101 protein-coding genes and 1 riboswitch (2 of these 102 only partly in view) are annotated in these 115343 nt (G+C 52.3%); of the genes, 51 read left to right on the top strand and 50 right to left on the bottom strand.

The window, feature by feature from the left end; genetic code table 11:
• The 7 genes from ACO08I_RS13820 to ACO08I_RS13790 all read left to right on the top strand — a co-directional run.
• Positions 1-1448, top strand: the 3' portion of a protein-coding gene (locus ACO08I_RS13820) for a T9SS type A sorting domain-containing protein (protein ID WP_421949609.1). It extends 106 nt beyond the left edge of the window; only the last 1448 of its 1554 coding nucleotides appear in the window; its start codon lies beyond the left edge, outside the window; it ends in the stop codon at positions 1446-1448.
• Positions 1449-1538: 90 nt separating this feature from the next.
• On the top strand, positions 1539-1658 hold the full coding sequence (locus ACO08I_RS13815; RefSeq protein ID WP_063777922.1) for a 30S ribosomal protein THX: 120 nt from the start codon (positions 1539-1541) through the stop codon (positions 1656-1658).
• Between the two features lie 149 nt (positions 1659-1807).
• The gene (locus ACO08I_RS13810) at positions 1808-3241 is read left to right on the top strand and encodes a glycogen synthase (RefSeq protein ID WP_421949608.1); all 1434 of its coding nucleotides are present in this window, start codon (positions 1808-1810) and stop codon (positions 3239-3241) included.
• A 21-nt stretch (positions 3242-3262) separates the two neighbouring features.
• Complete coding sequence (locus ACO08I_RS13805; protein ID WP_421949607.1) at positions 3263-4531, top strand: glucose-1-phosphate adenylyltransferase; 1269 nt, start codon at positions 3263-3265, stop codon at positions 4529-4531.
• Positions 4531-5334 (top strand): alpha/beta fold hydrolase, encoded by an 804-nt coding sequence (locus tag ACO08I_RS13800; protein WP_421949606.1) that lies wholly within the window; start codon positions 4531-4533, stop codon positions 5332-5334. The genes ACO08I_RS13805 and ACO08I_RS13800 overlap by 1 nt, the downstream gene beginning before the upstream one ends.
• Before the next feature lie 58 nt (positions 5335-5392).
• Positions 5393-8251: an excinuclease ABC subunit UvrA gene (uvrA, locus tag ACO08I_RS13795; RefSeq protein ID WP_421949605.1), complete on the top strand. Its 2859-nt coding sequence runs from the start codon at positions 5393-5395 to the stop codon at positions 8249-8251.
• Between the two features lie 91 nt (positions 8252-8342).
• The gene (locus ACO08I_RS13790) at positions 8343-9905 is read left to right on the top strand and encodes a GH3 auxin-responsive promoter family protein (RefSeq protein ID WP_282778748.1); all 1563 of its coding nucleotides are present in this window, start codon (positions 8343-8345) and stop codon (positions 9903-9905) included.
• On the opposite strand, the gene ACO08I_RS13785 is transcribed toward ACO08I_RS13790, so the two are convergent.
• The 4 genes from ACO08I_RS13785 to ACO08I_RS13770 form a co-directional block, all read right to left on the bottom strand.
• Positions 9902-11092: a hypothetical protein gene (locus ACO08I_RS13785; RefSeq protein WP_044217017.1), complete on the bottom strand. Its 1191-nt coding sequence runs from the start codon at positions 11090-11092 to the stop codon at positions 9902-9904. The two genes, ACO08I_RS13790 and ACO08I_RS13785, sit on opposite strands and share 4 nt — an antisense overlap.
• A 111-nt stretch (positions 11093-11203) precedes the next feature.
• Positions 11204-12022 carry a type 1 glutamine amidotransferase gene (locus ACO08I_RS13780; RefSeq protein ID WP_421949604.1) on the bottom strand — a complete coding sequence of 273 codons (819 nt, stop codon included), beginning with the start codon at positions 12020-12022 and terminating at the stop codon, positions 11204-11206.
• A gap of 80 nt (positions 12023-12102) precedes the next feature.
• Positions 12103-13053, bottom strand: coding sequence for an ATP-grasp domain-containing protein (locus ACO08I_RS13775; protein WP_282778746.1), 951 nt, complete (start codon positions 13051-13053; stop codon positions 12103-12105).
• 43 nt (positions 13054-13096) lie between these two features.
• Positions 13097-13801 carry an esterase family protein gene (locus ACO08I_RS13770; RefSeq protein ID WP_421949603.1) on the bottom strand — a complete coding sequence of 235 codons (705 nt, stop codon included), beginning with the start codon at positions 13799-13801 and terminating at the stop codon, positions 13097-13099.
• Between the two features lie 227 nt (positions 13802-14028).
• Here ACO08I_RS13770 and ACO08I_RS13765 point away from each other — a divergent pair, with 227 nt between their 5' ends.
• The 3 genes from ACO08I_RS13765 (at position 14029) to ACO08I_RS13755 (ending at position 17859) form a co-directional block, all read left to right on the top strand.
• Complete coding sequence (locus ACO08I_RS13765) at positions 14029-14898, top strand: alpha/beta hydrolase (protein ID WP_421949602.1); 870 nt, start codon at positions 14029-14031, stop codon at positions 14896-14898.
• An 85-nt stretch (positions 14899-14983) separates the two neighbouring features.
• Positions 14984-17533 carry a T9SS type A sorting domain-containing protein gene (locus tag ACO08I_RS13760; RefSeq protein WP_421949601.1) on the top strand — a complete coding sequence of 850 codons (2550 nt, stop codon included), beginning with the start codon at positions 14984-14986 and terminating at the stop codon, positions 17531-17533.
• A gap of 11 nt (positions 17534-17544) precedes the next feature.
• On the top strand, positions 17545-17859 hold the full coding sequence (locus ACO08I_RS13755) for a rhodanese-like domain-containing protein (RefSeq protein ID WP_044217008.1): 315 nt from the start codon (positions 17545-17547) through the stop codon (positions 17857-17859).
• A gap of 19 nt (positions 17860-17878) precedes the next feature.
• On the opposite strand, the gene lon is transcribed toward ACO08I_RS13755, so the two are convergent.
• Together lon and ACO08I_RS13745 are read right to left on the bottom strand one after the other, a co-directional pair.
• Positions 17879-20299 (bottom strand): endopeptidase La, encoded by a 2421-nt coding sequence (gene lon, locus ACO08I_RS13750; RefSeq protein ID WP_282778739.1) that lies wholly within the window; start codon positions 20297-20299, stop codon positions 17879-17881.
• 215 nt (positions 20300-20514) lie between these two features.
• Positions 20515-22425, bottom strand: coding sequence for a DNA topoisomerase IV subunit B (locus ACO08I_RS13745; RefSeq protein WP_282778737.1), 1911 nt, complete (start codon positions 22423-22425; stop codon positions 20515-20517).
• A gap of 199 nt (positions 22426-22624) precedes the next feature.
• Here ACO08I_RS13745 and ACO08I_RS13740 point away from each other — a divergent pair, with 199 nt between their 5' ends.
• Positions 22625-23149, top strand: coding sequence for a hypothetical protein (locus ACO08I_RS13740; RefSeq protein WP_421949600.1), 525 nt, complete (start codon positions 22625-22627; stop codon positions 23147-23149).
• A 23-nt stretch (positions 23150-23172) separates the two neighbouring features.
• Here the strand turns inward: ACO08I_RS13740 and ACO08I_RS13735 are convergent, their stop codons facing one another.
• From ACO08I_RS13735 to ACO08I_RS13715, 5 genes are all read right to left on the bottom strand, one after another.
• The gene (locus ACO08I_RS13735; protein WP_421949599.1) at positions 23173-24921 is read right to left on the bottom strand and encodes a tetratricopeptide repeat protein; all 1749 of its coding nucleotides are present in this window, start codon (positions 24919-24921) and stop codon (positions 23173-23175) included.
• Positions 24911-25129, bottom strand: a complete 219-nt coding sequence (locus ACO08I_RS13730; RefSeq protein ID WP_421949598.1) for a hypothetical protein — start codon at positions 25127-25129, stop codon at positions 24911-24913. Before ACO08I_RS13730 ends, ACO08I_RS13735 begins: the two co-directional genes overlap by 11 nt.
• A complete protein-coding gene (locus ACO08I_RS13725; RefSeq protein ID WP_421949597.1) occupies positions 25074-26195 on the bottom strand; it encodes a hypothetical protein in 1122 nt (373 codons plus the stop codon). Before ACO08I_RS13725 ends, ACO08I_RS13730 begins: the two co-directional genes overlap by 56 nt.
• Positions 26196-26608: 413 nt before the next feature.
• A complete protein-coding gene (locus ACO08I_RS13720; protein WP_421949596.1) occupies positions 26609-28279 on the bottom strand; it encodes a ribonucleoside-diphosphate reductase subunit alpha in 1671 nt (556 codons plus the stop codon).
• A gap of 24 nt (positions 28280-28303) precedes the next feature.
• Positions 28304-29284 carry a ribonucleotide-diphosphate reductase subunit beta gene (locus ACO08I_RS13715; RefSeq protein WP_421949595.1) on the bottom strand — a complete coding sequence of 327 codons (981 nt, stop codon included), beginning with the start codon at positions 29282-29284 and terminating at the stop codon, positions 28304-28306.
• A 126-nt stretch (positions 29285-29410) separates the two neighbouring features.
• Positions 29411-29593, bottom strand: a riboswitch (cobalamin riboswitch).
• 261 nt (positions 29594-29854) lie between these two features.
• On the opposite strand from ACO08I_RS13715, the gene ACO08I_RS13710 reads away from it, so the two are divergent.
• Positions 29855-30841: a DNA cytosine methyltransferase gene (locus ACO08I_RS13710; protein WP_293563214.1), complete on the top strand. Its 987-nt coding sequence runs from the start codon at positions 29855-29857 to the stop codon at positions 30839-30841.
• Between the two features lie 2 nt (positions 30842-30843).
• Here ACO08I_RS13710 and ACO08I_RS13705 read toward each other — a convergent pair whose 3' ends face one another.
• Entirely contained in the window at positions 30844-31416 is a 573-nt protein-coding gene (locus tag ACO08I_RS13705; protein WP_044216985.1) for a hypothetical protein, read from the bottom strand.
• Positions 31417-31531: 115 nt separating this feature from the next.
• Between ACO08I_RS13705 and trxA the strand changes: the two genes are divergently transcribed.
• Positions 31532-31903 carry a thioredoxin gene (gene trxA, locus ACO08I_RS13700; RefSeq protein ID WP_421949594.1) on the top strand — a complete coding sequence of 124 codons (372 nt, stop codon included), beginning with the start codon at positions 31532-31534 and terminating at the stop codon, positions 31901-31903.
• 4 nt (positions 31904-31907) lie between these two features.
• Here trxA and ACO08I_RS13695 read toward each other — a convergent pair whose 3' ends face one another.
• Positions 31908-32732 (bottom strand): ZIP family metal transporter, encoded by an 825-nt coding sequence (locus ACO08I_RS13695; protein WP_421949593.1) that lies wholly within the window; start codon positions 32730-32732, stop codon positions 31908-31910.
• Between the two features lie 154 nt (positions 32733-32886).
• On the opposite strand from ACO08I_RS13695, the gene ACO08I_RS13690 reads away from it, so the two are divergent.
• The 11 genes from ACO08I_RS13690 to ACO08I_RS13640 all read left to right on the top strand — a co-directional run bounded on the left by ACO08I_RS13690 (position 32887) and on the right by ACO08I_RS13640 (position 46117).
• Positions 32887-33267 carry a hypothetical protein gene (locus ACO08I_RS13690; RefSeq protein ID WP_282783152.1) on the top strand — a complete coding sequence of 127 codons (381 nt, stop codon included), beginning with the start codon at positions 32887-32889 and terminating at the stop codon, positions 33265-33267.
• 11 nt (positions 33268-33278) lie between these two features.
• Entirely contained in the window at positions 33279-38207 is a 4929-nt protein-coding gene (locus ACO08I_RS13685; RefSeq protein ID WP_421949592.1) for a 2-oxoacid:acceptor oxidoreductase family protein, read from the top strand.
• Positions 38207-39565 carry an electron transport complex subunit RsxC gene (gene rsxC / locus ACO08I_RS13680; RefSeq protein WP_421949591.1) on the top strand — a complete coding sequence of 453 codons (1359 nt, stop codon included), beginning with the start codon at positions 38207-38209 and terminating at the stop codon, positions 39563-39565. The genes ACO08I_RS13685 and rsxC overlap by 1 nt, the downstream gene beginning before the upstream one ends.
• Positions 39558-40577 (top strand): RnfABCDGE type electron transport complex subunit D, encoded by a 1020-nt coding sequence (locus ACO08I_RS13675; RefSeq protein WP_421949590.1) that lies wholly within the window; start codon positions 39558-39560, stop codon positions 40575-40577. Before rsxC ends, ACO08I_RS13675 begins: the two co-directional genes overlap by 8 nt.
• Positions 40574-41281 carry an RnfABCDGE type electron transport complex subunit G gene (locus tag ACO08I_RS13670; protein WP_421949589.1) on the top strand — a complete coding sequence of 236 codons (708 nt, stop codon included), beginning with the start codon at positions 40574-40576 and terminating at the stop codon, positions 41279-41281. Before ACO08I_RS13675 ends, ACO08I_RS13670 begins: the two co-directional genes overlap by 4 nt.
• A complete protein-coding gene (gene rsxE / locus ACO08I_RS13665; protein WP_421949588.1) occupies positions 41274-41921 on the top strand; it encodes an electron transport complex subunit RsxE in 648 nt (215 codons plus the stop codon). The genes ACO08I_RS13670 and rsxE overlap by 8 nt, the downstream gene beginning before the upstream one ends.
• Positions 41918-42499: an electron transport complex protein RnfA gene (locus tag ACO08I_RS13660; protein ID WP_421949587.1), complete on the top strand. Its 582-nt coding sequence runs from the start codon at positions 41918-41920 to the stop codon at positions 42497-42499. Before rsxE ends, ACO08I_RS13660 begins: the two co-directional genes overlap by 4 nt.
• A gap of 219 nt (positions 42500-42718) precedes the next feature.
• Positions 42719-42901 (top strand): hypothetical protein, encoded by a 183-nt coding sequence (locus ACO08I_RS13655; RefSeq protein ID WP_282775360.1) that lies wholly within the window; start codon positions 42719-42721, stop codon positions 42899-42901.
• Positions 42902-42973: 72 nt separating this feature from the next.
• On the top strand, positions 42974-43831 hold the full coding sequence (locus tag ACO08I_RS13650; protein WP_282775359.1) for a hypothetical protein: 858 nt from the start codon (positions 42974-42976) through the stop codon (positions 43829-43831).
• A gap of 13 nt (positions 43832-43844) precedes the next feature.
• On the top strand, positions 43845-44711 hold the full coding sequence (locus tag ACO08I_RS13645; RefSeq protein ID WP_421949586.1) for an RnfABCDGE type electron transport complex subunit B: 867 nt from the start codon (positions 43845-43847) through the stop codon (positions 44709-44711).
• A 461-nt stretch (positions 44712-45172) separates the two neighbouring features.
• Positions 45173-46117 carry an endonuclease/exonuclease/phosphatase family protein gene (locus tag ACO08I_RS13640; RefSeq protein WP_421949585.1) on the top strand — a complete coding sequence of 315 codons (945 nt, stop codon included), beginning with the start codon at positions 45173-45175 and terminating at the stop codon, positions 46115-46117.
• Positions 46118-46216: 99 nt separating this feature from the next.
• Here the strand turns inward: ACO08I_RS13640 and ACO08I_RS13635 are convergent, their stop codons facing one another.
• The 3 genes from ACO08I_RS13635 to ACO08I_RS13625 form a co-directional block, all read right to left on the bottom strand.
• Complete coding sequence (locus ACO08I_RS13635) at positions 46217-46819, bottom strand: RloB family protein (protein ID WP_421949584.1); 603 nt, start codon at positions 46817-46819, stop codon at positions 46217-46219.
• Between the two features lie 43 nt (positions 46820-46862).
• On the bottom strand, positions 46863-48191 hold the full coding sequence (locus ACO08I_RS13630; RefSeq protein WP_421949583.1) for an AAA family ATPase: 1329 nt from the start codon (positions 48189-48191) through the stop codon (positions 46863-46865).
• A gap of 124 nt (positions 48192-48315) precedes the next feature.
• Positions 48316-48906 carry a hypothetical protein gene (locus ACO08I_RS13625; protein ID WP_282778550.1) on the bottom strand — a complete coding sequence of 197 codons (591 nt, stop codon included), beginning with the start codon at positions 48904-48906 and terminating at the stop codon, positions 48316-48318.
• Between the two features lie 171 nt (positions 48907-49077).
• Between ACO08I_RS13625 and ACO08I_RS13620 the strand changes: the two genes are divergently transcribed.
• A complete protein-coding gene (locus tag ACO08I_RS13620) occupies positions 49078-49716 on the top strand; it encodes a sugar-binding protein (protein ID WP_282778548.1) in 639 nt (212 codons plus the stop codon).
• A gap of 108 nt (positions 49717-49824) precedes the next feature.
• Here the strand turns inward: ACO08I_RS13620 and ACO08I_RS13615 are convergent, their stop codons facing one another.
• The 18 genes from ACO08I_RS13615 to ACO08I_RS13530 all read right to left on the bottom strand — a co-directional run bounded on the left by ACO08I_RS13615 (position 49825) and on the right by ACO08I_RS13530 (position 67789).
• A complete protein-coding gene (locus ACO08I_RS13615; RefSeq protein ID WP_282778546.1) occupies positions 49825-50388 on the bottom strand; it encodes a bifunctional nuclease family protein in 564 nt (187 codons plus the stop codon).
• A gap of 32 nt (positions 50389-50420) precedes the next feature.
• The gene (locus ACO08I_RS13610; RefSeq protein WP_421949582.1) at positions 50421-51530 is read right to left on the bottom strand and encodes a hypothetical protein; all 1110 of its coding nucleotides are present in this window, start codon (positions 51528-51530) and stop codon (positions 50421-50423) included.
• A gap of 6 nt (positions 51531-51536) precedes the next feature.
• Positions 51537-51938 carry a group III truncated hemoglobin gene (locus ACO08I_RS13605; protein ID WP_044216943.1) on the bottom strand — a complete coding sequence of 134 codons (402 nt, stop codon included), beginning with the start codon at positions 51936-51938 and terminating at the stop codon, positions 51537-51539.
• On the bottom strand, positions 51938-53002 hold the full coding sequence (gene hypE, locus ACO08I_RS13600) for a hydrogenase expression/formation protein HypE (protein ID WP_238578227.1): 1065 nt from the start codon (positions 53000-53002) through the stop codon (positions 51938-51940). The genes ACO08I_RS13605 and hypE overlap by 1 nt, the downstream gene beginning before the upstream one ends.
• Positions 53003-53015: 13 nt before the next feature.
• A complete protein-coding gene (gene hypD, locus ACO08I_RS13595; RefSeq protein WP_282778542.1) occupies positions 53016-54128 on the bottom strand; it encodes a hydrogenase formation protein HypD in 1113 nt (370 codons plus the stop codon).
• Between the two features lie 46 nt (positions 54129-54174).
• Positions 54175-54459 (bottom strand): HypC/HybG/HupF family hydrogenase formation chaperone, encoded by a 285-nt coding sequence (locus tag ACO08I_RS13590; RefSeq protein WP_044216940.1) that lies wholly within the window; start codon positions 54457-54459, stop codon positions 54175-54177.
• A complete protein-coding gene (hypF, locus tag ACO08I_RS13585) occupies positions 54450-56780 on the bottom strand; it encodes a carbamoyltransferase HypF (protein WP_421949581.1) in 2331 nt (776 codons plus the stop codon). Before hypF ends, ACO08I_RS13590 begins: the two co-directional genes overlap by 10 nt.
• Entirely contained in the window at positions 56780-57502 is a 723-nt protein-coding gene (gene hypB, locus ACO08I_RS13580) for a hydrogenase nickel incorporation protein HypB (RefSeq protein WP_076650619.1), read from the bottom strand. The genes hypF and hypB overlap by 1 nt, the downstream gene beginning before the upstream one ends.
• A gap of 235 nt (positions 57503-57737) precedes the next feature.
• Positions 57738-58103 (bottom strand): hydrogenase maturation nickel metallochaperone HypA, encoded by a 366-nt coding sequence (locus tag ACO08I_RS13575; protein ID WP_421949580.1) that lies wholly within the window; start codon positions 58101-58103, stop codon positions 57738-57740.
• 14 nt (positions 58104-58117) lie between these two features.
• A complete protein-coding gene (locus ACO08I_RS13570) occupies positions 58118-59629 on the bottom strand; it encodes a hypothetical protein (RefSeq protein WP_282775385.1) in 1512 nt (503 codons plus the stop codon).
• Positions 59604-59927, bottom strand: coding sequence for a hypothetical protein (locus ACO08I_RS13565; protein ID WP_044216932.1), 324 nt, complete (start codon positions 59925-59927; stop codon positions 59604-59606). Before ACO08I_RS13565 ends, ACO08I_RS13570 begins: the two co-directional genes overlap by 26 nt.
• Complete coding sequence (locus ACO08I_RS13560; protein ID WP_044216930.1) at positions 59927-60298, bottom strand: hypothetical protein; 372 nt, start codon at positions 60296-60298, stop codon at positions 59927-59929. Before ACO08I_RS13560 ends, ACO08I_RS13565 begins: the two co-directional genes overlap by 1 nt.
• A gap of 5 nt (positions 60299-60303) precedes the next feature.
• On the bottom strand, positions 60304-60792 hold the full coding sequence (locus ACO08I_RS13555; protein WP_282775384.1) for a hydrogenase maturation protease: 489 nt from the start codon (positions 60790-60792) through the stop codon (positions 60304-60306).
• A gap of 178 nt (positions 60793-60970) precedes the next feature.
• Positions 60971-62569 carry a nickel-dependent hydrogenase large subunit gene (locus ACO08I_RS13550; protein ID WP_044216927.1) on the bottom strand — a complete coding sequence of 533 codons (1599 nt, stop codon included), beginning with the start codon at positions 62567-62569 and terminating at the stop codon, positions 60971-60973.
• 86 nt (positions 62570-62655) lie between these two features.
• Positions 62656-63636 (bottom strand): hypothetical protein, encoded by a 981-nt coding sequence (locus ACO08I_RS13545; RefSeq protein ID WP_282775383.1) that lies wholly within the window; start codon positions 63634-63636, stop codon positions 62656-62658.
• A gap of 296 nt (positions 63637-63932) precedes the next feature.
• Positions 63933-64559 (bottom strand): TetR/AcrR family transcriptional regulator, encoded by a 627-nt coding sequence (locus tag ACO08I_RS13540; RefSeq protein WP_421949579.1) that lies wholly within the window; start codon positions 64557-64559, stop codon positions 63933-63935.
• A gap of 432 nt (positions 64560-64991) precedes the next feature.
• Complete coding sequence (locus ACO08I_RS13535; protein ID WP_282775382.1) at positions 64992-65708, bottom strand: pirin family protein; 717 nt, start codon at positions 65706-65708, stop codon at positions 64992-64994.
• A 173-nt stretch (positions 65709-65881) separates the two neighbouring features.
• Complete coding sequence (locus ACO08I_RS13530) at positions 65882-67789, bottom strand: LuxR C-terminal-related transcriptional regulator (RefSeq protein WP_282775381.1); 1908 nt, start codon at positions 67787-67789, stop codon at positions 65882-65884.
• A gap of 626 nt (positions 67790-68415) precedes the next feature.
• On the opposite strand from ACO08I_RS13530, the gene rpsU reads away from it, so the two are divergent.
• Positions 68416-68607, top strand: a complete 192-nt coding sequence (rpsU, locus tag ACO08I_RS13525; protein WP_044216921.1) for a 30S ribosomal protein S21 — start codon at positions 68416-68418, stop codon at positions 68605-68607.
• Between the two features lie 161 nt (positions 68608-68768).
• Here rpsU and ACO08I_RS13520 read toward each other — a convergent pair whose 3' ends face one another.
• Positions 68769-71756 (bottom strand): gliding motility-associated C-terminal domain-containing protein, encoded by a 2988-nt coding sequence (locus tag ACO08I_RS13520; protein ID WP_421949578.1) that lies wholly within the window; start codon positions 71754-71756, stop codon positions 68769-68771.
• Between the two features lie 14 nt (positions 71757-71770).
• Positions 71771-74704 carry a gliding motility-associated C-terminal domain-containing protein gene (locus ACO08I_RS13515; RefSeq protein ID WP_421949577.1) on the bottom strand — a complete coding sequence of 978 codons (2934 nt, stop codon included), beginning with the start codon at positions 74702-74704 and terminating at the stop codon, positions 71771-71773.
• Between the two features lie 107 nt (positions 74705-74811).
• On the opposite strand from ACO08I_RS13515, the gene ACO08I_RS13510 reads away from it, so the two are divergent.
• Positions 74812-75528, top strand: a complete 717-nt coding sequence (locus tag ACO08I_RS13510; protein WP_282775378.1) for a CDP-alcohol phosphatidyltransferase family protein — start codon at positions 74812-74814, stop codon at positions 75526-75528.
• Positions 75529-75550: 22 nt separating this feature from the next.
• On the top strand, positions 75551-76222 hold the full coding sequence (gene rsmI, locus ACO08I_RS13505; protein WP_282775377.1) for a 16S rRNA (cytidine(1402)-2'-O)-methyltransferase: 672 nt from the start codon (positions 75551-75553) through the stop codon (positions 76220-76222).
• A 15-nt stretch (positions 76223-76237) separates the two neighbouring features.
• Here rsmI and ACO08I_RS13500 read toward each other — a convergent pair whose 3' ends face one another.
• A complete protein-coding gene (locus ACO08I_RS13500; RefSeq protein WP_282775376.1) occupies positions 76238-76558 on the bottom strand; it encodes a hypothetical protein in 321 nt (106 codons plus the stop codon).
• Between the two features lie 168 nt (positions 76559-76726).
• Between ACO08I_RS13500 and ACO08I_RS13495 the strand changes: the two genes are divergently transcribed.
• Positions 76727-77356, top strand: coding sequence for a DUF937 domain-containing protein (locus tag ACO08I_RS13495; protein WP_282775375.1), 630 nt, complete (start codon positions 76727-76729; stop codon positions 77354-77356).
• Between the two features lie 89 nt (positions 77357-77445).
• Here the strand turns inward: ACO08I_RS13495 and ACO08I_RS13490 are convergent, their stop codons facing one another.
• The 3 genes from ACO08I_RS13490 to ACO08I_RS13480 form a co-directional block, all read right to left on the bottom strand.
• Positions 77446-77673: a Sec-independent protein translocase subunit TatA/TatB gene (locus ACO08I_RS13490; RefSeq protein WP_282775374.1), complete on the bottom strand. Its 228-nt coding sequence runs from the start codon at positions 77671-77673 to the stop codon at positions 77446-77448.
• A 122-nt stretch (positions 77674-77795) separates the two neighbouring features.
• On the bottom strand, positions 77796-78749 hold the full coding sequence (locus ACO08I_RS13485; RefSeq protein ID WP_282775373.1) for an isopenicillin N synthase family dioxygenase: 954 nt from the start codon (positions 78747-78749) through the stop codon (positions 77796-77798).
• Positions 78750-78832: 83 nt separating this feature from the next.
• Positions 78833-79309, bottom strand: a complete 477-nt coding sequence (locus tag ACO08I_RS13480) for a hypothetical protein (RefSeq protein ID WP_282775372.1) — start codon at positions 79307-79309, stop codon at positions 78833-78835.
• Between the two features lie 138 nt (positions 79310-79447).
• Between ACO08I_RS13480 and ACO08I_RS13475 the strand changes: the two genes are divergently transcribed.
• From ACO08I_RS13475 to ACO08I_RS13455, 5 genes are all read left to right on the top strand, one after another.
• Positions 79448-80530 carry a lysylphosphatidylglycerol synthase transmembrane domain-containing protein gene (locus tag ACO08I_RS13475; protein ID WP_421949576.1) on the top strand — a complete coding sequence of 361 codons (1083 nt, stop codon included), beginning with the start codon at positions 79448-79450 and terminating at the stop codon, positions 80528-80530.
• Between the two features lie 3 nt (positions 80531-80533).
• The gene (rfaE2, locus tag ACO08I_RS13470; protein WP_282775370.1) at positions 80534-81022 is read left to right on the top strand and encodes a D-glycero-beta-D-manno-heptose 1-phosphate adenylyltransferase; all 489 of its coding nucleotides are present in this window, start codon (positions 80534-80536) and stop codon (positions 81020-81022) included.
• Positions 81022-82074: a Nif3-like dinuclear metal center hexameric protein gene (locus tag ACO08I_RS13465; protein ID WP_421949575.1), complete on the top strand. Its 1053-nt coding sequence runs from the start codon at positions 81022-81024 to the stop codon at positions 82072-82074. The genes rfaE2 and ACO08I_RS13465 overlap by 1 nt, the downstream gene beginning before the upstream one ends.
• A gap of 49 nt (positions 82075-82123) precedes the next feature.
• A complete protein-coding gene (locus ACO08I_RS13460) occupies positions 82124-82885 on the top strand; it encodes a zinc ribbon domain-containing protein (RefSeq protein WP_044216901.1) in 762 nt (253 codons plus the stop codon).
• A gap of 126 nt (positions 82886-83011) precedes the next feature.
• Entirely contained in the window at positions 83012-84505 is a 1494-nt protein-coding gene (locus tag ACO08I_RS13455) for a hypothetical protein (protein ID WP_421949574.1), read from the top strand.
• Positions 84506-84510: 5 nt separating this feature from the next.
• On the opposite strand, the gene ACO08I_RS13450 is transcribed toward ACO08I_RS13455, so the two are convergent.
• Positions 84511-85263: a DUF547 domain-containing protein gene (locus ACO08I_RS13450; RefSeq protein ID WP_421949573.1), complete on the bottom strand. Its 753-nt coding sequence runs from the start codon at positions 85261-85263 to the stop codon at positions 84511-84513.
• Positions 85264-85348: 85 nt separating this feature from the next.
• On the bottom strand, positions 85349-86443 hold the full coding sequence (locus tag ACO08I_RS13445; RefSeq protein WP_421949572.1) for a transporter substrate-binding domain-containing protein: 1095 nt from the start codon (positions 86441-86443) through the stop codon (positions 85349-85351).
• 113 nt (positions 86444-86556) lie between these two features.
• Here ACO08I_RS13445 and ACO08I_RS13440 point away from each other — a divergent pair, with 113 nt between their 5' ends.
• The 4 genes from ACO08I_RS13440 (at position 86557) to ACO08I_RS13425 (ending at position 94076) form a co-directional block, all read left to right on the top strand.
• The gene (locus tag ACO08I_RS13440; RefSeq protein WP_421949571.1) at positions 86557-89913 is read left to right on the top strand and encodes a SusC/RagA family TonB-linked outer membrane protein; all 3357 of its coding nucleotides are present in this window, start codon (positions 86557-86559) and stop codon (positions 89911-89913) included.
• Between the two features lie 77 nt (positions 89914-89990).
• The gene (locus tag ACO08I_RS13435; RefSeq protein ID WP_421949570.1) at positions 89991-91481 is read left to right on the top strand and encodes a SusD/RagB family nutrient-binding outer membrane lipoprotein; all 1491 of its coding nucleotides are present in this window, start codon (positions 89991-89993) and stop codon (positions 91479-91481) included.
• A 111-nt stretch (positions 91482-91592) separates the two neighbouring features.
• Complete coding sequence (locus ACO08I_RS13430) at positions 91593-93179, top strand: BCCT family transporter (RefSeq protein WP_282776354.1); 1587 nt, start codon at positions 91593-91595, stop codon at positions 93177-93179.
• Between the two features lie 3 nt (positions 93180-93182).
• Positions 93183-94076: a universal stress protein gene (locus ACO08I_RS13425; RefSeq protein WP_421949569.1), complete on the top strand. Its 894-nt coding sequence runs from the start codon at positions 93183-93185 to the stop codon at positions 94074-94076.
• A 2-nt stretch (positions 94077-94078) separates the two neighbouring features.
• Here the strand turns inward: ACO08I_RS13425 and ACO08I_RS13420 are convergent, their stop codons facing one another.
• Entirely contained in the window at positions 94079-94906 is an 828-nt protein-coding gene (locus ACO08I_RS13420; protein ID WP_421949568.1) for an ion transporter, read from the bottom strand.
• Between the two features lie 406 nt (positions 94907-95312).
• On the opposite strand from ACO08I_RS13420, the gene ACO08I_RS13415 reads away from it, so the two are divergent.
• From ACO08I_RS13415 to ACO08I_RS13365, 11 genes are all read left to right on the top strand, one after another.
• Complete coding sequence (locus tag ACO08I_RS13415) at positions 95313-96068, top strand: LytR/AlgR family response regulator transcription factor (RefSeq protein ID WP_044216890.1); 756 nt, start codon at positions 95313-95315, stop codon at positions 96066-96068.
• Positions 96069-96405: 337 nt separating this feature from the next.
• Positions 96406-96549, top strand: coding sequence for a hypothetical protein (locus tag ACO08I_RS13410; protein WP_160213662.1), 144 nt, complete (start codon positions 96406-96408; stop codon positions 96547-96549).
• Between the two features lie 218 nt (positions 96550-96767).
• A complete protein-coding gene (locus ACO08I_RS13405; protein WP_282777392.1) occupies positions 96768-98726 on the top strand; it encodes a histidine kinase in 1959 nt (652 codons plus the stop codon).
• Between the two features lie 429 nt (positions 98727-99155).
• Positions 99156-100055 (top strand): glutamate--tRNA ligase family protein, encoded by a 900-nt coding sequence (locus tag ACO08I_RS13400; RefSeq protein WP_421949567.1) that lies wholly within the window; start codon positions 99156-99158, stop codon positions 100053-100055.
• A 39-nt stretch (positions 100056-100094) separates the two neighbouring features.
• Positions 100095-101219, top strand: coding sequence for a PHB depolymerase family esterase (locus ACO08I_RS13395; RefSeq protein WP_421949566.1), 1125 nt, complete (start codon positions 100095-100097; stop codon positions 101217-101219).
• Between the two features lie 72 nt (positions 101220-101291).
• The gene (locus ACO08I_RS13390; RefSeq protein ID WP_282777386.1) at positions 101292-101834 is read left to right on the top strand and encodes an RNA polymerase sigma factor; all 543 of its coding nucleotides are present in this window, start codon (positions 101292-101294) and stop codon (positions 101832-101834) included.
• Positions 101831-102226, top strand: a complete 396-nt coding sequence (locus tag ACO08I_RS13385) for an anti-sigma factor family protein (protein WP_044216884.1) — start codon at positions 101831-101833, stop codon at positions 102224-102226. The genes ACO08I_RS13390 and ACO08I_RS13385 overlap by 4 nt, the downstream gene beginning before the upstream one ends.
• Positions 102227-102235: 9 nt before the next feature.
• Positions 102236-102625, top strand: coding sequence for a hypothetical protein (locus ACO08I_RS13380; RefSeq protein WP_421949565.1), 390 nt, complete (start codon positions 102236-102238; stop codon positions 102623-102625).
• 42 nt (positions 102626-102667) lie between these two features.
• On the top strand, positions 102668-103450 hold the full coding sequence (locus tag ACO08I_RS13375) for a Spy/CpxP family protein refolding chaperone (protein WP_044216881.1): 783 nt from the start codon (positions 102668-102670) through the stop codon (positions 103448-103450).
• 95 nt (positions 103451-103545) lie between these two features.
• Complete coding sequence (locus ACO08I_RS13370) at positions 103546-105102, top strand: YifB family Mg chelatase-like AAA ATPase (protein WP_421949564.1); 1557 nt, start codon at positions 103546-103548, stop codon at positions 105100-105102.
• Between the two features lie 32 nt (positions 105103-105134).
• Positions 105135-106163: an SPASM domain-containing protein gene (locus ACO08I_RS13365; RefSeq protein WP_421949563.1), complete on the top strand. Its 1029-nt coding sequence runs from the start codon at positions 105135-105137 to the stop codon at positions 106161-106163.
• Here ACO08I_RS13365 and ACO08I_RS13360 read toward each other — a convergent pair.
• From ACO08I_RS13360 to dnaN, 7 genes are all read right to left on the bottom strand, one after another.
• The gene (locus tag ACO08I_RS13360) at positions 106106-107518 is read right to left on the bottom strand and encodes a DUF2851 family protein (RefSeq protein ID WP_063978248.1); all 1413 of its coding nucleotides are present in this window, start codon (positions 107516-107518) and stop codon (positions 106106-106108) included. The two genes, ACO08I_RS13365 and ACO08I_RS13360, sit on opposite strands and share 58 nt — an antisense overlap.
• Before the next feature lie 391 nt (positions 107519-107909).
• On the bottom strand, positions 107910-108263 hold the full coding sequence (locus ACO08I_RS13355; RefSeq protein WP_044216875.1) for a hypothetical protein: 354 nt from the start codon (positions 108261-108263) through the stop codon (positions 107910-107912).
• Positions 108264-108424: 161 nt separating this feature from the next.
• Positions 108425-109696, bottom strand: a complete 1272-nt coding sequence (locus tag ACO08I_RS13350; RefSeq protein WP_421949562.1) for an NDP-hexose 2,3-dehydratase family protein — start codon at positions 109694-109696, stop codon at positions 108425-108427.
• Complete coding sequence (locus ACO08I_RS13345; RefSeq protein WP_421949561.1) at positions 109689-110603, bottom strand: glycosyltransferase 61 family protein; 915 nt, start codon at positions 110601-110603, stop codon at positions 109689-109691. The genes ACO08I_RS13350 and ACO08I_RS13345 overlap by 8 nt, the downstream gene beginning before the upstream one ends.
• 264 nt (positions 110604-110867) lie before the next feature.
• Entirely contained in the window at positions 110868-111443 is a 576-nt protein-coding gene (nadD, locus tag ACO08I_RS13340; RefSeq protein ID WP_421949720.1) for a nicotinate (nicotinamide) nucleotide adenylyltransferase, read from the bottom strand.
• A 16-nt stretch (positions 111444-111459) separates the two neighbouring features.
• On the bottom strand, positions 111460-111912 hold the full coding sequence (locus ACO08I_RS13335; RefSeq protein WP_282777368.1) for a hypothetical protein: 453 nt from the start codon (positions 111910-111912) through the stop codon (positions 111460-111462).
• 94 nt (positions 111913-112006) lie between these two features.
• The gene (gene dnaN / locus ACO08I_RS13330; protein WP_421949560.1) at positions 112007-113122 is read right to left on the bottom strand and encodes a DNA polymerase III subunit beta; all 1116 of its coding nucleotides are present in this window, start codon (positions 113120-113122) and stop codon (positions 112007-112009) included.
• A gap of 255 nt (positions 113123-113377) precedes the next feature.
• Between dnaN and ACO08I_RS13325 the strand changes: the two genes are divergently transcribed.
• Together ACO08I_RS13325 and ACO08I_RS13320 are read left to right on the top strand one after the other, a co-directional pair.
• Positions 113378-114598 (top strand): M16 family metallopeptidase, encoded by a 1221-nt coding sequence (locus tag ACO08I_RS13325; protein ID WP_421949559.1) that lies wholly within the window; start codon positions 113378-113380, stop codon positions 114596-114598.
• Positions 114599-114895: 297 nt separating this feature from the next.
• Positions 114896-115343, top strand: partial view of a rod shape-determining protein gene (locus tag ACO08I_RS13320; protein WP_044216865.1) — the beginning only. It continues 584 nt past the right edge of the window; only the first 448 of its 1032 coding nucleotides appear in the window; the start codon lies at positions 114896-114898; its stop codon lies beyond the right edge, outside the window.

Genomic DNA, 115343 nt, shown 5'->3' with positions numbered 1-115343 from the left:
CCATCATCTGCCCCACAATAGCAGATCCGGTTTGTGGATGCGATGGGCAGACCTACATCAATTCATGCGTGGCAGAGACCTGGCATGGGGTGACTTCCTGGATGCCCGGTGCCTGTCCGCCGCCTTCCTGTCAGGCCAGCTTCCTGTTTAGTTTTGTATCTGACGCTAATGCTTACCTGTTCAATACTTCAACGGCTTTCGATAGCGCCATAGTGACCATTAATGGTGTTGTCGATCCTTCGAACTTCCCAATGGGCAACAGTGCCTTCCTTGAACTGCCCGGCGATACGGCGACCGTTTGCCTGACAATTTGGACGGCCGATGGCTGTACGGACACTTACTGTGAGGCTATCTATGCAGACTCCCCAAATGACCTCTGCGCACAGACCGATTGCGTATGGCCTGGTGACGCAAACGGCGACCGCCTGCCTAATATTTATGACCTGGTCAATATCGGACTGGGCTACGGTAGTGCCGGTCCCGAGCGGACGGTCTTCCCTGATCCCGACAACCCTATTGCCTGGGCGCCCAACTTCAGCGACGACTGGCAGGAGTACGCTGGTGCAGTGGATTTCAAGCACCTGGACTGTGACGGGGATGGCTTTATTGATGAATGGGACGTCGACGCAATCAACTTTAACTATATGCCCGATAATGCCGTGGTCAGCGTCCCTACCCCTGGGGCTGTACCGGTCTATCTGGAGTTTGATCAGGAAAGCTTCACTATTGACAACAATACACCGGAGTACTTCTCCTTTAGTGCAGGGCTTTATGTAGGGGATGCGGATCATTTGGCAGAAAACCTCCATAGCATCAGTTTGAACTTTGATTATCCAATCGGGCTCACTGTACCGCATTCCATCACGGTGGACTATAATGACGATGCCTTCCTTGGGCATTCCGAAGATCTGTTGACCGTTCGGCGCGACCTTGTGGAGTTTGGGCAGGGGCGGTACGATCTGGCCTGGAGTCAGAAGAGTGGACCGGGGAGTAGTGGCTATAGCCGTCTGGCCACGGTGAATTTCATCGTTAGTGCCGATATTATCATGGGGCGCTCCGTGCCGGAAACCCCGTTCCCGACTCAGGTAAACGGCGTGTACCTCATCGATGCAGCGGGCGATACGCTGGATTATGATTTGCCCGGTGGGGATACGCTGGTAATCTACGATCAGACGCTGGCCAATAACGAAGCCCTGTCTGGCCCTGCCGGCAAGTTGGAAGTTTTCCCGAACCCTACCACCGGCAAGGTCTACCTTCAGCTGCCACAGGGTAGCCATGGCACCACGCTGGAAGTATTGGATGCTCAGGGCAGGCTGGTTTGGGCATCCCCTGCTGTGCCGGAATTGCCTTATGTGGATCTCAGCCATTTGGGGGCTGGGCTGTTCCTGCTCCGGGCGAGGCTGGATGATGGCCGTATTCTGGTCTGCCGGGTGCTGCACACACCCTGAAAATAGGCCGCAGCGCAGTTTCTTTGCCTTCAAAGGATTTTCTATCTTTGCGGCGATAATCGATATTCATTAACATCAACTCATACTAAGATGGGAAAAGGTGATAAGCGCACGAAAAAAGGCAAGCGCTGGAGTGGTTCCTACGGCAACAGCCGTCCAAAACCAGAAGACGAAAAGAAGAAGAAAGAAGAAAAGCAGAAAAATAGCTAAACTTCAATACGCGCCTTTCGGCATCAGCCCGGAAGGCGCGCTTCGTTTTTAACAGAAACATCACTCTGTTTTGCTTCCCATAGCAGGAATTTTTATTAAATTCCGGTCGTCCCGTATTGTGTTAATGCGGGTGGCAACGAAAACCAACTATGAAGGTATTACACATCAGCGCAGAGTGCTATCCGGCGGCAAAAGCCGGAGGGCTTGGAGATGTTGTGGGGGCGCTTCCCAAATATCTCAACGAGGCAGGCTTGTCTACGGGTGTCGTTATTCCCAAATACCGCCTTAAGTGGTTTGAGGGCAAGACGTTCCAATCGGTGTATCAGGGGGTAGTCAGACTCCACAACTGGCATATCCCATTCAGCATACAACAGTTTACAGGTGATAGCCTGGGCTTCCCTTTCTTTGTTGCGGATATTCCCGGGCTGTTTGACCGTGCAGGGGTCTACGCAGATCCGGATGGGCAAAACTATAGCGACGAAGTGGAGCGGTATCTTGCTTTTCAGCAGGCTGTTTTGCAGTGGATTGTCAATAGCCCGGGAAAGCCGGCGCTCCTGCACTGCCATGACCACCACACCGGGCTGATCCCTTTTATGGTGAAGCATTGCCCGGAGTACCGGAGCCTGCAGCGTATTCCTACCGTTTTTACTATTCACAACGGGGCTTACCACGGCAACTACGGGTGGGACAAAATGTACCTGCTGCCGTTTTTTGATGCCGAAGCCCGGGGCTTACTCGACTGGCGGCATACCATTAATCCGCTGGCAACAGCGATCAAATGCGCCTGGCGGGTGACCACGGTGTCGCCTTCCTACCTGGAAGAGCTGCGGGAAGACTCCAATGGTATGGAAGCCCTGTTGCAGCATGAACGCCACAAATGCCTGGGCATCATCAATGGTATCGATACTCAGGTGTGGTCGCCAAAAGAAGACCCCTTCCTGCTTTACAACTGGACCGGAAGCCTCGCAGACTTCAAGCAGTCCAACAAGGCAGCCCTGGGGCCCCGTTTTCGCATTGACCTGAAGTTGCCATTGGTCACCTTTATCGGGCGGTTGGTGGGTGAGAAAGGCGCAGACTTGCTGCCCGACCTCATTGACCGGGTGCTGCAGTCAGGCATGCAGGTCGCCTTTGCCGTACTGGGCACCGGGCAGCATTGGATACACGATGCTTTCCGGCATTTAGCCAATCGCTATCCCGGGCGCTTTGATGTGGTGCTGGAATATAATGAAGGGTTGGCGCATCAGTTGTATGCTGGTTCTGACTTCCTGATGATGCCTTCCAGTGTGGAGCCTTGTGGGCTGAACCAAATGTACGCTATGCGCTACGGCACCCTACCCATTGTGCGGTCGGTGGGCGGGCTGAAAGATACCGTGCCTGATATCGGAGTACCGAATAATGAAGGGCGCGGCATCCGATTCACCCACTTCAACCTGGATGATGGCCATATCGCGATCTACCGGGCCGTAGAATTGTTCCATAACCGTGCTGTGTTTGAAGACATCCGGCAGCGGATTACCGAAATTGATTTTTCCTGGGAGCGCTCTGCCGCAGATTACCGGGAAGTATATGAACAAATGATATAAACCACCTAACCACTTTGCACTATGATCCGAATGATAAGCCTGATCCTGGGCGGCGGCGCCGGCTCCCGCCTTTACCCACTTACAAGTGAGCGCTCCAAGCCCGCTGTGCCGATTGCCGGTAAGTACCGTCTGATCGATATTCCCATTTCCAACTGCCTGAATTCCGGGGTGCGCCGTATGTTTGTACTCACCCAATTCAACTCGGCTTCCCTCAATCAGCATATCAAGAATACCTATCACTTCGATATGTTCTCCCATGGGTTTGTAGACATCCTGGCGGCAGAACAAACCCCATCGAGCAGCAACTGGTTTCAGGGGACGGCTGATGCGGTACGGCAAACCATGCACCACCTGCGTGCGCATGAGCACGATTATGTTCTGGTGCTCTCGGGCGATCAGCTCTACCAAATGGACTTTGGCGTTTTAGCCAACTATCATATCGATCAGGAGGCCGACCTGACCATCGCTACCATTCCTGTCACCGCCAAAGATGCACCGGCATTTGGCATCATGAAAGTCAACGCCGAGGGCTTCATTGAAGACTTTACGGAAAAGCCCGGCCCCGACCTTTTGCCCGACTGGAAATCGGTGGTGCCGCAGGAGTATGCTTCTCAGGAGAAGCACTACCTGGCTTCCATGGGCATTTACATCTTCAAACGCGAATTCCTGGCTAAGCTTTTCGATGACCACCCGGATGCAACTGATTTTGGCAAAGAGATCATTCCTAATGCCATTACCGGAGGCTACAAAGTGGCAAGCTACGCTTTTGATGAGTACTGGTCCGATATCGGGACCATCCGCTCCTTCTTTGAAGCCAATATTGCACTGACGGACAACATCCCCGACTTCAATCTATTCGACAACCAAAAGCTGGTCTACACCCGGCCCCGACTGCTGGCACCTTCCAAGGTGTACGGCACCTGGTTCAATAAAGCACTGATCGCAGAAGGCTGTATCATCCATGCCAAGAAGATTGAACGTTCTGTGGTCGGTATCCGCTCGCGTATCGGTGAAGGCACTGAAATTTCAGAGGCTATCGTAATGGGTAATGACTATTATGAGACGCTTGATGAGATGGAAAAAGCCATTCAACCCATGGGGATTGGCAACGAGTGCGTCATCCACCGGGCCATTGTGGATAAGAACTGCCGGGTAGGTGATAATGTGGTAATCAAGGGCAGCCCCGATATGGAAGACACAGAGACCGAGACTTATGTGGTCCGGGACGGTATCATTGTACTGAAAAAAGGCGTCCACATCCCTGACGGCACGGTCATAGGTGAAAAATAATGCAGGGAACGGTCCGCTTTCTGGAGTTGCTGAACGGGCGGGTAGCTTACCGTGAGCTGGGCTATGGCCCAAAGTGCCTGTTGGCCTTCCATGGTTTTGGGCAGGACGGCTCAGTGCTGTTGCCCCTGATGCGTGCTTTTCCGGAAGCGGTGTACACCTGTTATTTCATCGACCTGCCCTTTCATGGGCAAACGAAGTGGGAAGATCCGACCTTTTCACATAGTGATTTAATGCAGATTATCCGGAAGCTCACTGCGGGCCGGCCCTGGGAAGGGCTGGGGCACAGCCTGGGCGGGCGGCTCTGGATCAGCCTGCTGCCGGAGCTAAAGCTGCGCCCCGAGCGCCTCTACCTGCTGGCGCCTGATGGATTGGGCAGCAGCTGGGGCGGGCTGATCGACCATACACCAGCACGGATGCGTTACCGGGCAGCCCGTTGGTTGAAGCGGCCTTTGCGGTTCCTGCAGTTGGCTAGTCTGCTGCGTGACTGGGGTGTGATCGACCGGTTTGCGCTCCGGTATTTGCAAACACAACTTGCAACCGAAGCCACCCGGCGTCGGTTATTCGGCACCTGGCAAAGCCTGTTGGCCTTTAAGCTCGGTAAAAACCGGGCACAGCAGATTTTGGCCGGCGCGGACTGTCCAGTGGAAGTCGGGCTGGGGAAAAAAGACATTCTGGTCCCCGCCCGTAAGCTTACTGCAGCCCTGGAAGGCATGCCTCAGGTACATTTAAAATTGCTGGACTGCGGTCACTGGGATATGGTGCAGCAATGGCAACCTGCAAAAGGTGCGCATAATTCAGGATAAGCCTCAACACTACCGCCTCCCATTCAGTTATACAAGGGTGCCGAACAACTCACACCTTATGACAGAGTATCCAGCAAGCGGGCTAGCCGCTTATGAGCAGATTAAAGAGAAGGATTATATCGAAGTGATTGGTGCCCGGGAGCACAATCTCAAGAATATTGACCTGCAGATTCCACGCAACAAAATGGTCGTCATTACGGGCATTAGCGGAAGCGGGAAATCTTCCCTGGCTTTTGATACCATCTACGCCGAAGGGCAGCGCCGTTACATGGAGACTTTTACCTCCTATGCCCGGCAGTTTATCGGGGAGATGGAGCGCCCGGAAGTGGAAAAAATCAACGGGCTCAGCCCGGTCATTTCCATAGAGCAAAAGACAACGGGCCGCAACCCGCGCTCCACGGTAGGGACCATCACGGAAGTCTATGACTTTATGCGGCTGCTCTACGCCCGGGCAAGCGAGGCTTATTCCTATGCTACAGGCAAGCGCATGGTGAAGTACACGGAGGAGCAGATGAAGGAGCAGATCATGGGGGAGTACGACGGCAGGAAAATCCTTCTCCTGGCTCCGCTGGTCCGGGGGCGAAAGGGGCACTACCGCGAGCTCTTTGAGCAGACCCGCAAACAGGGGTACGCTAAAGTCCGGGTGGATGGCGAAATACTCGACCTGGTCCCCGGCCTCAAAGTAGACCGTTACAAAGTCCATGATATTGAAGTGGTGATTGACCGGATCAAAGTCTCAGAAGACCGGGCGGCCCGCCTGAATACCTCACTGCAGGCTGCCCTGAAGACGGGCAACGGGTTGGTCTTCATCATGGAACATGGCAAGGAAAATGTCAGGACCTTCAGCCGTAATCTGATGGACCCCGATGCCGGTATTTCCTACGAAGAGCCCTCGCCCAACAGCTTTTCCTTCAACTCTCCCTACGGCGCCTGCCCCAACTGTAATGGCCTGGGGCAAATTAACCGGGTAGACTTGGGCAAGGTGGTTCCGGATGAGGAACGAAGTATCAACGAGGGCGGTATCGCCCCGCTGGGTGAGCCCCGAAAAAATACGACCTTCAACCAGTTGCGGGCCATTGCCAAAAAATATAAGTTCAGTTTTAACACCCCCGTAAAAGACATCCCCAAGGAAGCCCTGGAAGTCATCCTGCACGGCGGCGACAAATCCTTCAAGGTAAAGGTCAATGACTACAATGATTATTCGTATGATCTGGCGCAGGAGGGCATCGCCAACATGCTGTCGCGCTGGTACGATGAGACGAGCTCCGAGAAAATCCGGCGCTGGGCAGAAGAGTTCATGACCATTGACACCTGCCCGGATTGCAATGGCTATCGCCTGAAGCAGGAATCGCTCCACTTCAAGGTTAGTGATAAGCATATTGGCGAACTGGCAGAAATGGACCTTACCATGCTTCGTGACTGGATGGAAGGGCTGGAATCCCAAATGTCGGAACGTCAGGCCCTGATCGCCCGGGATATCCTGAAGGAAATACGCCTGCGCCTCGGCTTTTTGCTGCACGTAGGGCTGGATTACCTCTCGCTCAACCGCCCGGCGCGCACGCTGTCCGGTGGGGAGGCACAGCGTATCCGCCTTGCTACTCAAATTGGTTCCCAGCTGACGGGCATCACCTACATTTTGGATGAGCCCAGCATCGGCCTTCACCAACGCGACAACCAACGACTGATCGAAGCCCTGCGTGAGCTGTCTGACATCGGCAATACCGTCATTGTGGTGGAGCACGATAAGGACATCATGCTGGCTGCAGACTATGTCATTGATTTGGGCCCTGGTGCAGGCAAGCACGGGGGAGAACTCGTCGGGGCGGGCACCCCGGAAGAATTTATCAAGGGGCACACCCTGACTTCCGACTACCTGAACAACACCCGGCAGATCGAAGTGCCAAAGGTTCGCCGTAAAGGCACCGGAGAAGTTTTTGAGCTCAAAGGAGCAGAAGGCAACAACCTGAAAAAAGTTAATGTCAAAATACCATTGGGCACCCTGACCTGCGTAACCGGTGTGTCGGGCAGCGGCAAGTCCACCCTTATCAACGAAACGCTTTACCCAATTTTGCGGCAGCATTTCTACAAAAGCCTGAAGCCACCCATGCCTTACAAAAGTGTGAAAGGGCTGGAAAAGCTGGATAAAGTAATCGAAATCGATCAGTCGCCAATTGGGCGGACACCCCGTTCGAACCCGGCGACCTATACCGGGGTTTTTACAGATATCCGCAAGATCTTTTCCGAACTGCCGGAGTCAAAAATCCGCGGGTACAAACCGGGGCGTTTTTCCTTCAATGTGAAGGGTGGCCGCTGTGAAACCTGCAAAGGTTCCGGAATGCGGGTCATTGAAATGAACTTTTTGCCCGATGTACATGTCGAATGTGAGACCTGTATGGGACGCCGTTACAACCGGGAAACCCTTGAGGTCCTGTACAAAGGCAAGTCGATCAACGATGTGCTGAATATGACGGTGGAAGAAGCAGCCGAGTTCTTCGAGCCGGTGCCCAACATTTTCCGAAAGCTACGCACGCTAAGGGAAGTGGGGCTGGGGTATATCACGCTGGGGCAGCAGGCTACGACTCTGTCGGGTGGTGAAGCACAGCGGGTAAAGCTTGCAGAAGAGCTGGCCAAACGCGACACGGGCAACACCATTTATATTCTGGATGAGCCCACCACCGGCCTGCACTTTGAAGATATCCGGCATCTGCTGCGCGTCATCAATAAGCTCGTGGACAAAGGCAACACTGTGATCATCATCGAGCACAATATGGATGTGATCAAAGTGGCCGACCACATCATTGATATGGGGCCCGAAGGCGGGCACAGGGGAGGTACCGTGGTTTGTACCGGCACACCTGAGCAGGTTGCGAAGAAAAAAGACAGCTACACCGGGCAGTTCCTGAAGCAGGAGCTTTAACAACTGGCAAGGTAGCTTTTCTCAATGGGTAGGGGCCGCGCATGGATTAATACTCAGGCATTGGTGCAAAAGCACCGCATAATCCTTATATTTGAACACATACACCGCCAACAACACCAACGCCTCTATGAGGAAGTCGATCAACCGGGCCTTTAAATGGTATTATCAGCAACGGTATAAAGGTATTCGGCATTTTATGGAGCACCCCCATCAGGTTCAGGAGCAATTGCTGAAGCAGTTGCTGCAGTTTACCAAACATACCGAATGGGGGCGGCGATATGGCTACCGCGATATCCGCGATGCGGCACAATTTGCCCGCCGGGTACCGGTTAATGATTACGATGACCTCAAGCCCTTCATCAAACGTATGATGTACGGGGAGAAGGACGTGCTTTGGAGCGGTCAGGTCCGATGGTTCTCCAAGTCCTCCGGTACGACAAGCGACCGGAGCAAATTCATCCCCGTCCCTGCTCAAAATCTGCGTAAATGCCACATCCGCGGCACCTGGGACACAATGGCGCTTTTTTACCACAACCGCCCCGATGCCCGTCAGTTTGAGTGCAAAAGTATGATTATGGGGGGCAGTCTTTTTCCCTTCGAACCTTATCCCAAGACTACCTATGGCGATGTGTCTGCCATTATGATTCAGAATATGCCTGCAGTGGGGCGCCCGTTCTTTACACCGGATTTTAAAACAGCATTGCTGCACGACTGGGAGGTGAAGCTGGAAAAACTGGCCCAAATCGGGGCCAACGAACCCGATATGGTCATGATTGGCGGAGTTCCGACCTGGACAGTGGTCCTGTTCCGCCGCATTCTGCAGCTTACCGGGAAAAGCAATATGCTGGAGGTATGGCCTAATTTCCAGGGTTATGTCCACGGTGGGGTCAGCTTTACCCCTTACCGCAAGCAGTTTGAGGCGTTTTTCCCATCGGATGACATTAGCTACCAGGAAATTTATAACGCTTCTGAGGGATATTTTGCGGCTCAGGACGACTTCAGCCGGGACGATATGTTACTGTTGCTCAATAATGGCGTGTACTATGAATTCCTGCCCATGACAGAGTGGGACAAGCCCAATCCTGTGGCGGTGCCCCTACATGAAGTACAGGCTGGCCGGAACTACGCTCTGGTGGTCACTACGAATGCCGGGCTCTGGCGTTATACGCCTGGAGATACCGTAACGTTCACCTCTACGGAGCCTTACCGGATCAAGATTACGGGGCGTACCAAGCAATTTGTCAACGCCTTTGGTGAAGAGGTGATGGTGGAAAATACGGATCAGGCGCTGGATGCCGCCTGCCGGCGTACGGGGGCGATCGTATCAGAGTATACCGTAGCTCCGGTTTATTTCAACGGCAACAGCAAAGGCGGCCATGAATGGCTGGTTGAGTTTGAGCGGGAACCCGCTGACGAAGCTCAGTTCGCTTATGTGCTGGATGAAGCTTTGCAGGCCGCTAATTCTGACTACGAAGCGAAGCGCTCCAAAAGCCTCGCTCTGGAGCAACTGCGCCTGCATGCCCTGCCTCCGGGCACTTTTCATGACTGGATGCGTGCCAGAGGAAAGTTTGGGGGGCAACACAAAGTGCCCCGCCTGGCCAATCACCGCAAATACGTTGAGGAAATTCTCGATTATCTCGGGAATAAGGTCTAAACCTTGAAGAAGCCCACACTCCCTCCTACCCAGTCTTTGTCCCGGTTATAGCGTACACCGACCATCAGGCCTTTGCTTAGCCGGGCCAGGTTGTTGACCATTACCGGGCGGGGGGCACCGCGTTCCCAAAGCATCAGCATGCGGATTTCGCACTTCGAAGGCTCGCCCGGGGTTTCTATCACCGGTGCGTAAGTTACCTTGCGCTGTAGAATGTAATTTTCCGGGTCTTTGATCGCGTCCACATCATGCTGATTGATGTTGATGATGACACCCGTCCCCGCAAAGGAATATAAAGGCTTGAGCACATAATTGTGCAGGTCTTCCGGCAGTGTCTCCAGCTCGTTGAGGAAGTAAGATTTGGGTACATACGGGCTGTCAATCAGCGGCAGGGTATGCTTGCTGATGCGGAAGAACCAGTTTGGATGGCCTACATATTCCACATCATGCTCGTGGATAAAGTAAAACTCCCGCTTGAGGTCATCGCGGCGGATCAGCTCATCAAAAATGACGCGGTTGAAAATTCGGCGAACCTGTATCTTGCGGCCTTCCTTGAAGTAGAACACTTTTCTGCCTTCCACCTTGACTTCAGATACACAAACGGACTCAATGCCAATCATGTGCTTGGCTGCGATAAAGTCGATCCCGGTGACTTGTTTGTCCGGTTCCACTTCCAGCAGGATGACCTCCTCCGGATCGTGGTCGCCAATGATGACCTGCCGCAGCTTTTCGAGGTACGTTTCAGAAGTCAGTCCGCCAAAGAGGTGAGAGTAGCCTTCCGGTATGTCATAAATCTCCCGGTACCCACGGGCCACCAAATCCTGGAAAAAGTAAAGAGAGGGAAAGCCCTGTACTTCAATAAGCTGAGGGGTAAGTGTCCCATCCGCTTCCTGGCAAATGCCAAAGTCCATTTGTAAGAAAGTGGTGTGCGGCGTTTCATTGGGAACCTCCTGCCCGGCGAGGAGTGCACTACGGGAGCGCTCTTCAAAATCGGGTGAGACGATAACATCCGTAATCTGGTCGCAGGCTTCAAAGAGTTTTGCTTTCAGATCATCCGGTATGAAAACTGGTGTTTCGGCAATGCGAAAGGGCGGGCGGTGGTTGTACTGCTTTTCTACCCATTCGAGCAGAGCCTGATAGCGCTCAGGTGTGAACGCTGCGTTGAATTGTTTCCGCAGATCGGGAACCATAGGTTTAGCGTTTTGTGCCGGCGGCGGGCCGCAGTGGCATCGGTCAAACAAGGGTGTATGTGTGCCGCCCCTGCCAAAGGCAGGAACAGCTATGGCTCCGGACCCGTTTGGTCAAACAGCGGCCGGAGCCTCTTCTAAAGCATTAATAGCACGGTGCAGGAAGAGCGGCAGGACGACCTCATGGGTCAGCCCGATCTTGTCGGAATCCCGAAGGTGTTTGATCATGCGCAGGTACTTCTCCTCTCCGTGTTCGTCCACAACGGTTTTTTGCCGGGCCGGGTCCATAAAGTGCTCCCGCATACCATCAGGGTCGGCTTCCGGGTGGAACTGCGTGCCAATGATTTCCGGTGAAAAGCGAATAGCCATTACCGCACGTTCCAGCGGGACATGAGGCCTGATTTTCTCCAGCGCCAGTATGTCGGCACCCATTGCGGCCAGCTTTTCCTCATCTGGCTGTATGCATTGCCAGTGGCGGAAGTCCGCAATGAAAAAAGGATTGGGCAGCCCCTGAAAATTGGGGTCGCTCGCTCCTGCATCTGTCATGTGGCAGCGGAAAGTTCCAAAAGACATCGACTTGCGCTCCGTAACTTCTGCCAGTTCGAAATGCCGCACGGCCATCTGAAAGGAATGGCAAATGAAAAAGACATGCTTTTTCCGGTTGCCGGGAATCAGATTCCAGTCCCAGACCTGCTGCATCCAGTCGAAGTAGCGGACATCCCAGATGCCGTCTCCTTCAAACGGGCTGCCAGGGCCGCCGGTGGAAATATAAATATCGTAGTCCATGCCAGGCACCTCAGCTTTGCCGCGCACGTCAAAAATTTTCCATTCGTATTGCGCCTCAAAGCGGCGCACGATATCCTGAATGCAGCGCATGCCCTGATTGGGCGTGTTGTCGTACATATCCAGGATCGCTAATCGTAATGAAGACATATTAATTGCTTGTTACAGCGGCAAAGCTAAGGATTTTGACGGCAAGCCCAGGGAAGAAAACCTGCCGTCAGCTGACCAATTTAAAGTTTTTTACCGTTGACTGCGCCCTTCATAAAGGTGCCCCAGGTCAGGTTGTCCTTCCCGTCTACCTGTGCCTGTGCCCGTTCAATGGCGTAGCTGGCAGCGGTTTCCACCACCCAGTCAAAGTTGGCCTGCCCAACCGAGTGCAGGTCAGCATCCGGTGCCGGGTTGCAGAAGTCGATGGCATAAGGCACGCCATCACGGATAGCCAACTCTACGGTGTTGAAATCGTAGCCCAGTGCCTGATTGAGGCGCAGCACATAGTCTTCCAGTGTTTTCATCATCTCTTCGCCCACGTCAAAGTGCGCAGCGTAGCGCAGGTGGTGCGGATTGCGCGGCTCGTAAGGCATGATGCGGACGTGCTTGCCACCAATGCAGTAACAGCGGAAGTAAGCGCTGAAGTCGATGGCCTCCTGCAGCATCATCACCAGCTGATGGGTCTCGTTGTAGGCGCGGAAGAAGTCATCAGCATGATCCAGCTTGTACACATTCTTCCAGCCACCGCCGGCGAACGGCTTCATGAAAGCCGGGAAGCCCACGTACTCAAAAATACCTTCCCAGTCCAACGGGAAAGCCAGGTTGGAAAAGGACTCTGCAGAAGTATCCGCAGGGTGGTCCTTGGAAGGCAGAAGCACTGTTTTGGGAACAGGCACTCCGATTTTCTCAGACAGGGTGTTGTTGAAAAACTTCTCGTCTGCACTCCACCAGAAGGGGTTATTGATGACGGCAGTGCCACTGGCTGCCGCATTTTTCAGGAAAGCCCGGTAGAAGGGGACATCCTGCGAGATCCGGTCGATGATCACCGCGTAGCCCGAGTGGGCTGCTTGTACCACTTTATCGATGAGAACGGGCTCGGCTTGGATCCCTTTCACCTTTTTGGAGTTGATACGGTCGATCAGCGCGTGCGGGAAAGAACGTTCCTGACCGAAGAGAATGCCAATTTTTTTCATGGAGTTTATGGTTTTTAGACAAGTGCTTGCGTAAAAGGATATTCTAAATCAGAGATAAATAATGAGGGAACATTTCCTGCCAAAGCGGCCAGTCGTGCTCCTTCCAGCCCCGGATGTCCAACCAGTGGTTGATGCCTTTTTGGTTGAGCAGGTGCGAAAGGTGCTTATTGGCATCCAGGCAAATATCCCATTCCGAGGTGCCCAGGACGATGTTCATCTGCCAGAGCGCCGGATGGTTGCTGCCCGGAAGGAAATCTACCGGGTTGTTAAAATAGACATTATCGTCGTAATAACCATCCATAAACATCTTTATGTCGAAGGCGCCGCTCATGGAGAACATGTGGCTGACCAGCTCCGGGTGCTTAAAAGCAAAGTTGGCCGCATGGTAGCCCCCAAAACTGGCCCCCGCAACGGCTACTTTACCACCCGCAGTATTCCACCGGATGCTCGGCACCAGCTCGTGAAGGAGCATCTGATCATACCAGAGATGGTTCCTGACCCGGTCTGCCGGATGGATACCCTTGTTGTACCAGCTTAGTGCGTCCACGCTGTCGGGGCAGAAAATCTGAATAAAGCCCCGCTCTACGTACCAGTGCGCGGTCTGTACCAAACCGAAGTCCTTGCCCTCGTAATATCGGCCCTGACTGGAAGGGAACAAAATGACCGGATAGCCCTGATGGCCGTAGATGAGCATTTCGATCTCCCGGTTAAGGCTCTGGGAGTACCACTTGTGATAAGTCTCTTTCACGTTTTTCGTCTTGATGCCGCTCCGAAAAGCAGAGTAATTGTACTTTTGACAATAAGTTCTGCAAAAATACGGGCTTTTCCGGTATTTCAAAGTATTAAGTTACTGATGTTCAAATGCTTATCAGATAGCAGGGCAATAGTTGCAATACCTAATACTTCGTACACGAATTAATTGATGGTATTTTTGTGCGTCTGCGGAGCCGATGTCAAAATAAATCCTTGAAATTCATGTGGTTGTTCAAAAGGGAAGCCATTCGGAAATTTTTCCATTTTTTTTCGCCGGATGGGGGCAGAGTAGAGGTGGAGGAGCTGCCGGGCCTGCGGTCTGCCTGGCTGAAGCGGGAGGTTAGGGTGCGCGTATTGTTGCCGCCCGGGTATGCCGAATCCAGCCGTAGCTACCCCTTGCTTGTCCTGAATGATGGGCAGGACCTCGAAGCGCTCCGCTTCGTCAGGGTATTGGAGCGGCTATACCGAAAGGGAAAAGTAGGCCATTTTATTGCAGTTGCCGTACATGCCGGTGACCGCATGCAGGAATACGGCACGGCCGGCAGAGCAGACTACATGAACCGGGGCCGCAAAGCCGGGGCTTATACCCGGTTTTTGCTTCGGGAGCTGCTGCCGCTGCTAAGGCAGCAGTACCGGATTGATACTGATCCGAAGGCCCACGCCATAGCCGGTTTTTCACTGGGTGGGCTTTCCGCTTTTGATGTCGGCTGGCATCATCCGGAGGTTTTTGGGCAGATTGGGGTGTTCTCGGGTTCATTGTGGTGGCGTTCTAAGCCATTCCGGGAGGAAGCTCCGGACGCGGACCGTATCGTGCAGACCTATGTGGAAGCAAGCAACGCCTGCCCACCGCTCCGTTTCTGGCTGCAGGCCGGCACCGCCGATGAACAGGCTGACCGCAACAACAACGGCATTATCGACGCCATAGACGATACGCTGGACCTGATCAGGGCTTTGGAAACCGTTGGTTATGACCGAAAGAAAGCCATTCGCTACGTTGAAGTGAAAGGCGGCGAGCACAATCCTCAAACCTGGGGTCAAATAATGCCGGATTTCCTGCAATGGGCGTTTCCCAAACGAGCAACAAATAAATAACTTTGCCGTTTTCAAAATATGCCGGAGCAACCGGTGCCGATACTGCCCACTCAAACGCGGCAGGCGAATTAACTTACAGACAGACATGCAGCGATTATTCTACCTTTCCATCATACTTTTTATTGCCTGTTCCGCCAATGCCCAGCAGCTGGTACCCATCGGGGGCAACGCGCTACTGGAGCACTACCGGGCACAGGAAGGCCTCCAACTGCCCAAGGGCTACGACCGGGCCAACAGTGCGCTTCGTAGCCGAAACTGTCAGCTTGAAGAGACCGACATCACCTATATCGACGCCAGTGAGACCGTAGAGCTGTCTGTGGATATTGACACCTTTGGTCTGGGGCAGGTGGCCGGTGCGTTTGAATGCATTGAGTGCGAAGGCAACCCTATTGGCGATGCCGAGCTACAGGTGGAAGATGGGCAGGCAACCCTGGTCATTACCGGAGCTGATGACCTGCTTGGGGCGGAATACCTCTTCATTGTCGAATTTTGTAACCCGAACGGTTGCGCCAGCACCTCCTTTGATGTAGTGGGGCGGCGGGTGGCACAGGAATACGATATGGCGCCTATCACCCTTCAGTCAGAAGAATCCATCGCTCTCGATGTGCAGGCTTCACAGCTGCCGGGCCCGCTGGCCTGCAACAAGATTACGGATGTGCCCGATGACTATGAGGGGCGTGATAAGCTGGTCTATTTCAGGAACTACAGTGCACCGGACAGCAGCTTTATCTACGTAGCCAGCCGCTATGCCGGAGAAGATAAAATCGACATCACCGTTTGTGATTCCTTCACCGTTTGTGATGTTTACCACTTTACCTTCCGTATTCAGCACGATACGCTGAAGCTGGGCGGTAGTGCAGGGCAGGAAGCCTTTCTGGATGACTTTTCCTATGATGCCATCGTCCCTCCCACTGAATTCTGGCTGGATGAAGATGTATACATTAACCGTACTTTTGCTACGGATCAGCCCAGTCTTGGAGTCGCCACTTTCGATGGGTTGGACCGCAATGGCCGCCCCTACAATTCAGAGGGGCTAAACGACCGCCTTACCTCCACCTATCTGGACCTGACACAGCTCAGCGGGAATGTCTACCTCACTTTCTGGCTGCAGCCAAAAGGCTTGGGGCAGTCTCCTGAAGAGGATGACTACATGGTGCTTGAGTTCAAACAGCAAGGTGGCGACTGGGAGGTGATCCATGAGTTTTTCCCGGAGGAGATGAACCTGGATACTGTACCTGCCGGGTTTTTCTTTCCCTTTGAAGTGCCGAATAATTTTAAGCATAGTGCCTTCCAGTTCCGTTTTTCTGCCTACAACAGCGGCAATGGCATTGATGATATCTGGAACCTCGACTACGTTTGGCTGAGCAATGAATTCGTGACTTTCCAGTCTAATATCACTGATGTGGCCCTCACCCGGGTGCCCGCTGCCTTCACCACTCCCTACACAAGCATGCCCTGGAGGCATTTTGATGGCCGCGCAGCTGACTTTCTGCCGGAAAGCTACAACACATTCCTGTTCAACCTGGACAATGATCAGGCGCTCAACGCAGGTGCCGGCGTGCTGCGGATTACCGAAGCAAACACCGGCATTCAGGTCCTGCAGTCCAACTTGCTGGATGCCTGCTGCCGTACAGTTTTTGCTAACGAGAGCATTGGTTACGCCCAGGAATTTGAGGGGCTGAGCGCTGCTATTGATGCCCTCGGCAATACCGCCTTTGATGCAGAGCCCCGCCTGGAGTTTGAGGTGGAGTACAACCTCACCGATGTGACCAATGAGCAGGACGGGCAGGGGTACGAATCCGTAGCGTCCAATAACCGCGCGGTGACCACCACGGTTTTTGATAACTACTTCGCTTACGACGATGGCACCGCAGAAAACGGTGTGGTCGTGCAGGAGGGCGATCAGGTTGCTGTGAAATATACCACAACGGTCGATGACTCTCTGCAGGCGGTTCAGTTCAATTTCCCACGCATCATCAGCAATGTTTCCGGGCAGGAGTTCCATTTGCAGGTCTGGGTGGGCGAGCTTGACGATGAGCCGGAAATCCGAATGACCTTCGAACGGCCATTCTATCCCTCTTCTTACTACGACAGCCTGCAGGCGTTCACCACCTATCCGCTGTTTGGCAATAACGGTCCGACGGCGGTGTTTATCCCGGCTGGTGATTTTTATATCGGCTGGGAGCAGGTATCGCCCTGCGACTACCTCGATTGCATACCGGTGGGCTTTGACCGCAATTCCCCCGCTGGCAGCTCAGCCTTATTTTTCAATAATGACGATGAAGGTTGGCAGCCTTTCCCGGAGGGCTTTCTGTCGGGTTCTCTAATGCTGCGCCCGGTCATGGGCAATGAACGGCCGCTGAGCTCCGGCACCTCTTCTGCGGAAGCGCTGGACTTCGACCTTCGCCTGTACCCTAATCCGGCTCAGGAGCGTGCCTACATCCGTATAGAAGGGGAACGCTGGCCAGAAGATTACCGCATGCAGCTCGTGAACCCGTTGGGTCAGGTTGTACTGGATCAGGTGCTGGTCCGTGAGTTTGGGCTGAACGAATTCCGGCCTGGAATGTATATAGTAAAGGTCTATGACCCGGCGACGAACCGGTCCCTGCACCGCAAGCTCGTCATCACTGAATAACTAAAACGAAAATGGCACAGGATATCCGCGTTCAGGAACTCAAGTCCAAAATGGACGCTAACGAAGACTTTGTACTGCTCGATGTACGGGAGCCCAATGAGCGGGCAGCTTTCAATATCGGCGGTGAATTTATTCCATTAGGCAGCCTGATGGGCCGTATGGGCGAACTGGAACAGCATAAGGAAGACGAGGTTATCGTCTACTGCCGCTCCGGCAACCGTTCCGGTCTCGCAAAGGAATTCATGGAGCGGGCTGGCTTTAAGAATGTTCGCAATTTGCTCGGTGGCATGATGAGCTGGGCGGAAAACTACGGCACCGGCAAGTAGCAGGCCTGATGAGGCGGTGCTACCGGATGCCGAGCGTAATGTTCAGGACTTCCTCCATGCGGCTGACGTAGTGGAACTCAATCCCGTTGATGTAGTCCGGGTTGATTTCCGCGACGTGCTTTTCATTTTCCTGACAAAGGATGATTTCCTTCATGCCAGCCCGTTTGGCAGCTAGTATCTTTTCCTTGATACCGCCAACGGGCAAGACTTTGCCGCGTAGGGTGATTTCTCCGGTCATGGCCACGTAGGTCTTGGCCCGTTTGCCGGTAAAGGCAGAAGTCAGTGCCGTAAGCATGGTAATGCCCGCTGAAGGCCCATCTTTGGGGATCGCACCTTCGGGCACATGCAGGTGGATATCTTTCTCCTCGAAAATTTTGGGGTCGATGCCCAGATTTTCGCTGTTAGCTTTAATAAAGCTCAATGCAGTAGACGCAGATTCCTTCATGACATCACCAAGGTTGCCGGTCAGGGTGAGTTTCCCTTTGCCAGGACTGAGGATGGCTTCCACAAAAAGAATGTCACCACCGGTTTGTGTCCAGGCCAGGCCTACCGTCACGCCGGGCACTTCGGGCGTAGCGTAACGGTCTTTGTCGAAGCGGGACGGGCCCAGCATGCCATTCAGGTGCTCCGGCTTGACACTCACTTCGTATTCCTCCTCCATAGCTACCTTTCGGGCCACGTTGCGCATGACGCCGGCAATCTGGCGGTTGAGGGACCGTACGCCGGATTCACGGGTGTAGGTTTCGATGAGGGCTTCCAGTGTACGCTTGCCCAGCTTGACCTGATTCGCCTTCAGGCCATGCTCCTTACGCTGTTCGGGTATAAGGTGGCGCTTAGCAATTTCTATTTTTTCTTCGGTAGAGTAGCCGCTGACCTGAATGATTTCCATACGGTCCAGCAGTGCGGGCTGAATGGTGTTCAGGGAGTTGGCCGTAGCGATGAACATCACTTTGCTCAGGTCGTACTCCAGTTCGAGGTAATTGTCGTAAAAAGTCCCGTTTTGCTCCGGGTCCAGCACTTCCAGCAGAGCAGAGGAGGGGTCGCCGCGGAAGTCCTTCCCTACTTTATCGATCTCATCCAGAATAAAGACCGGATTGGACGAACCTGCCCGCTTCAGTGATTGCACAATACGCCCCGGCATCGCCCCAATGTAGGTTTTGCGGTGGCCACGGATTTCCGATTCATCGTGCAGCCCGCCCAGCGACATGCGTACAAACTTGCGCTGAATAGCCCGGGCGATCGACCGGCCCAGTGAGGTTTTGCCCACACCGGGAGGGCCCACCAGGCAAAGGATGGGCGCTTTCATATCGCCCTTGAGCTTGAGTACGGCAAGATGCTCCAGAATACGGTCCTTGACCTTCTCCAGCCCGAAGTGGTCCTCATCCAGGACTTTCTTGACCTTCTTCAGGTCAAAATTATCCTGTGTAAATTCTTCCCAGGGCAGGTCGAGCAGTAGCTCCAGATACGTGAGTTGTATAGAAAACTCTGCTACCTGCGGGTTCATACGGCGCAGGCGGTTGATTTCCTTGTCAAAGGTTTTGGCAACGGCTTCGGGCCAGTCTTTATCCTTAGCCCGCCTGGCCATATTGTTGATCTCCTCTTCCTGAGGGTTTTGTCCCAGTTCCTCCTGAATCGTCTTCAGTTGCTGATTGAGGAAGTAGTCGCGTTGCTGTTTTTCAATATCTACGCGGACCTTGTTCTCAATTTGGTCCTTGAGTTCCAGCAGTTGGAGTTCGCTGTTCAGCTGCTTCAGCAACGCCTGCCCCTTCTCCTGAAGGTTGTCTTCCCGGAGCAGTTCCTGCTTGATGCCAACTTTGGCGCTTAGGTTAGAAGCGATAAAGTTGAGGAGAAACGAATGGTTCTGAATGTTCTTCAGCATCACATTCGCTTCCGAAGGAATATTGGGCGAAAGCTCTATGATTTGCTGCGCGCGTTCCAAAACGGAAGAAATAAGCGCATCGAACTCCATCTGATCAGTCACCGGCTCGTATTCAAGAGTACGGACAGTGGCCAGCATGTAAGGCTCGTCTGAAACAAGGTCTTCAAGCTCAAAGCGCTTCCTGCCCTGCAAGATGGCTGTAGTGGTGCCATCGGGCATGCGCAGCAGTTTCAGGATGCGGGCAATAGTGCCCACCCGGAAAAGGTCATCAATGCCCGGGTCTTCCACTTCGCTGTCCCGCTGAGAAAGGACAGCCACCATGCGGTCCTTATTGTTGGCCTTATTGTGAGCCTGATTGATAGCCTTGATCGACTTGTCACGGCCTACTGTAATCGGAATGACAATGCCCGGAAAAAGCACGGTGTTCTTCAGGGCCAGAAGAGGCAGGGTTTCCGGAAATTGCTCATTGGGGTTCTCACCTTCTTCATCTTCTATGGACAGTAGAGGGAGAAAGTCGCCATCATCATCTAATCGCTGCTGCATATAATAGTCGTCAAACATGCTAGTATGTTTACAGCCGGAGCTGTTGTATTTTTTAATCGGGCGGTGCCTCTCTGAAAGGCTTACGCCGGCGTGCGGGTGTGTCGTATGCCAATAAGGCAGCGAAAGGGCCAACCTACACTGTGCTCCCTATGTACCAACATTCGTGCCACTATTCCAGGAACCGACAAACTGACGCGCCCGGTGCTGAATTGTCAATTCGGCAGTTCTTATTCCTATTCTGCTGCCACTGCTTCTTCCTCCAGCTCGGCTTCTGCTTTTTCCAGGGCTTCCTCCGCATCATCTTTTTCCACCCGCAGGTTGTCAATGATGAATTCCTGACGGGAGGGGGTGTTTTTGCCCATGTAGTATTGCAGCACATCGTCAATATTGGTGTCCTCATTCAGGATCACAGGCTCCAGACGGATCCCATCGCCAATAAAGTCTTTGAATTCGCCTGGAGAAATCTCGCCCAAACCCTTAAACCGGGTCACTTCCGGAGCGCCCCGAAGTTGCTTAATGGCTTGTTGTTTTTCCTCTTCGCTGTAGCAATAGAAGGTCTTTTGCTTATCCCGCACCCGGAACAGAGGCGTGTCGAGGATATAAAGGTGCCCGTTGCGTACCAGCTCCGGGAAAAACTGCAGGAAGAACGTAAGCAGCAGCAGCCGGATGTGCATACCGTCCACGTCGGCATCCGTAGCAATGACCACGCGGTTGTAGCGCAGTTCGTCCAGCCCGTCTTCGATATTCAGAGCATGCTGCAGGAGGTTGAACTCCTCGTTTTCGTACACCACCTTTTTGGTCAGGCCGTAGCAGTTGAGGGGCTTACCGCGGAGGCTGAAGACTGCCTGTGTCTGTACATCCCGGGCTTTGGTGATGGAACCGCTTGCGGAGTCCCCCTCTGTGATAAAGATGGTGGTGGCTTTGCGCCGTTCCTCTTCGGTTTTCCGGTTGCTGTCGGAAAAGTGGAGGCGGCAGTCACGCAGCTTTTTGTTGTGCAGGTTGGCCTTTTTGGCGCGTTGGTTGGCCAGCTTTTTGATACCGGCGATTTCTTTGCGCTCCCGCTCCGATTGCTTGATGCGCTTTTCCAGCGCCTTAACGGTATCCGGATTGCGGTGGAGGAAGTTGTCCAGTTTTTCCTTCACGAAGTTGATCACGAAGGTACGCACGGTTGGCCCCTCCGGCCCCATATCGCTTGAGCCCAGCTTGGTCTTGGTCTGTGACTCAAAAACCGGCTCTTCCACCCGGATACTGACTGCGGCAATGACGGAGGTAAGGATATCCCGGCGGTCGTAGTTTTTATTAAAATGTTCCTGAATCGTTTTCACGATAGCCTCGCGCAGCGCATTGAGGTGCGTACCGCCCTGTGTGGTGTTTTGGCCGTTCACAAAGGAATAATATTGTTCCCCGTAGTGGTTGCCGTGGCTGAGGGCGATTTCCAGGTCGTCCCCCTTCATGTGGATGATAGGGTAGCGCAGGTTTTCGGAAGCCGTTTTGCGTTCCAGCAGGTCATACAGGCCTTTGCGGGAGACTAAGGTTTTGCCATTAAAATTGAGCTTGAGCCCGGCATTCAGGTAGGCATAGTTCCAAAGCTGATTCTCAACATAGTCGCTGCGGAAGCGGAATTTTTTGAAAATCGCCTTATCCGGGAAGAATTCAATCAGGGTGCCATTCGGCTCGCTGGATTTTTGCAGTTTATGGTCTTTGACCAGTTCGCCCCGCTCAAATTCCGCTACTTTAGCTTTGCCGTCCCGGATGGATGTTACCCGGAAGTTTTCCGAAAGGGCATTCACGGCTTTGGTACCTACCCCGTTCAGTCCTACTGACTTTTTGAACGCCTTGGAGTCGTATTTGCCGCCCGTATTGATTTTGGAAACACAGTCCACAACCTTGCCCAGCGGGATGCCCCGCCCGTAGTCGCGGATGGACACCAGGCCCTCCTCAATTTTAAGGTCGATGTCCCGCCCGTGGCCCATGACGTACTCATCAATAGAGTTGTCAATGACCTCCTTGAGCAGGATGTAAATGCCGTCATCGGCCGCCGAGCCGTCGCCCAGTTTGCCGATATACATGCCCGGGCGCATACGGATGTGCTCTTTCCAGTCGAGCGAGCGGATGTTGTCTTCAGTATAGGTAACTTCTGCCATTGAATTAAAATGCTTGGGTGGTTTCGGGGTAATATTGTGCAAAAAATCACAAAGTAAGGTCAGCAAAAAGCCGCTTTCCTTGTTAATGAAACGTACAAAAGTTATGCACATTTCATGAATTGAATACCGAGTTTAAATTTTTTGTGCTAAAATACAATTAATTTACAACGGAAACAACAAATTGTTGTCTTAAAAAACGATGAAGGCAGAACAGACCGATCAGCATCCGGCTATGCAGTGTATCCTGAGCGGGCTCCGGCGGGAGCACCGGCTCAAGATGGGCTGTGCCGTGGCCTTGCTGTTGCTGGGGCTGGTCTTTATCTACGCTTTCTTTGCCAAGAGCATTATTCTGTCGGTATTCGGGCTGATTTGTGCTGTGCTCGGGCTGCGCTTCTGCTTTCACCTGATCAGCAACTGGAACGTCGCCAACAGCCGCCTGATGATCCTCCTGCACTTCCACCCCAAAGAAATCGTGTGGGTCTACTCCGTGGTCACCGAGCAACTGCCCTTCGGCTTTCAGCTCCTGCGCAACGGCACCCTCTACTTCAAGCTGCGCGATGGGGACGACATCTCCGTCAGCCTCTCCACCGATGACCTCAAAGCCGTCTCCAAATACCTGAATGGCCTGCTGCCCCACGCCACCTTTGGCTATACCAAAGACCGGGAGCAGTGGTTTATGGCCAGCCCTTTGATGTTGTTGCGGGAGGAGGGGGAGGGACGGTAGTTTTGAAATGACGGGTGGCCGCTTTAATCAAGCTCCTTTAGTGCTTCTTCTATCACACCGATGAAAGGGGTATTGTGCTTTTTAGCCAGGATGAGGGCTTTTTCCAGGTACTGCCTGGCTGTCTTGTGATCTTCCTGCGCCTTGTGAACCAAGCCTATACACGCGTAAGTTACATCAAGCTCGTGCGGTTGCTTTGTTTCTTCATACAGTTCGATGGCTTGGTGGTAATGCTCGAGCGCTTGCTCCCACTGCCGTTGCTTTTGGTAGACCATTCCGATTTGGTGGTAGGAGCTGCCGAGTTCATGGTGTTGCTGTGTTTTTTCCTTCCACTCTATGGCTTTGTGGTAATGTTCGAGTGCTTGGTCCCACTGCCGTTGCTCTTGGTAGACGATTCCGAGTTGGTGGTAGGAGCTGCCGAGTCGATGGTGTTGCTGTGTTTTTTCCTTCCACTCTATGGCTTTGTGGTAATGTTCCAGTGCTTTATCCCACTGCCGTTGTTCTTCGTAGACCATTCCGATATGGTGGTAGGAGCTGCCGAGTTGGTGGCTCTGCTTTGTTTTCTCGAACCACTCGATGGCATTGTGGTAATTTTCGAGGGCTTGCTCCCACTGCCGTTGCGCTTCGTAGACCCGGCCGATTTGGTGGTAGGAGCCTCCTAGCTCATGGTGTTGCTTTGTTTTCTCGAACCACTCGATGGCTTGGTGGTAGTGTTCCAGTGCTTGTCCCCACTGCCGTTGCTCTTCGTAAATCCTCCCGATTTGGTGGTACGTAGCTCCGGGTGAGTCATCGGATTCGCTCGTATTTGTCAGGGCATTGTGATAGTGCTCCAGTGCGCTATCCCAGTACCTAAATTCGGCATAAATCATTCCCGTACGGTGGTGGCAGAGGGCTGCATTTTTTGCCTGATCCAGTTCGAGGAAAACATTCAATGCTTTCTGGTAGGCAGCTACAGCGGGCGTCATTTGCCGGGCAATTCTGTAGGCTTCTCCTAAATAAAAATAGGCGGCAGCCAATTCAAACTTATCTCCCAACCGCTCCCGTACCGCCAGCAATTTTGTAAAGTACGCAACCGCCTTTTCCCCTTCAAAAATCTCCAGGTGTTCCCGCCCCAGGGTTTCCAGCAGGTTTGCTATGTTTTGCAGTGTTTGCTCCCGGTTGTCGCCGGATTGATCCAGGCGTTGGTAGCGGGCTTCCATTTCTTCCACCCGCGCCAGGCGCTCGGGGGTGAAGCCTTTGCTCGGCAGAGGGCCGTCGTAAGCCACCGGATCCCGGTCTACCAGCTCCGGCGGGCTGCTGAAATGGTATTGGTACTGTACCCAGTCCCAGAAGTCGGGGACTTCCTTCTGCAGGCGCTTCAGGGTGTAATGATTGACCCAGATCACCAAGACCAAGGGCAGGTCGCGAAAAACGAGCTCGCGCTCAAAGTTCAGCTCCGGCAACAACAAGCCCGGGCCCGCCGGGTCTTCAGCCATCAGGCTGTATTCCAGTCCGCTGAGGTGGACGAGGGTTTGGATGTTGCCGTTTTGGGCATTCGCCAGGGCAGGCAGTTTTTCATTAAGGTAGCGGAAGAGCGAAACGACCTGTTCGCCGGTGGTGTCTATTTCGTGCTGGGTGTACTGTGGGAATTTGCTTTTGAATTGAGCGATCGCCTGTTCTTTAGTGCTGAGCGTATCAAAACTGCAGACCAGGGTGGCCGGCTTCTGCCGTTCGCTCAGGACGTATTCCAGTTCGTCCCAGTCTGCGGTTTGATAGGTATGGGGTTTAACGCTCATCGGCAGGAATGAATTCGTTCAGCAATGGGTTGGTTTTGCGCTTGCCATTGTATTTCAACACTGCCAGGGAGAACAATAGTTCCTTGATGTCTTCGTCTGCGTGTTCGAAGGCTTGCTGCTGAATGATTTCCACATGCGCTTTCTCCAGACGCTCAAACATTTCCTGCCCCAGCAAGTGAATGGCGGCCTCGGCATGCTGCTTTTCCACCTCTTTGCCCAGTGCTTTGCGCAAAGCGGTACTCGCAATCTTCAGCAATTGCCGGGGGCAGCCTCCGGAGTAGTGGACGATGATGTCGAGCGCTTCTGCTGCAAAAAAAAGCCTCCAGGTCTACCCGCTTGCTGATGATGTCTTTGAATAGGTGGGCATTATCATCCGTGATCTTGAACATAGGCAAGACGACCCGTTCGTAGGCATCAAAGGTCACTCCGGTTTGTATATCGTAAAAGGCATTGATGGGCACCGCACAGATCAGGTTGACCTTGAGCTCCCGGATCAGGAAAGAGTCCTGGACAAATAAGTTTTTATAGATTTCGTAGCGGATTTTCTCCGTACCATCGAATACCAGCAGCAAGTCTCTGCCTTTGCCTTTTTGCACAACCTCCTTCCGGACTTGTTCAATGAGGCTGTTTAGCTGCGCCTGCAGTTTAAGCGGCTCCTTGCGGATTTGCTGCCGTAGGGTGCGCGATATTTTGGAGGTTCCGGTAAAGAAAGATTTGATCCCCACATTGAAAGACAACCAGTCCCAGAAGCCCAGGCCGGCTTTAGCTTCTACAGAGGCTGCTTCCCCTTGTTCCTCTTTCCATTCCTTGCGGACTTCGTGGTCCTCATTCAGCCAATCTTCAGCAAGCGTATTGAGCGGTTTGAGGTCAACCTCCAGCTCTTGTTTCTTCACCAGGTCAATAAGCCAGACGATGATAGTGACAAAGAAATCTTCGGGTTGAAAATGAGCAATTTCCAGTTCCCGCTCCATATCAATGAAAAGGGAAACGTACCGGTCCGGATTATTGAGATACTGATGGATGCGGTACAATTCCAGCGATTTGCCACAGCCCCGGTGCCCGGAAAAAATGACTTTGACGTACCGGTCGCTGCCAGCTTTCAGTTCGTCTTCGTCAATACTGAGCAGATAGAGCAGTTCTTCCCGGTAGGCATCCCCGCGCGCTTCGTCCAATTCCACATACAGCTCCCTTGCTCTATCCTGTTCCCGGATATCAAAATCCAGCTCCAGCACCTCTCGTGCCCGGAATTTATTCGTTTCGGGAAATTGGTACATTCAATCTGTGTTTTTCCAAAATTAGGGAAATTTACGGATTGTTTAAAGGAAGCTGGGGCAGAGCTCCTGGAAAGTACCTGGCTCAAGCTCTACACCAGCAACGTCTTTTTGTAAGTCTTGTGTCTATCTGTAGGAAAGGCTTAGATTACTTGCTTTATCATAGCCTCACCGGGTGCACTAACCCTGGAAAGTGCCGGGGCATTCACCCGGTGTGCTTTTCAAGCGCACATGGCTAGTACGCCCGGCGAAAGGCCCGACTTCCCATAACTTGTCCGTACGGACGGGCCAGTCCATACGGATGTATATTGGCGTTTCAAACTACGTCTGACGGAGAGAGCGCCAGGCGAAACAAAACAGCCCCGCAGCAATCACCGCGAGGCCATCCTTTTGTATCAGCAAATTAATTCTTCAGCTTACGAAGCGCAGCTCACGCACTCCTTAAACTTATTCGCCATCTCCTGAGCCACGCTGGAGGAGCGCTGATAGTACAGGCTCTTCACGCCCAGCTTCCAGGCTTCGATCATCAGGGCGTTGACCTCTTTTACCGGCACCTGTGGCGGGATGTTGAGGTTGAGCGACTGCGACTGATCGATGAATTTCTGGCGGGCGGCCGCCTGAATGATGATCTCCCGCGGATTGATTTCCCGGAAGGTCTTGAAGACAGCTTTTTCGTGCTCGGTCAGCCCGTCGAGGTGCTGCACAGAGCCATTTTTGAGGAGGATGGACTGCCAGATTTCCTCCCGGTCCATGTCTTTTTCCTGCAATAACGCTTTCAGGAACTTGTTCTTGCGCATGAAGTTGCCCTTCGACAAGCCCACCTTGTAGTAGTTGCTGCTGTACGGCTCAATGCCCGGTGAAGTCTGCCCCAGAATAGAGGAGGAAGAGGTGGTGGGCGCTACTGCCATCAGCGTGGTGTTGCGGCGGCCATAGCCTTTGAGCAGTTCCGGCTCGCCGTAGGCTTCTGCCAAATCGCGGCTGCCCTGCTCGGCCTCCCGGCGGATGTGGGCGTGGGCGCTGCTGTTGAATTGCTTGGCTTCCATGCTCTCAAAGGGGATGTTGTTCTTCTGCAGGTAAGCGTGGTAGCCCATGACACCCAGGCCCAGGGCACGGTGGCGCTTCGCAAAGTTGTGCGTGCGCTCCATGTAGGGCTGATTGGCGGACTTTTGCACAAACTCTTCCATCACCGCATCAAGGAACCAAATGGCCGTCTGCACCGCATCGGTATCTTTCCAGTCCTCGTAGTACTCCAGGTTCATGGACGACAGGCAGCAGACGAAGCTCTCATCTTCCTTCACCGGCAGAGCGATCTCGGAGCAGAGGTTGGAGTTGTAGATGCGCATGCCTTTGTCGCGGTAGACATCCGCCGCGTTGTCGTTGACGTTGTCGCTGAACATGATGTACGGCAGGCCTTTCTCCTGACGGCTGTGCAGCACCTTAGCCCAGGTGGCACGCTTTTCCGTGTCGCCGGCCACCATTTCTTCCATCCATTGGTTGGTCACGGTCACGCCAAAAAAGATATTCTGAATGGCGTTGCCGATGTCTTTGATTTTGAGGAACTCATTCACATCCGGATGCTCGATATCCAGGTAGGCAGCGAAAGCCCCGCGGCGCACATTGCCCTGACTTACAGTATCGATCATGGCATCAAACATCTTCAGGAAGGAAACCGGCCCGGAAGACTTACCGTTATTGCGGATACCTGCGCCCCGCTCGCGCAGGTGCCCAAAGTAGGCCGAGGTGCCGCCCCCGAATTTGGTCATCATAATGCACTCGGACAGGGTCTTGGTGATGCCGTCCATGCTGTCCTCCACATAAGAGCCAAAGCAGCTGATCGGCAGGCCGCGGTCGGTGCCCATATTGGCCCACACCGGAGAAGAAAGCGACATCCAGCCGTTAGCCACGAGGGCTTCAAATTTCGGTTGCAGATCGGGGCGGTCCAGGCGGTTAGCGGCGGCGGTGGTCACGCGGCGTACCGCATCCTGTGGCGTCTCTCCGGGCAGGAGGTAGCCCCTCTGCAGTACGGTTTCAGTCTCAGGTGTTACCCAGTGGTAGGGCTTGGTATTGTTATAAATGGTCTTGGTCATGGTCAATGCTTGATTTTTGGGTATTTAGAAAAGGTCGTCGGCGGTGAACGACTGATTATGCTTGGAATACTCTACCGGGCGCTTGGCGAAGAAATCGTCCAGGGTGTTGGCGTAGATTTCCTCTTCAAACCAGCTCATGCGGCGGAGTTGAGATTCGTTGATGTCGAAGATGTCCTGCAGCCCGATCTGTTTCAGGCTCGTATTAATGCGGTGCTTCATGAAGTTGAGCAGGTCCGACTTGGAGACGTGCTCCAACTCGCCCGTCTCGAAAATCCAGTTGAGAATGCGCTCCTCCTGCTGAATGGCGGCATGGGCGGTCTCGTAGATGACCTTTTGGTACTTGTCGGTCAGCCAGCCCGGGTTTTCCTCCACGATTTTATTGAAAATGTAAATGCCGGCATTGGCGTGGAGCTGCTCGTCCTTGCTCGTCCAGGCGATGATGTTGCTTGTATTCTTCAGCAGGCCTTTGAAGTGAGTGAAGGACAGCACGGTGGCAAACTGACTGAAGAGCGATACATTTTCCACCAAAATGGAAAAGAGGATGAGGTTGAGCCCGAAGGACTGCTCCGGAGAGTCGAGTTGTGCAGCTGCCCGGCGGTCCCTTAGGAAGGCAATGCGGTCGCTGAGGACAGAAGACTGCAGGGCAGACTCGAATTCATCCGCCAGGCCCAGTACGGTCAGCAGTTGGGCGTAGGCTTCAGAATGGCGGAATTCGCACTCCGCGAAGGTGCTGCCCAGCCCATTGAACTCCGGTTTGGGCAGGTGCTGATAGAGGTTGCCCCAGAAAGACTTCACATCCACCTCCACCTGAGCGATAGCCAGGAGGGTACGCTTGATGGCATTGCGCTCGGCTTCCGTAAGCTCCACTTTGAAATCCTGTATGTCACCCGTAAAATCGACCTCCGAGTGCACCCAGAAGGTCTGATTAATGGTGTTGATAAAGTCGAGCACTTCCGGGTACTCGAACGGCTTGTACGCTAGTCTGGGTTTGAAAATCGCGCTCATGTGGCTAATGCATTACCGAGCTGTGGGGGAGGGCAGGAGCGCGCACCGGCAGGCTGCATCCGGGCGTTACCCGGGCAAAAACGGTGGCACTGCGCTGTCCTAACTCCCGAAAACTCGCAGTTAAAGAATGATATGTTGGCAACGGCAGGTCTTCTGACTCGCCCCGGCTCTGCCGCCTTCCCGCCCCAGGGGCAGTGGCTTGCTGGCAAAACCTGATGAATGAGGCTCACAGCAGCGGGTACTGTCCGGGATTTTCACCCGGTTCCCTGTTCAATATCGAATGGCTAATCTGTCGCTTAAAATTATTTGATAGGTGCTCGAATTGAACGCAGTACCGTTGGTTCGGGCAAGATACGGAGGTCCGGCTGAGCGATCAAGCAAAGTACGCGTATAATTACCAACACAATGTGGATAAGTCCCGTAAACCCCTGAACATAAGGGGTTGAAAAAATAGTTTTCCACATATGGGTGTGGAAAACATAGTTGATAAAAGATTTCCCATAATTTCCGTACCTTGTTTGCTCATAAAATCCTGCAGGAACAGCGCTACTGTGCTGCAGTCTATCAATCATGAGAATTGTTTCCTTCTTCTCGGGCGCCGGCGGGCTCGACCTTGGGTTTACGCGTGCCGGTTTTGACGTGATCTGGGCGAATGAGTACGACCGGGACATCTGGGAGACCTATGTCAAAAACCACGGGCATACGCACCTGGAAAAAAGGAGTATTACGGATGTGGACGCTGCGGACATTCCGGACTGCGACGGCATGATTGGCGGCCCGCCCTGCCAAAGCTGGAGCACCGCGGGCAAGCTGCGGGGCATTAAGGATAACCGGGGCAAGCTGTTCTACGATTTCATCCGTATCCTGGAAGCTAAGCAGCCCAAGTTTTTCCTGGCGGAGAATGTAGCGGGCATGTTACTGCCCCGCAATGCGAGAGCCCTAAGCAGCATCAAGCGGCTCTTCAAAAACGCCGGAGAGGGCTATAACCTGTCTTTCCAGAAAATCAATGCGAGCGATTACCTCGTGCCGCAGGACCGCAAACGGGTCTTCTTTATAGGTTACCGCCGCGACCTGGGCAAAAAGTTTGAATTCCCTGCCCCAATTGATATGAAACTCAGCCTGAAGTCGGCCATCGGCGATCTGGCAGATACGGCTATCCCGGCCAAAGACGGTAACTACACCAACGGCAGTGCCTGCCGGGTGCCTAATCACGAGTACTTTACCGGTGGCTTTTCCAGCCTCTACATGTCGCGCAACCGTGTGCGCAGTTGGGACGAGGTGTCCTTTACTATTCAGGCGGGTGGCCGGCATGCGCCCCTGCACCCTCAGGCGCCTAAGATGGAAACCGTGGACAAGGATACCAAGCGCTTTGTGCCCGGTAAGGAAGACCTTTACCGCCGGCTCAGTGTGCGCGAAGTGGCCCGCGTCCAAACCTTCCCGGACGACTTCATCTTTTACTACAAGAACCTCGGCGCGGCTTACAAAATGATCGGCAATGCAGTGCCGGTACGGCTGGCGCAGATTATTGCGAGTAAGATTAAGGAGGATTTTGAGTAAAGCTACAACTCCCGCCACTCCAGCCCCTCCCGTTCTGCCGTTTTCTTCAGGTAGCTGCTGTTGCGGATGAACTGCCCAAGGCGCTCCATTTCACCTTCAAAATCGAGGCGGATATCGTCGTGCATTTTCGACAGCAGTTTTTGCAGTTTCAGAGCCCGTTTGACCACATAATTGGAGAAGGTGCGCGCCTTGGCCGCCGGGAACTGATCGAGCAGCCCGTCTATGCCTTCCAGTGCCAGATTAAGCATCAGCAGGTTGAGCTCGATTTCCCCGTACTTGTCTTTGGTGGCCTTCACATGCCGGTTGATGTCACCGCTGATGGCGCGCAGGTCGAGCAGCAAAAAGCCCGGCGAGTAGAAAGCCCGGATGGCGTAGGTCACATCCCGCTCGATGCTGATGGCGAGTTCGCTGCGTCTCTCCTCCCGGCTGCCAGCCCCTTCCAGCAGCTCGAAGGTCAGGCGGTTGACCAAGGCTTCCTCCTTGGCGATAAGGCGGAAGAGCAGTTTGTCTTTTTCCTTGTCGGGCATTTTGGAAATCGCGGCTTTGAGTTCGTCCGGTAGTTTTTGCCTGGGCATTTATCTGGTTTTTTCCCAAAATAAGGAACATCACCTGTTCTCAAAAGCCAAAGTGGCATTTATCACTGAAACTCTTTTCGGGCCCTTTTACCTTTGCCCAAAATGTAGAACGATTATGCCACGACAAGTCAACCGTAAAACCTTCCGCCCTCTGGTCCTGAATGCCGAAACGCCCGTTGTCGTTGATGTCTGGGCGGATTGGTGTGGCCCCTGCCATGCCCTGTCCCCCAATTTTGCTGCCGCCGCTGACGAAGCCGGTGACAACGCTCGCTTCGTCAAGCTCGATGCCGAAAAGAATCAGAAACTGGTCAAGCAGTATCAGGTCCGCAGCCTGCCCACGATTCTGTACTTTAAGGATGGGGAAGTGGTCGACCGCAGCACCGGTGTGGTGTCCAAGGGAGCTATACTGAAGCGGCTGCGCCCATTGTTGCCGGAAGATGCACAGGCCGAGGTTAAAGGCGGGGCCTGGTGGAAGTTTTGGGAGTAGGCGCTCAGCCCAGCGCCACATCCAAACTCATCATCAACGTAAAGCCTGCCAGGGTGGCAATGGTTGCAAGGTCGGTATTCCCAGCCAACTGTGATTCCGGGATAAGCTCTTCCACCACCACAAAAATCATAGCCCCCGCGGCAAAGCTCAGCGCATAGGGCAGGATGGGCTGCATCATCATCACCGCTGCCGCCCCAACGATGCCGGCAACAGGCTCCACAGCCCCCGACATCTGCCCGTACCAGAACGCCCGCCGTCGGGAAAAACCCTCCCGCCTCAGCGGCACAGATACCGCTGTCCCTTCCGGAAAATTTTGCAGCCCTATGCCTACGGCCAGTGCCACCGCTGCCCCAATGGAAGCCGATGGCAGCCCATGGGCCACCGCACCAAAGGCAACACCCACCGCCAGCCCTTCCGGGATATTATGCAGCGTGATAGCGAGTACCAGTAGCACGCTACGCCTCCAGTTGGTTGATATTCCTTCGGCCTGATCCATCTTCAGGCCCGGGTGCAGGTGGGGCAGCACTTTGTCCACACCTGCCATGAACAAACCACCGCCCATGAAACCCAGTGCAGCGGGTAGCCAGCTGGGCAAAGTACTTACCCGCTCGCTCAGGTCAATGGCCGGAGCCAGCAGTGACCAGAAACTGGCGGCAATCATGACCCCTGCCGCAAAGCCTAACATGGCATCCAGTACCTCCTGCCGGATTTGCCGGAAAAAGAAAACCACTGCTGCGCCCAGAGCCGTCACTCCCCAGGTGAATAAGGTGGCAAACAAAGCTTGTGTAACCGGATGATAATTTCCCAGGGCGGATAAAATGGCGTCCATTCTCTTGTTGTTTATGGTTGCTCAAAAGTAAAACATAACACACTTAAACCCGGGCAAAGTGACAATGATCACTCATCCCCACTGACAATATTCATTTAAAAACCAGCTGTAAACCAGGAATTTTAGGGCACCAATTTAATTAAAACCTAGTGCCATGCGCCAGCAAAATGCCGATCTCCTTATCCAGGAAGCTGACAAACTCATAGAATTTGCCAGCCACGAAATTGAACGGGCAGAGGAGGACGTTGCCACCCATGCCGTCTGCTTCAACTCCCGCCAATCCATTATTAACTACCTGTCTTCCTACCTGCAAAAACATGGTAGCGAGCTCCCCGAGCCCGTGACCATGGCAGGTCTCCTGGATAAGTGCCGCGATATCGACGGCCGGTTCAACCTGATCGACATTTCCGATATCGGTTGCAAGCACGATGCAGAGGATGAAGCCTACTGTATGGATGTCAAAAAAGTGGCTGATTGCCTGCGTATTGCTAAACAGACCCGCGCCATCGCTATTGATGAGGCGCCCGCCTACTAAAAAAATCCACCATGAAGAAGCAAACCGAGCCCGCCAAGTATCCGGGCACTCGGGTAGCAATGGACGGGAACACCGCTGCCATTATGTGCGAGCGGGAATCCTCCGACGCTGCCGGTGCCTATCCGATTACCCCTTCCACTCAAATGGGCGAGTATTGGGCTGATGCGGCCGCAAAGGGCCACCTCAATATCTCCGACCGGCCTCTTATTTTTATCGAGCCGGAAGGCGAACATGCTGCTGCTGCGGTCACCGCCGGCCTGTCTATGACGGGTCTCCGTGCCGCCAATTTCTCCTCCGGGCAGGGCATCGCCTATATGCACGAATCCCTCTATGCTGCAGTGGGCAAGCGTCTGACCTATGTGCTGAATATCGGCGCACGGGCGATGACCAAATCCACCCTTAACGTACACGCGGGCCACGACGATTACCACGCCGTGGACGATACCGGCTTCTTTCAGCTGTTTGCCAAAAAGGCGCAGCACGTGGCTGACCTCAATATCATCGCGCACCGCATCGCGGAGCTGGCACTTACACCGGGTATCGTGGCGCAGGACGGCTTCCTGACCACCCACCTCATCGAGTCCATGACGCTTCCCGAGCGCGAGCTCATCAAAGAATACCTCGGCCGGCCCGATGACATCATCAAAACGCCGACCGAAGCCCAACGCATCATTTACGGGGACACCCGTCGCCGCATACCTGAGCTTTGGGATGTGGATAATCCTGTTATGGCGGGCATCGTGCAGAATCAGGACTCCTACATGCAGTCCGTCGCAGCACAGCGCCCCTTCTTCTTCGATCACATTAAGCAGCTCACCGAGCAGGCCATGGACGAGTACTATCAGCTCACCGGCCGCCGCTACGAGCGCGTAATGACCTATAAGGTGGAAGATGCCGACTACCTCATCCTCGGTCAGGGCAGCGTGGTGCCAAGTGCCGAAGTGGTAGCCGACTACCTGCGTGAAACCCGCGGGCTGAAGGTAGGCGTGGTCGACCTCGTCATGTTCCGCCCCTTCCCGGCTGATCTGCTGGGCAAAATTCTAAAAGGTAAGAAGGGCGTTGCTATCCTTGAGCGCCTCGATCAGCCGCTGGCCGCCGACCTGCCGCTCATGCGGGAAGTACGTGCGAGCCTGACCAAGTGCCTGGAAAATGGCAACTACAAAGACAATCGCCCCTATCCGGAACTGGAAGCCTACAAAGCGGGCGATATGCCGCCCCTGTACTCCGGTTCCTTCGGTATGGGCAGCCGCGACCTGCAGCCGGAAGGCATCATCGGTGCGGTAGAGAATATGCTGCCTACGGGCAAAAAGAAAAAGCAGTTTTACCTGTCTATCGACTTCATCCGCGATGTACCCTTTACGCCTAAGCAGCGGGCCTATCAGGAATCCATTCAGGAAGCCTACCCGCATGTGAAGGAACTATCGGTGAGGGGTTCTGAAAACCCGAACCTCATGCCGAAGGGGGCCGTGACCGTCCGTTTCCACTCCATCGGTGGCTGGGGCGCTATCACGACAGGTAAGAACCTGGCAATGACCCTGTTCGACCTGCTCGGGTATGACATCAAAGCCAACCCGAAGTATGGCTCAGAGAAAAAAGGACAGCCCACAACTTACTATCTGTCTGCTGCTCCGGAGCCCATCCGTGTCAACTGTGAATACGTATACGTGGATGTGGTGCTTTCACCGGACCCCAACGTCTTTAAGCACACCAACGCACTGGCCGGTCTGAAGAAAGGCGGCACCTTTATTATACAGAGCGACAAAAACAGCCCGGCGGAAGTCTGGGCCGATATCCCCAAGCCGTACCAAAAGATCATCGTGGATAACAACATCCGCCTGTTCTACATCGACGGCTTCAAAATTGCCCGCGAGGAAGCAACCGATCCCGAACTGCAACTCCGCATGCAGGGTATCGCTTTCCAGGGCGCCTTCTTCGCTGCTTCTCCCCTCAAGGAGAAAGCGAATCTGACCGAGGAGAGCCTGCTGCAGGCCATCGAGGATCAGGTGCAGTCGAAGTTTGGCAGTAAAGGGCAGCGCGTGGTGGATGACAACATGCGCGTAGTACGCCGTGGCTTTGACGAAGTAGGCGAGGTGACGGACAAGGTCGTTGGCGCCGGGCACGATGCTAAAGCTAACGCCGTTAAGCCGATCCCGCTTCCTGCTATGCTCAAGGATACGCCGCAGAGTAAGTCCAGGCTGAGCGATATCCACCGCTTCTGGGAGCAGACGGGCAGCTTCTACCAGCAGGGCAGTGGCAATGACAACCTCACCGATCCGTTTATCGGGTTGAGTGTGATGCCTGCGGCCTCCTCTTTGTTCCGCGATATGACCGGCATCCGCTTCAACCATCCGGAATGGATCGCGGAGAACTGTACCGCCTGTGGCAAATGCTACACCATCTGTCCGGATACGGCATTGCCAGGATTGGTTTCCAAACTGTCTGATGTGCTCGACACCGTTGTGCAGCGCGTGAAAAACAACCACGGAAAGCTCAACTACCTGCCGAAAGCAGTCCGTCAGATGGAGCCGGAAATCCGCGCCTTGTTCAATGAGGGCGATGACCGGGCAAAGGTCAACACCATGATCCGAGAGGTGGTCGACAAGACCGTTCGGGAAAGCGGCAACACCAACGGCATGGCGCAGGAATTTGACTGGTTCCTGGAGGAACTGGGCGACTTCCAGTTTGCGCTCACCCGCCCGTACTACGACCTGAAAGAAAAGCAGCAAGCCGGCAGCGGTGGCCTGTTCAGCATTACCCTGAACCCGACCACCTGCAAGGGCTGTATGGAATGTATTGAAGTCTGCGATGATGACGCCCTGCGCCCCATTACACAGACCGAAGACTCCGTAGCCACCCTGCGGCAGAACTGGGACCTCTGGACCGACCTGCCCAACACGCCGGAAGAATACAACCGCATTGACGATTTGGAAGAAAAGATCGGTCCGCTGGAGACGCTCCTCCTCAACAAGGAGGCCTACCAAAACTTCGCTAGTGGCGATGGCGCCTGCCTGGGCTGCTCTGAAAAGTCAGTCGTGCACATCTTCACCGCTACCGTAGAGGCGCTCATGCAGCCGCGCATCAGGCAGCACGTGACCCGCCTGACGGAGCTCATCAACCGCCTGGAGCAGCACATTCAGCAGAAGCTGTTCAGCACGGTGAATGTGAGCGACGCCGACCTGATGACCAAGATCGTTTCCGAAATGAGCAGTGGCGACCTGACCGTATCCGGTATCGCCCGCCGTTTTGAGTCGGAAAAAGGCACACAGCCGATCGACCAGGAATGGCTGCGCGAAGTCTCCCAGCTGCTGGCCAAACTGAAGAACCTCAAGTGGAAATACACAGATGGCCTGACTGGCAAGGGGCGTACCAATATGGGCATGCTCAATTCCACCGGCTGTACCTCCGTCTGGGGCAGTACCTACCCGTACAACCCCTACCCATTCCCATGGGCCAACCACCTCTTCCAGGATTCTCCGTCTATGGCGATGGGCATCTTCGAAGGGCACATGTCCAAAATGGCAGAGGGCTTCAAAACCATCCGGAAAGCCGAGCTGATGCTCGATGGCAAATACGACCCGAGCGAGCACGATTCCTTCCTCACCTACTTCAACTGGCAACAGTTTACCGATGAGGAATGGCTGCTGTGCCCACCGGTAGTCGCCCTGGGCGGTGATGGTGCCATGTATGACATCGGCTTCCAAAACCTCTCCCGCCTGATGGCCTCCGGCAAGCCGATCAAAGTTATCGTGGTGGATACGCAGGTGTACTCCAATACCGGCGGGCAGGCCTGTACTTCGGGCTTCATCGGCCAGGTATCCGATATGGCGCAGTACGGCAAAGTCTGGAAAGGCAAGCCGGAGCCGCGCAAGGAAATCGGGCTGATCGCTATGGCGCACCGCAATACCTACGTGATGCAGGGTACCCTGTCGAACACGAGCCACATGATCGAAGGCTTTATCGACGGCCTGATGGCGAAGCGCCCGGCCCTGTTCAATCTGTACACCACCTGTCAGCCGGAGCACGGCGTAGCCGACGACCTCGGTGCGCATCAGGCGAAGCTGGCGGTAGAATCCCGGGCTTATCCGGTATTCAGGTACAATCCGGATCTGGGCGTGAAGCCGGAAGAGGCATTCGACCTCAGCGGCAACCCGGACCTGCACAGCAACTGGCCGACCTACCAGCTCAAATACCTGGAAAATGGCCGCGAGAAGAGCATGGAAGTGGCGATGACTTTCGCCGACTTTGCCCTTACTGAGGCACGCTTCCGCAAACACTTCCGTAAAGTGCCGCGCGAAGCCTGGAACGACAATATGGTCGTCCTGGCCGATTTCCTCGAAATGAGCGGCGAAGAGCGGGAAGGTAAATTCCCATTCATCTGGACGGTCGACCAAAAGCAGCACCTCACCCGGGTGCTCGTGGCAGAGACTATCGTAGCTTCCTGTGAGGAACGCCGCGACTTCTGGATCATGCTGCGTGCTATCGCCGGTGTGAAGGAAGAGGTGGAAGCCGCTCCGGAAGACCTGGAAGGCAAGATTCGCAACGAGGTGGTCAGCAATATCGCCAAAGGGCTGATGAAGATGGCTGCCGGCGGCAACTTCGATGAGCTGGGCGTAGATACCTCTGCGCTCAACTTCGATGCAGCACCTGCCACCAATGGCAGCGCAGCAGAAGCAGATACCGCTGTAGCGACCGCCACAGGACAAGGGCCCTGGATAGAATCCGAAGAGTGCACGGCCTGTGACGAGTGCATCAAGATCAACTCGAAGGTATTTGCTTACAACAGCAATAATCAAGCTGAGATTAAAGATCCTAATGCCGGTTCCTACGAGGACCTGGTGAAAGCAGCCGAGAAATGCACCGCGCAGGTCATTCACCCCGGTCTGCCCGCCAATCCGGAAGGACAGGAGAAATGGATCAAGCGAGGTGAAAAGTATAACTAATGGGGCTGTTTAATTTTAGAAATAGCACCTTTCGCCACGGCATCCACCCGCCGGAGCACAAGAGCGAGACCAATGGCCTGCCCATCCGGCAGTTCGCCTTTGCGCCGCTGCTCGTACTGCCTGTATCGCAGCACATCGGTGCCCCTTCCAAAATCATTGTTCGGGAAGGGCAGGAAGTGATGCGCGGGCAGCTCCTGGCGGAAGCCGGTGGCTACGTTTCGGTACCGCTGCACGCGCCGGTCTCCGGCCGGGTACGCAAGATCGCGAACGTGCCAACGGCAAAAGGGGAAATGTCCCTTGGGATTTACCTGGAAGCCTTCCCTGCCTCCGGGCAGGAAGTGCTGGAAGGCGAAGGACTCGACTGGGAGACCGCTACGCCGGAGGAGATCCTGCAAGGCATTCAGAATGCCGGTATTGTGGGCCTCGGCGGGGCGGCCTTCCCTACTCATGTCAAGCTGAAAGTGCCGGAAGGCAAGTCGTGCGAAGTGCTGCTGATCAACGGTATTGAGTGCGAGCCTTACCTTACCACCGACCATCGTGTCATGCTGGAACAGGCAGAGGATATCTTTATGGGTATCCGCTATTTGCTCCGGTCCACCGGTGCACCGCGCGCCATCATCGGCATAGAAGCCAATAAACAGGACGCGGCTGACCACCTGTCACGTAACATCCCGGAAGGCTTACCGGTAACGGTAGAAGTAGTACCGGTAAAGTACCCACAGGGTTCTGAGAAGATGCTCATCACTTCGGTAATGGGGCGGGAAGTACCCTCAGGCAGCCTGCCGATTGAGGTCGGTGCAGTGGTTGTCAATGTGGCCACTACGGCAGAAATCGGGCGGCTTTTGCCCCACGGGCGCGGTATACAGGAACGGGTGGTAACCATCACCGGGCCGGGCGTAAAAAAGAAAGGCAATTACCTCATCCCCGTCGGGACGCCCCTGCGCTTCGTACTGGAAGAAGTCGGCGTAGCGGATAACCTCAGCGAGGTCTACCTCGGTGGCCCGATGATGGGCATGGCGGTCTCCAACCTGGATATTTCCATCACTAAGGGGACTTCCGGTATTTTGGCCTTTACGGATAATGAAGTGCGCCGGGCGGACAAGGTCTATCCCTGCATTAAGTGCGGGGCTTGTGTAGATGCCTGTCCGATTTCCCTCAACCCGTCACAAATGGGCATACTGGCGAAGTTTGAAGCCTACGACGAGATGGCAGCCAATCATAACCTGATGGACTGCTTCGAGTGTGGCTCCTGCTCTTATGTTTGCCCGTCCAATATTCCGCTGGTACAGTATTTCCGAATGTCTAAGGGCGTGGTCCGCAAGCGGGCGGCGGCCAAAAAGGAAGTAGCGAATGTTTAAGCAGACCCTACATATCAGCACCTCTCCCCACCTCAAGCTGGGCGTCAGTACGGACGACATCATGCGCAATGTGGTGTGGGCGATGCTGCCAGCATCGGCTTTTGCGGTCTACGCCTTTGGGCTGAGCGTATTCCTGTTGCTCGTCACCTCTGTGGTGGCGGCCATCCTGACCGAGCACCTGCTTTGCCGCTGGTCGGGTAAGGAAAGTACGGTCAATGACTGGTCCGCAGCGATCACCGGTTTGCTTTTGGGCCTGACCCTGCCCCCGGCTTTCCCCCTGTGGATGGCCTTTGTGGGCAGCGTAATTGCGATTGCTCTCGGCAAATTTGCCTTCGGCGGATTGGGGTACAACACTTTCAATCCGGCGCTGGTCGGGCGTGCGGTACTGCAAGCGGCTTTCCCGGCAGCGATTACCACCTGGCATCCCGCTTTTCTGGAAGGGCGCTTTACGGATATTGCGAGTTCCACTTTGGCACTGCCCTTTATGGAGCCCACTTACGATGCGGTTTCCGGCGCGACACCGCTGTCGGCTTTCAAATTTGACGGAGTGGCTGCGGATTCAGCGGACCTTGCCCTCGGGCTGGTCAGCGGCTCGGCCGGGGAGACCTGCGCCCTGCTGATTGTGCTGGGCGGCATCTACCTCATCGCCCGCAATATGATGAACTGGCGCATACCGGTCTCCATCCTGCTGACGGTCTACGTGCTCAGCGGCATCATGCACTGGGTAGATGCGGAGGCTTACCCTTCGCCGGTATTCATGCTGTTTTCCGGCGGATTGATGCTGGGGGCGGTATTCATGGCCACCGATATGGTCGCTTCCCCGCTTACCGCAAAAGGCGTGGTGGTCTATGGTGTGCTGATTGGGCTGCTGGTGGTGGTCATCCGGCTCTGGGGCGGTTTGCCGGAAGGCGTGATGTACGCTATCCTGCTGGCTAATGCCGTATCGCCCCACATTGACAGCGCCCTGCAAAACCGCGTTTACGGAACGGTCAAAAAAGCCAAAGCGACATGAGCGAGACGATAACCATAGCACCCGAAAAGAAGCAAGCCGACACCGGCAACAGCAACAAGATGCTGTTCGCCATGGTTGGCATCGGGCTGATGTGCGCCCTGCTCATTGTGCTGACGTATGAGGGGACCAAGCCCATTATCGCAAAAAATAAAGCGGCAGCCCTGGAGCAGGCTATTTTTAAAGTCCTGCCCGGCACCGTGACCACCGCTGGCTACTACTGGAACGGCAACGCATTCACGCCCCTCAAAGGCACCGAAGCTGAGGGGCAGCGCGTCTACGCCGGTTTTAGCGAAAGCGGCACTCTGACTGGCTTGGCACTGCCTGCCGTAGGGCTGGGATATGCCGGTGAAATTCGTGTCCTGTACGGGTACGACCCTGCGCAGGAAGCCATCGTTGGTTTCTACGTACTGGAGAGCAAAGAGACGCCCGGGCTGGGCGACAAGATAGAGAAAGACCCCGCCTTCAAAGCCAATTTTGAGGCCCTTTCGGTGGCGGTCGGAACGGATGGGAATAGCCTGAAGAACAAGATCGCTTACGCCAAAAGCGGCGAAAAGCAGAACGCCTGGGAAGTGGACGGCATTACTGGTGCTACGATTTCCTCCAAGGCAGTGACCGAAGCGCTGAGCACGAGCACCGCTGAATGGGTACCTAAGCTCTACGAAGCAAAAGAAGCATTCAAGCCACAAACGCAAAGCCATGAATAAGCCTACGGACAAACCCGGATTTTTCGCGGCACTGGAGGACAGCCCTTCAGCGGATACCTTCCTGCGCGGCTTGTGGAAAGACAACCCGGTTTTTGTGCAGGTGCTGGGCATGTGCCCGGTGCTGGCCGTGACCAATACCTCTATGAATGCCCTGGCGATGGGGCTGGCTACTGCCTTTGTGCTGTTGATGTCGAATGTGCTGGTGTCTTCTCTGCGCCACTTCATACCGAAGCAGGTGCGCATCGCCTCCTACATTCTCATCATCGCCACCTTTGTGACGATTACGGATTATGCCATCATGGCCATCAGCGTGGAGCTGCACAAAAGCCTGGGCGCTTTTATCTCGCTCATCGTGGTGAACTGCCTCATCCTGAGCCGGGCGGAAGCCTTTGCTTCAAAGAATACGGTGGGGCAATCGATGCTCGATGCGCTGGGTATGGGTGTGGGCTTCACTTTCGCCCTGCTGTGTCTGGGCGTGGTACGGGAGGTGCTCGGCAGTGGCAGCATCTTTGGCTTCGGCCTTTTCCCGGATTCTTTCCAGGAATGGATTGTGATGATACTGCCGGCAGGTGGTTTCTTCACCTTAGCGATCTGGCTGCTGCTCTTTAACATTCTGAAGCAAAAACGAGCGACGACATGAAAGAGGAATCCCTGTGGTACATCTTCATCAACGCCAGCCTGATCAACAACTTTGTACTGGCGTATTTCCTGGGCATCTGCCCCTTTCTGGGTGTGTCGGGTAAGCTCGAGACGGCTACGAAAATGGGTGGTGCAGTGACTTTTGTGATGCTGATTAGCTCCGTGTGCGCGTATGGTATCAATGCATTTTTGATTGCCGTGGGTGCGCCATTCCTGCAGCTCATCAGCTTCATCGTAGTGATTGCCTCCACAGTACAGCTGGTGGAAATGTTTGTGCGCAAGATGAGCCCGGCGCTGTTCCGCGCCCTGGGCATCTTCCTGCCGCTCATCACCACCAATTGCGCGATTCTGGGGCTGGCCCTTTTCCAAACCCAAAAGGGGTATGGACTGGTGGAAAGCCTGGTCTACGCCCTGGGTGCCGGTGCCGGGTTTACGTTAGCGCTGGTGCTGATCGCCGGCTTGCGGGAGCGGCTGGAATTTGCGGAGGTGCCCGGTGTGGTGAAAGGTACGGCCCTGACCCTTTTGATAGCGGGGATTTTGTCGCTGTCGTTCATGGGGTTTGCGGGGCTTGGTGGGTAGGTGGTAAGTCAGGCTGAGGCGGAGGTTGAGGTTGAGGTTGAGGTTGAGGTTGAGGCGAGCAGGGACGTGTTCGCCCGCCGCGGCAGCAAGCTGCTTTCTTCCTCAAAGGCAATAGGCAGCTCGCTGCCGCCCCTAGAGTACACGCTGTATATGCCTCAACCTAAACCTTAGCCTCAACCTGAATTTGAAATCGGGGGAAACCCCACAAAAATAAAAATTATGACCTCCTCCCTAATCATCGGACTCGTTGGCGTAGTCGCCCTGATGGTCTACTGGCTGCTCATCCAAACCGTATGGCGGCAGATGTTTGCTGATCAGATCACGGATGAAGATGTGCTGGCGGAGCGCCGGAGCTGCGGCAACTGCGGGTGCGGCGGAGGCGTATGCAAAAAAGAGAGCTGACCTGACAAGTTTCCCAGGGCAACACCAAAGCTCTTGTCAAGTCTCGATCAATAAACCTTAAAAACAACAACCATGGCATACTTAGCAGATTATCAGACCGAGCCCCGTTACCGGGCTGCCGTGCGCAAAACCGAGCGCCTTACGCCAATGGATACCGATGAAGTCCGGGAAATACAGCTGGAAGTGCTGGAGCCTGGGTTTGATTGTGCCATTGACCAAAGCTTTGGCGTACTGCTGAACTACAAGGATGAGTTTGGCAATACCCAACACCACCGCCTGTACAGTGTGGCTGACCTGCCGAAGCGGGAAAATGGAAATGCGCTGCTCACCATGCTGGTAAAACGGTGCGCGTATGTGGATGAGGTTAATGGTGAACGCTACGACGGCGTGGCTTCCAACTACCTCTGCGACCGCAAAGCCGGGGATGAAATTACGATCACCGGGCCATTTGGACTGCCCTTCTCAGTGCCTGAGGACAAAACCGCAAACCTTATCCTCATTGGTATGGGAACGGGTATTGCACCCTTCCGTGCCTTCGTCAAGCACATTTTTACAGAGGAGAAAGACTGGAAAGGCAAGATCCGCTTGTTCTACGGAGCCCGTTCCGGCCTGGAGCTGCTCTACCTCAATGACAAGGATGGCGACCTCATGAACTACTACGATGAGGACACTTTCCGGGCATTCCGTGCCCTCAGCCCGCGGCCGAAGTGGCTGGACCCGATTGAGCTGGACAAAGCCATCGAAGACCGCGCAGCAGAGCTGCTCGAGATGCTGAATCAGGTGAATACCTACATCTACGTGGCCGGCTATGCTAAGGTGAAAGACAACCTCGACAAAGCCTTTGCCAAAGTACTGGGCTCCAAGGAAAAGTGGGCGCAGCGCAAAGCCGAGCTGATTGCCGGCGGCAAGTGGGCGGAGGTGATTTACTAGAAAACAAACTGACATGACTATCCTGACCGCCATAGCTGCCCTCGGAGGCCTGACTTTTCTGCTCGCCCTTATGCTCGTACTGGCCAATAAGAAGCTGTACGTGTACGAGGACCCGCGCATCGATACGGTAGAAGATATGCTGCCGCACGCCAACTGTGGAGCCTGTGGTTATCCCGGTTGCCGTCCCTTTGCGGAAGCGCTGGTTGCCGGGGAAGCCCTGCCGGGCAAATGTACGGTCAGCTCTGAGGAGACACGGGAGCGGATCGCCGGGTACCTGGGCGTGGCGCTGGGCAATGAAGACCGCAAAGTCGCCCGCCTGGCCTGTGCCGGCGGGGCGAATGTTGCCCGGGTGCGGGCGCAGTACGAGGGCATGCGGAGCTGTCAGGCTGCCGCATTGGTCAGCGGTGGCGGCAAAGGCTGTTCCTGGGGTTGCCTGGGTTACGGCGACTGCGAGGTAGTCTGTGATTTTGATGCCATACAGATGGACGAACAGGGATTGCCGGTCGTCGATACCGACAAGTGCACGGCTTGCGGCGACTGCGTGGAAGCCTGCCCCAAGGGCTTGTTCTCTCTGGAGCCCCTGCAAAACCACCTCTGGGTAGCCTGCAAAAACCTGGAGCAGGGTAACGAAATTCTGGAAGACTGCGAGGTGGCCTGTACGGCCTGCGGGCGCTGTGCCATGGATGCGCCCGGCGGGCTGATTGAGATGGCTTATAACCTGCCCGTTATCCGCCACGGTGCGGCGGCAGAAAGCAAGGACGCCATTCAGCGCTGCCCCACCGGCGCTATTGTCTGGTGGAATGCCAACGGGCAGGCGGAGAAAGGCAAGGATGCGAAGAAGATTATCCGGAAGGGGGCGCGGGAAGTGGGGGTGAGCTGAGGTTGTTAACTAATGGCCGCATAGCCAACTACACTAACCTTACCCGGAAGTGCCAGGGCCTTAAAATCAGGCGCAGCTGTCGAAAAATAGGCGCTCATGAGTTTATTTTTTAAATATAGGCGCAAGATACGGTTTTTAGACTGTGTTGGGAATTCGCTTTTGGAGCGAGTGAAGTCAAATTTTATTCTGAACAAGGCGCGATGAGGGAGCCTAGCCTGAGCTAAGCGACTGAAGAGCAACGAAGTGCAGGATAAAATTTGGCAAATGCAGCCCAAAGGGTGAAATCCCAACACAGTCTTAGAAGCCGCATTCAATGCCTTCCGCAGGCGCTTCTCAACGGCTTACTCTGGAGCAAAAGCCGAGATCCGCTTGCATTTGAGCCTTTCGGATGGCACAAAACGGGATGAAAAAGTGTTCTCTTACAAGAAGCTACTTCTTTTTGAAAGCACAACTATAAGCCCATGGTAGCCTTTGAAAAACCAGATTATACCTTTCCCTTTTCCGTAGAGACGGAACGGCAGCACCTCCTGCAGCACAAAGACAAGCGGGGCATCCCAGATAAGAGAGCGGACCGCCTGTTGATTGCCACCTGGAACGTAGCCAACCTGGGGCTGCACGAGCGCACAGAAGCCCATTATCAGCTGATTGCAGAAATGATGAGCTGGTTTGATATAGTAGCGGTGCAGGAGGTCCACGATGATCTCAGCGGGCTGTACCAGTTGGAATCCTTTATTGGGTCTTCTTATGAGCCCATGTTCACTGACCGGGGTGGGAATGACGAGCGGGCTGCGTACTTCTATGACACCAGCAAGGTGGAACGGATGCCCATGACCGGCGAGCTGGCCATTGAGCCCGCTGCGCAGCGGTGGATTCGGCTGCCGGGCGTCGAACAGGCCTTTCGCGGGTTCGACCGCAATCCTTATATCGGCAGTTTCCAGTTTCGCAACCATCGGTTTATGCTGGTCAATGCACACCTGTTTTTTGGCGGTACAGCCACAGCTGACATGAACCGCCGGGCGCTCGAAGCCTACGCGGTAGGCCGCTATGCAGACCTGCGGCGGGACGATGAGCATGCCTTTTCTCCCAACATTATCGCGTTGGGCGATTTCAACATTCCCATTGCCGCATCCGGAGATCCGATTTACGATGCGCTTTCCAAACGCGGACTAACGGTGCCAAAGCACTCCACCCGGATTGCTTCCAGTATTTCCACCGATGCGCAGTATGATCAGGTGGCGTTCTTTCCAAGCCTGAAGCGCAAAATCAAAAACAGCGGTGTGTTTGACTATGACACGGCCGTTTTCCCTGAGCTTTGGGACCGTCTTAGCGAGGAGGACTTCAAGGCGTACTGCCGGTACTACATTTCGGACCACCGGCCGATGTGGGTGGAGGTGGATTTTGATTGATAAGGGGCGGGATCCCCCTTAGAATGGGCCTGGTTTTCAGGTTGGGTCGCCGTATTTTAGCTTGTCAGACTATAAATATTGATTCAACTCCTGGACCAATTAAAAAACAGTTGTACAGGGGTTTCTATCAGAAAAAACCAAATGAGCTTGCTCGTCATGTATTTTTTTTGCTCGATAAATGGCTTTTTCTTGATTCGCATGCTCATCTTCTAAAAGCATTTGGTATATCCTTTCACAAAAAGCCTTAGCTTTTCCATCCTTTGAATAATTGCATCCCCAAAGCTCACTAAGCCTTTCAAAAAACTGACCCCTATTCCAGGGCGTGTCAATGTATTGATAATGCAAAACAAACCAAAGTTCGAAGGTGTCGTTTGAGTAAGCCACGTTGATATTGTTCTTGTGAGCCAGCTCTATAGCCCTATTGTAATCCTCTTTTTGTTGGTTCGCATGCTCGTGATTAATATCCATATCAAACACTACCCACACTTCTTTTTCCTTAAGGGATTCGTCAGATGTCAGAAGCTCAATGACACTTTCTACCAATTTAGTTTTCGATTGCCCCAGCCCGAAAGATTCAACCTGAGCATTTCCGAGAGGAAAAGATTTAAAATATTCGGGTTCGGTGTTCATGCCTTCGCACACGATATAAAAGGACTTGGCCTTGGACCGCGTTTCAATATGAGGTGGTTTCGTTTTAGTCAACTTTTTGTTCCAAGCCTTTCCCCGATCAGTTTTCTTAACTTTCCTACTCACCGCCCACATAGTTTTCAACAGCTCTTTCCAGGGCTGTCAGGTTATGCGGAACGGCGTTGTACTTGCCCATCAAATAATCTTTCTCAAACGAACTGTCATTACGCACGCCTTTAAATTCTGCCAGAGCGTACAGTTCTGTAGCACCCGTGGTATCCTTTTTAGTGAAGGCGATCTGATCTCTTCTCAGCAATCGGGCGTCCAGTAAATTAGAGTCATGGGATACAAAGATGAGCTGAGCATTCCGCTTGTTTGTATTGGGAGAATGAAAAAGCTCAATGATTTTTCTACTAAGATTGGGGTGCAACCGGGCATCAAACTCGTCAATGACAAACAGTCCCCCATGATCCAAAGTGTGAAAAAGGAAAGGACTTAAGGTAGCCAGTTTTTTTGTGCCTTCTGCTTCCTGTGAGTGCAAGGTTAGAGGAACCTCCATCAAGTTGCCGCCACTATCCTTGGCCGATCTGTAAATGACCACATAGCCCGCTTTTCGGTTTTCATTGGGCTCCTGAACCATAGATATGCGCGATGTTGCTTCCGCTTTTGGAACATCCACTATGTCCAATCTGGATATTTTGGGATCGATAGATTGTAAAAAATGGGTTAATCGCTTTGAAAAACTTTTATCTTGATCTAGCTTATTTAGCAGAACTACCCAATTGAAAGGGTCTTCAAGGCCAGACGAAACATTGATGTTTTTTAAAAAAGAGTGGTGTATACTTTTGGCAATACGGCCGTTAAATGCATTGACTAGTGAAAGGAAAAGCACATTTTCGCGGTACAAAGGAGATGCCTGATTAGTTTTGGGAACAAACGCTAACCCTTCCCGAAATTCTTTTTCGTTGATCTTAATTTCATCGCCCTCTCTTTTGAAATAGTACCGTTCTCTTATTTTCGACCCTTTATCTGAAGCGAGTGGTTTTCCAAACAGCCATTCCGTAATTATTCGTGTTTTATCAGCTTCAAAGCCGTACCGATACTGTACGCCCTCGGCGATAAAGGCGATCTGAAAGAAGCTGGGTTCATGGTGTGCTGCTTTTTGGAATAAGAATGGGACGATCTCTTTCTGTAGAATCTGCTCATCCTTTATGCATTCACGAATGATCCTGATCATACTCCGAACCCCCCGGATCAAATTGCTCTTGCCACTCCCGTTCGCACCGAAAATAGCCTTGCTTTTTAGCAGGCTAAAATCTTCCCCTATCTGAAAAAGATTCTCCTGATCTACTTTCTGGAATTTGGACTTGATGGCGGCCGACTGCATGTGCAGTGTCTGAATTTCGTTAAAGGACCAAAAGTTACCAAGGCTAAATTCAATGATCATAATCGCATTATTAGTGTATATTTCACAAATATACGAATAAAATCATTAAAACGCTTGTTCTTGGAGCCGCGAAGAGCGCCTGTATTAGACCACAGCAGAACTGGGTATGGTCTCAAAGACCGGTTCAAAAACCAAACAACTCATAATAAGATTCCTTCCCAAGGTGGTACAAGTTCTTTTGAGCCAGCGCTTCTAAATCGCTGCCGGAATCAATAACGATCCAATCGTCAATAGAGCCCCGGTAGCAATACCTTTGGAAGACGAACTCACGCTCGCTTTTGTGCTGGGTAAGGATGACCCGCATTCGTTCTTCGTACCGTGCAAATCTATTCCAAGTCGCTTCAGGGTTTCCCCGGGTAGCGGACAGGAAACCTTTCAATAAGTCTGCCCTCTCGTTTGCCGCTCCACTTTCTTGGGTATATATGCGAATCTCATCCCCGCAGATATCCAGCTTGAAATCATGCAGCAACTTGTTTTGGCGCAATTCCTTTTCAATGGCAGCTATCTCTGTTGGTTCAATGTGGCTCGCCTTGACTTTTCGGATGTAGGCTTGCCCGGAATCGTATTTTTCAAACACTTCGTACCACGCAGGCACTACGCTGAGGCATTCGGCATCTTTCTTCTGGGTCAAATAGTACGTGGTGTTGCCTTTCTTTGTGATCCGCGATTTAAGGTAATACGTTTTCCCTTTTGTGGTTTTGAATGTGAATGGCATGTTATTTTTATTCATTACGGCAATAGCTGAAGTTAAAGAATTGTGGAGCAATATAGTGGGAAAAAAGCTATTCTGACTTTGTATAATGCCTAATCTGCCGGGCTCAAACTTGCTTTTGCACTGCTTGAGTAAATTTTTGGGGTGTTGTTTGCAAATATGTACCTTGCCCAAATGAACAGCCACAAACCCACAAAAACCTACCAGGTAAGAATGGTCCCTACTCCACCCAACCACTTCCCCAACTGGCAACCCGCCACCATCCTCCGCGATTTTTCCTCTCCCTGGCTGGAAGTTGAAGAGACGGGTGTCAATTTCCGCGCCCTCCACGATGGCGTGTATCTCTATTTCCGGTTTGATGTACAGGAATCCAATATTCTGATCTACGAAAAAGACCACACCAAGTTCGACGTCCTCAATTCCGAGCGGGTGGAGATTTTCTTTCGGCAGGACCCGGAACTGAAGCGGTACTACGGGCTGGAAATGGACCCGCTCGGCAGGGTCTACGATTACCAGTCGAGCTACTACCGCCAATCGGATAAAACCTGGGGTTGGCCGGAAGGGCATCTGCAACTCGAAACGGGGCGTACCCCCTCCGGATACTGGCTGCAGGGGCGGATTAGCTTTGAGTCTCTCCGCAACTTGCATCTGATTCAGGATGGGGGTTACCTGCAAGCGGGTTTATACCGGGGGCGCTGCCTCGACATCACTGGAGATAAAGCCACCTTTAACTGGATCACCTGGGTGGATCCGCAAACCGGGCAGCCTGATTTTCATGTCCCTTCGTCATTTGGGTGTCTGCAATTGGCGTAAGCCAGGCAATGGAAGGTACCGCCCTTTGCCCAGCTCAAAGACAAATGTTATATGTTAGAGATCAATTGGGAAGAAGCGGCACAAGCCTATACCTTCAGTGAACAATGATCAGGAATTGGACAGGCGGGTGATAGCATCCCGAATACGGGAAGCCGATTGGTAATCTTCCCGTTCCACCGCCTGCTGCAATAAGGCTTCTAACTCAGGCAATGTATAGTCCTCAAGCTTCCCTTTGATCCAGGCGGTATTAGGTGTTAAGCGGTTGGACAGAATGCCGTGCTCGTCCATGATATTGCCAGTTACTTTTACCGGACAAGAAAGCCGAAGCGCCAGGGCGATGGCATCAGAAGGGCGGGCATCCTGCTCGAAAGTATTGCCATCGGGCTTTCTGAAAGTGAGCAAGGCGCAAAAAGCCTCGCCTTCCATACGGTTAATCCTGGCTTCCCGCAATTGGAGACCTGCCGATTGAAGTACTTCGGCAAAGAGGTCATGAGTGGCCGGGCGCGATAGTTCCCGGCTTTGTACCGCCAGGGCGATGGCCTGTGCCTCCGCATGCCCCAGCTTAATAGGTAACCGCCGGAAGCCATCCACTTCTTCCAGTACCAGCACAAAAGCCTGAGATTGATCGGGCGCATCCGTAAGCGCCGCTACTTCAACCGGGATGTAATCCATAGGTTAGCAGATTAGGGCGGTTTAAAAAAGGTCTATCGGGCAAGCTGATTGATGACGATGCGGTGATTGCCAGTGTCAGCTGCAACCATAGTCTGCCCTTCGATACTCACCTGAAAAGGCCAGTAGAGGCTCTCCTCGGTCGTCCAGATGGTATCTTTATTTTCGCTTCCTGTGGTAAAGTTTTTCTGCCCGATCAGGTTGTCGGCCGGCGTATTGTGTTCGGAAGGCAGTTGCTTAAACCACAGGATGCGGCTGTTGCCGGTATCGGCCACCCATAGCCCATCTTTATAAAAGCAAGAGTCATAACACCAGTTCAGGGTATTGGCCTGGGGGAACCAGCCGTATTGATTCTGCCCGTTACCGTCAAAGGAAGCCTGCCCAATGATGACATCTGCTTTGCTGCCAAAGGCCTGCTTCCAGTCATGCCAGAGGAGGACCCGGTAATACTGTGTATCGGTAATGGCCAGGGCACCATCAGGGCTTACTTTCACGGAGTAAGGCCAGATGGGGTCATTGTGGTCGTAGTCGCGCTCCTCGAAGGAAGGCTTGCCCAGCACTTTATCCGCGGCGGCATAATTGGAAGTGGGAATGGTCTCAAAAAATAATACCCGCCGGTTGCCTGTATCGGCAATCCACAAGTGTTGCCCATCTGAAAATACGCCGTAGGGCCAGTGCAGGGACTGAGCGGTAGGGTGGTGGCTAATCCCGGCTACATTAGCCTCATTACGTTCAAAATCGGGTTGGCCGATGACCACGTCTGCCGGTTGGCCGTCCTTTTCCGGCAATTGGTGCCAGACCAGAACGCGGTGGTTCCAGGCATCAGCTACGATCAGCCGTTTGCCATCCGACCAGATGCCGGAAGGATAGAACAGGGTGGATGCTGAAGTGCCGCCACCTGCATTCCGGCCAGTTTCTGCTTTGGCGGGCTGCCCCAGCACCACATCCGGGTCCTGGAATTCATGTTCGGGCAGTTGGTGCCAGATGAACAGGCGGTTCTGGGCGGTATCAGCAACAAAAAGCCGGTTATGGCTCAGGAATACGCCTCTTGGAGCAAGCAGAGGGCTGCCTTCTGCGCCTTTAAAAACCCGGGTGTCCTGAAGAAGCTCGGGGCGTAATTGTTCCTGTGAGGAAGTGGGTGTCATCGTTTTTTAGTTGTTGAGCTCCTTACGGCGGCGCTCCAGGTTATCAATTTTGACCCGGATAACGGCAGCGATCGACCGGGCTTTTTGTTTGGCTTCTTCGGCTTTTGGGCCCTCGAAGTGGGTGTTGACCGTTGCCTGGAAATGCTCCAGCCAGCGTTCGAAGTGGCGGGCTTTAAGGGGCTTTTCCATATGCAGCTCCAAGTGCTTCTGCAAGGTGCCACCCTGATAGATACCGGTTTGGAAGAGGACCGTTTCCCAAAAATCACAAATCAGTGGCAAATGCTCGGCCAGGTGTACGTTGGCGGCTTCCAGAAAAAAAGGGCGCAGCAGGCGGTCCTCCAACATTCGTTTGTAGAAGTCGTCCACTAGCATCTCAATATCACTGCGGTTGTTAATGTCTTTTTTCATCAGCAAATCCGTGGTAGTTGCTCGCCGGTGAGCATGTTCACTACGCGCTTGCCACCGATGCTGCTGGTAAGCACGGTCTTGCGGGGATGGTCTGTTGTGACTTCCCCGATGATGGCGGCATTCTCGCAATATGGCTGCTCCCGCATCATAGCCAGGGCTTCATCCGCTTTTTCAGCAGCCACTACGGCAATAAAGAGCCCTTCGTTAGCTACGTAGAGCGGGTCGAGCCCAAGCATTTCGCAGGCACCAGCCACCTGCGGGTCAATGGGCAGTTGGCGCTGTTGCAAATTCACGCCCAGCCCGGTGTCCCGGGCAATCTCCGTAAGTACCGTAGCGACACCGCCCCGGGTAGGATCACGCAGCAGGTGGATGTCGGGGCCAAAAGCATCGAGCAACGCCCTGACCGCGTGGTTCAGATTGCAGGAGTCGCTTTCAATTGTAGTTTCGAACTCCAGCCCTTCCCGTACCGACATGATGGCCATGCCGTGGGTGGCCAACTGCCCGCTCACGATGATTTGGTCGCCGGGCTGTACCCGGTTGACGTCGATTTGTGCCCTGGGGTGCAAACGGCCAACGCCGGTGGTATTGATGAAGACCTTGTCGCCCTTGCCTTTTTCCACCACTTTGGTATCGCCGGTGACGACTTGCACGCCCGCTAGTTCACAGGCGACCTTTACCCCGACCAGCACTTCCCAAAACTGCTTAACCGGCAGCCCTTCCTCCAGGATGAAGCTCAGGGACAGGTACTCGGGCAGCGCCCCGCACATGGCGAGGTCATTCACGGTACCATTCACCGCCAGCTCACCGATATTCCCACCCGGAAAAAAGATAGGGGAAATGACGAAGCTGTCGGTGGTGAAGGCCGTAGGGCCGCTGAGGTTCAGGGTCGCTCCATCGTGGCGCTTGTCCAGAATGTCATTCTTCAGTACTTCAAATACACCGCTGTCCAGGAGCCGGTTGGTTAGCAATCCACCACTGCCGTGCCCGAGGGTAATTACCTCAAAGTCGAGTTTGGGCATTGGGCATTGCAGCTGCATGCGGCGTTTTTGGTCGGTTATTGCCATAGTTTAGTGGGGGTTAGGGTTGTACGGTTTCGAGTTCTTCCAGCATGCCAGAAAAGTGATAATAGGCGGCGCAGGCGCCTTCTGAGCTGACCATAGGGGCACCCAGTGGGGTCTCCGGTTTACAGGCTTTGCCAAAATTGGGGCATTCGAATGGTTTTTTGATGCCCTTCATGACTTCGCCGGCGATGCAGCTGTCACTTTCCGGTGCTTCCGGGATGTTGACATCAAACTTCAGGCGGGCATCATACGCTGCGTATTTGGCCTTGAGTTCGTACCCGCTGCCAGGGATCACTCCAATGCCCCGCCACATCCGGTCTGTAATATCGAAGACCTCTTCCAGTGTTTTGATGGCGTGGGGGTTGCCCTCCGGACGGACCATACGGGCGTACTGGTTTTCCAGTTTATACTCGCCGTTCTCCAGCTGCTTTACGGTCATCAGAATGCCCTGTAGTAAATCCACCGGTTCGAAACCCGTTACCACAATGGGGACTTTGTATTTATCCACCAGCGGATAGTACTCATTGATGCCCATGATGGTGCAAACGTGGCCGGCAGCGAGAAAGCCCTCAATTTGGGTGGCTTCATCATCCATCACAGCTTCGATGGCGGGCGGGACAAGTACGTGCGAGGTGAGAATAGAGTAGTTTTTCAGCCCGTACCGGTCGGCGTGCACGACGGAAAGTGCATTGGCCGGGGCGGTAGTTTCAAAGCCCACGGCAAAGAAGACCACTTCCCGGTCCGGATTATCTTTGGCGATGTTGACCGCTTCGAGGGGAGAGTACAGGATACGGATGTCTGCGCCATTGGCTTTGGCTTCCAGTAAGCTCTTTTTGGAGCCCGGTACGCGCAGCATATCACCGAAGGAGCAAAGAATGACGTTTTTCTCTTCTGCCAGATAGACCGCCTTGTCGATCAGGTTAAGCGGGGTGACGCATACCGGGCAGCCGGGGCCATGCACCATGCGCACCTCATCGGGCAGCATATCGAGGATGCCATTCTTGACCAGACTGTGGGTTTGTCCGCCGCAGACTTCCATGATGGTCCACGGGCGGGTGATGGTTTTCCTGATTTCATCGAGGTATTGGCGGGCCACTTCGGGGTCCCGGTATTCACTGAGAAACTTCATAGCGGGTTATTTTTTAGGAATCAAAAAATGGGGGCATCAGTGGCTGTCAACTGTACTCTTTCTGGTCGGGCAGGAAGCCGTGAATGTTCAGTTCTTCTGCCACTTCTCCCATTTGTTCCAGGTATTTAAAGGTTTGCCGGGCCTCGGCTTCATCCACCACGCTAATCGCCACGCCCACGTGCACCAGCACATAGTCGTCTACCTTGGCATGGGGCACCATTTCCAGGCTCGCTTCTTTAATGATGCCGCCAAAGGACACCTTGGCGACCTGGACGAGCCCGTCGTATTTGGATTCTATCGTTGTTATTTTTCCGGGGATTGCTAAGCACATGGTTGAGTGTTTTTAGAAAGTGAGGTATGTATTGCGGCGCTGCGTTGGCCTGTCAGGTAGCAAATGAGCTGTCCGAAGGCGATATTTTCATCGTTGGGGGAAAGGCGTTCGTGAAAGTAAGCGGTATAGCCCTGTGGTAGAGCATCGGTCAGCAAATCGATCAGCAGCCCGTTTTGGAAGACACCGCCTGAGCAGGCAATATGCTGTACGCTAAGGGTAGTAGCTGCAGTAACGGCGATTTGTGCCAGCGTATGGTGGAAGCGGGCCGCAATAGCTCCATTGGGGAAGTCCTGCTTCTGATCCGCCAGGATTTGAGCCATTACAGGCTTCACGGGAAGGGGAGTGCCCGCTTGCCAGTGAAAATCATAGGGTTCGGGAAGCCTTTCATGAGCAATATGTTGCCGGGCGAGTTGTTCCAGTAAGGTCGCTGCTTCTCCCTCGTAGGTTTGGTGGCTGGCGAGCCCAAGTAGGGCAGCTACCGCATCGAAGAGCCGCCCCACACTTGACGTTTGCAGCCCGGCATGGCGGTCCAGCATACGGTTGTAGAGGCTCCATTCTGTATCCGAAAATAAGGGTTGGAGGCAGGCTGCTGCACCCGGTAGCCCAAAGGTGGCGGACAGGGCGGAAACCCGGGGTTCTTTTGGCATTTTGTCGCCCAGTATGGCGCTGAAGTAATCGAAATGGGTGACCCGTTCAAACTGATAGTCCTGGTAGAGAAAACATTCCCCGCCCCAGATTTGCTGGTCATCGCCCAGTCCGGTGCCGTCCCAGATCAGCCCGAGTACAGGTTCTTCCTGATCCCACAGGTGATGCTCGCCCAGTATGGCGCCAAAGTGGGCCTTGTGGTGTTGCACCAATTGTAGCGGAATATCCTCGGACGCACTGAGCTCTTGTGCAAAATGGGTGGAAGGGTATTGAGGATGGGCGTCGGCGAGAATGACTTCCGGCCGGGCTGCCAGCGTTTGAGTTAGGTGGGCATAAGTCGCCTGATAATGCTGTTGAGTTTCGTATTGTTCCAGGTCGCCCAGGTACTGACTCAGAAAGGTCTTTTGCCGGTGCAGCAGCCCAAAGGTGCTTTTGAGCATAGCACCTGTAGCCAGGATGGTCTGATTGGGCCAGGGGATGTCCGCTTCCAGGTAGGAAGGGGCGAGCCCGCGGGAGCGCCGCATCCAAATTGGGCGATTATGGTGTGGGGTGAAAGCCAGCACGCTATCGTCCTGTGGCGTGGCGATCGGCCGGTTGTTCAGTAGGATTTGATCGGCAATTTCGGGAAGGGAATGCAGTGCGGTTTCATCCTGATAGACAATTGGGGTATTGCTGATGTTGCCACTTGTCGCCACTACCGGTTGGCCATATGCGGCCAGCAGCAGCTCATAGAGTGGGGTGTAAGGCAGCATGACGCCGATCTGCCCTAATCCGGGGGCGATATCGTCTATGGCCAGCCGGGCTTTGGCGTTTTCTTTAAAAGGCAGCAGTACAATTGGAGAGACTGCCCCTGTGAGGGCCTGAGCTGCTGCCGGGCTTACCTGTGCCATCTGTTCCAACTGGCTGAGATTAGGGAAAAGCAGGGCGAAAGGCTTGGTGGGCCGCTGTTTTCGGGCGCGGAGTCGTTGTACCGCTTCAGCGTTCCCGGCATCACAGGTCAGCAGGTAGCCCCCAATGCCTTTGATGGCGACGGTCTGCCCGTCTGCCCAGGCCTGGGTGACTGCGTTTATGATTTCTGTTTGGGACAAGTCTCGTGGTGCTCCGTCAGCCCAGAGTGTTAAAGTTACGCCACATTCGGTGCAGGAATTGGTTTGAGAATAGTAGCGCCGGTCGGACGGGTTATTGTACTCCTGCTGACAAGCAGTACACATTTCGAAAGCTGACATTTCGGTATTAACCCGGTCATAGGGCACTGACTGTACGATGGAATAGCGGGGGCCGCAGTTTATGCAGGTTGTGAAAGCATAGCCTGAGCGCCGGTTCCTGTCATCATGAATATCGGTCCGGCAATCTGCACAAAGCGCGACGTCGGGCGTAAGCAGCAGGTCGGGCTCACCTTCGCTTTGGCTGTGCATAATCTGAAAGCTGGCGAAGGGCTCCGGGGCAATCACATGGTACTGTAAACTAAGGATGCGGGCCAGGGGCGGAGCCTGATACTTCACCTGCCGGCAAAAATCACGAATGCCTGTTTCATCCGTATTTAACCGGATGTGTACGCCGTCCAGTGTATTATTTACCCACCCATTCAGCCCGAACTGATGTGCCAAACGGTAAATGAAGGGGCGAAAGCCAACGCCCTGTACCTGCCCCTGAATATGGATGTGCCAGGTCTGCATTAGGAAGCGGCTAAGGAAGCGGCTTCTTTTTTCTCGGCTACCTTGTTCAGCAGCCAGTTGCACCAGGCATCCACACCAGTACCATTGATAGTGGACAGCTCCATCACATCAATGTCCGGGTTGATATCCCGCGCATCCGCTACAACATTATCTACGGAGAAAGGCAGGTACTCCAGGAGGTCTACTTTGGAGACCAGCATCAGCTCACTGGTCAGGAACATCCGCGGGTACTTCTTGGGTTTGTCATCGCCCTCGGTGGTAGCGATGAGCGTCACGCGGTAATCTTCGCCAAGGTCAAAGGAGGCGGGGCAGACGAGGTTCCCAACGTTTTCTATGATCAGTAGGTCTACGCCATCGAGATTGAGGCTCTCCATAGCCTGCCAGACCATCTGTGCTTCCAGATGGCAGATGCCACCTGTAACGATTTGCAGGGCATCCCCGCCTACGGCACGCAGCCGGTCGGCGTCACGTTCGGTTTCCAAATCGCCCACCAGGATTTTGATATTGATCTGACCGCCAAGTCGCTTGATGGTTTCCTGCAGGAGTGTGGTTTTTCCGCTGCCGGCTGAAGAGGTGATATTGAGCAGGAGGATATTTTGCGCCGCCATTTGCTTTCGAATACTATCGGCAACAAAATCATTGGCCTTCAGGAGGTGCATGGTCGTGTTATCACAAGTTACTGTACCTCTTGCGGCTTTGGAGGACCGTTGGATTTTTTGCATGTCTTTTGTTTGCTTTTGCTTGTATCCTTACAAGGTACGCATTGAGGGAGAATAAAAAAAGTAGAACTCCGGTAAATCTCTGTGTTCCTATGCTCCAGGCTTTGTAAAGCCAATTAAAATTTTGAAAACAGGTAAAAGGGTATGGCGATTAAAGGCTTAAACCCATGGGAATTAATGGGTTTAAGCGGTTGGGCGCGATTGCTCAGTATCGTTTGTTGAATTTTGGCCACTTTTTCTAAGCAGAGCGCACCGAGGCCGGTTCTGCAAAGTGGATGCGGTGAATAAGCAGCTCTGTACCGCTCACCACATCGCTGCTTGGGCGGCCGCAGGAGCAGGCAAATTTGTAGTCTTTCACCGGTGAGTTTTTGTCACAGACCGGGCAGTAGACTTCAATAGGGACGGATTCGATATTCAGCGTGGCCGTTTCGTACTTGCCTTCAGATTGGGTTACGGCAGCAAAGGCATTTTGCAGCAGTATAGGCTCTACGTTGGAGAGTAACCCCACCTTGAGGTCCACTGCCTGCAGGCGGCTAAGCTCCTCCGGGCTGAACTCGGCTTCGAGGGTATTGAAAACAGTGCGTATGAGTGATATTTCGTGCATGGTTGTCCAGACATTTAAGCGTAAGCGGAACGCAGTTGCTCCAATTCTTTGAGGTGGGCGGTGGCTTCCTCGCGAAGGGCATCATCGGTAGCAAGCCGGGCCGCTTCCTCTGCCTTGTCCACCATATCCTGATAGCGGGTTTCGTCGAGTTTATCTTCCTCCATCCCCAGGTGCCACTGTGCGTTGAGGTAGTTGAGCAGGATCAGGCAGCGCTCTGTAGGGAATTCAGCAGCGGTGCGTATGCTCAGAGCTTCCTGATAGTAGAAAAGCGCCTTCTCAAAGTTATCTGACAGCTTCGCCTGCGGATATTTGGTCAGGGCGTTGCCGTAGTGGTTGCATACGGTAGCGTAGGCATGGGGATGGGTATCCTTTTGGTAAATGTCCAGTGCTTCGCGGAAAGCAGAAGAGGAGACCCCTGCCCAGATGCTTTTCTTTTTTACTTCGTCGGGGATATCCGCGTAGATGATGCCGAGGTGGTGCTGAATGTCGGCATAGACTTGCGGGGCTTCTTCCCGTGTGAATATCTGTACGGCTTTTTGAAAACTTTCGGCAGCCGGGCGGTAAAACTGAGGGTTGTTGGCTTGGGCCCAGGCCAGCAGGAGTATGCCCTTTCGGTAGTTGGCTTCAGCAGCCAGCAGTGGCAAATTTTCCCGTTCAAAAGCAGTCAGGGCTTTGTTGTAGCAGCCGTGGCTTTCAGACCAGTTTTCACTGAATTGCGCAATCTGGCCAGCTTCCAGCAACAGTAGCGCCTGCTCTACATCCCGTCCCTGGCTTTCATAGTGGCCCAGTACGTCGCGCATCATTTGCTGCAAGGCCGCCAGCTTATCCTGAGGGTAGGGTGGGGTCAGGTGTTGAGTCCATATTTGGCAACGGGTGCGCTGCAGCTCCATCCGTGCATCTGCTGAGATATCGGAGTGGAGGGCAATATTTACCACCCGGTCTGCATCTTCGTGAGCCCCGCTGTCGAGCAGCAAAAGGGCAAAATGCTGAGCGGTGAAGGCCCGGTACTCTTCATTAGGGGAGCACTGAAGGGCTTCCAGGTAAAAGTACTTGGCTTTATTGAGGTTTGGCGTGTCGAGTGCCGAGCTGTAGTGCAGCACAATGGCCTGATTGTGCATAAGCCGGTACTCTTCAAAGGGAGAGTAGGAGGAGGGGAGCTCCTCCGGGGCTACTTCAATGCCCTGCTGCAGGCGGTTGAGGATATCAAGCTCCAGGTACAGGCTGTGATTATGCGAGCTGAGCAATGCCTGACAGCGCTCGAAGTTGTTGAGCCGGGCGTAAAGCAGCCCGAGGAAGTTGGGGCCATCGAGGTCAATAGCATCCGGCAGCAAGTATGGCGGATAGATGTTGTGCCAATCGATACCGGTGTGGATTTCACCCTTTCGGATCATCACACTGTGAGCATTGGCTGCCGGGCGTTCTTCAAGGAGGTCTACCAGGCGCACGAGCTCTTCCAGGCGGTCTTCTTGTTGGAGAAAACCCCGGAGCTGCTCGTGGATATCAGTTGGTGCATATACGGAAAGCATCCCATTCAGATTTTAGTGTGCCGCGGGCGTCTTTTCGGATGCCACGCTGCAGGATTTTTGCGTAAGTCAGTGCTTTTTGTTCGGAGTAGTACACATCAATTTTGCGGGTAATGAACCGCATGGCGTTGTGTACATCCACGAAAACCATCGAAAGGTGCCAGGCACTGTTTCTGGCTTGCAGGCAATAACGGACTTCGGTGTCCATTAGCCATGCTTCTTCGGACAGCAGGTCGAGGGGCGTATCCGGAGCGGGGCGCTCAGCCTCCTCTGCAATTGTAAGACCCGGTGTAATGAACATCAGAGGCTCACATTGAGTACCCCGAGGGCATCTTCAGCTTCGTAGGCCAGCGTCCGGTCCTCTGCTGGAATACCATTGTCAATGAGCAATTCGTGCAGCGCTATACTCCGGTTGCCCTGAGCGTCACCGGCTTTAAGTAAATGCTGTTTCGATTTGTGCAGCTGCCGGAAGAGCTCGTTCTCCGCACCTGCAATAAGGAGGGAGCGTTTCTGCGGGTAATACACGAGGTGTACATTAAAGGTACTGCCAAATATGCGGTCTGCAATTGCTGTGGGAATGACTAAATGCGATGTGCGAAGGCTCACCGCTGCCTGTTCCTGCTGCTGCGCTGCCCGCATTTGCTGCTGTAGTGCTCTGGGCGGAATAAACATAGCTTTTATTCGTTTTGCAGTCTCTCTTTTAATAAGGCGACGACCCGGTCGGCACCTGCTTTGGCCTCATCAGACATACCTACGTTGAAGCGGGTATCTTCTACACTGATGAGGTAGACTTCTACTTCTTCCGGGTAATCGCCCCCAAGTATTTTGCGGGCATAGGACAAGGCCTGATTCCACTTCAACCCATGCAGAAATACCAGAGGGTCTTCTTCAATCTGCGCTTCTACTTCTGATGCTGGCAGCCGGTAAATGGTCCCGGTCGCTTCGCCGGTATTGACTACAGCGTCTATCAGGATAATGCGCTGATGGGCTTTGAGCTGAAACAGGACTTCAAAGGCGGAGGTACCCATGTCAAAGACCTGGCATTTTTCCACGCCTTCGAGGGCTTCCTGGAGCTGCTGCGCTACGTAAACACCTACGCCATCATCTGCCCGGACAGGGTTGCCAAAGCCTAGGATCGCGGTGCTTACGGGTAAGGTTTGTACCATAGTGGAGGTTCGTTTTTCTTACAGATGGGGGTAGCCCGGACTATAATGATACAGCCCGGGCTTGCCCTGAAAGTACGTCGCTATCGGTTTTAGTTAAAATGACTTGTTGCGGGGCATCGCATGGCTGCAACCGGTGCATGATCCGGGTTGCGTTCATTGGTGCCCCGGCAGGGCAAGTCTAAAGTTTGAATTTAGCGAGTTGCTTGCCAGACTTATTGTCGTGTGCATGCACGGTACAGACCAGGCAGGAGTCAAACGAACGTGCCACCAAGCCAACTTCCACCGGATCGTGGGGATCTTCGATTTCAGTGCCTTCCAGGGCTGCTTCAATCGGGCCGGGATTGCCTTCCGAGTCATTCGGGCCGACATTCCAGGTGGTAGGAGCAATGATTTGGTAGTTCTCAATCACACCGTCCTTGATCTTGATCCAGTGTGCAAGTGCACCACGGGCGGCTTCCGTAGCCCCCCAGCCGATGCCATCTTTCTCTTCCGGTTTGATATAGAACTCATCGTCCAGGTTGACCTGGCTGAGCCAGTCGTTGATCATTGTATACAGTCGTGGTGCTTCGTGTACCCGTGCCAGGCTCCGGGTAAAGACTGACGGTCCCATCTTTTCCATGATGTCTGCAAAGAGCGGGTCTTTGATCTGATGATCTGTATTGGCAGGGTTAGCCGCCATGATCACCCTTGCGAGTGGGCCAGCCTCGGCAGCATGTTGCATGAAGCGGGGCGCTTTTGACCAGCTGTACTTACCATCAAAGTCGGTATGCTCCAGAGTCGTGGAGTTGATAGAGGCATCCGGTGCAGGTTCATCGAATGGGTGGAGGGCATTGGCCTGATTTTCGTACCAGGCATGCTTCACGTGCTCTTCCACCATCTTTTGATCGGCATCGTAGTATTGCTTGCCGTCCCAGAAGCCAGCCGGGCTGATGAGGGCTGGGTTACGGCCCTCGATGGTTGGTTTGTTGTAAAGATCTTTATGGAGGTAGGTGCCCCATGCCAGGAACTTGCCTACACCCTGACCGAATTTGTCGAGCCCGAATTCAATACCGGCACGCAGGAAGAGGCCTAGATCGCTGTTACGGTGGCTTTCATTCTCTTCCAGCCACTCCATCATATCATCCCAGCTCTGGATTTGCAGGTAGCGCTCAATTGAGCAGCCCAACCATACCGGCTCGAGCCAGTCGTTGCGGAACTGATTCATGATGGCATGTGCCCGGGTGATATCCTTTAAGGTAGGGGCGCACATCACGCCGCCCGGAACCATATAGCTTGAGTGTGGCCATTGGCCGCCAAACAGGGCATACACTTCCACCGGGCGCCCGCTCGCAGTCACACCTTTCTGGAAGGAGGTGCCCACATAGGCAGCAAAGCGCTTGACGACTTCATCGTACAAAGGCTTATTGGCAAATTTCTTATTCGCCAGGTCGGTTGCAAAGATGGCATAAAACCAGCGCGGGATACTTTGGATGGTCTCTGTAGCCTGGCCGATGGCCCGCAGCAAAAGTGCGTTGGGCGGCAGCGTTGTTCCCCAGGCTGTATCAAGGGCAGAGGAAGCAGAGTACAGGTGGGACCCCCCGCAGATGCCACAGGCACGAGGTGTCACGATCAGGCCCGACTGCGGGTCCTTGCCCACGAGGATTTTTTCGAAACCCCGGAACATGGCTGCCTGTGTATGTGCGCGGGTGACCCGGCCGTTTTCCATATAGACTTTAACGTCCAGGTCGCCTTCTACCCGGCCGACCGGAGATATGTTGAGTTCTTTAACTTGAGTCATTTTTAGCTTACAATTTTGACAATAACTAGATTGAGGTTAGGGATGGGCGCCGCCGCTACAGCATGCCCGTCATCCGGCGTAGACATCTACTTGGAAGTCTCGAAGTGCTCCTTATTCACGCCCATCACGCTTTCGAGAGAGCCCATAACCTTCTCGAAGCCAGCCCGGCTGTAGTAAGCCAGTTTGTTGGTGCCGGCAGGGGTGTCCTGTGGCAGGAAGCCGAGGTACTTCAGCGTTTTGAAGACACTACCTTTCTTGAGATCGTGGTGCGGGAAGCCCGGTTCGGTACAGCCCAGGCAAGGGTGGTTGGCCCGGGTCTTGCTCGACTGCCGGTTCCAGAGGATACGGTTGCAGCTCGCCCGGGTCATCGGCCCGCGGCAGCCTACTTCGTAAAACAGGCATCCACCGCGCTTGCCAAAGTGCCCGTCTACTTTCTGTGCGAAGCTGATGGCATTGGGGCAACCATTTTGTACGAAATCTGTGAAGAAAGTCTTAGGGCGGTGAAAGTCATCCAGGAGAACATCACCAATACGGCCGGTAGCGATAGCTACGAGAATTTGCGTGACCCAGTCCGGGTGTGCCGGACAGCCCGGGATGTTGATGACCGGTAAGCCACCTTTAGACTTGAAGTCAGGGCCCAGGTAGCCCCCTTTTGCTTCTTTATGGAACTGCATGCCCGTAGATTCGCTCGGGTTCGGTGGTACGGCAGGTATACCGCCCCAGGTGGCGCAGTCGCCAATAGCGACAACGAACTGGGCAGCGTCCGAGAGCTCCTGCACCCAGTCTTTCATGGGGCGGTCCGCAAAGTAGTTCATCTTTCCTGTTCCGTCAGGGCCTTCTACTACGGAGCCTTCAAAAACGAAAATGTCGAGTTGTGTTTTGCCGGAGATACAATCATTCATCAAGTCGGTAACCTGATGACCGATTTCCAGGCCTACGGTAGGGTGCCACAAAATGTTGATGCCAAAATCGACGATAAGCTCTACAACGGTGGGTTCTTCGGCGTTCAGGAAGGACATGGTGTTACCACTACATGCTCCGCCCTGCAGCCACAGGATGTTTGCCATGCTTGCTAATATTTTTGTTTGTTGTATAGTACTTCGCAGTGAATAAGGGACGTCAACTGAGGCTTTGCAAACTTAGCATTGGACCAGATCGCCGGGGAAGTGGCAGGAGGTTGGTGATAAATTGGCAAGAAATTGAAGTTTATCTCTCCACTTTTGAAGGTGAGTAATCAAAAGAACCTATGCCTATCAATTTACTCTGCAATAAAAGTATGGAAAAAACAGGATTAGAAAAAATTTTCTAATCCGATATGGCGCAATTGGCGTTATTTGTATTTTTTCTAAATAGCTAAGAAGGATTAATAGAAAAGATCGTAAGGGGATTGCAGCATCTGTTCGTATTCCTGATGCCCTAGTTTGGTGAACAAAGGGATAAGAAGGTTCCATACCCCCGCTTTATAAGCTTCCAGGCCGGGCAAAACCGTTGACCGTACCATCTCTTGTGCCATGTAGTGGGTACTCGTAGCCCAAAGCTGCAGGGCGAGTCCGGTATGAAAGCCCGAGCGGGGCTCAGGGCTCATCACCCCTCTTGAGGTATTGAACTCCAGGATTTGGAGCCATTGCTGCACCTCGGTTTCGATATATTTTTGGTATTCGGCCTGCACTTCAGGGAATGCCCGGGTCACCTCCAGGGTGTCGAGGTAAAAGAAGCGGTAGATTTGCTGATGTTGAAATACAGCTTCCAACAGGCGGTCGATATTGTCGAAAAGAGGAACGATACGGAATTCCCGGAGGAGTTCGATCTGTTCGGTTTCCAGTTTTTTGTACAGCCCGAGAACGATAGCCTGTTTGTTGGGGAAGTGGTAGGCCAGGTTGCCCACGCTTTTGCCTGCCTCATCGGCGATGTGCTGCAGGCGGACATTGACCATACCATCGGCATTAAAACGTTTTAGAGCTGCGGCGAGTATTTTTTCTTTGGTAGACATAGGCTAAGCACATGCATAGTTGTGGGGCAAAAATAGGCTTCCTTCGGCTAATCTTTAGTATGGGCTCTGCTTTTCATTTGGAGTAGGTCTCTCAGATAGGTTTAGAATGTTATAATAGTTTTGATTGATGTCAATAGGAATTCAACCAAAAGAGTTGTGCAGTGGCCATAGAACTCTTCTTATGTATAGTTCTTGGTGAGGATACAGCTTTCAAAATAGAGAAAAGCATTACGGCAATAGCTTTGAAGACCTTTACAAAGCGTGCTATGGTGTGCGGAGCAAGTATGGCGAAAACCTTCGGTGGGGTGCTCTGCTAAAACGCGTTATGGCCTGCGCCAAATGCCCTAAACGTGCCGTTCAAAACGCCGGTATTATAAATCATCCCGAATCGAGGTATCCGCCTGATTCGGGATGATCGTTTCACGGGGGGGCTTAATTCAACTGCATTGGTACTTCCATCAACAGGACCCGGGCATCACTGTCGGCTGTAATCGTTAGCTCATCCGTTTCCCACACACCCATACCATCTCTTTGGTGCAGTGCCTGCCCGTTGAGGGTCACATCGCCTTTGATAATGAATGCGTAGACGCCATTGGCGGGGTCTTTAAGCTGGTAGGTGGTTTCAAAACCGGCTTCCAGCTCGCCCATATGGAACCATGCGTTTTGGTGCACCCATACGCCATCGTCTTCCGGGTTGGGCGATAGCACCTGAGAAAGTTGGTTGCGCAGCCGGTGTGGGTCAAGGGTGATCTGATCGTATCGGGGCGTGACGTCTTTTTGATTTGGGAATACCCAGATTTGGAGGAACTTCACAGGCTGATCAGCGTTTTTGTTGTACTCGCTGTGGTAGATGCCGGTGCCGGCGCTCATCACCTGCACGTCGCCCTGCCGGATGACGGTAGTGTTGCCCATGCTGTCCTTATGCTCCAGGTCACCCTCCAGCGGGATGGAGATAATCTCCATATTATCGTGCGGGTGGGTGCCGAAGCCCCGCCCCTGGCTTACCACGTCATCATTGAGTACCCGCAGCACCCCGAAATTCATCCGGTCCGGGTTATAGTAGCCGGCAAAACTGAAGGTATGATGAGAGTCGAGCCAGCCATGATTGGCATGGCCACGGGTATTGGCTCTGTGGATTACGGTTTTCATGATCTTTGAATGTTTGATGTACTGCAAAAATCAGGGTTATAAGCATCTCATGCGATGTAGAAAACGGAGAGATCCCTATAAAAAGTTCGGATTCCGATGGTTAACACCGGATAAGGGTTGGTGTTGTCAGGAATCCTCCCCAATCAGGCGGAAACGAATGATAGAACAGCTGCTTATACTTCTTCGGGTACTGTGGGCTCCATGTGAAGCAGATGGTTTCGCAGGAGTGCTTCGAGTGAATCCTCTTGTTCAATTTGCAGAGCAGACCGGAGGCGGTATCGTGCCATTTCCACTGCTTTGACACTCACCGAAAGGATTTCCGCAATTTCTTTGTTACTTAAGCCCAGCGCGATAAGCATTGCATACCGCAACTGTTTGTCTGTAAGGTTTGGGATTTCCCGGACCAGAGAGCGGGAAAAATCAGGGTAGAATAACTGGAACTCTTTTTCAAACTGCGGAAGGATGTCTTCTTCCATGAATATCTGGTGAATTTTGCGCTCCAGGTAGTCCGGGCGTTTGTGGTATTTGCCAATGGCTTCGCTCACTTTGGGTTTAAGGCTGGCAGCCCAGAGGCTTTTGTTTAGCACTGCGGTTTTCTGATACTCCAGCTGCTGACGGGTTTGCTGTTGCTCCTGAGCGAGGCGTTTGTTGCGTTCCCGTATGGCTTCTTGTTTGGATTTAGCCCGTTGCCGGTACTGCCAGTAGTTGAAGCCTAATAATAATATGGTGAGTATGCTAAAAGCAACAGCCCAGGTGGAGTAAAGGGCTTTGCGCTCTGCCAATTCAGCCCGCACGATCGAGAGGTTCTCCCTGGCAGTTGCTTCTTTGGCACGGGTCCGGTATTCTTTGACTTCATAAGCTACCGCGATGTCCTCTGCTGCCCGGGTTTGGTCATGCTCTTGTTGTTCAAGCAGTGCATTTGCGTGCTCGGTCTGATATTGGTAGGCGCTTTCCCATTGCGCAGTTGTTTCGTACAATGCTGCCAGCGCTTCATAAAATCGCGCCCGGTTGGCAGGAAAAGAGTCTTTGGGTATCAGTCTGAGGCCTTCTTTGTATAGCGTTTCGGCTTCGGGAAGTTGCCTGGAAAGCTCATAGTATTGACCGGTCCAGTAATAATGTTCGAAGGGAGGGGGGATGCCAACGTCCTCGTAATGGGCAGAAATGGCATCAAGAATAGATTTCATTTTGTTGGATGCATTTTGCTGCGCGTATAGCTCCAACAGGTAGTAGTAGAGTTCTTCCTGGTTGATGTCAAAGTTCATCTTATTGCCAATGATACTCCTCAGGTGCTGCTCTGCCAGCTCCGGCTCCTGGGATTGAAGGTAGGCATAACCAATACTGCTATGCAGGAGCCTTTCGAGATAGGGGTAATCGATGTGCTCGAGGGAGTCAATCAATGGCTCGAGTACGTCAATCGCTCGTCGGTATTGTCCTCTCACATTATGCACCACACCTATATTGTGGCGTATCATAAGCCGCCTGCCGGTGGAGTTTGGGGTGGTGTCCCGCACGCTGTATTCGAGAGCTGTGGAAAAATGGGCAAGGGCATTGCCCGGCATTTCCAGCTCGACGTAGCAAACGCCCATTATGGAAAAAATATTGGCAATAACATAGGGGCGCCCATTCCAGTCTACCGCATCAAGGGCTTGCTTGTAGTATTCCAACGCTTCCCGGTAATTTCGTTGGAATAACTCGGTGTTGCCCAGTGTGGCCAGGTCTGACGGCAGGGCCTCGGGGTTGTCTGTCAGTAAACTATCCTGACCGATGGCAAGGAGTATATAGGTTTTGGCTGAGTCAAACTTCCCTATGTTATTGAAGTATTGCCCCATAAAATTGTAGAAGAGCTGTTTGTATTCCGGAGTTGTCAGGTGGTGGTTCCGGTAATAGTCAATCAGGCAAAGAAAATGCTCGTCTTCTATACGCATTAAATCGTACATACGGATAATCAAATCCTTGGGGTCTTCCTCTGAAATGTGTTCCTGAGTCCACCATTGCTCGCAGTTTTCTGAATTAGCCTGGACAGGAGGTACTAAAAGTAGGAGTAGGGGGATATACAGAAATAGGGAATGTGCAAATTTCATGTTTTTACGGGGTGTTTTTACGGGGTGTTTAAGTCGTTGGTTTTTAGTTGTTTGCGAAAGAATGTAGAGCGTATGTCTGGTTTGAAATATAGCAGATTAATTGCTTTATTGAACAACTGTCCATATACTGCCTGAAATTATTCAACAATCGTCACAATAGCAAAAATAACCATTCATTTTATCTGCCGAGACTAACACTACGAATGGTTTCTTTTAATGCATCCCTTCCATCGCCAACAAGAATTTTGTGCATTTATCAGTACGGATACCTGCCGTTGTGGCGGGTATCTTTTCCGAACACTATGAACTCATGACCTCAGGGGTTGCCCTGATTGTTTTGCTTCCGGTTTGTAGCTTGTTTTAATCAGGCAAATAAACACAATTGTACCGGGGAGCAAATGTCTGAGTTTTCTTAAATAGGTTCTCCCTTTGCCTTAAAATGACAGCCTGCTTCTTTTTGTTAGAAGTGGGTTGTTCATTTTTCCTTGCCTCGTTTTAATATTATTATTACCTTTGCCGGGCAAATTTGCAGACCTGTCAATCAAGGCTGTGATTTCATCAATTGATTTGATTATTTTTTCACCAAACGGGCAGGATGTTTTCGCCCTCAATCTTATAGTTCGTACATGATTATCATCAACGTAAAAGAAGGAGAGTCTATTGACCGGGCGCTGAAGCGCTACAAGCGTAAGCACCGTAATGTTGGCGTAATTAAGGAATTGCGTAAGCGTAAGCAATTCACGAAGCCTTCCGTTGAGCGCCGGCACGAAGTGCTTAAGGCTCGCTACAAGCTGGAAAAGCAGAGAGACCTGGGATAATTCCTCAGACAGCCTGCTGTCTCTTGATATTATCTCTTCTGTTCTTCTTCGGTCTGGAAAAGAACTGAATCTTACATATACCTTAGCATAAGAAAAGGTTTCAGGTAAAGTCATCACCTGAAACCCTTTCGTATTTTATAAAGACGGGGTTGTTTTTTACCCTACCTTACGACCTGTATGTCGCCTTCAAAAAGGACGACGATGCCGTCAATAAATTCCACTTTCGCATAGTAGGCATACACGCCGATCTGAGCGGGCTCTCCCCGGAAGGTGCCGTCCCATCCGAACTCTGGCGCATTAGGTGGGAAGTTTTGCCCTTCGTAGACCATGCCTCCCCAGCGGTTGAATATCTTTAGCTCCTGCACCCGACGGGCCCCGGGCCCTGCATACACGGTAAAGGCATCGTTCCTGCCATCCGCATTCGGTGAAAAGGCGTTGGGGATAAACACCGGGCGGTTCTTAATCACACGCACGGTAACAGAGTCAACCGCCAGGCAGCCGTTCTCATCGGTCACCGTGAGCGTGTATAAAGTGGTATTGACCGGATTGGCACCCGGATCTTCGCAATCGATGCAGGAAAGTGAGTCTGGCGGCATCCAACTGTAGGCAACATCGGGGTTGGACACGCTCGCATCTATTTGCCCACTATAGCCCAGCTCAATCCGGATGTCTTCTCCTGCATCCACGATGAGCTCCAGGGGCTGGGATACGTTGCCCTGAATGCTGGCCAGGCACCCATTGGCATCCATGACTGTAAAGGTGTAATTGCCGGCAGCAAGGCTGTCAAAGGCTGGCGCTACCTGAAAGACCTGCCCGTCTGAACTGAATTCATAAGGCGGCACTCCTCCCGTACCTTCCAGTACAACGATGCCTGTCGTATCCCCAAAACAGAGAACGTCCTGAATGTCTAATATCGAAAGCTCAAGCAGTGGGGGCTGTGTGATCGTCGTATCAGCCGAAGCCACGCAGCCATTGGCATCCGTAACGGTGTAACTGTAGGTGCCTTCTCCCAGCCCTCTGATAGTCGCTTCCGCCGAACCGGTGCTCCACTGAATATTGTACCCTCCGGTGCCGCCTTCCGGAGTTGCTGTGATCAGGGCATCTGCTTCTCCAAAGCAGCTGATACCCTGCACGTCTAAGCCAGCTACCAACAGGGGCGGGTCTTCGAGTACGATGTTGAATGTGCCTTCGCATAGGTTGGCGTCAAGGGCATTGACGGTATAGGCCCCTGCACTTAAACCGCTTACAGAGTTGGTGGTCACGAAGCCATTTCCGTCGTTAAAGTTGTACTGATAGGGTGGCTGCCCATTGGCTATATTGATGGTGATGGCGCCATCAGAGAAGCCCGTACAGGACGGGTTGACAATTCCGGGCTGTGCGGGATCAAGCATAAGCTCCAATTCTCTAACCGGAATGGTAAGTTCTGTAATACAGCCGTTGGCATCGCGGATGACGACCTCGTAGTCGCCTACAGGCAAATCGGTTAGCGTATTGTCATTGCCGAAAGGCTGCCCTTCCCAACTGTATTCATAGGGAGGCGTGCCACCGGTCAGTTGCAGCTCAATGCCGCCATCGGTGCCTCCATTACAGGTGGGCATGGTGATGAGAGTGTCCACGTCCAACGGTGGCGGGCTGTTGACTGTATAGGTCAGAACGGAATCACAAGTAAAGTCGTCGGTAATGGTGACTGTATAGTTCCCGGGAGGCAGGTCACTGATCCCCGGGGTGTTTTCCCCGTTACTCCAGTTGAAAACATAGGGTGGGTTGCCATTGGCGACCGTAAGGAAAATAGCGCCGGTACTATCATCAGGGCAGAGCACATCGGAGATTGTATCGTCGATGGTAAAACTGCTCTCGCAGCACTTGACGTAGATCGTTTCCACATGCGATACAATACACCCATCACTGGTAAGCACCCGTAGCAGGACACTCTTCAGCCCCGGGCTGCTATAGGTAACCTCGTGCGGCCCCTGCCCGGTAGCTGTTGCCGGGCTGGCATCTTCTCCGAAGGTCCACTCCCAGCCTGAAAGGCCGCCGATGAAGCTGGATTCGTCTACAAAAGTGATGCTGTTTTCCAGGCAAAGGGTGTCGAGCTCGGGCTCGGTCCTGAATTCTGCCTCCGGGCCGAGGAAGGTGCCTGTGCCACCAAACTCCACAGTGAAACCATTGCCGGACTGACTAAAGTTATTAACGACAAGGGCGTAGCTTACCCCTGCTTCCATTTCAATTGGAGCGACAAAATTGTCATCTCCCGGGTCACAGCCACAGTTTTCGCTTGTGTCCTCCTCTCCATCTGCCAGGCCGGTCGCACCGGTACAGGGCTCCCAAATATCAAAAGTGGCCCCCACCACCTCACCGGAAGCCATGCAACGTAGGTCGAATTTGTCATCACAATCATTCACACCGTTTGGCAGCTGATATAGAATAAAATCAAGGTCATCCGCAGGATTAAGCGGAGTAAGGGAAAAGGTAAGTGAACCGGCCTCATCGCAAGTCCATTTGTACCATGCAGAGCCACTTTCGCTTAGCGGGCAGGAAAAAGTGGAGCAGGCTACATCGCCAATTTCGTTGGGATTGCTGCCAACGCCTGTAACCTGTTCAACGGTAAAGGGGGATTTGTCGCAAAGGATCACTCCGGTATTGCAATCGCTGGAAGGGTCGGGGATGTCATTGTAGTTATTCACGCAAAGCTGGAAGGTCCCCTGATTGCCAGCCCGGGCACCGACCTGTATGTAGTAAGTCTGCCCGATTTCCAAAGGCCCGGCAAAGAGCTGCCCGCTGCCCACGCCGATGGCATCTGAGAAGCAGCCAATCTCGGTGAGCATGCCGCATTCGCCACTGTAAACGGCAAACTGAGGGTTCTGCAGGGTACCGCCATTACTTTGCCCGGTAGCGCCCGCCACGCTCACATTCACAGTAGTGGCTTCGGCCACAAAGGAAAACCAGACATCAAAGTTGTCTTGGTTATTCGGGAAACAACCAGTAGTGAAACCGGAATCTTCGAAGCCTACATTGGTGTAGGCGCCGCCTTCCGAGCACCAGCTGCTTACATTGGGCAGGTTGGTGGCTGTATTACAGTCCTCTCCCTGTGCAAGCAAGGCCAAAGGCATCCATAGTATTAAAAAACAGAACAGGCTATATTTTCTCATCACTTTTGTTTGTGTTACCGGGTAAGCAGAACATCAGAGTGGAATTGCCGTACGGTACCATCAATAAATTGCCCTTCAATAATACACGTATATACACCAATGGGCATAGGCTGGTTCTCCGCGCGGCCATCCCATTCTAAAACGGCATTTTGACCATTTGGATTTTGTGCCTCAAAAATGAGCCCGCCCCAGCGGTCGTAGACCTGCATTTGCAGCCATCGCTCCAGCGCCGGGCCTCCCTGAGGTGCCCAGGTATCATTAATACCGTCGTCATTAGGCGAAAAAGCGTTGGGCAGATAGGCCGGATACCTTAATAATACCTCCAAATTTATGGAATCTGTTATACTGCAACCTTTGTCATCGGTAATTTCCACCTGGTAGGTCATGGATTGTGTGGGCTGGGTGATTTCAGGGGTTGCACAATCGGCGCAGGACAAAAAGTCGGGCGGTGACCAAAGAATGGCTGGCTCGGCCGCGTTGGTAAGGGCCCGGAGCCACGCATTATTACCCAAAACGATAGGGCTGTTGGAGGTGAGCGTCAGGGTAAGGCGTTCGGGAACGGGAACATTGGCATCGGCTGTAGTGCTGCAATTGCGGCTATCGGCCACCGTGATGCTATAGGAGCCCGCGGCAAGATTAGGGAAAGCCGCATCGCCCTGAGGGTTTGAACCCCCGATTTGGTAAAGGTAGGGCGGCTGCCCCCCGGTGACGGCTACGGAGAGGTAACCATTTTGATCGCCGAAGCATACCGGGCCGGCTATGGAGTCGATGGAGGCAATAACCGGCTCAGGGTCTGCCATTTCGTAGGTGGTAATGGCGGTGCACCCATTGAGATCGGTAAGGGTCAGGGTGTAAATGCCGGGCGGCAGAGCTTCCCGTTGTGGAGCATCGCTGCCATTCTCCCAAGCATAGCTGTAGGGCGGTGTGCCTCCGGAGGGCGCAGCCAAAAGCAGTCCATCGGCGGCCCCTGTGCAGGAAATGGTGGTGGGTTGCAGCCCGGGCTCCAGTTGGGGCGGGTCTGTCAGCTCGATGATGAACTGCCCCTCGCAGAGATTTGCGTCCAGCACATTGACGGTATAGGTGCCGGAGGCGAGCTGGCTCAGCGCATTGGATGGCACGTAGCCATTGCCATCATTGAAATCAAATTGATAGGGTGGGAGCCCATTGGCGATGACCAGTGTGATTTGGCCGTCGCTCCGCCCAAAGCAGCTGGGTGGGGTAATATCAGTCACTTGCGGGTCTAGTACGAGCAGTAGCTCCTGCAGGTTAATCTCCAGGGTGTCTGTGCAGCCCAGGTTGTCCTGAATGGCTACGGTGTAAAGCCCTGCGCTTAAGTTGCTAAGCGTGTTGTTGTTGCTAAAGGGCATACCTGCCCAGGCGTAGGAGAAGGGAGGCGCGCCACCCGATACTTCCAGTGAAATACTGCCATCCACTCCGGCATCGCAACTGGGCAAACTCAGCAGTGTGTCCACTTCGAAAGGCTGAGCAGACGGCACTTCAAAGGTGCGGATAGCCTGGCATTCTGAAGTGTCGGAAAGGGTTACGCTGTACAAGCCCGCAGGAAGCCCTGTCCTGGGGTTGCTGCTGGAGCCGTCTTCCCACGTGATGAAAAAGGGCGGCCCGTTGGGGCCTTCAATATCCAGCGCAATGCTTCCGTCGCTATCGCCCGGGCAGGAGGGGGGCATAGTTGTGGCGCTGACCTGGAAGTTATCAGTACAGCAAAGTACTTCTATGGGCAGGATTTCAGTGGAAGTACACCCTTGCGCCGTTGTGGCGCGCAGCAGCACCAGCTGTGTGCCGGAAATACCGAACGCTACCTCATGAGGACCTGGACCGGAGGCAAAAGCCGGTGTGGCGCCGGGGCCAAATTCCCATTGCCAGTCCACCACATTGGAGCTGCCCGGCGGGTTCAGCCCGACGAAAGTCAACAAGCTGTCCTGACAGACTTCATCGGCTTCCGCTGCCAGGCGCTCTTCCCCACCCACAAAGCTGGCAGTGCCCCCAAACTCCACTTCGAAACCGATGGTCGTTTGCGAAAAATTGTTGACCATCAGCCCATAGGTGACACCTTCCTCCATCTGTACCGCAGCCAGAAAGTTATCATCCCCCGGACCGCAGCCCGGAGCTTCAGAAATGTCAAGCGCGGTATCGTTTAGCCCGGTAGGGCCAATGCAGGAGGACGCCATGCAGCGGAGTACGGTCTTCCCGGAGCAATCACCCGGCCCATTCGGGAATTCGTAGAGGACAAAATCGAGGTCATCGGTCTCATTAATTGGCGTAAGCGCGAAAGTCAGGCTCCCCGACTCAGCAGCGGTCCAGACAAACCAGGTGGAAAAGGTCTCTACTGGCGTGCCGGCAATATTCAGGCATGCTGCATCATCAGCTTCACTGGGGTCGTTGCCGCCATCGGTAACCTGTGGTATGACAAAAGGGGCCTGATTGCAGAGCACTGCGGCCTGTGGGCAGTCAGACGTGGCTGCGATTTCTCCCGAGTAGTTGTTGATGCAAAGAGAGAAATTGCCAATCGCCAGGCCCTGTACCTGCAGGTAATAGGTTTGTCCGAGTTGCAGGCCTGTTTCGATGATTTGCAGGGACAACCCGCTGTTTGTCTGGCAGGTGACTTCCGTTAACTCGGTACAGCTGCCCGTGTACAAGGCCACCTGCGGCTGGGAAAGCTGGTTGCTAAAAAAGCCACCGAGCACAGAAATACTTACCGAGGGGGCTACTGCGGTGAAGGTAAACCAAACATCACCTTCTGCTGAAAAACAGGAAGGGGATTGATCAGCGGAAGCTTCAAAGGTGGTGAACTGACCCTCCGAAGCGCACCAGTTGACCGGCTCCTCGATGAGAAAAGCATTGGCGCACTCATCATTGGCGGGTTGTGCCATGGCCCACAGTAAAGGCAGCATGCATAGCCCTGTGACCAGTATAGACTTTGTCGTTTTCATAGCGTCGGATGTGATTCCCCCGAAAGTTAAGAAATAAAATCGGGCCGGTCCCAATGACCTTGGTCGGGAGCTTTCCTCAACCTTTGGTTTTTTGTACCTTCGCACTCATGGTAAAAAAGCAAATTCCAAACGCGATCACCCTGCTTAACCTGGTCTTTGGTTGTTGTGCATTGGTGAGCATACTGCATGGCCAGTATGTAAGTGGGTTTGGATTCATAGTGGCGGCGGTTGCCGCCGATTATGCAGATGGGCTGGTAGCCCGGTTGCTGGGCGTGCATTCGGAACTGGGCAAAGAGCTGGACTCCATTGCGGATATGGTTTCTTTCGGAGCGGTGCCCGGCGCTATCTACTACCAATTGCTGCTGGTTGCTTTGGGGCAGGAAGGGGCAGATGCGCTGGTGTATGCAGCAGTGCCTGGTTTTGTCCTTTCGGCTTTTTCCGGTTTGCGGCTGGCCAAGTTCAACCTCGATACCCGGCAGACGGATGGCTTTATCGGTTTGCCAACGCCATCAAGTACGATGTTTGTGACCGGGCTGATGCTGATTTATGCCCTGGATAGCTACGGTATGGGAGACTGGGTGGTCAGCAGTCCCGTGGTGCTTTACGTGTTGATCGCATTGCAGTCCTACCTGCTGGTGAGTGAAATCCCCATGTTTGCCCTCAAATTCAAATCGCTGGCGTGGGCAGGCAATGAGATTAAGTTTATCTTTGCCGGCATTGCATTGCTATTGCTGATACTGACCCGGGAAGTGGCTTTTTCAGCAGTGGTGGTGCTTTATGTTCTTTTTTCTGTGTTCCAGTATTTCACCAAGTCGGGCTACTGACTTCAACAGAATCGACAACAGCATGCTTTACCTCATCCCCACGCCCATTGGCAACCTGGAAGACATCACCCTGCGGGCGCTTCGCCTGCTCAAAGAGGTGGACCTGATCCTGGCAGAAGATACCCGCACCTCCAAAAAGCTGCTGGACCACTACGACATTACCACGCCGCTCCGCGCCTACCACGCCCATAACGAGCACAATATTACTGACAACCTGGTTGAACAACTGAAGGGCGGTACCCGGATGGCCCTGATTTCTGATGCCGGTATGCCTGGTATTTCTGACCCCGGTTTTCTGCTTGCCCGGGCTTGTGTGCAGGATGGCGTAAAAGTAGAATGCCTGCCCGGTGCCACCGCTTTTGTGCCAGCGCTTGTTGCCTCGGGTATCCCCTGTGACAAGTTTCATTTTGAAGGCTTTTTGCCTCATAAGAAAGGCCGCCAAACCCGCCTGAGCTATCTGGCAGAACTACCGGTCACTTTCGTGCTGTATGAATCGCCTTACCGCCTGGTCAAATGCCTGGAGCAGCTGGCAGAGCACTGTGGTGCAGCCCGTCTTGCTTGTGTGGCCCGCGAGCTGACCAAAATGCACGAAGAAGTCAGAACAGCGTCTTTAGAAGAACTGATTGCCCACTACGGGCAGCAGGCGAAAGTGAAAGGTGAAATTGTGGTGGTGGTTAGCGGGCAACCTGCGTAAGACCAAATCTTTGGCTTAGGCTTCCCGGGGCGGCTCCTGTTCATCTCCCTGTGCGGATGCCGAACCTGGTGAGTCTTGAGTTGGGAGCTCGCTATGGCGGAATGGAGAAAGGGGCATAGGGGAGGAGCTATCGGCAGAAGCCGGTGCGCTATCTGATGGTTCATCAGACTGATAGGGGAGGCGGTCTGCCTGTTCCTGCGCTTTTCTGATATTAGCCATGGTATTAGCAGCTACGAGCCTCATCAGGCTGGCTACTCCAGCATCTGCGTCTGTTGCAGCCTGTTCCTGTTCTCCGCGAAACCAGGCTATCACAGCTTTCAAATCGCTCCACATCATGCGTTTGGCATTGTTTTACCTTGACAAAACAGCCGGAGCGGTTATTAGTTGATGTGACCTTCCGGGAAAACCTCGTCTATAAAAAGCATTTCAGGAAAGCAAGTATGTTTTGCTGCCCGAAAAACAATCCGTAATTTAACACCATAATCAACAACCATAAAAAACAACATGGAAGCTAACTTGATGAACCTTCTGCAAGGCTCCCTTTCCGAGGGCATGATCGACCAACTGAGCCAGCAAATCGGAGGTGCCGATAAGCAAAAGACAGCCGCAGCCGCTTCTGGCATCGTGAATACCCTGATGGGGGCACTGGCTAAGAATGCCGAATCCCAAGAAGGTGCCCAATCGTTGAATAATGCATTGGAGCGTGACCACGATGGCAGTATCCTGAACGATGTCATTGGTATGCTAAGTGGACAGCAGGCGCAGGCACAAAACTCAGGTATGCTCAATGGCTCCGGTATCCTAAATCATGTCCTGGGCAATAAGCAGAGCGGTGCTGTACAGATGATCAGTCAGCTCAGCGGGCTGGACTCCGATAAAACCGGCAGCCTGATGACTATGCTGGCACCGGTGGTGATGGGCGCTTTGGGCAAGACCAAGCGGGAACAGGGCCTGGATATGGCCGGTATCGCTTCGCTGCTTTCCGGCACTGTTTCTGCCGAGCGGGCCAACACAAACAATCCGGCTATTGATATGGCCATGAAGTTTCTGGACAGCGATGGCGATGGAAGCGTAGTGGATGACGTAGCCAGCATCGGTATGAAAATGCTGGGCGGGCTGTTTGGCAGAAAATAAATTGACCTTCCGTAATCAGAGCACGAAAAAAGCCATCCGGGAAATATACCTCGGATGGCTTTTCTGTTGGTGCACAAAAATTGCAGAATTTATGCGTTGCTGTTTTCTCTCTTTTTGGCCTCCTCACGCTCAGCCGCATCCATGCCCTCTTTCAGTTCGCTTTCAAGGGAAGAGCGGGCCGTGTTGAACTCGCGGATGCCCTTGCCAATGCCACGCATCAGCTCAGGAATCTTTTTGCCGCCGAAAAGCAGCAGAATCGCGAAGAGTACAACCAGCATTTCCGGGCCGAAGAAGTTGAACAACAGTATAGTTTCCATAATGATCCTTTTTAATTATTGCAAAATTACAGCATTACGCTGTTCTTATCAACCTGCTTTCAGTCATCTGACCGTAATAAGAGGTTTAAGTTTAGTGAAGGTAATGTATTTTTTGGCCATCCTTATTTTTTCAGGCCGATTTCGCGCAGGCGTTCGTCGAGATATTCGCCGGCTGTGATGGGCTCGTAGTGCAACGGGTTGTCGGCAGTGATGCACTTCGGCAGCGCGCTCAGGTCCATTTCTGACTTCGGGTGAAGGAAGAAAGGGATAGAAAGCCGGGGCAGGTGCCATTCCTCACGTGGTGGGTTGACCACCCGGTGAGTGGTAGACTTCAGGTAATTGTTGGTCAGCCGCTGCAGCATGTCCCCTACGTTGATGACAATCTCGTTCTCCTCAGGCATGATAGGCAGCCACTCCTCATCTTTATTGAGCAGTTGAAGCCCGCCGGCAGAAGCGCCCACAAGCAGGGTGATGAGGTTGATGTCTTCATGCTGTTCGGCCCGTATTGCCGATTCCGGTTCTTTTGTGATCGGAGGGTAGTGGATAGCCCGCAGGATGCTGTTGCCTTTCTCAATATGCGCCTCAAAGTAGTCTTCCGGCAGTTCCAGGTGGATGGCAATGGCTTTGAGAAGCTCGCCGCCGGCCTTCTCAAAAGCCCGGTAAAGCTGCAGGCCGAGTTTGGTGAAGTCCGGGATTTCATCAACATGCACATTATCCGGGTACTGAGCTTTGCGCGGATCATCGGCAGGGACTTCCTGTCCGATTTGGAAAAATTCCTTCAGGTCGGCTACTTCCGACTGCTTGGCGTGCTCTTTGCCAAAGGAGGTGTACCCCCGCTGTCCAGCCATGCCTGCAATCTCGTACTGCTCTTTAATAGGCGTGGATAACGCAAAAAATGCATTGGAAGCCTTGTAGAAGTCGTTGATCAGTTTTTCGGGTATGCCGTGGCCGGTAACGCCAACAAAGCCAATTTCGTGAAAGGCCTTGCCAAGCTCTGCTACGAAAGTTTCGCGGGCAGCAGCATCGCCTTTGGTAAACTGAGATAAGTCGACTACAGGAATTACTCTTTTGGTCATTGGTACTTATGCTTGTTTGAAAATTGCGCCGCAAAGTACCGTAATTTACTGCTTTTCAACAAGAAATTCTTCCTAAAGGATGGTTAAATCCCCTGGTCCAGAATCTGGGCAGCCGGCTGTGGTGGCCTGGACTGAGTTTGAATAATCCCGAAGGTGCCGCAGAAAAGGGCGATACCTGCAAAAATAAAACCATAGAGGTATTGATGCTCGAGAGGCCCGTCGACCTGATGCTTGATGATGTCTTCCACGTACACCATGAACCATGCAGGCAGCATGCTGATGATGAAAATGCCGAACGAAAGCGCAACTACCCGGATTTGCTTTCGGGAAAAAATGGCAGCCAGCCAGCTCATCAGCAGAGCCATCAGGCTGTAGAACTGGAAGTCCTGTGCGAATATCAGCCCGCTGAGTTGTTGGGTGTCCCCGGTGATATCAGTACCGAAGATGATCAGATTACGTGGAATATCCCCGGAAGTGTGCACTTCAATAAGTGGGGAAAATAACAGGCCCAGGGTGGCCAGAAACCCAAAAACGGGCAGGATTTGGCGGTGGAGCTTCATGGGAAAGTATCTTTAATTTGCGATAAAACCGGATCAGCTGTAAAATGTTGAGCTTCAATAGTTTTTTCCCGTGGCAGCCGGGCTTTGCCATTTAGGGACAGTCCCCTATCTTTGCGCCTACCATCAACCATACGACCTTTGAAAAAGACGCTCGTAAATATTCTGAAGTTCCTGTTGTTTTTAGGCCTGGGCCTGGGCATCCTCTACCTGGTGTACCGGAGCCAAAATGCCGCCTATCAGGAAGAATGCGCCCTCAAGGGCATCTCGGCTGAGGATTGCAGTTTATTCCAAAAAGTAGTCACGGACTTTCAGGAGGCCAACTACTTTTGGGTACTGATGGTCCTTATTGCCTTTATGATGAGCAACGTAAGCCGTGCGATCCGCTGGAGTATGCTCATCCGGCCAATGGGCTACACGCCCCGTTTTATCAATGCCTTTCTGACTACAGTGCTGGGGTATTTTGCCAACCTGGGCCTGCCACGTATGGGCGAGGTCGTCCGGGGGGCTTCCCTGGCTCAATATGAAAAAATCCCGCTGGAAAAAGTCATGGGGACCATTGTCGTTGACCGGATTATTGACGTCATCAGCATTCTGTTGGTCACCGGGCTGGCTTTTCTGTTGGAGTATGATACTATCTGGCAGTTTGTCAATGAAAAAGCCGACCTCGGCAAGCTGGCAAATTTAGGCAACCTGATGGCTATGGCCGCTGGTGTAGGGGTATTGGGCATGGCAGTATTGTACCTTTTCCACAAGCCGCTGTCCCGAACGGCAATTTATAAGAAAATCCGTGAGCTGGCGCTCGGCTTTTGGGAAGGGCTGCAGACGGTGCGTCAGCTCGACCGACCCTGGTGGTTCCTTTTCCATAGCATCAACATCTGGTTTATGTATTACCTGATGACTTACCTCTGCTTCTTTGCCTTTGCGCCTACAGCGGGCCTGCCGGCCGTAGCAGGGCTTACCGTATTCGTATTTGGAGGATGGGGCGTGGTCATCCCCTCGCCGGGTGGTATGGGCACTTACCACTTCCTGGCGCAAACGGCACTGTCTATGTATGGTATCAGTGGAGAAGATGGATTCTCCTGGGCGAATATTGCCTTCTTTTCGATTCAGTTGGGCTGCAACGTCCTGGTGGGTATCCTCGCCCTGGTCTTCCTGCCTGTTCTCAACCGCGACTATCAGCCGGGCAGTGACCGGGAGCAGATCGTGACCGCTAATGCATAATCTATGATTGAGAAGATCAAAGCGAAAATCAAGGACCGGGCAGGTGCCGCGCAGCAACGGGACGCCTGGCAGCAGCAAGGCCAAAAGGTGGTGTTTACCAATGGTTGCTTCGACCTCCTGCACTATGGGCACATCCACTACCTGGCGCAGGCGCGGGAACTGGGCGATGTGCTGATCATCGGGCTCAACGCAGCAGATTCGGTACGGCGGCTGAAGGGCCCTAACCGGCCTATCAACGATGAAACCACCCGCTTGTGGCAAATGGCCGCACTGCAGTTTGTAGATATGGTAGTCCCTTTTGAAGAAGATACCCCGGCGGCGCTTATTGAGCTGCTCAAGCCTGATGTACTGGTCAAGGGAGGCGATTATGAAATCAGTAGCATCGTCGGTGCCGATACCGTGCTCCAAAATGGTGGCGAAGTGCGCGTTTTACCTTATATTGAAGGCTACTCGACGACCTCTTTAGAAGCAAAAATCAGAAATTCATCCTAATGCAGATACGCGATGTCATTCAGTACCTGGAACAAATAGCTCCATCATCCTATCAGGCTGGCTACGATAATGCCGGGCTGATCACAGGGGACCAAGGCGCAGAAGTGAAAGGCGTGCTTTGTTGCCTGGACTCTACGGAAGCGATTGTGGAAGAGGCGATCGAAAAAGGCTGCAACCTGATTGTCGCTCATCACCCAATAGTGTTTAAGGGATTGAAAAGCCTGACTGGCCGCAACTATGTGGAACGGGTGGTGATACAGGCCATTAAGCACGATATTGCGATCTACGCTATTCATACTAATCTCGACAGCGTATATTATCAGGGCGTTAATACCCGGATTGCAGAAAAACTGCAGTTGGAAAATACCCGCATTCTGGCCCCGGCAGCGGTGATGAAGAAGCTCAGCGTTTATGTGCCTCCGGCGTATAGCGATGTGGTTCGTAAAGCCCTCTTTGCAGCCGGTGCAGGCACGCTAAACCATGAAAAAGGGCTAAGTTATGCCTCGCTTGGCGTAGGTACGCAGGACGGACAAACGGGCGCTGAGGTCAAACTCGAAGTCTTCTTTGCTTCCGGTCAGCAACCGGCCGTGCTAAGGGCGCTCCGGGATAGCGTTCCGGAAGCGCAACTGCCCTACGAGCTGAGCAGCATTGAGAATAAGAGTGCGCTTGTCGGCTCCGGCATGGTTGGCCAACTGGTAAAGCCTATGAAGGAAGAAGCCTTCCTTAAGCACCTGAAAAAAGCAATGGATGTCAATGTCATCCGGCATACCGCATTATTGGGTAAGCCCGTTAATACGGTAGCCGTTTGCGGCGGTGCAGGGGGCTTCCTGCTGGGAGCTGCCAAGGGGCAGGGTGCGGATATTTTTATCACAGCCGACTACAAATACCACGAATTCTTCGATGCAGACGGGCAAATCATCATCGCAGATATCGGGCACTTTGAAAGTGAGCAATTTACAATACAGCTGTTGCAGGAGATTATTTCTCAGAAATTTAGTAATTTTGCCGCTTATTGCACGGAAGTCACAACGAATCCCGTTCATTACTTGTAGTATAATGCAGTACTACTTCATCTGATCACTACTAAATCGATATAAAATAATGGCAGGAGAACCCACTGTTGCGGAGAAGCTGAAAAATTTATTCGAACTCCAAACCATTGATTCCAAGATTGATGAGATTGAAATCCTGAAGGGGGAGCTGCCGATAGAGGTGAGCGACCTGGAAGATGAAATTGCCGGCTTGGAAACCCGTATCAACCGCCTGACGGACAACATCGCTGAGTTTGACTCAGAAATTTCAAAGCACCGCGCCAACATCAAGGAGGCGGAAGCATTGATTGAGCGGTACAATACACAGCTGGATAATGTAAAGAACAACCGCGAATACGACGCTCTGATGAAGGAGCTGGAAATGCAGAACCTGGAAATCCAGCTTTCTGAAAAGAAAATCCGCGGCGTGGAAAAAGACAAGGAGCGCAAGGCCGAAACCCTGGAAGCTAATCAGGAACGCCTCGACCGCAAGTCCAAGGACCTCGCGACCAAGAAGGTAGAACTCGAGGAAATCATCAAGAAGACAGAAAAGGAAGAGCAGAAGCTGCGCAAGGAAGCTGAAAAGTGGCGTAAGAAGATCGAAGACCGCCTCCTGCGTGCTTACGACCGCACCCGCACCAACTACCGCAATGGCCTGGCCGTGGTGACCGTTGAGCGGAATGCCTGTGGTGGCTGTTTCAATATGATCCCGCCACAGTTGCAGCTGGAGATTGCGATGCAGAAAAAAATTATCGCCTGCGAGCACTGCAGCCGTGTTTTGGTGGATGACACCATTGCTGCTGAAGTAACCGGGGAGACAGAAGTGGCATAGCCCTGAGGTCTTTCATTGTTGAAGAAGCCCCGATAAGCCTGTTTTGTGCTATCGGGGCTTCTTCCGTTTATGCGCTGCGCTGCTGATGTCCTTAATGTCTGTTATCTTTGTGCCAAACCAAATGATATGCACGCCCTCCGGTTCTCCATATTCGTTTTGCTTTTCCTGGCCACCTCCCTGAGCTGCGCAGCGGGCAAGTATTTCCATTTCACTGCGGATGCTAAAACCGCCTATGAAAAAGCTACTGACCTCCGGTTTGGAGAAGCCTATGCCTTGCTGGCCAAAGTACGCCTGCAGGAACCGGATAATCTCATAGTACACCACATTGAGAATTATATCGACTTCTTCAAGTTGTACATCAATGAAAACGAAGAGGAGTACAAGCAGCTAAAAGTGAAGCGCGATCGCCGGCTCGCCACGATTGTGGAGAAGGGCAATCCCAACTCGCCTTACTACCGTTTCGTACAAGCTGATATCCGGTTGCAGTGGGCCCTGGTGCGCTTACGGTTCGAAGACTACCTTGGCGCTTTTACAGAAGTGAGCAAAGCTTATAAGCTCCTGAAAGAGAATGAAGCCCTGTACCCCGACTTTATGCCCAATAAGAAGGACCTGGGCATCCTTCATGCCATGGTGGGCACTATTCCGGATAGTTACAAATGGGGCGTCAAACTGCTGGGCGGGCTGGAAGGTACTATCGAAGAAGGGCGGCGCGAAGTGGAAACGGTGCTGAAGTACGCGGAGGCCCACGACTTCGTTTTTGAAAAGGAAACCAAGGTACTCTACGCGCTGCTGTTACTGCACCTCGAAAATAAGGGGGATACCGCATGGCAGGCCGTCAACAAAGCGGGCCTTTCGCCCCGGCAAAGCCCTTTAGAATGCTTTGTGATGGCGCATGTGGCTATGCGGACCGGTCGTAATGATCAGGCCATAGAGCTGTTGCAGCTGTACCCGAAGAGCGGCGCTTACTTCAGTTTTCCTTACCTGGACTATATGCTCGGGCTGTCCAAGCTTCGCCGGCTGGACCGGGATGCTGCCCCGTACTTCAAAGCCTACCTGAGCGCCTACAACGGGCGGAACTTCATTAAGGAAACCTACCAGAAACTCGGCTGGCAATCTCTGATCAATGGCAACGAAGCAGGCTATAAAAGGCATATGCTTAATTGCATTGCCCATGGCTATTCGGTAGCCGGGGGCGACAAAAATGCCCAGCAGGAGGCGGAATCCGGCATCGTACCGAATCTCGACTTACTGCGCGCCCGCCTTCTCTTCGACGGAGGATATTTCCAAAAAGGCTACCAATTGCTGGCCAAACAAGCTACAGATAGCTTTAAGGGGGTCCATGAGTTGGAGTATTTCTACCGCCTGGGCCGGTTGCTGCACGGTATGGACCGGTATGAGGAAGCCCTGCGGCACTATCAACTGACGTTGGACAAGGGCGCTGATTCTCCGTGGTTTTACGCTTGCAATGCCGCCCTGCAAATGGGCATTATCTACGAAGAGCAAGGAAAGCGCACCCAGGCAAGGGCAGCCTACGAGCGCTGCCTGGGCCTCAAGCCCGAAGAATACCGCGTTGGCCTTCATCAAAAGGCCAAAGCAGGCCTTACCCGTTTGGAACAGTAAGGTTTCTATTGTTCATTCAGGCTCCAGTCGTACTCAAGGTAGGAAACTTCTGCGTCCGCGTTGACCTCTACCGGCGCATACCGATTGATGTACTCGATAATTGACATTCCACCCGCTTTGAAGTCGCCGCCGTACCAGGTGAAAATTTTGGATAGCTTCGCGGAATTTGGGCTCACCTTATTCTTGCTCTCGTCGGCAAGGAAGGCTTCGGCTGCCTGTGTGAGTTGGTCATCGAGTGTTTCAGGCGTATAAGCCCGGTTGTGCAGTTTGGGGCAGGACCGCGCAGCACAATTGACTGCAAAATGGATACGGGGCTCCTCAAATTTTGGGCGGATGATACCGTGCTCTATGTTATTCAGGTCATAAGTCTGCCCCTCGATTTCAATAAACTTGATATCCCAAACGGTATTCACGAAGGGTATGCCGTTTTTGATGTCCTTTATACTTTCCACAGGATAGTGGTCGGCCACCAATTTTACCGTAAAGGCATTATAGGCATTGATCCAGTATGCCAGGCGCTCGTCCCGGGACCAGTGCTTGTCGTTGGGATGGTGCTGCCGCAGCAGGTCTAAATAGTTGTTCAGGCGTGCGCTATCGGCAAGGAAGCCCTGATAGTCGACTAACCCCTCTGCGGTCACGTGCTTTTGGAGGAGGCTGTCCCAGATGCGGTGGTCAATGGGCTTGGAATCAGAAGCATAGTCGCTGACTTTACAACCGCTAAGCAAGGCGGCAAATACAAATAGCAGGCAATAACGCATGGACGGGTTTTATTGTCATAACGCGTCCTTTGGCATAAAGTTAGCACCACTGCATATCGGCTCCTCTTAAATGTCCGGTCCGGGACTACTCTTCCTTCAAATCATACTCTGAAAGGATCGCCTGCCATCGGCTGCTTTCCAGTACGCTGAGCATAATGGGGTTAATCCGGTCCGCCAAAGCACTGCCTTTGGGCAGGCCGTAGCTGTAGTACTGTGTATTGAAGCGGTAGGGGAGAACCTGTAGCTCTGTGCGGTTGCCGCTAAGGATTTCGTACTTCAGGATGGGCTCGTCGTATACAAAAGCATCAATCTCTCCGGATTCGAGTGCATCCAGGCCTGCCTGTACATTATTGTAAGGCCGGGCAGGCACATAGTTGTCTTCGAGGAACCGAAGGCTGGCTGAAACCGCCACAGAACCTACCTCATGCTGCCGCAATTCCTGTAAGCTTTCAATGTCGCCACTCAGCTGATTTACCGTTAGGGAAGAAGCGATACTTGCCGTAAGGCCGGAAATGATAATAATGGCCGTAAACATCCATACCAGCGCGACGATCCTGCCGCCAAGTGAGCGTGGAGATTTGTCGCCGTAGCCTACCGTTGTCATCGTGACGGCCGACCACCATATGCCTTCCCACATGCCCTGCCAGCCATCGGGGAACTCCTCCGGATTGGCTTTGCGCTCGAACAGCCAGGCAATGAAACCAAAAATGAAAATGACAATAAACAGCACAAAAATTGCCTTTATAAAATTCACAGAGAAGAATTTTTTAACAAAAGCCAGGGCGCTATGCAAGCCGCTGCTGCTGTGTGTAGCCACGGCGGAAGAAGAAACGAAAAACGGCTGCGTGAATTCCATCCGTTCTATGCGGCTACTGGTGACTGTCAGCGGATTAATAGCTATATCAAGCTTTCCGGCTTCCAACTGATCCAGCATGTCGCTAAGGGTAAGTTCCTGTAATTCGTAAGCCTGCCCGAGTTCAGATGCCACCTGCTCCCATAGCCAGGCGCTGATACCCTCAAAGCGGTTTGTATTTTTTTTAAACAGGAAAGGTGGGGACTCTTTTACACCTACCTTTAATATTGACAAGCTATCTAAATAAAGGGTGGTTTTTTGCCCATTTGAAGTAGATAAAAAAGCAAATGTGAATATTAAGTACGTAATAATGTGCTTGTTTGTCATTTATTTTCGATTTTTGTGCCCAAAATAAGCAATACGAGTTTCTAAGTTAAATAAAAGTGGTGTGTTTAGCACACTGCTTGGTCCATGTTTATTCTTAATTAAACACTAGTTTTATGAATCGTACTTTACAAATGACTCGCCACTTCCTTGGGCTGGTCCTGCTGTTCGTATGCAGTAGCACCATGCTGGCACAAGCGGGTGGGAGAACCATTACTGGTACTGTAACTGATAATGAAGGGGAGCCTCTCATTGGTGCCAACGTTTACGTGAAAAAGACGATAAAAGGTACCGTGACGGATTTCAACGGCGCCTATGAGCTGCCGATCGCTGAAGATGCGGAAGTCCTCGTCTTTTCCTATGTTGGCTTTAGCACTAAAGAGGTTGCTATTGAAGATGGCAGGGATACCTATGACGTTGAGCTGAGCTCTCAAATTGAGCTGGACGAAGTAGTGGTAACTGCCCTTGGTATCGAGCGGGAAGAGAAAGCCCTGGGCTACTCGGTCCAAAAGCTGGGTGCTGAGCAAATTGCAAAAGTCAAGCCGACCAACGTCACTAACGCCCTGGCGGGTAAAGCATCCGGTGTATACGTGACAGGTAGCTCCGCTGGCCCAACCGCATCTTCCAATATTAACATTCGGGGCGCAGCATCACTGTTGGGCAATAATCAGCCACTATTCGTGGTCAATGGTATTCCAATTACCAACGATCTGTACAGCTTTGATGATGGCCTTAACGGCTCTACCACCATCGACTTTGGTAACGCAGCACAGATCGTCAACCCTGACGATATCGCTTCCATTAATGTACTGAAAGGGCCAGCCGCATCTGCACTTTATGGTTCGCGCGCCGCAAACGGTGTGATCCTGATCGAAACCAAGACGGGCAAAGATGCAGAGGGTTGGGGTGTGCAAATTAACTCCACAACTATGGCTCAGACCATCCTGAAGCTGCCCAACTACCAGAATGAATTTGGTTTTGGTGGTGGTGGCAAGTACAGCTACATTGATGGTACCAATTACATCGGCGATAAAGAATACTACGAGGCGTATGGTGAGAACTGGGGCCCGCGCATGAACGGGCAGCTGATCAAGCAGTTCAACTCCGATGGGCAACCTGCTCCGTTTACGCCAGCTGAAGACAATATCCGCAACTTCTTCCGTACGGGCATTTCCAGCATCAATAACATCGCGATCAACAATAAATCAGAGGATGGCGATTTCCGACTTTCCTACACGAACACCTCTAATCGTGGGATCGTACCTAATACCAACCTGCAGCGTAATACATTTCAGACGAGCATTGGCCGTCAGCTCTTTGACGACCGCCTCAATGTGCGCCTGAATGCTATGTACGTGCGCTCCGGCTCTGATAATGTGCCGAACTCCGGCTACGATGAGTCTTCTTCCGTGATGTACGGCTGGCTCTGGTATCCGCGGCAGGTAGCTATTGACGACTTGCGCGACTACTGGGAGCCTGGCCTCGAAGGCGTACAGCAGCGCTATGTGGAGGACCTTTGGGTAAACAATCCCTGGTTTGTTGCCAATGAAAATACCAACAGCTTCAGCAGCAACCGTGTCATTGGTAACCTGCAGCTGTCTTATGAACTGAATGATAACTTTGATATCCGCCTGCGCTACGGTGCAGACGTAGTAGATGATGAGCGGGCCTACCGCCGGGCACCTTCCACCAAGGCCACACCGGGAGAGAATGGCAGCTATCGCGAGGATGAAATCTCCTTTACAGAGACGAATGCTGAGGCACTGATCGGTTATCATACCGACCGGGGCAACGGTTCCCGCTTCGCACTTGATGTAAAGCTTGGTGGCAACATCATGCGGCAAAACGCCAACTTCCTGGTCGCCAACAACCCGGAGCTCAAGTTTGCAGGTACGAGCGAAAGTATTTACACCCTTGCCAATGCTCGTTCCGGTGTTTTGGTAGAGTCTCAGAAAACCACTACCGGTATCAACAGCTTGTTTGGTATCGCGACCATTTCATTTGACGATTTCCTTTACCTCGATGCATCGCTTCGGCAGGATTGGAACAGTACCTTGGTGAACCCTGAACTGGGGATTGATGGATCAGATTACGACTTCCTGTACCCTTCTGTTTCGATGAGTGCTGTACTGAGCGAAAAGCTCAACCTTGGTGCTAATTCTGCCCTCTCCTTCCTGAAGCTGAAAGGAGCATACGCAGAAGTCGGTAATGGTGCACCGCCTTATTCGTTCGGTAACACCTTTACGCCACAGGCTGCCTTTGGTGCCACATCGGTTTTCACAACCAACCGCACCGTAGCCGACCCGGACCTGACCAACGAACGTACCCGTGCCATCGAAGTAGGTGTGGATGTTCGGTTCCTGAATGATCGCCTGCGTTTGGACGCGACATACTACAACATGCTTAGCTTCGATCAGGTGATCACCCTGCCTGTTGCGGCAACAAGTGGTTACGACTTCAGCCTTACCAACGGTGGCGAAATCCGCAACGAGGGTATCGAGCTGATGCTGAGTGCCACACCGGTAAAGCGCCGCAACTTCAGCTGGGACGTGATGCTGAACGTAGGCCACAACCGCGCTATCGTGGAAAGCCTGCCGGACATTATCACCAGCGGGCGTTACAGCATTATCGCCGATGTATTCCCCGGGGATGAAGGTGGCGCAGACCTGGAGTACGTTGCTGAGGAAGGCGAATTGCTCGGCCAGCTTTATGGCCTTGGTTTCCAGCGGGTGGAAGGCGGTCAGTATGATGGTCAGATTATTCACGAAAACGGACTGCCACTGCTCACAGAAGAGAAAGTGTCTGCCGGGTCTTTCCAGCCGGATGCCCGTATCGGTGTCTACAATACTCTGAACTTTGGGAACATCAGCTTTGGCTTCCTGTTTGACGGCCAGATAGGCGGTAACATCTACTCCCGTACCCATGCGCTTATGAATACCGGTGGTACAATTACCAACGAGGATGACCCACACCTTGACCTGCTCACAACAGAGGGCCGTACGGTCTACAGTGTAGACTACGATGCCAATGGCGCCCCTGTTTACACCCTTGAGCAAGCCGGGGGGGTAATAGGGTCAGGTGTGAAGAACATCGGTACGGATGAAAATCCGGAATACGTGCCTAACGACGTACCCGTAGAGCCAGGTGGAGCCGGCTACACCGGTTATTTCTACAACTACTATGGCAACGGATTCAACCGTGACAATATTGAAGCCGCAACTTACGATGCTACCTATGTGAAGCTCCGTGAGGTGAGCCTTTCTTACCGCATCCCATCAGGTGTGCTGGAATCGGCAGGCATCGCCAACGCCAGCATCTCACTTGTAGGGCGCAACCTGTTACTTTTTACCAATGTGCCATCTATCGACCCGGAGACCTACTCCATCCGGAACGGCTTATTTGTAAATGGCTTTGAGAGTACGCAGCTGCCATCTGTAAGAAGCTTCGGTTTCTCTCTCAACCTGGGCTTCTAACTAAAAAAAGCTTGAAACGCATTCGGGGGAGGAAGGGCTTTCCTGCCTCCCTATTTTTCAAGACAAAAAAGACATTTATGAAATTTTTCAAATCTATATCACTCCTCTTAGTGCTGGCCGGGCTGTTCATGGTTTCCTGCGAGCAATTTGACGAGTTTAACGAAAACCCGAACGAGCCGACGACAGTTTCTCCCGACGTGCTCATGGCTTCGGCTATCCGAAACAGTGTGAATACCACCACTGAAGAGTCTTTCCTCCTGGGCAATAACATCGCGCAGCTGAGCGCCAAGACCCTCCGGAATGAGGTAGATGCTTATAACTGGAACGCTTTCCCAACCGTATGGGAAGGGCTCTACGGCAGCCTGACTGATGTGTATGCTGTGGAAGAAATTGCGATTGAATCAGAGAATGCCCACCTCGAAGGTGCGGCAATCGTCCTGCGCAGCTGGATTTTCTCCGTACTGACGAACGCTTATGGCGATGTGCCTTACTTCGAGGCCATTAGCGGGCTGCAGGATAATTTCACACCGGTGTATGACCCGCAGCCTGAAATCTACGCGGACCTGCTGAGTGAGCTGGAGCGTGCAAGCAATCTGTTGTCCTCTTCCAACGGCGGCTCTATTGCCGGCGACCTGATCTTTAATGGCGACGCTTCCAAGTGGCAGAAATTTGCGAATACCCTTCGTTTGCAGCTCCTGATGCTTGCCAGTAACCAACTGGATAATGCAGCAGCTGATTTTGCAGCTATCGTGGACGGTGGCAATATTATGGAAAGCAACGACGACAACGCCACTCTGACGTACCTCAACGCTTTCCCCAATCAATTTCCTTTGATCCCCCTGAAAACAGGTGACTTTGATGCGGTGGCGATCAGCTCCACCCTCGTAGCCCACCTGACAGATTACGATGACCCTCGTCTGTTCCGCTATGCACGGCCGGACAACGATATGTACACCACGGAAGGCGCTTTTAATGGTGCGGACAACGGCAATAATACCGATGATTGTAGTAAAACAGGCTCCCGTTTGGGTGCTGCTTACTATGTGGACGGTTCACAAACAACGGCAAGCCAATTGGGCATCGATCTGGCAAAAGGAATTATGATGACCTATGCTGAGGTAGAATTCCTGCTGGCAGAAGCAGTTGCCAAAGGTTGGATATCCGGCGATGTGGAAAGCCACTACCGTAACGGTATTGCCGCTTCCATGGAGTACCATCAGGTCGATTTGTCCTCTACGCAGTGGTCTTCCTTTGAAGACTTTTATGACAATTCCGGTGTCGCATACGAAAAAGTCACAGACATCTGGGAGCAGAAGTGGGTCGCATTATTTTTTCACGGCTTGCAGCCCTATTTTGAGCTGCGCCGCTGGTACCATGAAAGTGGCATGAGCTGGGACGGTATCCCATTTCTCAATCCGCCCTGCGCCAATGTCAATGATGACGAACTGCCCCTCCGTTTCCTCTACCCTGGTCAGGAGATCAGCCTGAACGAAGCGAATTACAATGCTGCAGTCGACCGCCTTGGCGGTTCTAACTCCCAAAACGCTTCCATGTGGCTGGTGCAGTAAATGCACTCATTGCAGAGCGTTGAATTTAGATGCGCGTGTGCCACCTCTGGTAAGGAGAGGTGGCACACTTGTGTTTTGGGCAAGTCTTTAATCATTGCAACCAACAGGTTTATGTCTAAGAAGTATTTTGACATCCACGCCCCGGTTTTTTATCCTTCGGCTATCATCATTCTGATTTTCATTGGGCTGACGCTGGGGATAGGGGAGCCCATGGAAGAGATTTTTTCAAAAACCACTGCCGGGATCACCACTAATGCCGGGTGGCTGCTGGTGCTGGCTGTTAATATATTCCTGGCATTTTCGCTCTACTTCGCATTCAGCAAGATGGGGAAGATTCGGCTTGGCGGCCCCAAGGCCAAACCTGACTTCAGCACCTTTGCCTGGTTTGCGATGCTTTTCTCTGCGGGCATGGGGATCGGGCTGCTCTTTTTTAGTGTGGCAGAGCCTATTCTTCACTATTCCAATCCTCCGCGTGGTGCCACCAATCCTGCTACTGCCGCACAGGATGCCATGAAGTTTACCTTTCTTCACTATGGGCTGCATGCGTGGGCTATTTATGCTATCGTTGGTATGTCCCTCGCCTTTTTTACCTTCAATAAAAAACTGCCCCTGACGCTACGCTCGGTATTTTATCCACTTTTGGGTGACCGTATTCACGGGCCTATAGGGAACATTATTGACGTAGTAGCCGTGGTGGCCACGCTGTTTGGGCTGGCTACTTCCCTTGGGTTTGGGGTGCAACAGGTTTCGGCTGGGCTGGCCCACCTTTTTGACACGCCGGATACGGTTTCCATGCAGGTCTTTTTGATCGCTGCGATTACGGGTGCAGCTACGGTATCTGTTGTGTTGGGGCTCGACAAAGGCGTACGGGTGCTCAGCGAACTCAATATGCGCATGGGGCTGATTTTCCTGATTGCCATGCTTATCCTGGGGCCTACTGTATTCCTGATGGATTCCTTTATTCAGAATACCGGCGCTTATCTGCAGGAGCTGATTTCCATTGGTGCCTGGACGGAGTCCTATGCCGGTACCACCTGGCAGCACGACTGGTCTGTATTTTACTGGGCCTGGTGGATCTCCTGGTCCCCATTTGTGGGGATGTTTATCGCCCGGGTGTCGAAGGGGCGTACGGTGCGGGAGTTCTTCCTGGGCGTACTGCTCGTGCCATCTTTACTGACGTTTTTGTGGATGTCTGTTTTTGGGGGGTCTGCCCTTTTTCTCGAGTTGAATGGAATAGGAGATATAGCCACGGCTGTGAATGAAAATATAGCTACAGCCTTGTTTGTACTATTGGAAGAGTATCCGTGGAGTTTTGTCACCTCTATTATTGGTATCTTGCTGGTGACCAGTTTTTTTGTGACTTCTTCAGACAGCGGTTCGCTGGTGATTGACAGCATCACTTCCGGTGGAAAACTGGACGCGCCAGTGGGGCAGCGTATTTTCTGGGCCCTTTCGGAGGGTGCGGTGGCAGCCACCCTGCTTTTAGGAGGCGGTTTGAAAGCCCTTCAGACTGCTGCGATCTCTACCGGTCTGCCATTTACGCTATTGCTGTTTGTAATGTGTTACAGCTTGTACAAAGGGCTGTCCAGGGAATTTGAAGATATGCAACAGCAAAAACAGCTGAAGGAACGGGAATCCTACCGGCAGGTTTTGTCTGAACTCATTGCCAAGCGGCAGAAAAAAAATAAAGTCGATTAGCCTATGGTTGCCTACAAATCAATATTATTGGGTCTGGACCTTACGGATATGGACCAGGTTATGCTGCGTTATGCCCGGTTTCTGTGCGAAGCGCTTCCGGGCGTTGAGCGGATCTGTTTTCAGCACAATATCCGTTTTGACTATCCTGAAGAAGCTGAATCTCTTCTGGAAGAGCTGGAGCGTCCGCTTTCGGAGCTCATTGGTGAAGAAATTGAAGAAAACATTGATACTCACTTCCTGCAGCAGAATAGCGGCAAGATGCCAGATGTGGATTGGGAAGTTATGGTCACAGAAGGCAGCTCTACTGCTCAGGAGATTGTAAAAACCGCTAATGCCCAGGGGGCGGAGCTGATCGTAGTCGGCAAAAAACTATCCTATCAGGGCTCCGGGCAGGTGGCCGAAAAAGTCCTTAGGCAGGCTTCTTTGAAATCAGATCTGCTGGCTGTGCCGGAAACGGCTCCGCACCATATGGAGCGTATCCTTGTACCGATTGATTTTTCTCAGGTGTCCAGGCGGGCCCTACTGGCAGGCAAACGGATTAAAGATTCGGTAGAGGGCGTACTGACGAGCCAGCATGTATATACCATTCCGATGCACTATTTTCCCTTCATCCCGGTGCAGGGGTTCCGGAAGTCTATGAAAGAGGAGGCAGAAGACCAGTATAAGCGTTTTCGGCGGGGGCTGCCAGAGCCACTGCAGGACACTTCCTGTGTTTTTACGTACAGTGAGGACCGCACTACGGCTCAGGCGGTATACGATTTTGCTATTCAAAAGAGTAAAGACCTGGTGATCATCGGGTCCAAGGGGCGCAGCAATATTCCGGCCATGCTGCTGGGCAGCACAGCCATACAATTACTGAACTTCGATTTCCATATCCCGGTATTGATTGTCCGGTAAACTCAGGGGTTCAGTTGCTCACCGCAGTATTTGCAATGTATGGCATCATGATCGTGCCCTTCCTGTCCACAGTAGCGGCAGGCCTGAGTATTGGCCTTGCCGCTCTTGTACTCTTTGACAAACTCGGCGGAGACGATGCCGGTGGGTACCGCAATAATGGCATAGCCCAGGATCATGACAACGGCCGAGATCAATTGGCCCAGTTCCGTACGGGGGGTGATATCGCCGTAGCCAACGGTAGTAAGGGTAACTACGGACCAGTAGACACCCCGGGGGATGCTGGAAAAACCTTCGTTGCTCCCTCCTTCAATGAGGTACATCAGTGCGCCAATGATAATCACGAGCAGGGAGACGAAAGTTAGGAAAACTGTTATTTTAGCCCGGCTTGCCCGCAGCGCCTGTATGATAATATCTCCTTCGTTGATGAAGTGCGCCATTTTGAATATCCGGAAAATCCGGATCAGCCTAAAGGCCCGGATAATCAGGAAATACTGGGCTGTAGGCAGAAACAGCGCCAGGTAGGATGGCAAAATAGCCAATAAGTCGATAATGCCGAAAAAGCTGGTTGCGTACTTCATGGGCCGAAGCACGCAGTAGAGGCGCAGCAGGTATTCTATGGTGAAAAAGACTGTGAAAACCCATTCCACTACAGTGAATAAGGTTGCATACTGGCGTTGGAGGGGCTCTATACTCTCCAGCATTACTGTCAATACGCTAGCGGCAATAAGGATCAGCAGGATGACATCAAAAGCTTTCCCCTCGGGCGTATCTGCTTCGAAGATGATCTCATGAAGTTTGTCCCGGAATGTGGAAGATTCAGACTGCGGCATGTAATAGTGGCGTTAATGCTTGCCGTTAAATTAGGGCTTATTGAGTGATTTTGAAAATGGAACAGGAACATCTGCTCATCAACCAGGTGCTGAAAGTTAGTTTTTGGAGTATGATCAGGCAGGAGTGCCCTGGCCAAAATCAAGGGCCATGGCACTCTGTTACCGGTATCATCCGGATAGTCGTAGCACAAATCCCTAACAGCGAGCAGGAAATAAGTGCCAGCTATAATTTATATTGCGAAACCTATAATCTATCTTTGCAAAAGTTATTTATTGTGTCAGGCCCCCTTTTTTTAAGATTAATACGCCACAATTTTAAATTGGTGTAACAATTAATCGAAAATAGTCGTATATTTGAAAGTGCATTTGGGGCTGTTAGTATTTTAACTGCTAAAACAAAATAGCCTTGTTCAAAGCCATAATAATTGAAGATGAAGCCAAAGGGCTGAACAACCTGAAAAATCTGCTCAAAGAGCATTGTCCTCAGGTGAACGTTATTGGAGACGCAGGTTCGATTAGCGAAGGTGCCGCACTTTTAGAGGAGGAGTCTCCGGATGTGGCATTTTTGGATATTAGCTTGCCGGATGGTCTGGTTTTCCAGCTACTGAACCAAATTCGTCCCATTGACTTTGAAGTAATATTTGTAACAGCCTATGAAGAATATGCTGTCAAGGCTTGTGAATACAGTTCGATAGGCTACATACTTAAGCCTATTGACCCGGATGCGCTTAAGGAGGCAGTCTCCCGCATACATTTGCGGCAAGACTCAGAAGTAGAAAAAAGGCTGGACTTATTTAACAGCTACTACAATAATCCGAACGCTTTCACTAAGATGAGCATCTCTGCTCTGGATGGTATCTATTTTGTGAACATCGCAGATATCGTCCGTTTCGAAGCAGAAGACAACTACACTCATATTTATCTTAAAAGCGGAGAGCGCATAACAGCTTCAAAGACCATCAAGGCCTACGAAGATTTGTTGGCACCCTTCAATTTCTATCGAGTCCACAAACGCCACGTGATCAACCTAAATTTTATGCGGAAGTTCGTCAAGGGAGACGGTGGCTACCTCGTCATGGATGATGATATTCAGATAGAAGTTTCCCGCCGCCGCCGGCCAGCTTTCATGGAAAGAATGAAAAGGTTGCAAGAGGGGCTCTAAGCCTGTCCTGCCATTGCCGCTCAATATTGAGCAACAGAACAGACACCACTCAAATTCAACCATTACGTTTTGTAGCGGTTGAGGTCCTTGTATTGTTGTAATAGGATTCCCATAACAGATCTACACAAAACACTTAACGATTTACAAACGCATAAGCACCTGTCTTGTCTGGTGTGAAGAGCAATCACATAGGAAAGCCGTCTATGCAAGATATAAATATATCAAGCTTACGGCCACAATGCTTCGGTGCATTGGATTGTTTTTTTACTTTTACGGACGCACAGGCAAGTGATAATGCTTATGTTATTAAAAGCCCGTGCAGAAAATCTAATTTACTATGGGAAGATCAAAGAAGAACCTCGATGACATTAAGAAGGAGCTAAAGTCGATCAAAAAAGAGGATATGAAAAAGATCGTCGGTGGTAAAAAGGGTAAAAAGAAAAATTGGAATAAAGGCTGTGGCGGCATAGTCCCTCAGTAATTTTCAAAATATTTACCCCCTTCTGGAGATGGCTATACCTATTCACTTAGGCATAGCCATTTTTTATATTTGTCTTCTGTTGAAATTGTTCTGAAACATTCCGAACTTACGAAGATGAACCTCTAAACTGGTGTGCCTGCATTTTAGGTGCCCTATTGGAATTTACCCCTTTTGATAACCGCTCCTTATAAGGTTATCGCAACCTACATTTCTTTATTATGTTTATCGAAGCCTCCGAACAACGTGTCGTTAATGTACAGCAGCTGGAGAATAAGCTCAACCTGCAACCGGACCCCAGGCAGCGGCTGGTGCTGCTGGATAAGCTGATCGCCCATTACGTGTTTTCCAATATCGAGCGTGCCGAAGAACTCCTCGGGGAGCTTTACAAAATACTCCGGGACATCGAAACGCCCGATCTGCTGCTGAATTATCACCTCTACGAAGCTACGATCAAAAATCAGATGTACGACTACGACGAGGCAGAGTTCCATTATCAAACTGCGATGGCTATGTTGCAGGAACGAGGAACGGTGAACCAGCAGACAGAAGTCTATATTGACTATGCCGGCCTGTGTATCAATAAGACAGACATGGAGCGGGCGCACGATTACCTGACCAAAGCGGGGAAAATCCTGAAAACCTTTCCGAGTGAACGCCTGAAAGCCCGACTGATATGCCGGGAAGGGTTCCTGCAGCTCCACTACGGCAACTACTCTAAAGCCATCGAAATGTTGCTGCAGGCTGATAAGATGATCACCATGCTTCAGTCGCCGTTGGATTTGAAGGATTATTACTTTCTCACGCTCATCCATTCCGGGCTGGGACAGATCTATGAAGGCAACGACGAGCCTGAAAAAAGTATCCGTGCACGCCGGAAGGTGGTGGAAATGTGCGAACAGATGGGCATTCGTACCCGCTTGTCCTGGCACTACCTGAGTGTCGGTAAAAGCTACATGGCGCAGGGGGAGCAGGAAAACGCAGAAGGCTTCTTCCGGCTTGCATTGGAAAATGCGGATGACGCCAGCGAAGATGCGCGTGCCAATGCCTATGCCAACCTTGGCTTCTGCTATATGGAACGCGATCAGTATCAAAAAGCACTTGAGCTGTTCGATCTTGCTCATGAGGTCTATTCACAAAAGCCGGAAAAAAACAACAAAAACTTCTCCAACGTAGCCCTGTGGCGGGGAGAAATCTTCCAAAAACTGAACGATGCGGAGCAATCCCTGAAGCAGCTGGAAATGGCACTCCATTTTGCGGAAAAAACAGAGGATTACCAGCAAATCGCCAATATCTGTAAGGAACTGGCCGCCTTTCACGCCCGGCATTCGGACTATAAACTGGCTTATCAGTATCAGTGCAAGCACGATGAGTATATAGAGCGCTATCATAAAGATGTGGACCAGCGTAAACAGCGCGAAGTGGAAGCCAAATATGAGGCGGAAAAGAAGCGGCAGGAGACTGAATTGCTTGAGCTGAAAGCCACGCGCCTGCAGCTAAAGGCACTGCGCGCCCAGATGAACCCCCACTTCATGTACAATGCCCTGAACTCTATTCAAAACTACATCACCTCTCACGATGTGGACTCGGCCACAAAATACCTGGCCAAGTTTGCCCAGCTCATGCGGCGAAGCCTGGAGTACTCAGATCTGGAAGTGATTTCTCTGGAGGATGAAATTGAGTTCCTGGAGCAGTACCTCGTTATCAATGAAAAACTCCGCTTTGAGCATAAGCTGAGCTACGAAATCATTATTGATGAAGAAATAGAGGAAGACATCCTCTGTGTGCCTACAATGATCATTCAGCCTTACGTTGAAAATGCCATAGAGCACGGACTGCGTACCCGGGAGAACGGGCTGATCAAAGTATTCTTTTTTCTGTTTGATGAGCAAACCATCTTATGCCGGGTGGAAGACAATGGTATTGGCCGGGACAGAGCACTACAACTTCAGATGAATGACCCCCGCTATCAGAACCACCGCTCCCGGGGGACAAGCATTACCGAAAACCGGCTTCGCATCCTACACAATAATAACGCCCAGAAAGAGGAGGTCTTCGTGCATACGCATGACCTCAGAGACCCCGAGACCGGCCTGCCTTTAGGTACCCGGGTAGAAATCAAGATTCCTATCCTTGAGATCAAGGTCAGCCCATCGTCCCAGTCTGCCTCCTCTTTATAGGCCGCTTCCTCCCGTTAGATAATTTAACCCTGCCATTAACGGGCCCAAACGGACCGTACCCGGAAAGGTGCTTCCAAAGACATATGCAAAACCTTATCTTGCTAACAGTTTTCTCATAGTATGTTTGTTTGAACCTCCTGCACCCAACACCGGTGCAGGTTTTTTTATGCCATTTTCTATCCCAGCTGCACCTTAATCTCCTCCAGCCTTCCCGCTTTCTAATTGCCCCTCTGTTCACCTATTAGCTTTTCTTAAATTTGACCGTGTAGTTTTCTCATAGTATGTTAGTGCTCCTACATTCAGTCTCCCCTGATGTAGGAGTTTTTTTGTGGAGTTGGCCCCTTGGGCGCCCGTCAGGATGATGGATATACCAGTGCGGGCCATTTTTTCTTACTGCCCAGCGGAAAAACTCCGGGAAATACATGCACCATGACTTCTGCACCTTTGCGTACCCGGTTGGCCCCAACGCCCAGCGGATTGTTGCATCCCGGCAACGGGCTGTCCTTTATTATGACCTGGGCTGTTGCCCGTGCGAAAAACGGGCATGTCGTACTTCGTATAGATGACCTTGACAAAGCGCGTACCCGTAAGCCCTTCGTCGAAGATATATTCAGGACATTGGAATGGTTAGGTTTGAACTATGATGAAGGCCCAACCGGCGCAGATCACTTTTTTTCTCACTGGTCACAGCACACCAGGCTGGACTATTACCAGCACTTTCTGCAGCAGCTAAGGCAACAAGGGCAACTGTTTGCCTGTACCTGTAGCCGAAAGCAAATCCAGGCACTTAGTCCGGATGGCAGTTATCCCGGCACCTGCCTTACCCGTGAATTAGGCTTTAATGCTCCCCAGACAGCATGGCGCATCCTGCCTCCGGAGCCGGGGCAATCCGTTGAGGTCAATAAGTGGCGCGAAGGGCAGCAAACGGTCACTTTGCAGGAAATTGACGCCTTTGTGGTGCGCCAAAAGAATGGGTTTCCAGCCTACCAACTCGCTTCTCTGGCTGATGATGAGCACTTCCGGATCAACTTTATCGTGCGTGGAGCTGATTTATGGGCATCTACACTTTCTCAGTTGTATCTGGCCGGACTGCTTGGTGTAGCCCGTTTTCAGCACTCGGTCTTCTGGCATCATGAGCTGCTCAAAGGGACAGATGGGGAAAAACTCTCCAAAAGCAAAGGAGCAGGGTCGCTGCAGGCTTGGCGGGAAGCGGGGGCGTCGCCGGCGGTATTGTTTCGCAAAGCTTCTGTAGCGCTGGGGCTGGCCGAGCGTGCTGAAAACCCTGAAGAATTGGTAGAGATGCTTGTAAAAAGTACCCGCTTATCCTAAAAGGCCTATCTTGACGGGAAACCTAAATCTTTCAATCTTATGCAAAATTGGATACCCGTTTTATTGTGTATGCTGTTGCCAGTCAGCCTGCTACTGGCTCAGGAAACTGTTACCGGAAGTTTTGAATTTGATGGTCAGGAACGCGACTTCCGGTTGCGGGTTCCGCCTTCTTCCTTTGATGGGGCGCGCCCTTTAGTTTTCAATCTTCACGGCTTTGGTTCCAATGCTTTTCAGCAGGAAGCCTATGCTCAGATGAACCCTGTGGCAGATACTGCTGGCTTTTACGTTTGTTATCCCAATGGCATCAGCAATGCCTGGAATGTGGGTTGGACATTTGGGAGCACCGCTGATGACGTGGGCTTTATCAGTGCCCTGATTGATACCCTCGCAGGTCAGTACTCAATCGACCCGGAGCGGATATATGCCTGCGGTATGTCCAATGGTGGCTTCATGAGCTACCGCCTGGCCTGTGAACTTAACGACCGTATAGCTGCTGTTGCCTCAGTGACCGGAAGTATGGTACCAGCCTACGTTAGCGAGTGTGTGCCCGGCCGGCCGGTGCCAGTCCTGGAAATCCATGGTACAGAGGATGCTACTGTCCCCTATGAAGGACAGCCCTTGTTGGCGATTTCTATTGAGGAGCTCCTGGCGTTCTGGAACGCGAACAACAGCTGCGACGGAGATGCTGCGATATCTGAGCTACCCAATACTAATAGTACAGATGCTTCTACCGTATCGTTTATCGAATCTGAAGGCTGCGCGGATCGGGGCGACGTCTGGCATTACCGCATTAATGGTGGCGGTCATACCTGGCCGGGTTCGCCTTTTGCTATTGGTGTGACAAATCAGGATATCAATGGTAGTGCCGAGATCTGGCATTTCTTCTCCCGGTATACCGTCAGTGGGCTTTCCTCTTCAGCGGACCACCCTGAGCCCGTCCGGTTAGCGCTTTTCCCTAATCCAACCCGCGGGCAGGCAGAGGTCATCCTTCCCGAATCAGGAGGTGAGCTCATGGTTGTAAATGCTGCCGGTCGGCCTGTCATTCGTCAGCTTATAGAAGACCGCCATGTCACGCTCGATTTGTCTGCTTTACCCACGGGTGTTTACTGGGTGAGAGCCCGGCAGGGCGGGGCAGTTAGCATAGGTCAGTTACTTCGGCAATAAAAAAATGGAGCGGCAGGGAAAAAAACAGGACTTGAGGTTGTCTGACCCATGAAAGCAACCGAAAAAAGCTGCATGCCCGAAACCAATGACTGCATAGAACGCGCCAAAAGAGGCGATACCCAAGCCTTCCGTTTGCTGGTTGAGCAGCATCAGGGGCAGGTGCGGGCAATGGCACGCAGCATGTTGGGAGCGGTACCGGAGGCGGACGATGTGGCACAGGAGGTTTTTATCCGCCTGCATCAGGCGCTGCCGGATTTCCGGGGAGATGCGAAGCTGAGTACTTATCTCAGCCGTATTGCGATTAACCTTTCCCTGAATGAGCTGAAAAGGCGTAAGCGCAAAGGGCGTTGGCTCACATTTACCCGGTCAGATGGCCCGGAGCTGCAGGTGGAAGATACTGCAGCCCGGCCCGAGCGTCAGGATTTACAGGATGCACTACAGCAGGCGATGCAACAGCTTGGCCCTGAGTTTCGCGCGGTAGTCACCTTGCGCCTGATGAAGGGGTATTCCGTAAAGGAGACCGCTGATATTCTGGGGCTGCCACAGGGCACTATAGCCTCACGTTTGGCAAGGGCACAGCAGAAATTAAGATTAATTTTAGAACCATGGCTATGAAAGACGAAGCATATTATCAGGGCTTACTTGCCCGGTCTTTCGATGAAGAACTGGACGATGGAGACCGGGCTGATCTGGAACAGGCACTGCGTACTTCCTTCGAGCTGCGTCAGCAGGCAGGTCAATACCGGAAGCTGCGCGAGGCTTTCCGTTCTATGCCAGCGCCGGAAAGTAAAGCCTTTACAGATGCAGTTATGCAAAAAGTAAAGCAAACCGTTGCTGATCGTGTACCGGTCCGATGGTTGTACTGGGCTGCTGCCGCAAGCATAGCGGTCATACTTCTGGCGGGGGGCAGTGTCTACTGGTCGGCAGGGAGTTTCTCTCCCGATGCTCTGGTAGGTGTGAGCGAACTGGCACCGGAAGATGCCGTCACTTTACTTCAGGCCTATTAATCTATAATCATGAGCCGACTACAGCTTTTACTGATTGGGTTTTTACTGCTTGCTGCCGGATTTGCAGGAGGCTGGGCCACCCACCGGAGTATGGTCGTAGACCGCATGCACGATGTGGCCCGGATGCGCAAAGCAGGTGGTTTTGAAGACTTCCTGTACCGGCGCATACAGGCTACTCCGGAGCAGCAAAAGACGCTTGACCCCATCGTGCAACGCTACGGTGTGCGCATTGACAGCATACACCATCGTTTCGGGGTTGACCGCCGTGCGATGATTGATCAAATGCACGAAGAAATAAAACCCTTGCTAACTGAAGAGCAGGTTGAAAAATTAAATCGGTTTTCCCGACGTTTTGAGATGCGGGATGGCCATCCTAAAAAAAGGCGGCAGCGGGATTAAACCCCGTGGCGCCTTTATCATCAAACATCAAAAATTATCGCTATGAAAAAGGTATTTTTGAACGCTGGCTTCTTGCTGGCAGCACTGTTTTTGACCGCAGGTGCGGTATGGGCACAGCCACAAAGCCATCACCGTGGCGGCAATGGCAGCCCCTTTAAGGCTATTGAAGAACTTAAGGAAGAGCTACAGCTAACGCCCGAACAGGAAAAGGCGATTGAAGAATTAAAGAAAGAGACACGTAACGCTCAAAAAGAAGCCCGAAACGCAGAGCGTACCCGGAAGCAATCGATGCACCAAGCGCTCAAAAGCGAACTGGATGCTATCCTGACGCCTGCTCAAACGCAAATACTGGAAGCTCATCATGAGGCCAAAAAAGCGGAGGCTAAAGCTATGCGTGACAAGATGCGCGAGTACCATGAACAAAACGTAGCGCCGGTCTTGCTGGAGCAGCGCAAAAAGCTGGAGCTCAAAATCAGTGACGAGGATAAAGCAACGCTTGCCAGGATTCGTACAGAACGGCAGGGCTCCCGCCCGCACAAGGCTGACGGCCACAAAGCTGCCTCCCGGCCCAATGGGGACGAACTCTCAGCATTGGTACAAAAGTACGATGAGGAAATCAGCATGCTGATGGAAGAGATCAAACCCAAACGGGAGCAGTGGGAAAAGGATATGAAAACCATGAGTGAAGCCAACCGTCCGGAGCGTAAAGGCAAACAGGGCATGAAAAAGGGGGCGCATCGTCCAAAGCCAGATTTCCAGAAAGTACGGTTCTTGCTTATGGATCCGGCAAAAGGACCGGAATTTGATAATAATAACCGGTACTAAACCAAAAAATCCTTAACTTAGGGTGTGAAAATGCTCCCGGAGCTTACAGGTTTCGGGAGCATCTCTCTGTATAACCACTAAAGGAAAAGACACCCATGTTAATCAAAACCTATGCAGGCGCCGTACAGGGCGTGGATGCTCAAACCATTACCGTAGAAGTTAACGTTGGCGGAAAGGTTGCAACGGACAAAAATTTCTATCACCTGGTAGGCCTTCCGGACAATGCGGTTCGTGAAGGCTTTTCTCGTATGGAGGCTGCTATGCAGAATATCGGGTTCAAAATGAAACGGATCAAAACTGTTGTGAACCTTGCCCCCGCCGATATCCGAAAGGAAGGCTCGGCTTATGATTTGCCTATTGCGATTGGAGTGTTGGCGGCCTCTGAGCAGATTGACGGCAGTGCTCTGGATCAGTATATCATGATGGGTGAGTTGTCACTTGATGGTAGCCTGAGGCCTATTCGTGGTGCCCTGCCGATTGCTATTCAGGCCCGGAAGGAGGGCTTTAAAGGGTTTATTCTGCCCAAAGAGAATGCCCGTGAAGCAGCAATTGTAAATGAGCTGGATGTGTATGGGGTGAGCAGCCTGAAGGAAGCTGCCGATTTTATTAACGGCGATCTCAAGATCGACCCCAAAATGGTGCTGACCCGTGATGAGTTTTTCGAGCAGCAGAATATCTTCGATATTGACTTTTCTGATGTGAAGGGGCAGCAAAATATTAAGCGGGCCCTCGAAATTGCAGCTGCGGGTGGGCATAATGTAGTCCTGATCGGGCCTCCCGGAGCAGGCAAGACCATGCTGGCGCGCCGCATGCCGACGATTTTGCCTCCTCTGAATTTGCACGAGGCGCTTGAAACGACCAAGATACATTCGGTAGCGGGTATGTTGCCTCCTGATTCGGCTCTCATTGCCAACCGCCCATTCCGGTCGCCTCATCACACCATTAGTGATGTAGCGCTTGTGGGGGGAGGTAGTAACCCTATGCCCGGGGAGATTTCTCTGGCGCATCATGGCGTACTGTTTCTGGATGAGCTGCCCGAGTTCAAACGGACGGTCCTGGAAGTATTGCGGCAGCCAATGGAAGAACGGCGTGTGACTATATCCCGGGCGCGTATGACGGTAGATTACCCGGCAAACTTCATGCTGGTAGCCTCTATGAATCCCTGTCCGTGCGGGTATTACAATCATCCGGACAAGGAATGTGTCTGCGGCCCGGCTCAGATCAACCGGTACCTCAATAAAATCTCCGGTCCGCTGTTGGACCGGATTGATTTGCATGTGGAAGTGACGCCGGTATCTTATGATGAGTTGGCAAGTAAGGAAATACCAGCCGAATCGAGTAGTGAAATTATGGCGCGGGTCATCAAAGCAAGGGAGATTCAGGCTGAACGCTATAAGGATGCTCCGGGCGTTAATGCCAATGCGCAAATGTCGGGCAGACAGGTTCGGGAGTTTTGTGAAATCGGGCAGGCCGGCCGGATACTGGTCAAGAAGGCCATGGAAAAGCTACAGCTCTCCGCCCGGGCTTACGACCGGATACTAAAGGTGGCCCGAACGGCAGCCGACTTGCACGAGAGTGAAAATATCGAAATAGAGCACCTGGCCGAGGCTATACATTTCAGGAGCCTCGACCGTGAAGGCTGGGCAGGATAGCACGCTGATGTAAATAATAATCCCAGCACTGTATGATGATCCACACCGCTGATGCACTTAATTTTTTGCGCAAACTAACCATACATAGAGTTTGGAATGCCATAAAGGTCTGGTCCTCCTATTGGGTGACCCGGTTTTTGCGGCGACCTGTACAGTGGGGATTACCTATCACTATTTCCGTAGAGCCGACTACTGCCTGCAATTTGCGGTGCCCGGAATGCCCAAGCGGTCTCCGGTCTTTCACCCGGCCCACCGGAAACCTGAAGAAAGATTTCTTCCGGCAGATCATCACTGAACTGGGCGACCGACTGATCTACCTGATTTTTTATTTTCAGGGAGAGCCTTATATCAATCCGGAGTTTCTCAATATGGTGGAGCATGCCTCAAAGCGGGGGATTTATACCATCACCTCCACGAACGGGCATTTTTTGAACAAAGCGAATGCTCAGAAAACGGTGGCGTCAGGGTTAGACCGGCTCATCATCTCTGTGGATGGCACTACACAGGAGGTATACGAAAACTACCGCAAGGCAGGCAATCTCGAGACGGTACTTCAGGGTGCAAGAAATGTTGTGGCTGCAAAACGTGAAATGAAGGCCTCAAAGCCGCATATCATTTTTCAGTTCCTGGTGGTACGGCCAAACGAGCATCAGATACCGGAAATTTACCGCCTGGCGGAGGAAATAGGTATTGATGAGGTCCGCCTGAAGACCGCACAGGTATATGACTACGAGCAAGGCAACCCGCTTATTCCACTCAACGAGCGCTACTCCCGCTACGCCCGGCAGGAAGATGGCACCTACCGGGTCAAAAATCAGCTGCTTAATCACTGCTGGAAACTCTGGCATGCCTGTGTCATTACCTGGGACGGGCTGGTAGTGCCCTGCTGCTTTGACAAAGACGCACAGCACCAACTGGGCGACCTCAAGCGCAGTTCGTTTGCCGAACTGTGGCAGGGTACGGCATACCAGCAATTCCGGATGCAGCTGCTACAGGGGCGTGATCAAATTGACATCTGCACCAACTGCACAGAAGGCTGCAAAGTATGGGAGAAAGCCTGATTGTATTCCAGATCAAACAAAGACCAATCCTTATCCCAGTCCTCACCAATCATTTCATTCAGCCAGGGCTCTTCGGCTTTAGAGGTTGGCTTGAGCAGGGCATTGCCAATGGCGCACTCCAGGCATCGCTTGGGGGTGCAGTATTGCTGTTTTAGTTGCAGTAATGCCTGCGTATGGTAGGCGGAGCCGGCTTTTACGCCAAGGTGTTTCCATTCCCTAATCACTTTGTTTTGCTCCGGGGGGAGTTTTTCGAGGATATCCAGACCTTTATCCCTTATGCGGTCATCTCCTTTGCGGGTACCATAGAGGAAAAGCATGGGAGCCACAGTATTGATAATGACCGAACGGACAGTCTGTTCACCGAGGGCTTTGGCTTTGCGCTGAGAGGCTCTGTCAAAGGTATAGTGGTCCCACCAGTAGTTAGAAAGCTTGATGGTGAAGAAGTTGTTGAGCTCCGTAAGGTCATGGGCTGCCATGGCTTTGCTGAACCACCCTGCCTGTTGATAAATCATAGTAGCCAGCTGTGCGATACGGATGGTGGGGAAGTTGGCAGGCCGGAGCCGCAGGTACTTCCAGGTTTGGCGCGGCATAGGCGTCAGCCCGTGCTTTTGTTTCAAAAAGCGGTATTCCTGTTGCAGCCGCCTGGGGTACTCGTCTTCGAAAGTGTCTTCCAATAGGCCGGATTGTCCAAACAGCAGTGCTTCTACCTGGAACAGGCTATGGCGGTATTTGTAAAGCAGGAGCAGAGGTGTACGTTCTGCCAGCATTTGCATAGGCTCGGCGTTGACTTTTCCGCCCATACTGCGAGCCATAAACTGGTAGAAAGTTTCTTCCCAGCCTTCCCTGTTGCGTTCCAATTGTTCCATAATCTTACTGGCCCGGCTTTCCAGCCGCTCTGCAGCCATGCGGTCCAGCCATAGGTTGAGGGTGAGTTCGCTAACTTGTCCAAGCGTATTGGCGCAGGGCACCCATTGCTCACTTTGGATCAAACGTTGGTAATGTGCGGCCAACCTTCTTGAGATACGCTGCTTCATTTCCAGGCAGGGGATGGAAGTACCGTTGCCTCGTTGAATGGGCGCATCGTCTTCGTAGACAACATGTAGGATTACGTTGTCGTAGGCAGTGTCCGTCTGATGCCCGTGCTGTAGCCAGTCTGAGCTGCGTAGATGCATTTCTACATTCCCCGCCCAAACGGTATCACCGATCCGCAGCCTTGCGTTCAGAAAATCTGGTCCGGCGTGGGTGTTGAGTTGGCCGGGGTGCAGGACTTCCACTGCTTCTCCATCGGTCGTTTGAAGCGCAGTAGCATTAAAGCGGCGCATACGCCAGGCATAATGAAGGAGTTCCTCTTTCATGATTTTGGTTTTTTGGTAGTTATATCTATACACAAAATCCGGCAAGGCAGCTCCCACTCAGGAGAACTCTTCGTAGAAACACAGTTGGTATCCGGACCACTCTGTAAAGCCCGGCGGAGAACTGAGACGCTCAGGTTGCCCTGCTGCTCTGAAAGCGGTAAAGCCTTAAGCGCCGAGTTTTCCATACAGGCCAACTCAGTCTAATTAGCAGTTTCCTGGTGGAAGCCACTTGCCGCAAATCAGTAAAATGAGTCATGAAAATCTGCCTTAATGGCAGGGGACGCGAAATTATCGTGGAGCAAGAGTTACAGAAATAAGCGCAAATCGACTATAAGTCTGACACAAATATAGTAGTTATTGTTGTTTATTGCAAATTTGGAAAACAAAAAATTTATATGTCCCAAAAAGACCTTGGCCTGCGAAGGACTACGATAGTGTCGCGCAGCGTAATGAAGAAGTAAATAAGTACAGCAAGACCAGGTATGATCAGGCTCCAGTAGCCAGCCAGCCAAAACTTGAGCGGCAGAAGGAGGAGGATGCTGCCGAGCAATAACAAATAGGGCTTGCGGCTGCGGTAGGCATAGGCTACTATCAGGTGGAAAGCGCTACCCGTTTGCCAGAGCGCAAGGCCCGCCACTACTGCAAGCGCCCAAAGCCACCATTTGCCTAGGACCACTATCATTGCAAGGGCGATTAAAACAGACTGTCCTACAAGGTCAAGCTTCATTCTGTATTGGCTGATCATATTTTCTTGTTTGTTCCTGTTTGAAACCTGTGAGGCTTAATTCAAGTTTATCCAAAGGTAAGCTTTTTTATAAAACTTTCAATAATTTATGAAAGTTAAAGTTTTGGTTTTACTCTTGCGTGGACCCAACCAAGCGCCGGCTTCAGAGGTGGCAGATCGGTCTAGGCTTCAAATATCATAGGATTAAGTTGCTCAATCAGGAGCGAGCAGAGGCCTCGAAGTTGGATGTTGCAGAGGTTTGAAGTGCTTAGTATGTGTTTTAGGTTGTCAATGCTCACCCAAAACTGGTTTTCCCGAATATCAAAATCATTGTTCACTTCGATAAGCTGGAACTCGAATTCGTGGTTGATGAATCGCCCTCCTTCATCAGACTGAGCAAACCTGGCGAAAGGAGGAGGAAGGTTGTTGACTTCCGGAGTGTGAGTGTCCTCTGGATAAAAAAGGTAAGAAGGTGATATCGAAAAAGAGGAGGGCGTACCTTTCTCTTCTTCTACAGTAAGCAGGAATACGCGTTGCCCGGACAGCTTGCTGCAAAGCAATATGGCTTTTCCTCTTCCCTCAGCTCTCCAAAGCGGCTGCGTCCATCCTTGTACTTCCCGGTGGTTGGTCTCGATTTGGTAGAGCCCGATTTCCTGATTGTTTTTGTTAATGCGTATAGCTTGGTCTTCAATGGAGAAGGCACTTGATTGATCAATCGGAATGAACTTGTTCCTGCAGTTAACGGAGTGGCTCTTTTTTAAATAGTACTCCAGTATTGCTGACGACTGAGTTTGTTCAGGATGCGCATTTTGACCGGATAGGGAGTCCCATTCAAATACAGCAATAAGAGAGCGCAAATCGGTATTGAGGATGAAATCCATTTTTACTGCTTCAGCCAGGACAGGCAGCGGCAGCCAAATATAGGTATCTGCTGTTTCCAGCAGGGCGCTGACAAGCGCAAAATTGTGCCACTTTGTTTTTTGATAATAGCGTTTTCCGAGGTCAAGCTGATTGGTGGAATGGAATCCAGTTACATGACGATGGCCAGAGTAGAGGTAGTCCAGATAAGGGTTTTTCTTACCGTTATGAAGGCGGAGAAAATTAGCAGGAGTAGACTGAATGGTGGGGCCCAGTTGTATGACCCCGGTATTTCCAGGCTCAATTCGGGCCTGAGTGAGTACGTAGGGGCCCAAGCCCTTTTTCGAGGGACAAATGAGGAGGCCTGTAACAGCGCTTTGAGGCTGGAAAAGATAAAGGGTATCGGAGTCGTCCTCCATATCATTCAGGCCAATCACATGAAAAAAGCCTCCGGTTTTATGCGAAAGCATTCCGTCCTTAATCAGCCACTCTTCCTGAGCGTCAAAGGAGGTTCGTTGTATATGGAAGGAAGAAGTACGTAGCGTTTCAGCTAAAAAAGCTTGTAATTCCTCAATAGTATTGGCAATCCTAGGCATAGGTCTTAATCAGTTTATCGAATTGAAACTCAAGAAAACTAGGGAAATTGGTCTCTGTGAGGCGTTCGACCAGAAACAACTTCAGGATGCAGCAGTAGTTATAGATATGGAAAGAGCCCTTGCCCATGGGGTTGGCCATCAGGACCAGGCTTCCCGGCTTTAACCAAAGCATATTGGCAAGGTCTGCACCCCGTATAGCAATTACCCCATCTGCATTATAAAATGTATGAATCTGCTCCACAAGCGAATATTTTCCAGGCTCGTAAATGGTAGCGGAGATTTCCTGTTCCCGTAACAATTTCATACCCTCTTCCAAATGCAGCATTGATCTGCGGGAATTGCCGTACCCTTTTTTAAGGGCTGCCCCATTTTTATTGTAATAAGCAGGCATCTCTGAGCGCTTGAGGAGGAGCATTCCTGCAGACGGCGCTGTTTCCAAATTATTGATCCTGGACAGGATCGCATCCTTGACACAAAGCAAATCTTTTTTGAGCTGAAAGCTCTGCCTGGATATTGTAATGCTTCGGCGCACTCTTTTTGGGAAGTTTCGGGTATTCCTTATAGACAAATCCGTTACGAACCGCCTCCTCCAGATCAGGAAGAAAAAGCTTCGCCTGAGCAGAATGTCCCACCTGGGTACAGTAATGACGTTTGTAGCGTTGGTGGATTGGTTTTTTTCTATTCGGTACTGAATAGAAAATAAATCAGCCATCTCTTCTATCAGCCCGTTCATCACCGGGCCGCAGTCCTCAAAAACGAACGTAAGGGAAGATGCCGGACTGGATTCAGAAACCTTAATAATATGATGGAGTGATGGGAGGAGATAACCCAGCATGAAATGCCAGTAATGTTCCTTTGATCCGCCATGATTACCTTTATGCAGGTAGGATAATTTTATTTCCTTCATCAAACAGAGCCTTACATTTTACAAATGTTGAAATTGGATAATCCATGACTGTTCCCCATGACCATACGAGGCGCACACACGCAGAAGGCGCACGGTTTTAATTCAGGCATATTGTTTTTTAGAAAACAGCTTGGTCCGGCTTAATTCAAAATGCCAGTATTCCAAAAGTAAAATAAGCTAAAAATTACATGCCGGCAAAGTAGACTTTTGGCTTATGAAAGCCAAAAGTATGAGATTATGGATTTAGACGATATTGTTGGTTATTCAACGATAAATAGCAACCTCCTCCAAATACCGGTAAACAGCATCAGGCACCAGGTACTGCACCGATTGTCCGGCTTTCAGGCAATTGCGGATGTAGCTGGCCGAAATCTGCATCAGTGGGGCTTCCACAATTTTAATGCCTGGGTGCTGCTGAAGGTCACCCAAATCATGGCTGGGGCGCTGGTAGACAAATATTTCATGATCGCGGAGCAGCAGCTCGTAGTTTTTCCATTTGTGCAAAGTTGCCAGATTGTCTCCGCCCATGATAAGGACGAACTGTCGGGAGGGGTATTTTTCCTTCAGGTAGGAGAGGGTATCCACGGTGTAGGAAGGTTGGGGGAGCCCAAACTCAACATCTGAAGCTTTTAACTTTGGGTTATCGCCAATGGCCAGTCGAACGAGGTGGAGCCGGTCATGGTCCCGGGCGAGCGTTTTTTTAGGCTTAAGCGGGTTGTGGGGAGAGACGACCATCCATACCTCCTCCAGGCCGGTTTGTGTGGCCATAAAATTGGCGATGATCATATGCCCAACGTGAACGGGATTAAACGAGCCAAAGAAGAGCCCCACTTTCGGCATGCTCATGGTTTCAGGTTTATTCTTGCATCATTTCACGGACCAGGCTGTCAGGTAGCTGCTCCAGAATGTCATTGTCGATCTGTATCTCTTCCTGAGGTGCATCCACCAGCCACTGGCCGTTGAGTTTTACCAGGTGATAGTCGGAAGTGTAGCGCTCGTATTGATCTTCCAGCACGCACTGACACCGCAGCGTATCCTTTTTACCCTCACAATTGACAGAAAGGAACTCGGTATGAAAAAGGGTGCTGTCGGGTTGTTCTTCTTCCACAATAGCTTTCAGCTCATCCAGCCAGGCTTTACCGGCAGGCGTGCTCAGGGCTTTTGCTTTTTCAAGCAGATTTTGGTCTACAAAGCGCTGGTATTGTTTCAAAACGGCTTCCGGTTCACTGGGAGGGGGAGGGGCATCACTACCACAGCTCCCAAAGAGCACCACCATGATCACCACAGGCCATAGGTTGTTGTATTTCATATTGCGTTTGGTTGTGGGTTAGGACCGCTTCAGGCCTGGCAAAAACAAAGACGAGCCATTGTCGACAATGGCTCGTCTTCAGAGCATCGGTAAATTAGTTGCTCAGCATCACTGGCATGACCAGCATCAGAATTTCTTCGCCCTCGGTTTCTTCCGCCGGCACCATGATACCAGCGCGGGTGGAAGTTGAGAGTTCAATTTTCACTTCGTCACTTTCCAGGACGCCTAACATTTCCACCAGGAATTTGGCATTAAAGCCTATCGTCAAAGGCTCACCTTCGTAAGTGCAGGCCAGTTGCTCTGTAGCTTCGTTAGAGAAGTCGAGGTCCTGAGCAGAGATGGTCAGGCTGCCGTCATTGATATTCAGGATGACCTGATTGGTGGTTTTGTTGGCGTAGATGGCAATCCGTTTGAGGGAGTTCTGGAAGTCTGAGCGTGACAGGCTCAGTGTATTCGGGTTGTCTACGGGGATGACCGCGTTATAATCGGGGTAGCGTGCATCAATAAGGCGGCAGACCAGTCGTGTATCTCCAAAGGAGAAAAAGGCATTGGCATTATTGAAGGCAATGTCAATATCTTCATTTTCAGGGAGGCTGCCTTTGAGTAGGTTCAGTGCTTTTTTAGGCACGATGAAAGACGTGGAAACCTCGCCACCGATTTCATTGAAAGTATACTTCACCAGTTTATGGGCATCCGTAGCGACCAGGATCAGCTTATTGAAGTCGACCTGAAAGTATACACCCGTCATTGCCGGGCGCAGCTCATCGTTGCTCGCTGCGAAGATGGTCTTGGTAATACCGTGGGTCAGAGAGCCGCCCGGCATAGAAATTTTATCGACTGAATCTGGTTGCGGGATGCTCGGGAAGTCCTGCCCATCCTCGCCGGCAAGTTTATACTTACCATAGGCAGAGGTGATTTCAATGCCGAAGTTTTCATCATTCACGGTGAAGGTGATGGGCTGTTGAGGAAGCGCCTTGAGGGTTTCCAGCAGAATTTTAGCGGGTACAGCCACTTTGCCATCTGCATCAGCCATCACTTCGATTTCTGTGGTGATGGAAGTTTCCAGGTCGGTTGCCGCAATTTGGAGCTTGTTATTGTCGATGGTGAAGAGAAAGTCTTCCAGGATTGGCAGCACCGGGTTCGAGCCAATAGCACCACCTGCGATTTGCAGGCGCTTGAGCAATTCTGATGAGGAAACGCTAAACTTCATAGGTATATCCGCTAGGGTTTGAGAATTTGTTGAATTTGGAGGCTTGCCTTCTCATGGTTATGCCGGCTTGCTTTGTTGGCGGCCGGCTTGCAAGCATTATAGCAAACAAAAGTAAATTTTTTTGCTCATTTTCGTACTATCGAATAACCAACAGACTGTTAATAAGTTGAATTATTGCTTTTTGACTCTTTGAATAAAAAATTTATGCCTGACCGATCGCAGCCGCCTGTTATCAAAGATATCCAAACTCTGCATTTGCCGAAACCGGAAATTTTCCATTTAGACAACGGCATACCTGTTTACGTTACCAATATGGGCACACAGGATGTCATTCGAATGGAGCTGGTTTTTTTTGCAGGGCGCACCTACGAAGACAAACAACTGGTAGCCCGTGCCACGTCAAGCTTACTACGCGAGGGGACGCGGCACTACACTGCTGCCCAAATTGCGGAAGCTACGGACTTCTATGGCGCAACGCTGAGCCTGCCCTTCAACCTTGATACGTCGAGCATAGTGCTGTACAGCCTGAACAAGCACTTTGCAGACACCCTGCCCATTTTGCAGGATATGCTAAGAGAGCCTTTGTTTGCCGCAGAAGACCTGGAGGCTTACATCAGGCGCAATCAGCGCCGGCTGGCCGTTGATTTGGCTAAGAACGACACCCTGGCTTATCGCCTCATCACGGAGCAGATTTTTGGCAGTTCTCATCCGTATGGTTATAACAGTACCAGTGAGGCTTATCTGGCTCTGTCGCCGGCTGACCTGAAGAAGCATCATCAAAGGCTTTACAATGCTTCCAATTGTTTGTTATTTATCAGTGGGCGGGTAACGGATGAGGTGAAGCAGCTACTGAACAAAGCTCTAAGCGATGCCCTGAGCCCCGGAGAAAAGCCAGCGCCTCGTGTTCCTGTTCCGGATGGCCAGCCACAGTCTACTTTTGAGCGGCGCCCTGATACCCTGCAGTCTGCTGTTCGTTTAGGAAGGAGAGGGCTCAACCGCCACCACGGGGATTTCTATGGGCTGTATGTGCTTAATACGCTACTTGGCGGCTACTTCGGCTCTCGTCTGATGGCCAACATACGGGAGGAAAAAGGCTACACATACAACATCTACAGCATGTTGGAAACCATGCGGTACGACGGTTCCCTGCTCATCGGCACGGAGGTCAGCCCGGAGTATGTAGAGCCTACTCTTCGGGAAATTGAACGGGAAATGAAAATACTGCAGGAGACATTGGTTGATGAAGAGGAGCTGAAGATGGTCCGGAATTTTTTACTGGGCAACTTTTTGACCATGCTGGATGGTCCGTTCAACGTTTCGGAAGTCATCCGGACTTTGGTACTCGACGGGCTCCCTCTGAGCACTTTTGACGAATTAGTGTCAACGGTACAAAACATTGACGCTGCAGCTCTGCAGGGCCTGGCTCAAAAGTACCTCAACAAAGCAGACCTGTGGCAGGTCATCGTTGGCCCTTAGCTCATTTAATTTGCCCTTAAATTCTTCTTATTGACCAAAAAAATGCGTTGCTTTGCGAGTCGGTAACTTTTACAGCAGCAGGAATCCGGCCTGGCAGGCTGCAAACAGCCCTTTTTTGATAAAAAGAAAGCCCGGCAGGCAATTTATTTTTAGAAAACCATACCCCTGATATAGGAAAAATTGCTAATTTCCATCGTTGTAGAGCCTCGACAGTAGCCGGAGAGATCTGTGCTCCTGTATCGGGTGCGCCGACACCATGTTCGAAACACGATACTATTAACCAGGACAAAGGTTTTAATGAAACTCTTCAGCTTTTTTACCCAAGAACTTGCTATTGACCTTGGTACTGCCAATACACTTATCATTCAGGACGGTAAAATCGTCGTGGATGAGCCCTCTATTGTTGCAAAAAACCGCCGTACCGGTGAGCCTATTGCCGTTGGCAACAAGGCCATGCAGATGCACGAAAAAACACACGAAGATATAAAAACGATCCGCCCGCTTAAAGATGGTGTTATTGCTGACTTTCAGGCTGCGGAGGATATGATCGAAGGCATGATTAATATGATCGGCCGCCGCCGCCGCTTCTTCACCCACATGAAGATGGTAATTTGTATTCCTTCGGGTATCACAGAAGTGGAAAAGCGTGCCGTGTTTGATTCAGCAGACCACGTAGACTCCAAAGAAACTTACCTGATTCATGAGCCTATGGCGGCTGCGCTGGGTATTGGCCTGGATGTGGAGG

Source organism: Phaeodactylibacter xiamenensis (genome assembly GCF_965229835.1).
Lineage (GTDB): Bacteria > Bacteroidota > Bacteroidia > Chitinophagales > Saprospiraceae > Phaeodactylibacter > Phaeodactylibacter xiamenensis.
The sequence above is the reverse complement of the archived record's forward strand: the minus strand, read 5'-3'. Positions and strand labels throughout refer to the sequence as shown.

Bases quoted from the DNA above. Each gene is read 5' to 3' on its own strand.
- ACO08I_RS13625 (WP_282778550.1), bottom strand. From the start codon at position 48,906: ATGCCATTCACATTCAAAACCACAAAAGGGAAAACGTATTACCTTAAA.
- ACO08I_RS13370 (WP_421949564.1), top strand. From the start codon at position 103,546: ATGTTAATCAAAACCTATGCAGGCGCCGTACAGGGCGTGGATGCTCAA.
- ACO08I_RS13555 (WP_282775384.1), bottom strand. From the start codon at position 60,792: ATGGTACAAACCTTACCCGTAAGCACCGCGATCCTAGGCTTTGGCAAC.
- ACO08I_RS13690 (WP_282783152.1), top strand. From the start codon at position 32,887: ATGCGCCAGCAAAATGCCGATCTCCTTATCCAGGAAGCTGACAAACTC.
- rsxC (WP_421949591.1), top strand. From the start codon at position 38,207: ATGGGGCTGTTTAATTTTAGAAATAGCACCTTTCGCCACGGCATCCAC.
- ACO08I_RS13490 (WP_282775374.1), bottom strand. From the start codon at position 77,673: ATGGAAACTATACTGTTGTTCAACTTCTTCGGCCCGGAAATGCTGGTT.
- ACO08I_RS13430 (WP_282776354.1), top strand. From the start codon at position 91,593: ATGTCTAAGAAGTATTTTGACATCCACGCCCCGGTTTTTTATCCTTCG.
- ACO08I_RS13440 (WP_421949571.1), top strand. From the start codon at position 86,557: ATGAATCGTACTTTACAAATGACTCGCCACTTCCTTGGGCTGGTCCTG.
- ACO08I_RS13495 (WP_282775375.1), top strand. From the start codon at position 76,727: ATGGAAGCTAACTTGATGAACCTTCTGCAAGGCTCCCTTTCCGAGGGC.
- ACO08I_RS13710 (WP_293563214.1), top strand. From the start codon at position 29,855: ATGAGAATTGTTTCCTTCTTCTCGGGCGCCGGCGGGCTCGACCTTGGG.
- ACO08I_RS13445 (WP_421949572.1), bottom strand. From the start codon at position 86,443: ATGACAAACAAGCACATTATTACGTACTTAATATTCACATTTGCTTTT.
- ACO08I_RS13775 (WP_282778746.1), bottom strand. From the start codon at position 13,053: ATGAAAAAAATTGGCATTCTCTTCGGTCAGGAACGTTCTTTCCCGCAC.
- ACO08I_RS13805 (WP_421949607.1), top strand. From the start codon at position 3,263: ATGATCCGAATGATAAGCCTGATCCTGGGCGGCGGCGCCGGCTCCCGC.
- ACO08I_RS13460 (WP_044216901.1), top strand. From the start codon at position 82,124: ATGGCAGGAGAACCCACTGTTGCGGAGAAGCTGAAAAATTTATTCGAA.
- ACO08I_RS13605 (WP_044216943.1), bottom strand. From the start codon at position 51,938: ATGAAAAAAGACATTAACAACCGCAGTGATATTGAGATGCTAGTGGAC.
- ACO08I_RS13520 (WP_421949578.1), bottom strand. From the start codon at position 71,756: ATGAGAAAATATAGCCTGTTCTGTTTTTTAATACTATGGATGCCTTTG.
- ACO08I_RS13515 (WP_421949577.1), bottom strand. From the start codon at position 74,704: ATGAAAACGACAAAGTCTATACTGGTCACAGGGCTATGCATGCTGCCT.
- ACO08I_RS13375 (WP_044216881.1), top strand. From the start codon at position 102,668: ATGAAAAAGGTATTTTTGAACGCTGGCTTCTTGCTGGCAGCACTGTTT.
- ACO08I_RS13575 (WP_421949580.1), bottom strand. From the start codon at position 58,103: ATGCACGAAATATCACTCATACGCACTGTTTTCAATACCCTCGAAGCC.
- ACO08I_RS13545 (WP_282775383.1), bottom strand. From the start codon at position 63,636: ATGGCAAACATCCTGTGGCTGCAGGGCGGAGCATGTAGTGGTAACACC.
- rpsU (WP_044216921.1), top strand. From the start codon at position 68,416: ATGATTATCATCAACGTAAAAGAAGGAGAGTCTATTGACCGGGCGCTG.
- ACO08I_RS13755 (WP_044217008.1), top strand. From the start codon at position 17,545: ATGGCACAGGATATCCGCGTTCAGGAACTCAAGTCCAAAATGGACGCT.
- ACO08I_RS13815 (WP_063777922.1), top strand. From the start codon at position 1,539: ATGGGAAAAGGTGATAAGCGCACGAAAAAAGGCAAGCGCTGGAGTGGT.
- hypD (WP_282778542.1), bottom strand. From the start codon at position 54,128: ATGAAGTTTCTCAGTGAATACCGGGACCCCGAAGTGGCCCGCCAATAC.
- ACO08I_RS13360 (WP_063978248.1), bottom strand. From the start codon at position 107,518: ATGAAAGAGGAACTCCTTCATTATGCCTGGCGTATGCGCCGCTTTAAT.
- ACO08I_RS13630 (WP_421949583.1), bottom strand. From the start codon at position 48,191: ATGATCATTGAATTTAGCCTTGGTAACTTTTGGTCCTTTAACGAAATT.
- ACO08I_RS13405 (WP_282777392.1), top strand. From the start codon at position 96,768: ATGTTTATCGAAGCCTCCGAACAACGTGTCGTTAATGTACAGCAGCTG.
- ACO08I_RS13550 (WP_044216927.1), bottom strand. From the start codon at position 62,569: ATGACTCAAGTTAAAGAACTCAACATATCTCCGGTCGGCCGGGTAGAA.
- ACO08I_RS13615 (WP_282778546.1), bottom strand. From the start codon at position 50,388: ATGGATTACATCCCGGTTGAAGTAGCGGCGCTTACGGATGCGCCCGAT.
- ACO08I_RS13385 (WP_044216884.1), top strand. From the start codon at position 101,831: ATGAAAGACGAAGCATATTATCAGGGCTTACTTGCCCGGTCTTTCGAT.
- trxA (WP_421949594.1), top strand. From the start codon at position 31,532: ATGCCACGACAAGTCAACCGTAAAACCTTCCGCCCTCTGGTCCTGAAT.
- ACO08I_RS13640 (WP_421949585.1), top strand. From the start codon at position 45,173: ATGGTAGCCTTTGAAAAACCAGATTATACCTTTCCCTTTTCCGTAGAG.
- ACO08I_RS13435 (WP_421949570.1), top strand. From the start codon at position 89,991: ATGAAATTTTTCAAATCTATATCACTCCTCTTAGTGCTGGCCGGGCTG.
- ACO08I_RS13705 (WP_044216985.1), bottom strand. From the start codon at position 31,416: ATGCCCAGGCAAAAACTACCGGACGAACTCAAAGCCGCGATTTCCAAA.
- ACO08I_RS13765 (WP_421949602.1), top strand. From the start codon at position 14,029: ATGTGGTTGTTCAAAAGGGAAGCCATTCGGAAATTTTTCCATTTTTTT.
- ACO08I_RS13400 (WP_421949567.1), top strand. From the start codon at position 99,156: ATGACTTCTGCACCTTTGCGTACCCGGTTGGCCCCAACGCCCAGCGGA.
- ACO08I_RS13355 (WP_044216875.1), bottom strand. From the start codon at position 108,263: ATGATCAGCCAATACAGAATGAAGCTTGACCTTGTAGGACAGTCTGTT.
- ACO08I_RS13365 (WP_421949563.1), top strand. From the start codon at position 105,135: ATGATGATCCACACCGCTGATGCACTTAATTTTTTGCGCAAACTAACC.
- ACO08I_RS13350 (WP_421949562.1), bottom strand. From the start codon at position 109,696: ATGCCTAGGATTGCCAATACTATTGAGGAATTACAAGCTTTTTTAGCT.
- ACO08I_RS13560 (WP_044216930.1), bottom strand. From the start codon at position 60,298: ATGTTTATTCCGCCCAGAGCACTACAGCAGCAAATGCGGGCAGCGCAG.
- ACO08I_RS13720 (WP_421949596.1), bottom strand. From the start codon at position 28,279: ATGACCAAGACCATTTATAACAATACCAAGCCCTACCACTGGGTAACA.
- ACO08I_RS13530 (WP_282775381.1), bottom strand. From the start codon at position 67,789: ATGAAATTTGCACATTCCCTATTTCTGTATATCCCCCTACTCCTACTT.
- ACO08I_RS13655 (WP_282775360.1), top strand. From the start codon at position 42,719: ATGACCTCCTCCCTAATCATCGGACTCGTTGGCGTAGTCGCCCTGATG.
- uvrA (WP_421949605.1), top strand. From the start codon at position 5,393: ATGACAGAGTATCCAGCAAGCGGGCTAGCCGCTTATGAGCAGATTAAA.
- ACO08I_RS13725 (WP_421949597.1), bottom strand. From the start codon at position 26,195: ATGTACCAATTTCCCGAAACGAATAAATTCCGGGCACGAGAGGTGCTG.
- ACO08I_RS13660 (WP_421949587.1), top strand. From the start codon at position 41,918: ATGAAAGAGGAATCCCTGTGGTACATCTTCATCAACGCCAGCCTGATC.
- ACO08I_RS13715 (WP_421949595.1), bottom strand. From the start codon at position 29,284: ATGAGCGCGATTTTCAAACCCAGACTAGCGTACAAGCCGTTCGAGTAC.
- ACO08I_RS13590 (WP_044216940.1), bottom strand. From the start codon at position 54,459: ATGTGCTTAGCAATCCCCGGAAAAATAACAACGATAGAATCCAAATAC.
- ACO08I_RS13465 (WP_421949575.1), top strand. From the start codon at position 81,022: ATGCAGATACGCGATGTCATTCAGTACCTGGAACAAATAGCTCCATCA.
- ACO08I_RS13390 (WP_282777386.1), top strand. From the start codon at position 101,292: ATGCCCGAAACCAATGACTGCATAGAACGCGCCAAAAGAGGCGATACC.
- dnaN (WP_421949560.1), bottom strand. From the start codon at position 113,122: ATGAAGTTTAGCGTTTCCTCATCAGAATTGCTCAAGCGCCTGCAAATC.
- hypE (WP_238578227.1), bottom strand. From the start codon at position 53,002: ATGGCAATAACCGACCAAAAACGCCGCATGCAGCTGCAATGCCCAATG.
- ACO08I_RS13540 (WP_421949579.1), bottom strand. From the start codon at position 64,559: ATGTCTACCAAAGAAAAAATACTCGCCGCAGCTCTAAAACGTTTTAAT.
- ACO08I_RS13410 (WP_160213662.1), top strand. From the start codon at position 96,406: ATGGGAAGATCAAAGAAGAACCTCGATGACATTAAGAAGGAGCTAAAG.
- ACO08I_RS13645 (WP_421949586.1), top strand. From the start codon at position 43,845: ATGACTATCCTGACCGCCATAGCTGCCCTCGGAGGCCTGACTTTTCTG.
- ACO08I_RS13570 (WP_282775385.1), bottom strand. From the start codon at position 59,629: ATGCTTTCCGTATATGCACCAACTGATATCCACGAGCAGCTCCGGGGT.
- ACO08I_RS13455 (WP_421949574.1), top strand. From the start codon at position 83,012: ATGCACGCCCTCCGGTTCTCCATATTCGTTTTGCTTTTCCTGGCCACC.
- rsmI (WP_282775377.1), top strand. From the start codon at position 75,551: ATGCTTTACCTCATCCCCACGCCCATTGGCAACCTGGAAGACATCACC.
- ACO08I_RS13335 (WP_282777368.1), bottom strand. From the start codon at position 111,912: ATGAAATACAACAACCTATGGCCTGTGGTGATCATGGTGGTGCTCTTT.
- lon (WP_282778739.1), bottom strand. From the start codon at position 20,299: ATGTTTGACGACTATTATATGCAGCAGCGATTAGATGATGATGGCGAC.
- hypF (WP_421949581.1), bottom strand. From the start codon at position 56,780: ATGCAGACCTGGCACATCCATATTCAGGGGCAGGTACAGGGCGTTGGC.
- ACO08I_RS13760 (WP_421949601.1), top strand. From the start codon at position 14,984: ATGCAGCGATTATTCTACCTTTCCATCATACTTTTTATTGCCTGTTCC.
- ACO08I_RS13810 (WP_421949608.1), top strand. From the start codon at position 1,808: ATGAAGGTATTACACATCAGCGCAGAGTGCTATCCGGCGGCAAAAGCC.
- ACO08I_RS13800 (WP_421949606.1), top strand. From the start codon at position 4,531: ATGCAGGGAACGGTCCGCTTTCTGGAGTTGCTGAACGGGCGGGTAGCT.
- ACO08I_RS13745 (WP_282778737.1), bottom strand. From the start codon at position 22,425: ATGGCAGAAGTTACCTATACTGAAGACAACATCCGCTCGCTCGACTGG.
- ACO08I_RS13785 (WP_044217017.1), bottom strand. From the start codon at position 11,092: ATGGTTCCCGATCTGCGGAAACAATTCAACGCAGCGTTCACACCTGAG.
- ACO08I_RS13675 (WP_421949590.1), top strand. From the start codon at position 39,558: ATGTTTAAGCAGACCCTACATATCAGCACCTCTCCCCACCTCAAGCTG.
- ACO08I_RS13345 (WP_421949561.1), bottom strand. From the start codon at position 110,603: ATGAAGGAAATAAAATTATCCTACCTGCATAAAGGTAATCATGGCGGA.
- ACO08I_RS13480 (WP_282775372.1), bottom strand. From the start codon at position 79,309: ATGAAGCTCCACCGCCAAATCCTGCCCGTTTTTGGGTTTCTGGCCACC.
- ACO08I_RS13685 (WP_421949592.1), top strand. From the start codon at position 33,279: ATGAAGAAGCAAACCGAGCCCGCCAAGTATCCGGGCACTCGGGTAGCA.
- ACO08I_RS13670 (WP_421949589.1), top strand. From the start codon at position 40,574: ATGAGCGAGACGATAACCATAGCACCCGAAAAGAAGCAAGCCGACACC.
- ACO08I_RS13695 (WP_421949593.1), bottom strand. From the start codon at position 32,732: ATGGACGCCATTTTATCCGCCCTGGGAAATTATCATCCGGTTACACAA.
- ACO08I_RS13510 (WP_282775378.1), top strand. From the start codon at position 74,812: ATGGTAAAAAAGCAAATTCCAAACGCGATCACCCTGCTTAACCTGGTC.
- nadD (WP_421949720.1), bottom strand. From the start codon at position 111,443: ATGCCGAAAGTGGGGCTCTTCTTTGGCTCGTTTAATCCCGTTCACGTT.
- ACO08I_RS13500 (WP_282775376.1), bottom strand. From the start codon at position 76,558: ATGATGTGGAGCGATTTGAAAGCTGTGATAGCCTGGTTTCGCGGAGAA.
- ACO08I_RS13420 (WP_421949568.1), bottom strand. From the start codon at position 94,906: ATGCCGCAGTCTGAATCTTCCACATTCCGGGACAAACTTCATGAGATC.
- rfaE2 (WP_282775370.1), top strand. From the start codon at position 80,534: ATGATTGAGAAGATCAAAGCGAAAATCAAGGACCGGGCAGGTGCCGCG.
- ACO08I_RS13485 (WP_282775373.1), bottom strand. From the start codon at position 78,749: ATGACCAAAAGAGTAATTCCTGTAGTCGACTTATCTCAGTTTACCAAA.
- ACO08I_RS13535 (WP_282775382.1), bottom strand. From the start codon at position 65,708: ATGAAAACCGTAATCCACAGAGCCAATACCCGTGGCCATGCCAATCAT.
- rsxE (WP_421949588.1), top strand. From the start codon at position 41,274: ATGAATAAGCCTACGGACAAACCCGGATTTTTCGCGGCACTGGAGGAC.
- ACO08I_RS13395 (WP_421949566.1), top strand. From the start codon at position 100,095: ATGCAAAATTGGATACCCGTTTTATTGTGTATGCTGTTGCCAGTCAGC.
- ACO08I_RS13780 (WP_421949604.1), bottom strand. From the start codon at position 12,022: ATGTCTTCATTACGATTAGCGATCCTGGATATGTACGACAACACGCCC.
- ACO08I_RS13610 (WP_421949582.1), bottom strand. From the start codon at position 51,530: ATGACACCCACTTCCTCACAGGAACAATTACGCCCCGAGCTTCTTCAG.
- ACO08I_RS13620 (WP_282778548.1), top strand. From the start codon at position 49,078: ATGAACAGCCACAAACCCACAAAAACCTACCAGGTAAGAATGGTCCCT.
- ACO08I_RS13450 (WP_421949573.1), bottom strand. From the start codon at position 85,263: ATGCGTTATTGCCTGCTATTTGTATTTGCCGCCTTGCTTAGCGGTTGT.
- ACO08I_RS13425 (WP_421949569.1), top strand. From the start codon at position 93,183: ATGGTTGCCTACAAATCAATATTATTGGGTCTGGACCTTACGGATATG.
- ACO08I_RS13380 (WP_421949565.1), top strand. From the start codon at position 102,236: ATGAGCCGACTACAGCTTTTACTGATTGGGTTTTTACTGCTTGCTGCC.
- ACO08I_RS13565 (WP_044216932.1), bottom strand. From the start codon at position 59,927: ATGTTCATTACACCGGGTCTTACAATTGCAGAGGAGGCTGAGCGCCCC.
- hypB (WP_076650619.1), bottom strand. From the start codon at position 57,502: ATGCAAAAAATCCAACGGTCCTCCAAAGCCGCAAGAGGTACAGTAACT.
- ACO08I_RS13650 (WP_282775359.1), top strand. From the start codon at position 42,974: ATGGCATACTTAGCAGATTATCAGACCGAGCCCCGTTACCGGGCTGCC.
- ACO08I_RS13740 (WP_421949600.1), top strand. From the start codon at position 22,625: ATGAAGGCAGAACAGACCGATCAGCATCCGGCTATGCAGTGTATCCTG.
- ACO08I_RS13735 (WP_421949599.1), bottom strand. From the start codon at position 24,921: ATGAGCGTTAAACCCCATACCTATCAAACCGCAGACTGGGACGAACTG.